At 71.9% G+C, this 115,343-nt stretch carries 93 protein-coding genes and 1 pseudogene (2 of these 94 cut by a window edge); 51 read left to right on the plus strand and 43 right to left on the minus strand.

Annotation, left to right across the window (positions count from 1 at the left end):
• The 8 genes from C3492_RS04865 to C3492_RS04900 all read left to right on the plus strand — a co-directional run.
• Positions 1-91, plus strand: partial view of a DUF308 domain-containing protein gene (locus C3492_RS04865; protein ID WP_103810479.1) — the 3' portion only. It extends 521 nt beyond the left edge of the window; the window shows 91 of its 612 coding nt (coding positions 522-612); its start codon lies beyond the left edge, outside the window; the stop codon is at positions 89-91.
• A gap of 112 nt (positions 92-203) precedes the next feature.
• Positions 204-611 (plus strand): SsgA family sporulation/cell division regulator, encoded by a 408-nt coding sequence (locus C3492_RS04870; RefSeq protein WP_103810480.1) that lies wholly within the window; start codon positions 204-206, stop codon positions 609-611.
• A gap of 237 nt (positions 612-848) precedes the next feature.
• On the plus strand, positions 849-1,421 hold the full coding sequence (locus C3492_RS04875) for a hypothetical protein (RefSeq protein WP_103810481.1): 573 nt from the start codon (positions 849-851) through the stop codon (positions 1,419-1,421).
• A 244-nt stretch (positions 1,422-1,665) separates the two neighbouring features.
• Positions 1,666-1,959 (plus strand): WhiB family transcriptional regulator, encoded by a 294-nt coding sequence (locus tag C3492_RS04880; RefSeq protein ID WP_103810482.1) that lies wholly within the window; start codon positions 1,666-1,668, stop codon positions 1,957-1,959.
• A 284-nt stretch (positions 1,960-2,243) separates the two neighbouring features.
• On the plus strand, positions 2,244-3,677 hold the full coding sequence (locus C3492_RS04885; RefSeq protein WP_103810483.1) for an FAD-binding oxidoreductase: 1,434 nt from the start codon (positions 2,244-2,246) through the stop codon (positions 3,675-3,677).
• An 88-nt stretch (positions 3,678-3,765) separates the two neighbouring features.
• Entirely contained in the window at positions 3,766-4,767 is a 1,002-nt protein-coding gene (gene ilvC, locus C3492_RS04890; RefSeq protein ID WP_103810484.1) for a ketol-acid reductoisomerase, read from the plus strand.
• Positions 4,760-5,245, plus strand: coding sequence for an MEKHLA domain-containing protein (locus tag C3492_RS04895; RefSeq protein ID WP_103810485.1), 486 nt, complete (start codon positions 4,760-4,762; stop codon positions 5,243-5,245). The genes ilvC and C3492_RS04895 overlap by 8 nt, the downstream gene beginning before the upstream one ends.
• A 34-nt stretch (positions 5,246-5,279) precedes the next feature.
• Complete coding sequence (locus tag C3492_RS04900) at positions 5,280-5,744, plus strand: thioesterase family protein (RefSeq protein WP_219822053.1); 465 nt, start codon at positions 5,280-5,282, stop codon at positions 5,742-5,744.
• A gap of 90 nt (positions 5,745-5,834) precedes the next feature.
• Here C3492_RS04900 and C3492_RS04905 read toward each other — a convergent pair whose 3' ends face one another.
• Positions 5,835-6,668, minus strand: coding sequence for a PrsW family intramembrane metalloprotease (locus tag C3492_RS04905; RefSeq protein WP_258055492.1), 834 nt, complete (start codon positions 6,666-6,668; stop codon positions 5,835-5,837).
• Between the two features lie 624 nt (positions 6,669-7,292).
• Positions 7,293-7,742 (minus strand): nitroreductase family deazaflavin-dependent oxidoreductase, encoded by a 450-nt coding sequence (locus C3492_RS04910; protein WP_374938327.1) that lies wholly within the window; start codon positions 7,740-7,742, stop codon positions 7,293-7,295.
• A 221-nt stretch (positions 7,743-7,963) separates the two neighbouring features.
• Here C3492_RS04910 and C3492_RS04915 point away from each other — a divergent pair, with 221 nt between their 5' ends.
• From C3492_RS04915 to C3492_RS04925, 3 genes are all read left to right on the plus strand, one after another.
• A complete protein-coding gene (locus tag C3492_RS04915) occupies positions 7,964-8,632 on the plus strand; it encodes a hemerythrin domain-containing protein (RefSeq protein ID WP_103810487.1) in 669 nt (222 codons plus the stop codon).
• 152 nt (positions 8,633-8,784) lie between these two features.
• On the plus strand, positions 8,785-9,474 hold the full coding sequence (locus C3492_RS04920; RefSeq protein WP_181140204.1) for a TetR/AcrR family transcriptional regulator: 690 nt from the start codon (positions 8,785-8,787) through the stop codon (positions 9,472-9,474).
• Positions 9,467-10,375: an SAM-dependent methyltransferase gene (locus tag C3492_RS04925; RefSeq protein ID WP_103810489.1), complete on the plus strand. Its 909-nt coding sequence runs from the start codon at positions 9,467-9,469 to the stop codon at positions 10,373-10,375. Before C3492_RS04920 ends, C3492_RS04925 begins: the two co-directional genes overlap by 8 nt.
• A gap of 63 nt (positions 10,376-10,438) precedes the next feature.
• Here the strand turns inward: C3492_RS04925 and C3492_RS04930 are convergent, their stop codons facing one another.
• Positions 10,439-11,608, minus strand: coding sequence for a TDT family transporter (locus C3492_RS04930; protein WP_103810490.1), 1,170 nt, complete (start codon positions 11,606-11,608; stop codon positions 10,439-10,441).
• Between the two features lie 182 nt (positions 11,609-11,790).
• On the opposite strand from C3492_RS04930, the gene C3492_RS04935 reads away from it, so the two are divergent.
• Both C3492_RS04935 and ftsH read left to right on the plus strand, forming a co-directional pair.
• Positions 11,791-12,231 carry an SPW repeat protein gene (locus C3492_RS04935; protein WP_103810491.1) on the plus strand — a complete coding sequence of 147 codons (441 nt, stop codon included), beginning with the start codon at positions 11,791-11,793 and terminating at the stop codon, positions 12,229-12,231.
• A gap of 53 nt (positions 12,232-12,284) precedes the next feature.
• Entirely contained in the window at positions 12,285-14,237 is a 1,953-nt protein-coding gene (gene ftsH, locus C3492_RS04940; protein WP_103810492.1) for an ATP-dependent zinc metalloprotease FtsH, read from the plus strand.
• A gap of 368 nt (positions 14,238-14,605) precedes the next feature.
• Here the strand turns inward: ftsH and C3492_RS04945 are convergent, their stop codons facing one another.
• Positions 14,606-15,358, minus strand: a complete 753-nt coding sequence (locus tag C3492_RS04945; protein ID WP_103810493.1) for a TetR/AcrR family transcriptional regulator — start codon at positions 15,356-15,358, stop codon at positions 14,606-14,608.
• 117 nt (positions 15,359-15,475) lie between these two features.
• On the opposite strand from C3492_RS04945, the gene C3492_RS04950 reads away from it, so the two are divergent.
• The 4 genes from C3492_RS04950 (at position 15,476) to C3492_RS04965 (ending at position 19,578) form a co-directional block, all read left to right on the plus strand.
• Positions 15,476-16,375: an SDR family NAD(P)-dependent oxidoreductase gene (locus C3492_RS04950; RefSeq protein ID WP_103810494.1), complete on the plus strand. Its 900-nt coding sequence runs from the start codon at positions 15,476-15,478 to the stop codon at positions 16,373-16,375.
• A 46-nt stretch (positions 16,376-16,421) separates the two neighbouring features.
• Complete coding sequence (locus C3492_RS04955; RefSeq protein WP_103810495.1) at positions 16,422-17,429, plus strand: aldo/keto reductase; 1,008 nt, start codon at positions 16,422-16,424, stop codon at positions 17,427-17,429.
• A gap of 184 nt (positions 17,430-17,613) precedes the next feature.
• Entirely contained in the window at positions 17,614-18,600 is a 987-nt protein-coding gene (locus C3492_RS04960; protein WP_103810496.1) for an RNA polymerase sigma factor, read from the plus strand.
• Between the two features lie 90 nt (positions 18,601-18,690).
• Positions 18,691-19,578: an alpha/beta fold hydrolase gene (locus C3492_RS04965; RefSeq protein WP_103810497.1), complete on the plus strand. Its 888-nt coding sequence runs from the start codon at positions 18,691-18,693 to the stop codon at positions 19,576-19,578.
• Here C3492_RS04965 and C3492_RS04970 read toward each other — a convergent pair.
• Positions 19,556-20,155 carry an acireductone dioxygenase gene (locus tag C3492_RS04970; RefSeq protein ID WP_103810498.1) on the minus strand — a complete coding sequence of 200 codons (600 nt, stop codon included), beginning with the start codon at positions 20,153-20,155 and terminating at the stop codon, positions 19,556-19,558. The two genes, C3492_RS04965 and C3492_RS04970, sit on opposite strands and share 23 nt — an antisense overlap.
• A 102-nt stretch (positions 20,156-20,257) precedes the next feature.
• Here C3492_RS04970 and C3492_RS04975 point away from each other — a divergent pair, with 102 nt between their 5' ends.
• Complete coding sequence (locus C3492_RS04975; protein WP_103810499.1) at positions 20,258-21,634, plus strand: dipeptidase; 1,377 nt, start codon at positions 20,258-20,260, stop codon at positions 21,632-21,634.
• Positions 21,635-21,911: 277 nt separating this feature from the next.
• On the opposite strand, the gene C3492_RS04980 is transcribed toward C3492_RS04975, so the two are convergent.
• Positions 21,912-22,565 (minus strand): DUF4232 domain-containing protein, encoded by a 654-nt coding sequence (locus C3492_RS04980; RefSeq protein ID WP_103810500.1) that lies wholly within the window; start codon positions 22,563-22,565, stop codon positions 21,912-21,914.
• A 315-nt stretch (positions 22,566-22,880) separates the two neighbouring features.
• Between C3492_RS04980 and C3492_RS04985 the strand changes: the two genes are divergently transcribed.
• From C3492_RS04985 to eccB, 5 genes and pseudogenes are all read left to right on the plus strand, one after another.
• Entirely contained in the window at positions 22,881-24,317 is a 1,437-nt protein-coding gene (locus C3492_RS04985) for an FAD-binding oxidoreductase (RefSeq protein WP_103810501.1), read from the plus strand.
• 408 nt (positions 24,318-24,725) lie between these two features.
• Complete coding sequence (locus C3492_RS04990) at positions 24,726-25,331, plus strand: LuxR C-terminal-related transcriptional regulator (protein WP_181140205.1); 606 nt, start codon at positions 24,726-24,728, stop codon at positions 25,329-25,331.
• Positions 25,332-25,785: 454 nt separating this feature from the next.
• Positions 25,786-27,825, plus strand: coding sequence for a type VII secretion protein EccCb (eccCb, locus tag C3492_RS04995; RefSeq protein WP_258055495.1), 2,040 nt, complete (start codon positions 25,786-25,788; stop codon positions 27,823-27,825).
• On the plus strand, positions 27,822-29,195 hold the full coding sequence (eccD, locus tag C3492_RS05000) for a type VII secretion integral membrane protein EccD (protein WP_103810503.1): 1,374 nt from the start codon (positions 27,822-27,824) through the stop codon (positions 29,193-29,195). Before eccCb ends, eccD begins: the two co-directional genes overlap by 4 nt.
• 121 nt (positions 29,196-29,316) lie before the next feature.
• Positions 29,317-30,522 (plus strand): annotated as a pseudogene (eccB, locus tag C3492_RS05005) (type VII secretion protein EccB); the annotation flags it as partial.
• A gap of 1,136 nt (positions 30,523-31,658) precedes the next feature.
• Here eccB and mqnP read toward each other — a convergent pair.
• The 5 genes from mqnP to C3492_RS05030 form a co-directional block, all read right to left on the minus strand.
• Complete coding sequence (gene mqnP, locus C3492_RS05010) at positions 31,659-32,564, minus strand: menaquinone biosynthesis prenyltransferase MqnP (RefSeq protein ID WP_103810505.1); 906 nt, start codon at positions 32,562-32,564, stop codon at positions 31,659-31,661.
• Positions 32,565-32,790: 226 nt separating this feature from the next.
• Positions 32,791-32,991 carry a cold-shock protein gene (locus C3492_RS05015; protein WP_103810506.1) on the minus strand — a complete coding sequence of 67 codons (201 nt, stop codon included), beginning with the start codon at positions 32,989-32,991 and terminating at the stop codon, positions 32,791-32,793.
• Positions 32,992-33,147: 156 nt separating this feature from the next.
• A complete protein-coding gene (locus tag C3492_RS05020; RefSeq protein ID WP_103810507.1) occupies positions 33,148-34,308 on the minus strand; it encodes an LCP family protein in 1,161 nt (386 codons plus the stop codon).
• 19 nt (positions 34,309-34,327) lie between these two features.
• Positions 34,328-34,624 (minus strand): helix-turn-helix domain-containing protein, encoded by a 297-nt coding sequence (locus tag C3492_RS05025; RefSeq protein WP_258055496.1) that lies wholly within the window; start codon positions 34,622-34,624, stop codon positions 34,328-34,330.
• Between the two features lie 175 nt (positions 34,625-34,799).
• Positions 34,800-35,150, minus strand: coding sequence for a hypothetical protein (locus C3492_RS05030; RefSeq protein ID WP_103810509.1), 351 nt, complete (start codon positions 35,148-35,150; stop codon positions 34,800-34,802).
• A 320-nt stretch (positions 35,151-35,470) separates the two neighbouring features.
• On the opposite strand from C3492_RS05030, the gene C3492_RS05035 reads away from it, so the two are divergent.
• Together C3492_RS05035 and C3492_RS05040 are read left to right on the plus strand one after the other, a co-directional pair.
• The gene (locus tag C3492_RS05035; RefSeq protein WP_103810510.1) at positions 35,471-35,701 is read left to right on the plus strand and encodes a hypothetical protein; all 231 of its coding nucleotides are present in this window, start codon (positions 35,471-35,473) and stop codon (positions 35,699-35,701) included.
• 290 nt (positions 35,702-35,991) lie between these two features.
• Positions 35,992-37,176: an NAD-dependent formate dehydrogenase gene (locus C3492_RS05040; RefSeq protein WP_103810511.1), complete on the plus strand. Its 1,185-nt coding sequence runs from the start codon at positions 35,992-35,994 to the stop codon at positions 37,174-37,176.
• A 116-nt stretch (positions 37,177-37,292) separates the two neighbouring features.
• Here C3492_RS05040 and C3492_RS05045 read toward each other — a convergent pair whose 3' ends face one another.
• The 5 genes from C3492_RS05045 to C3492_RS05065 are packed head-to-tail and all read right to left on the minus strand — an operon-like array spanning position 37,293 to position 44,768.
• Positions 37,293-40,313, minus strand: a complete 3,021-nt coding sequence (locus tag C3492_RS05045) for a glycoside hydrolase family 38 C-terminal domain-containing protein (RefSeq protein ID WP_103810512.1) — start codon at positions 40,311-40,313, stop codon at positions 37,293-37,295.
• The gene (locus C3492_RS05050) at positions 40,306-41,568 is read right to left on the minus strand and encodes a glycosyl hydrolase (protein WP_103810513.1); all 1,263 of its coding nucleotides are present in this window, start codon (positions 41,566-41,568) and stop codon (positions 40,306-40,308) included. The genes C3492_RS05045 and C3492_RS05050 overlap by 8 nt, the downstream gene beginning before the upstream one ends.
• 51 nt (positions 41,569-41,619) lie before the next feature.
• Positions 41,620-42,558 carry a carbohydrate ABC transporter permease gene (locus C3492_RS05055; protein ID WP_103810514.1) on the minus strand — a complete coding sequence of 313 codons (939 nt, stop codon included), beginning with the start codon at positions 42,556-42,558 and terminating at the stop codon, positions 41,620-41,622.
• Positions 42,555-43,466, minus strand: a complete 912-nt coding sequence (locus tag C3492_RS05060; protein WP_258055497.1) for a carbohydrate ABC transporter permease — start codon at positions 43,464-43,466, stop codon at positions 42,555-42,557. The genes C3492_RS05055 and C3492_RS05060 overlap by 4 nt, the downstream gene beginning before the upstream one ends.
• Before the next feature lie 6 nt (positions 43,467-43,472).
• A complete protein-coding gene (locus tag C3492_RS05065) occupies positions 43,473-44,768 on the minus strand; it encodes an ABC transporter substrate-binding protein (protein WP_103810722.1) in 1,296 nt (431 codons plus the stop codon).
• 258 nt (positions 44,769-45,026) lie between these two features.
• Between C3492_RS05065 and C3492_RS05070 the strand changes: the two genes are divergently transcribed.
• The 3 genes from C3492_RS05070 (at position 45,027) to C3492_RS05080 (ending at position 47,889) form a co-directional block, all read left to right on the plus strand.
• On the plus strand, positions 45,027-46,073 hold the full coding sequence (locus tag C3492_RS05070) for a LacI family DNA-binding transcriptional regulator (RefSeq protein ID WP_181140206.1): 1,047 nt from the start codon (positions 45,027-45,029) through the stop codon (positions 46,071-46,073).
• Positions 46,074-46,263: 190 nt separating this feature from the next.
• A complete protein-coding gene (locus C3492_RS05075) occupies positions 46,264-47,232 on the plus strand; it encodes an amidohydrolase family protein (protein WP_103810517.1) in 969 nt (322 codons plus the stop codon).
• 393 nt (positions 47,233-47,625) lie between these two features.
• The gene (locus tag C3492_RS05080) at positions 47,626-47,889 is read left to right on the plus strand and encodes a hypothetical protein (RefSeq protein WP_103810518.1); all 264 of its coding nucleotides are present in this window, start codon (positions 47,626-47,628) and stop codon (positions 47,887-47,889) included.
• Between the two features lie 59 nt (positions 47,890-47,948).
• On the opposite strand, the gene C3492_RS05085 is transcribed toward C3492_RS05080, so the two are convergent.
• Together C3492_RS05085 and C3492_RS05090 are read right to left on the minus strand one after the other, a co-directional pair.
• Positions 47,949-50,717: a LuxR family transcriptional regulator gene (locus C3492_RS05085; protein WP_103810519.1), complete on the minus strand. Its 2,769-nt coding sequence runs from the start codon at positions 50,715-50,717 to the stop codon at positions 47,949-47,951.
• A 160-nt stretch (positions 50,718-50,877) separates the two neighbouring features.
• The gene (locus C3492_RS05090; RefSeq protein WP_103810520.1) at positions 50,878-51,669 is read right to left on the minus strand and encodes an MIP/aquaporin family protein; all 792 of its coding nucleotides are present in this window, start codon (positions 51,667-51,669) and stop codon (positions 50,878-50,880) included.
• Between the two features lie 218 nt (positions 51,670-51,887).
• On the opposite strand from C3492_RS05090, the gene C3492_RS05095 reads away from it, so the two are divergent.
• On the plus strand, positions 51,888-52,952 hold the full coding sequence (locus C3492_RS05095) for an NAD(+)/NADH kinase (protein ID WP_103810521.1): 1,065 nt from the start codon (positions 51,888-51,890) through the stop codon (positions 52,950-52,952).
• 169 nt (positions 52,953-53,121) lie between these two features.
• On the opposite strand, the gene C3492_RS05100 is transcribed toward C3492_RS05095, so the two are convergent.
• The 7 genes from C3492_RS05100 to C3492_RS05130 all read right to left on the minus strand — a co-directional run bounded on the left by C3492_RS05100 (position 53,122) and on the right by C3492_RS05130 (position 58,673).
• Positions 53,122-53,451 carry a nuclear transport factor 2 family protein gene (locus C3492_RS05100; protein ID WP_103810522.1) on the minus strand — a complete coding sequence of 110 codons (330 nt, stop codon included), beginning with the start codon at positions 53,449-53,451 and terminating at the stop codon, positions 53,122-53,124.
• Positions 53,452-53,476: 25 nt separating this feature from the next.
• On the minus strand, positions 53,477-54,262 hold the full coding sequence (locus C3492_RS05105) for a GNAT family N-acetyltransferase (protein WP_103810523.1): 786 nt from the start codon (positions 54,260-54,262) through the stop codon (positions 53,477-53,479).
• A 57-nt stretch (positions 54,263-54,319) separates the two neighbouring features.
• Positions 54,320-55,093 (minus strand): GNAT family N-acetyltransferase, encoded by a 774-nt coding sequence (locus tag C3492_RS05110; protein ID WP_258055498.1) that lies wholly within the window; start codon positions 55,091-55,093, stop codon positions 54,320-54,322.
• A gap of 129 nt (positions 55,094-55,222) precedes the next feature.
• Positions 55,223-56,467 carry a ParB/RepB/Spo0J family partition protein gene (locus C3492_RS05115; RefSeq protein ID WP_103810525.1) on the minus strand — a complete coding sequence of 415 codons (1,245 nt, stop codon included), beginning with the start codon at positions 56,465-56,467 and terminating at the stop codon, positions 55,223-55,225.
• On the minus strand, positions 56,464-57,729 hold the full coding sequence (locus C3492_RS05120) for a ParA family protein (protein WP_103810526.1): 1,266 nt from the start codon (positions 57,727-57,729) through the stop codon (positions 56,464-56,466). The genes C3492_RS05115 and C3492_RS05120 overlap by 4 nt, the downstream gene beginning before the upstream one ends.
• A gap of 72 nt (positions 57,730-57,801) precedes the next feature.
• Complete coding sequence (locus C3492_RS05125; protein ID WP_103810527.1) at positions 57,802-58,140, minus strand: hypothetical protein; 339 nt, start codon at positions 58,138-58,140, stop codon at positions 57,802-57,804.
• Positions 58,137-58,673: a GNAT family N-acetyltransferase gene (locus C3492_RS05130; RefSeq protein WP_103810528.1), complete on the minus strand. Its 537-nt coding sequence runs from the start codon at positions 58,671-58,673 to the stop codon at positions 58,137-58,139. The genes C3492_RS05125 and C3492_RS05130 overlap by 4 nt, the downstream gene beginning before the upstream one ends.
• 180 nt (positions 58,674-58,853) lie before the next feature.
• Between C3492_RS05130 and C3492_RS05135 the strand changes: the two genes are divergently transcribed.
• Both C3492_RS05135 and C3492_RS05140 read left to right on the plus strand, forming a co-directional pair.
• Positions 58,854-59,537 (plus strand): SDR family oxidoreductase, encoded by a 684-nt coding sequence (locus tag C3492_RS05135; protein ID WP_103810529.1) that lies wholly within the window; start codon positions 58,854-58,856, stop codon positions 59,535-59,537.
• A 220-nt stretch (positions 59,538-59,757) separates the two neighbouring features.
• Positions 59,758-60,981: a glycoside hydrolase family 3 N-terminal domain-containing protein gene (locus C3492_RS05140; protein WP_103810530.1), complete on the plus strand. Its 1,224-nt coding sequence runs from the start codon at positions 59,758-59,760 to the stop codon at positions 60,979-60,981.
• A gap of 262 nt (positions 60,982-61,243) precedes the next feature.
• On the opposite strand, the gene C3492_RS44460 is transcribed toward C3492_RS05140, so the two are convergent.
• The 5 genes from C3492_RS44460 to C3492_RS05160 form a co-directional block, all read right to left on the minus strand.
• The gene (locus C3492_RS44460; RefSeq protein WP_181140207.1) at positions 61,244-61,411 is read right to left on the minus strand and encodes a hypothetical protein; all 168 of its coding nucleotides are present in this window, start codon (positions 61,409-61,411) and stop codon (positions 61,244-61,246) included.
• A gap of 801 nt (positions 61,412-62,212) precedes the next feature.
• Positions 62,213-62,527, minus strand: coding sequence for a hypothetical protein (locus tag C3492_RS05145; RefSeq protein ID WP_103810531.1), 315 nt, complete (start codon positions 62,525-62,527; stop codon positions 62,213-62,215).
• Positions 62,475-63,044, minus strand: coding sequence for a class I SAM-dependent methyltransferase (locus tag C3492_RS05150; protein WP_103810532.1), 570 nt, complete (start codon positions 63,042-63,044; stop codon positions 62,475-62,477). Before C3492_RS05150 ends, C3492_RS05145 begins: the two co-directional genes overlap by 53 nt.
• 99 nt (positions 63,045-63,143) lie before the next feature.
• Positions 63,144-63,521 carry a hypothetical protein gene (locus tag C3492_RS05155; protein WP_103810533.1) on the minus strand — a complete coding sequence of 126 codons (378 nt, stop codon included), beginning with the start codon at positions 63,519-63,521 and terminating at the stop codon, positions 63,144-63,146.
• Positions 63,522-63,729: 208 nt separating this feature from the next.
• Entirely contained in the window at positions 63,730-65,265 is a 1,536-nt protein-coding gene (locus tag C3492_RS05160; RefSeq protein ID WP_308461123.1) for a GMC family oxidoreductase N-terminal domain-containing protein, read from the minus strand.
• Positions 65,266-65,586: 321 nt separating this feature from the next.
• Between C3492_RS05160 and C3492_RS05165 the strand changes: the two genes are divergently transcribed.
• Positions 65,587-66,000, plus strand: coding sequence for an SsgA family sporulation/cell division regulator (locus tag C3492_RS05165; protein ID WP_258055500.1), 414 nt, complete (start codon positions 65,587-65,589; stop codon positions 65,998-66,000).
• A gap of 166 nt (positions 66,001-66,166) precedes the next feature.
• On the plus strand, positions 66,167-66,661 hold the full coding sequence (locus C3492_RS05170; RefSeq protein ID WP_103810534.1) for a hypothetical protein: 495 nt from the start codon (positions 66,167-66,169) through the stop codon (positions 66,659-66,661).
• 53 nt (positions 66,662-66,714) lie between these two features.
• Here the strand turns inward: C3492_RS05170 and C3492_RS05175 are convergent, their stop codons facing one another.
• The gene (locus C3492_RS05175; protein WP_107500662.1) at positions 66,715-67,158 is read right to left on the minus strand and encodes a cupin domain-containing protein; all 444 of its coding nucleotides are present in this window, start codon (positions 67,156-67,158) and stop codon (positions 66,715-66,717) included.
• A 170-nt stretch (positions 67,159-67,328) separates the two neighbouring features.
• On the opposite strand from C3492_RS05175, the gene mctP reads away from it, so the two are divergent.
• Positions 67,329-68,924, plus strand: a complete 1,596-nt coding sequence (mctP, locus tag C3492_RS05180; RefSeq protein ID WP_103810535.1) for a monocarboxylate uptake permease MctP — start codon at positions 67,329-67,331, stop codon at positions 68,922-68,924.
• Between the two features lie 22 nt (positions 68,925-68,946).
• Here mctP and C3492_RS05185 read toward each other — a convergent pair whose 3' ends face one another.
• Positions 68,947-71,706: a helix-turn-helix transcriptional regulator gene (locus C3492_RS05185; protein WP_103810536.1), complete on the minus strand. Its 2,760-nt coding sequence runs from the start codon at positions 71,704-71,706 to the stop codon at positions 68,947-68,949.
• Positions 71,707-71,938: 232 nt separating this feature from the next.
• On the opposite strand from C3492_RS05185, the gene C3492_RS05190 reads away from it, so the two are divergent.
• The 3 genes from C3492_RS05190 to C3492_RS05200 all read left to right on the plus strand — a co-directional run bounded on the left by C3492_RS05190 (position 71,939) and on the right by C3492_RS05200 (position 75,478).
• Positions 71,939-72,478 carry a YceI family protein gene (locus tag C3492_RS05190; protein WP_103810725.1) on the plus strand — a complete coding sequence of 180 codons (540 nt, stop codon included), beginning with the start codon at positions 71,939-71,941 and terminating at the stop codon, positions 72,476-72,478.
• 403 nt (positions 72,479-72,881) lie between these two features.
• A complete protein-coding gene (locus tag C3492_RS05195) occupies positions 72,882-74,582 on the plus strand; it encodes an amidohydrolase (protein WP_103810537.1) in 1,701 nt (566 codons plus the stop codon).
• A gap of 50 nt (positions 74,583-74,632) precedes the next feature.
• Positions 74,633-75,478 carry an LLM class flavin-dependent oxidoreductase gene (locus tag C3492_RS05200; RefSeq protein WP_103810538.1) on the plus strand — a complete coding sequence of 282 codons (846 nt, stop codon included), beginning with the start codon at positions 74,633-74,635 and terminating at the stop codon, positions 75,476-75,478.
• 397 nt (positions 75,479-75,875) lie between these two features.
• Here C3492_RS05200 and C3492_RS05205 read toward each other — a convergent pair whose 3' ends face one another.
• The 3 genes from C3492_RS05205 to C3492_RS05215 all read right to left on the minus strand — a co-directional run bounded on the left by C3492_RS05205 (position 75,876) and on the right by C3492_RS05215 (position 83,012).
• Positions 75,876-76,592 carry an SDR family oxidoreductase gene (locus tag C3492_RS05205; protein ID WP_181140208.1) on the minus strand — a complete coding sequence of 239 codons (717 nt, stop codon included), beginning with the start codon at positions 76,590-76,592 and terminating at the stop codon, positions 75,876-75,878.
• A 253-nt stretch (positions 76,593-76,845) separates the two neighbouring features.
• A complete protein-coding gene (locus tag C3492_RS05210) occupies positions 76,846-79,563 on the minus strand; it encodes an AAA family ATPase (protein WP_103810539.1) in 2,718 nt (905 codons plus the stop codon).
• A 701-nt stretch (positions 79,564-80,264) separates the two neighbouring features.
• Positions 80,265-83,012, minus strand: a complete 2,748-nt coding sequence (locus C3492_RS05215) for an AAA family ATPase (protein ID WP_308461124.1) — start codon at positions 83,010-83,012, stop codon at positions 80,265-80,267.
• An 827-nt stretch (positions 83,013-83,839) separates the two neighbouring features.
• Between C3492_RS05215 and C3492_RS05220 the strand changes: the two genes are divergently transcribed.
• On the plus strand, positions 83,840-84,517 hold the full coding sequence (locus C3492_RS05220) for an acyl carrier protein (RefSeq protein WP_181140209.1): 678 nt from the start codon (positions 83,840-83,842) through the stop codon (positions 84,515-84,517).
• A 31-nt stretch (positions 84,518-84,548) separates the two neighbouring features.
• Here the strand turns inward: C3492_RS05220 and C3492_RS05225 are convergent, their stop codons facing one another.
• The gene (locus C3492_RS05225) at positions 84,549-85,109 is read right to left on the minus strand and encodes a DUF6069 family protein (RefSeq protein ID WP_258055501.1); all 561 of its coding nucleotides are present in this window, start codon (positions 85,107-85,109) and stop codon (positions 84,549-84,551) included.
• 284 nt (positions 85,110-85,393) lie between these two features.
• Here C3492_RS05225 and C3492_RS05230 point away from each other — a divergent pair, with 284 nt between their 5' ends.
• From C3492_RS05230 to C3492_RS05240, 3 genes are all read left to right on the plus strand, one after another.
• On the plus strand, positions 85,394-89,188 hold the full coding sequence (locus tag C3492_RS05230; RefSeq protein ID WP_181140210.1) for a kelch repeat-containing protein: 3,795 nt from the start codon (positions 85,394-85,396) through the stop codon (positions 89,186-89,188).
• Positions 89,189-89,419: 231 nt separating this feature from the next.
• Complete coding sequence (locus tag C3492_RS05235) at positions 89,420-90,820, plus strand: CHASE3 domain-containing protein (protein WP_103810543.1); 1,401 nt, start codon at positions 89,420-89,422, stop codon at positions 90,818-90,820.
• A gap of 379 nt (positions 90,821-91,199) precedes the next feature.
• Positions 91,200-95,468 carry a carboxypeptidase regulatory-like domain-containing protein gene (locus C3492_RS05240; protein WP_103810544.1) on the plus strand — a complete coding sequence of 1,423 codons (4,269 nt, stop codon included), beginning with the start codon at positions 91,200-91,202 and terminating at the stop codon, positions 95,466-95,468.
• A 58-nt stretch (positions 95,469-95,526) separates the two neighbouring features.
• Here C3492_RS05240 and C3492_RS05245 read toward each other — a convergent pair whose 3' ends face one another.
• On the minus strand, positions 95,527-96,525 hold the full coding sequence (locus tag C3492_RS05245) for a helix-turn-helix domain-containing protein (RefSeq protein ID WP_146075647.1): 999 nt from the start codon (positions 96,523-96,525) through the stop codon (positions 95,527-95,529).
• Between the two features lie 177 nt (positions 96,526-96,702).
• Positions 96,703-97,140 carry an amidohydrolase family protein gene (locus tag C3492_RS46810; protein ID WP_107500665.1) on the minus strand — a complete coding sequence of 146 codons (438 nt, stop codon included), beginning with the start codon at positions 97,138-97,140 and terminating at the stop codon, positions 96,703-96,705.
• 3 nt (positions 97,141-97,143) lie between these two features.
• Between C3492_RS46810 and C3492_RS05255 the strand changes: the two genes are divergently transcribed.
• A complete protein-coding gene (locus C3492_RS05255; RefSeq protein ID WP_374938325.1) occupies positions 97,144-97,626 on the plus strand; it encodes a hypothetical protein in 483 nt (160 codons plus the stop codon).
• A 39-nt stretch (positions 97,627-97,665) separates the two neighbouring features.
• Here C3492_RS05255 and C3492_RS05260 read toward each other — a convergent pair whose 3' ends face one another.
• Complete coding sequence (locus C3492_RS05260) at positions 97,666-98,553, minus strand: GNAT family N-acetyltransferase (protein ID WP_103810546.1); 888 nt, start codon at positions 98,551-98,553, stop codon at positions 97,666-97,668.
• Positions 98,554-98,828: 275 nt separating this feature from the next.
• Here C3492_RS05260 and C3492_RS05265 point away from each other — a divergent pair, with 275 nt between their 5' ends.
• The 4 genes from C3492_RS05265 to C3492_RS05280 all read left to right on the plus strand — a co-directional run bounded on the left by C3492_RS05265 (position 98,829) and on the right by C3492_RS05280 (position 104,612).
• Positions 98,829-99,191 carry a DUF1304 domain-containing protein gene (locus tag C3492_RS05265; protein WP_103810728.1) on the plus strand — a complete coding sequence of 121 codons (363 nt, stop codon included), beginning with the start codon at positions 98,829-98,831 and terminating at the stop codon, positions 99,189-99,191.
• 158 nt (positions 99,192-99,349) lie between these two features.
• Positions 99,350-100,396 carry an ABC transporter ATP-binding protein gene (locus C3492_RS05270; RefSeq protein WP_258055503.1) on the plus strand — a complete coding sequence of 349 codons (1,047 nt, stop codon included), beginning with the start codon at positions 99,350-99,352 and terminating at the stop codon, positions 100,394-100,396.
• Positions 100,393-101,805 carry an ABC transporter permease gene (locus tag C3492_RS05275; protein WP_103810547.1) on the plus strand — a complete coding sequence of 471 codons (1,413 nt, stop codon included), beginning with the start codon at positions 100,393-100,395 and terminating at the stop codon, positions 101,803-101,805. The genes C3492_RS05270 and C3492_RS05275 overlap by 4 nt, the downstream gene beginning before the upstream one ends.
• A gap of 50 nt (positions 101,806-101,855) precedes the next feature.
• Entirely contained in the window at positions 101,856-104,612 is a 2,757-nt protein-coding gene (locus C3492_RS05280; protein WP_103810548.1) for an alkaline phosphatase family protein, read from the plus strand.
• 109 nt (positions 104,613-104,721) lie between these two features.
• Here C3492_RS05280 and C3492_RS05285 read toward each other — a convergent pair whose 3' ends face one another.
• Together C3492_RS05285 and C3492_RS05290 are read right to left on the minus strand one after the other, a co-directional pair.
• Positions 104,722-106,569: a Na+/H+ antiporter NhaA gene (locus tag C3492_RS05285; protein ID WP_103810549.1), complete on the minus strand. Its 1,848-nt coding sequence runs from the start codon at positions 106,567-106,569 to the stop codon at positions 104,722-104,724.
• Between the two features lie 127 nt (positions 106,570-106,696).
• Positions 106,697-107,524 carry an oxidoreductase gene (locus C3492_RS05290; RefSeq protein WP_103810550.1) on the minus strand — a complete coding sequence of 276 codons (828 nt, stop codon included), beginning with the start codon at positions 107,522-107,524 and terminating at the stop codon, positions 106,697-106,699.
• 129 nt (positions 107,525-107,653) lie between these two features.
• Here C3492_RS05290 and C3492_RS05295 point away from each other — a divergent pair, with 129 nt between their 5' ends.
• A complete protein-coding gene (locus tag C3492_RS05295) occupies positions 107,654-108,568 on the plus strand; it encodes a helix-turn-helix domain-containing protein (RefSeq protein ID WP_103810551.1) in 915 nt (304 codons plus the stop codon).
• Positions 108,569-108,629: 61 nt separating this feature from the next.
• Here the strand turns inward: C3492_RS05295 and C3492_RS05300 are convergent, their stop codons facing one another.
• Positions 108,630-109,607 carry an aldo/keto reductase gene (locus C3492_RS05300; protein ID WP_258055504.1) on the minus strand — a complete coding sequence of 326 codons (978 nt, stop codon included), beginning with the start codon at positions 109,605-109,607 and terminating at the stop codon, positions 108,630-108,632.
• A 332-nt stretch (positions 109,608-109,939) separates the two neighbouring features.
• Between C3492_RS05300 and C3492_RS05305 the strand changes: the two genes are divergently transcribed.
• From C3492_RS05305 to C3492_RS05320, 4 genes are all read left to right on the plus strand, one after another.
• Positions 109,940-111,154, plus strand: coding sequence for an MFS transporter (locus C3492_RS05305; RefSeq protein WP_219822055.1), 1,215 nt, complete (start codon positions 109,940-109,942; stop codon positions 111,152-111,154).
• Positions 111,155-111,168: 14 nt separating this feature from the next.
• A complete protein-coding gene (locus tag C3492_RS05310) occupies positions 111,169-112,146 on the plus strand; it encodes an aldo/keto reductase (RefSeq protein ID WP_103810553.1) in 978 nt (325 codons plus the stop codon).
• 86 nt (positions 112,147-112,232) lie between these two features.
• Positions 112,233-113,309, plus strand: coding sequence for an aldo/keto reductase (locus C3492_RS05315; protein ID WP_103810554.1), 1,077 nt, complete (start codon positions 112,233-112,235; stop codon positions 113,307-113,309).
• Positions 113,310-113,391: 82 nt separating this feature from the next.
• Positions 113,392-114,351: a hypothetical protein gene (locus C3492_RS05320; protein WP_103810555.1), complete on the plus strand. Its 960-nt coding sequence runs from the start codon at positions 113,392-113,394 to the stop codon at positions 114,349-114,351.
• A gap of 217 nt (positions 114,352-114,568) precedes the next feature.
• On the opposite strand, the gene C3492_RS05325 is transcribed toward C3492_RS05320, so the two are convergent.
• Positions 114,569-115,343, minus strand: partial view of a hypothetical protein gene (locus C3492_RS05325; protein WP_103810556.1) — the 3' portion only. The gene runs 233 nt beyond the window's last position; 775 of the gene's 1,008 nt are visible here — the last part of the coding sequence; its start codon lies off the right edge, out of view; it ends in the stop codon at positions 114,569-114,571.

A 115,343-nucleotide genomic window follows, 5' to 3' on the forward strand; every position in this document is an offset into this window, starting at 1 on the left:
CCTTGCCGGTTTTGCCCTGATTCTTACTGGCCTGGTGGAGGCCGTCGGCGCCTCCCGCCACCGCAGCAGGGTGCTTCGCCCGCTGCACTGAATTAAGCGGCCGCTGCAATGCACGCGTTTCGTGTCGGTAATTCGCTTCGTTGCACAAGATGACTTTCGGTGCGGCACAACGGGCGATCCGGTCGGTCTACAGGAGGTTTCAAATGACGAAGTGCCATCTCAGGATTCAGATCACTCACTGGATCGCCCGGCGCCTTCCCGTGCCGATTGCCTGTGAGTTCTCGTTCGACTCCGGTGACCCTCTCGCCGTCACCCTGATCTTCGACTCCGAGGGGGAGTATCCGGTGCGGTGGGTGTTCGCGCGGGACTTGCTGACAGAAGGTCTCACCGCGAGATCCGGTCACGGTGACGTGGAGTTGTGGCCGCTCCACTGCGAGGGGCGGCGTTCCCTGTGGATACAGGTCGGAAATGCTTCCACCGGCCGTACGGCGCTCTTCGAGATGCCGGCTCAGCCGGTCGCCCAGTGGCTCGCCGGTTGCTACGACCTGGTGCCGCGCGGCAGGGAGATGGCGGACGTGGACTGGGACCGGCTGACGCAGCTGATCCAGTGATGTCGTCCGGGATTCACCAATCGACAACCGATGTAAGTCATTACTGCGGGCGTGGGTGTCGGCAGTCAGTGAGTTGACTTCGGTGGTAACACAGTCCGGTGCGTGGCCGGTCAGCCTGGCCAATGGGACGAGGCGTAGTATCTGTGGGAGCGCCTGAGACACGCCCCCTCAGTAACCGCATGACACACATCGACATAGAGCCTACGTCCCAGAGCCGAACCAAGGAGGGTCTGCGGCATGCCTGAAGCCGAGCTGACCACCACTGAGCTGCTGACGCATTACAGTTCCCAGCTCACAAGAGACCTCGAAGAGAATGTGCAGGAGCAGGACCGGGTCCGAAGTGAGATCGAGACACTTCAGGCTCGTCTGCTGACGCTGCAGCGCGATCACACCGTGCTCGCGACCATGCAGCAGGCCCTGGAGAGCGGCATTCCCCTGCAGCAGGTCCGACTGTCATCACCCTCTCAGGGCTATGACCTGCCCAACGTCTCCTCGCAGGGTGCCACCAGGAGGAAGCAGCAGACACCGACGTTGGTGGCTCTGATCCGAAGGTACCTCGCCGAGCAGTCCGAGCCGTGTTCAGCGGCGGAGGTCGCGACCGCGCTGAGCGAGGCCCACCCGGACCGTGTGATCAAGACCACGGTGGTGCGTACCACGCTGGAGGGTCTCGTGGCCCGGAGCAGCGCGCAGCGGCTCAAGCAGGGGCACTCGGTGTTCTACATGAGTCTTGAGAAGGAGGCCGGGCAGGACTCGGCAGAAGGCGACACGGAGGGCGGCGTCCCCACCGGTCGTACCTCAGCCGACGGCTGAGACGCCCGCCCCGCAGGCCGTGGGGACCACGCCCCCTACCGACCCGGGTGAGCGTGGTCCCCGTTCCGCCGCCGATCGCGAGCAGTGGTTTTGTCATGCGCGCGACTTCCCCTGGCCCGCCTCCGCCCCGGTGTCAGTCATCTGACAGATGCTCCGGGGCCGCTGCTCAAAAGAGGATAAAGCCAGTTAAGCCCCGTGTACCGGCCGGGAGTTCGGGCCGTGCGGGGAAGGAAGGAGGAAGAAGATGCGAACCCGACTGCTGCCCTTGCTGAGTAATTGGGAATGGCAGGAACGAGCGGCCTGCCGTGGGATGAACAGCAGCGTCTTCTTCTCCCCCCCAGGGGAGAAGGGTCGCGACCGCCGACAGCGCGAGGAGCGGGCCCGCCGGATATGCAACCGGTGTGAGGTCATCGAGGCGTGCGCCGCCATGGCCCTCGACTACAAGGAGCGGTACGGCGTGTGGGGAGGCATTTCGGCCGGCGAACGCCAGGGCATCCTGGGCACGGGCGGTGAAGGTGTCGACAGCGGCACCAGCTGAACATGCCGGTCGTGTGAGGAAACAGTAAGCACTACCCGGACCTTCCTCGCAGGAAACCCACATCCCGTGCCCGAACGCCTGGGCGGGGCGGGTGAAGGTGTACCCACTGCGTACACCCACCCGGAATTGGTTTGAAGGCACAACGAGATCGCCTAGGGTCGTTCGCGGAAGCAAGTCCGTCGCGCCCCGGCTCTCTGCCCCCCGGGAGCGGCGAGGACGCCGTTGTCCCTGAAGGGCCGCGCGCCTTCGACTTCCGCCCCCCTCTGGCGACTCGTGGTGATTCAATGCTCAACAACGGATCGAACGTCGTGCACATCAGCAAGGAGCCGGCGTCGGTCACAGCCGGTCACGCCCCGCTGCTCCCGACGGTGGAAGGTCCCGTGCTGCTGCCCGACGACATCGGCTACGGGGAGGAATGCCGCACGTTCAACCTCGCCCGCACTCTGACTCCTGCCGTCGTCGTCGGTGCCGCCCGCACCGACGACGTGGCGGCGGCCGTACGTCACGCGGGTCGCCTGGGCATGCCGGTCGCGGTGCGCAACCAGGGCCACCAGGTGGTGCTGCCCACGGCCGAGGACGCCCTGCTGATCACCACCAACCGCCTCCAGGAGATATCCGTCGACCCCGCACGGCGCACCGTGAGGGTGGGTGCCGGGGTCACCTGGGCCCAGGTGCTCGCCGAGACCGGCAAGGCGGGACTCGCACCGGTCGTCGGTTCCGCACCGCACGTCGGCGTCGTCGGCTACACGCTGGGCGGCGGACTGAGCCCCCTTCTTGGCCGCAAACTGGGCTACGCGGCGGACCACGTGCGCTGGATGGAGGTGGTCACCGCCGACGGAGCCGTCCGTGAGGTCACCCCCGAACACGCACCGGACCTGTTCTGGGCACTGCTGGGCGGCAAGGGCAACTTCGGCATCGTCACCCGCATGGAGTTCGACGTCTTCGACGTGCCTCGCTTCTACGGCGGCGGCCTGTGGTTCCGCGGTGAGGAGATGCGCCCGGTGCTGGAGGCATGGCGGAGGCTGGTCCCGGAACTCGGCGAGGACACCACGACCTCCTTCTCCGTCCAGCGGCTGCCGGACGTCGCCGCGCTGCCGCACCCGTTGCGCGGTGCCTTCGTGCTGCACGTGCGGCTGGGGCACCTGGGCGACAGCGCGGCGGGCGCGCGGATCGCCGCGCCGTTGCGCGCCGCCGCCACACCGGTCTTCGACACGCTCGCCGAGCGTCCTTTCGGCGAGATAGGCGAGATACACATGGACCCCGTTCGCGCGATGTCTCTCGTGGAGACGGGCTTCGCGCTGCGGGAGTTCTCCGCCGCCACCCTGGACCGCCTCATGGATCTCACCGGGCCCGGCTCCGGCTGCCCGATGAAGAACGTGGAAGTACGCGCCCTGGGCGGCGCGTTGGACCGGGAGCCCGCCCGCCCCAACTCCGTGTCCTCCCGGGGTGTGCCCTACATGACGTTCGCGGTGGGCAGCGGCTCGCCCGTGCAACTGGGGGCCATGGCGGAGTTCACCCGTGCGTACGCCCGCGGCCTCGCCCCGTGGCGGGCTCCGCACCCCGTGCTCAACTTCCTGTCGCCGGACGAGGCCCTGACCGAGGCCGAGGTCCGCGAAGTCTACGGCGCCGAGCGCTATGCCCGGCTGGCCGCCCTCAAGCGTGTCTACGACCCGGCCAACATGTTCCGGTTCAACCACAACATCAGGCCGGCCGCGTAGCCGACCCCCGCCCCGGCCCGGTGCCGGGCGCGGCGTACCCCAGGTGAAACACATCGGCCTCCCAGTGCGGGGCCGTGGAAGGAATCCAGTGGCCGAGCTGTTCTACGACGCCGATGCCGATCTCTCCATCATCCAGGGCCGCAAGGTCGCGGTCATCGGCTACGGCAGCCAGGGCCACGCCCACGCCCTGTCGCTGCGTGACTCCGGTGTGGACGTGCGTGTCGGTCTGCACGAGGGCTCGAAGTCCAAGGCCAAGGCCGAGGAGGACGGCCTGCGCGTGGTGACCCCGGCCGAGGCCGCCGCCGAGGCCGACGTCATCATGATGCTCATCCCGGACCCGATCCAGGCCCAGGTCTACGAGGAGTCCATAGCGCCCCACCTCAGGGACGGCGACGCGCTGTTCTTCGCCCACGGCTTCAACATCCGCTTCGGCTTCGTCAAGCCTCCGGCGGGCGTGGACGTCTGCATGGTCGCCCCGAAGGGCCCGGGCCACCTGGTGCGCCGCCAGTACGAGGAGGGCCGCGGCGTGCCCTGTCTCGCGGCCGTCGAACAGGACGCCTCCGGCGGTGCCTTCGCGCTGGCCCTGTCGTACGCCAAGGGCATCGGCGGCACCCGTGCCGGCGTCATCGAGACCACCTTCACCGAGGAGACCGAGACCGACCTGTTCGGTGAGCAGGCGGTCCTGTGCGGTGGTCTCACGGCGCTGGTCAAGGCGGGCTTCGAGACGCTGACCGAGGCGGGTTACCAGCCGGAGATCGCCTACTTCGAGTGCCTGCACGAGCTGAAGCTGATCGTGGACCTCATGTACGAGGGCGGTCTGGAGAAGATGCGCTGGTCCATCTCGGAGACCGCCGAGTGGGGCGACTACGTCACCGGCCCGCGCATCATCACCGACGCCACCAAGGCCGAGATGAAGAAGGTCCTCGCCGAGATCCAGGACGGTTCCTTCGCCCGGAACTGGATGGACGAGTACCACGGCGGCCTGAAGAAGTACAACGAGTACAAGAAGCAGGACTCCGAACTGCTGCTGGAGACCACCGGCAAGCAGCTGCGCAAGCTGATGAGCTGGGTGCGGGACGGCGATGTCTGACCGGACCGCTGTCACGGCCCGCGGCGCGGACTTCACCGCCCTCCTTCTCGACAGCCATCTGCGGCTCGTGGGCGCGCCGTTGTGCCCACAGCAGTGGCGGAACGCGGCGGAGGCGGCCGACTGGCTGTACAACCAGGCGCCCTTCGGGCTGCTCGCGCACGACACCTCGGCGGACCCCCGCTTCGTCTACGCCAACCGCACCGCGCAGCGCTGCTTCGGCTACACCGAGGCGGAGTTCACCGGCCTGCCGTCCCGGCTGTCCGCGGCGCCCGACGCCCAGGAGGACCGCGACGCGTTCGTCGACGCGGTGAACCGGCGGGGCTTCGCGGACGGCTACCGGGGCCGCAGGGTCCGCAAGGACGGCAGCCTCTTCTGGATCGAGGACGTGTGCATGTGGGATCTGGTGGACGCGGACGGGCACAAGCACGGCCAGGCCGCGGTCTTCCGGTCCTGGTCCGACGTCCCCGGCGAGAGCTGACCGGTCCGAGGCCATGGACGCGACGGAGGACGAGATGACTGACGGGTCCGGCACCGGGATGCGCTCCGGAGGGGCCGCCCGCGACGTCGGTGAGGCCGGTGGGCACACCGAGGCCGTCGAGGTGTTCTTCGACGACCTGGACGCCTTCGGGATGCTCTACCACGGACGGTTCGCCGCCCTGCTGGAGCGGGCCATCACCCGGTACTTCGCCGGGCTGGGCATGTCGCTGGGCCACCCCGACCTGAATGTGGTGGTCCGGGAGCTCCTGGTGGTCTTCGAGCGGCCGGTCACCCGGATCGGACCGGTGGACGTGACGTTCCGGCTCGACCGTCTGGGCCGTACCAGCGCGGAGTTCGCCTTCCGGATCCACTCCGGGGGGCACTCGCACGCGCACGGGCGGCGGGTGATCGTCAAGATCGACCCGAGGACTGCGGCGCCTGATCCCTGGACGGACGAGACACGGGAGATCCTGGAACGCGAGTTGCTGCCCCCGCGCTGACCCGGATCCCGCCGACCCCGGCCCCGCCCGCACCTCCGGGCGGGGCCGGCCTGTGCCCGCCGGGGGCGCGGGCGCCTGCCGCACCCGGGGCTACGGCCGTGCGGGGACGCGGGCGTGTGCCGGTCGCGGGGCGGCCAGCCGGCGCGTCGCGTAGATGAGGAAGGACAGGCTGAGGGCCGCCAGTATCACGTACGCGGTGTCGCTGTTGAGGCTGTCCCACGCCGTGTGCAGACCCACCGCCACGGCGTACACCAGGACGAACATGGCGATCGCCGCCTTGCGGTTGCGCCGTGCCGCCGGCACCGACCACAGCGCGGCGGCGGTGAGCCCGGTCCACGCCATGTGGGCGGCGGGACTCAGCAGGCCCCGCAGCACCAGCAGGTCGTCCACGGCGTGCAGGTCGCCACCGGAGTTGATGAGTTCGACGAAGGCGTAGCCCATGGTCTCGAACACCGCGAATCCGGCGCCGGAGGCCACTCCGATGAGCAGTCCGTCACCGGGGTGCCGGTCGCGGATGACCAGCAGCAGGAGGAACGGGACGATGAGCTTCGCGGCCTCCTCGATCAGGCCCACGGCCAGCATCGGCAGGACGTCCATCAGCACCAGGGTCCGGTACTCCAGGAAACCGGCCGTGGTCACCCCGATCGCGCCGCCGGCCAGCGCGGTGGCCCCCACGACGCCGGTGCCGACCCCGAAGTCGAGGCGCCGGCCCGCCACGAAGGTGACGAAGGCAGCGGGGACCAGGGCCGCGCCGAAGAAGATCAGGGCGGGGACCAGGTTGGGGTTCTCGGTGGATACCAGTGCCGAGTGGATGAGCCAGAACAGCAGCAGGCCGACCACCAGGACGGCGAGCCAGCCCCAGCGACGGCCGAAACTGAGCAGCCGGCTCCGCTCGGTACGAGCCGGCTCTTGGACGAGGGACACGGACACGGATTCCTCCCGGACGCATGATGTTGCACCGAGAGTGCCCGAACATCCGGCACCAGGCATCGCACGTTCATGTCAAGAAGAGCAGGCCGGCCGAGTCGCGAGCGAGCGCATTTATTCGAAGTTCAGTCGCTTCAGTCGCTTTGGTCGCTGGCTGAAGCGCCCACTCGTCGGCGGACGCCTTCCGCCCTCTTCCCACGATGAGCCGTGCTCGGCTCGCATGGAAGGCAGAGAAGTGAATTCGGACGCGGCAGGCGACGCGCGGGAAACGGCGTACCGGGAATTCAGGCAGCATCATGACGGCTGCAACAACGCGGTGCGGGCAGGGCGGAACAGGCTGTGAGGAGCGCCTCGGTCAGACTAGCCCGCTTCGGACAGGCCCGCTTCGGACAGGCCGGTTGAGGAGACCGGCGGATGCGGTGAACGGAGAGCCGCACCGCTGTCCGCACCCGCCGGTCGGATTACCGCTTGAGCTTGCCGGCCTGTACATAGACGCCCCCTACGACAGTGCCTGACCCAAGTGGAACACCCCGAGAGTAGGCGCCGCCGATCAGATTGTGCAGAGACGCGATAAGTACACCCAGCTGCTTGCGCGGGGAACCGGGCACCGGTAGGCGTCCGTCAGACCACCGGCTCCAGCAGCAGCACCGGAATGATCCGGTCCGTCTTGGTCCGGTAGTCGTCGTAGGAGGGCCAGGCCTGGACAGCCCGGTCCCACCATTCCTGCCGCTCCGCGTCCGTCGTCCGCCGCGCCCGGTAGGGCCGGTGCTCCGTACCGTCCCAGACCTCCACCTCCGGGTGGGCCAAGAGGTTGTGGTACCACGCGGGGTTCGTGGGCGCGCCCCCCTTGGAGGCGACGGCCGCGTACCGTCCCTCGTGCTCCACGCGGATGACCGGCGTCTTGCGGTACCGGCCCGTCTTCGCCCCCCGGGTCGTCAGGATGACCATCTGGGCGCGTGTGCCGTCGTACTCCACGGCGATGCTCTCCGTGGTACCCGACTCGGTCGCCGCCTCTACCAGGCGCGCCTGGTCGTACACCCAGACCTCGTCCGGCATGACACTGAGGTCCATGTCAGCGGTGGGCTGGTTGGCGTCGCGCTCTGTCATAGGTTCAAGGCCTTTCGAAGTCACTGGCTCTCAGTGTGTCAATCTCTACCACCCTTTGACATCGAGTCGGTCATTCGAACTGACAAGCTCAACTAGACTCAGGTGGTGTCACCCCCCGTGCCGGCATGTGTTGATGCTCCGGCCCGACGCGTCAGCGTCATCCCTGACTCCGAGAAGGTAGTGCCATGCCCCATTCACCGACCGACCGTGCCGACGTCCGCGACATGCTGGTCGTGCACGAGGCCTTCCGGCGGAACTACTCACGTCTGCCCGAGCTGGTCAGGGCGGTCACCAGCGGCGACACCGAACGGGCCGCGGTCGTCGCCGATCACGCGCAGCTCATCGAGGAGTTCCTGCACCTGCACCACAAGGGCGAGGACGAGCTGCTGTGGCCCAAACTGCTGGAGCGCGCGGGTGACCGGCTCGGTGAGACGGTGAACCTGCTGGAGAGCCAGCACGAGGAGATCGCGGCACTGCTCACCGAGTCGTCCCAGAAGCTCGCCATCTGGCGCGGTCAGCCCACCAAGGAGCACGGCGAGCAGCTCGCGCGTTCCCTGGAGCGCCTGGGCACCCTGCTCACCGAGCACCTCGGCATCGAGGAGAAGGACGTCCTGCCGATCGTCCCGGAGTACGTGACGGCCAAGGAGTGGCACGAGCTGGGGGACCACGCGATCAACGCGCTTCCCAAGAACAAGCTGCCTGTCGTCTTCGGCATGCTCGCCTCGCTCGCCGACGACGAGGTGGTCAAGCTGATGCTGTCGACGGCGCCGCTCGTGCCCCGGCTGCTGATGCCCGTCCTCGGCCCCAAGGCCTACGCCCGGTACGCCCGCAAGGTCTTCGCGCCGGTCGCCTGAGCGGAGCGGGACCGGAGGTCCGGGGCGCCGCCCCGTGCTCTCCGGCCGCTCACCCGAGCCGCGTCGCGTCCGCCGTCCGGCGGCGGCGGCCGCGACGCGTTCCACGCCCCGCCGGGCGTGCCCGTGACCGGGACATCCCAGAGGAGAGCACCGTGACGGTGGACGCCCGCGGCCGAGCGGAACCCGACGAGGCCGCGCCGCGCCGCCCCCGCCGGCTGGACGCCGCGCGCAACTACGACGCACTCGTCGCCGCGGCCCGTGAGGAGTTCCAGGAGAACGGCACCGACGCTCCCCTGAAGGCCGTCGCCCGGCGCGCCGGCGTGGGCATCGCCACCCTCTACCGCAACTTCCCGACCCGCACCGCTCTGTTGGAGGCGGTCTACGCCGGCGACGTGGCCGACACGGTCGACGCGCTGTGCCGTACGGCGGGTACGGCACAGCCGGTGGGCACCGATGCCGAGCACGCATGGCGGACGGTGGCGGACTGGCTCGACCGGTTCACCCGGACCGTCGCCGAGGACGCCGCGCTGCGCGAGGTGTTCAGTCCCGAGGCGCTGTGTCTGTCGCCCTGCCGGGAGGCGTTGTCCGAGGCCGTCACCGAGCTGCTGGCGCACGCCGGGACGGCGCTGCCCGCACACCGCGGTGCGGAGGCCGAAACGTTCCTCCGCGCCGTGGTGTCCCTCGCGGTGTCACCGTTCCTGACCGGCGGGCAGCGTGAACACGCCCTGTCCCTCCTCCTGGACGGACTGCGCCGCCGCGGGGAGCCCGTCCGTGGCGCCGGACCGCCGCTGACGGAGGAACGGACGGAGGAACAGACGGAAGAACGGAGCGCACATGAATGACGGTGGACGTACCTCTCGCTTCGCCGCCGGCGTCGCACTGACGGCGCTGCTGGTGGCGGCGGCGCGAGCCATCGAGACACGGCACCCGGACGGGATCGTCGCCGATCCGTACGCGGAGGCCTTCGTCAAGGCAGCCGAGACACCGGTGCCGCTGCCCGTCTCCATCGAAGAGGTCGAGGGCGGTGACGCCGACCCGGTGTGGGGACGCGGCGGACAGTACTTCGCCCTGCGCACCCGCGTCTTCGACGACTTCCTGCTCGACGCCGCGCACCGGGACGGCATCCGGCAAGTGGTCCTGCTCGGCGCCGGACTGGACACCCGGGCGCTGCGTCTCGACTGGCCGGCCGGCAGCGTGGTGTACGAGGTCGACCGTTCCGGCCTGTTCGCCTTCAAGCAGGACGTCCTCGACGCCATCGGCGCCCGGCCGGCCGTGGAACACCACCGGGTGGTCGCCGACCTGGAGAGCGACTGGGCCCAGCCGCTGCGGGCCGCAGGGTTCGATCCGCTACGGCCCGCCGCGTGGGTCGTCGAAGGAGTCATTCCCTACCTGTCCGCTCCCGTGGAGCGGAGTCTGATCGCCACGGTGTCGGCCCTGTCGGCGCCGGGCAGCGCGATCGCCTACGAGATCCTGGAGGGCCAGGAGACCGAAGAGGTCCGGGACAGCTCCCTGTACGCGGATACGGAACAGAAGATGGGTGTTCACCTCAGCGGGCTCTTCAGCGAGGACGCCCGCCCCGACTCTGCGCGAGCCCTCTCCGAGGCCGGCTGGGAGGTGTCCGGGGAGTCCGTGTACCGGTTCACCGAACGGTACGGCCGTGGTCCTCAGCCCGGTGTCGACGACCCGATCTCGCACGCGCGCTGGGTGCGGGGACGCCGGGTGCACCGTCCGGACCGAGGCTGATCCCACACAGCCGTACGGCGGCCGGGCCCTTGTGGTCACACGCCCGGCCGCCGTACCTCCTTGTCATCGTCCAGGGGCGGGCGCGGGCGCCTGCGGCAGGAACAGGGTGCCGCGGAAGCTGCCGCGCAGGGTGCGGACGGCGACGACCGCCCACGCGGCCAGGAGCAGGACGTACAGGACTCCGGCCGCGACGTCGAAGGCGTCCGAGTCCAGCCGGGCCGCCAGTGCGCAGGTGCCGGTGACACAGGTGCCGACCGGGAAGGTGAAGCTCCACCAGGTCAGGGCGAAGGGCAGACGGTTCCGCGCGGTGCGTACGGTGAGCCGGGCGGCGAGCACCAGCCACATCATGGCGAAGCCCCAGGTGGGCAGGCCGTAGACGATCCCGAAGACGGCGGCACCGGTCGCGTACGGCCGCGGCAGGGCGAGGTGCGCCACCGCACCGAGCGCGTTCGCCGCTGTCACCGACTGGCCCAGCGGGCCGAGGACGATCCACAGCGTGGGCACCATCGCGGCCGGCCCGAGCTTGTGGCGCACCAGCCGGCCCCACAGCTGGGTGATGATGACGAGGCTCGTGAACAGGCTGATGCCGAACATGGCGTAGCAGGCCAGCAGCAGGGTCAGCCGTTCCTGGCCCGGCGCGAGGTGCGGGACCAGGGCCGCGCCGGTGGCGGCGGACACCATCGGCGGCACGACCGGCATCAGCCACCCCCCGAAGGCGGAGTCCTCCCCGACCTCGTGCTCGGTCATGGCCAGGTACGGGATCCACACGCAGGTGACCAGGCCGAGCAGGGTGCCGGCGGCCCACAGCACGGAGTCGACGCGTACGGCCGCCTGGACGCCGATCCAGTCCTTGCCCAGGGTGAGGGTGCCCGCGCCGACCGTCATCAGGGCCATCGCGGGAGCGCCCCAGAAGTGCCCCATGACCGGGTGGTGGGCGTGACCGCGGGCGATGTCCCGGTGCCGGGTCCAGTGCACGGCCCAGGCGCCGGTGAGCGCCACGAGTATCGCGGAGGCGAGGGCCCAGACGACGGTGGCGAACACCCGCAGGCCGTTCACGTGGAAAGGGAGGACGGCGGCGGCGTTGGCGACGATGCCGGTGCCCATCACCGAGGCGTACCAGTTGGGGCCCAGGTTGCGGAACACGTCGGCGGGGCGGTCCAGATCGCGCAGGAACCGGCGGGACACGCGGTGGTGGCGCGGCGCGTGGGCGAGCGGAGTGAGCGACGTAGTCATACAGGAAACATCCATGACAGCCAGTGCGGCCGGTAGGACGTTCTCCTGTATCAGGTCATAAGTCAGCCCTATGACTGGTTTCGTTCTTCCATGCGTCAGTTGCTTATCGCGCGAACGTGTGATGTCCGGTCGGCAGCCCCCGCGACAGCATGAGGTCTCGGACAGCAGTGAGGAGTCCTCGGATGTCTGGCTTTCCCCACCGCAGGGACGACATGGCGGGCCACCCGGACGCCTTCGAGATGCGCGAGCGCTACGCCCGCGTCCTCGGGGCGCACGACGTGGCCCTGGTGAACGGGCCGGTCTTCCTGGTCGGCCTGTTCTTCGCCGCATCCCCGTGGATCCTGCACTTCGCCACGGCGAACCGTGATCTCGCGGTGCACGACCTGATCGTGGGTGCCGCCATCTGCCTCCTGGCCCTCGGTTTCACCGTGGCACCGGAGCGGATGACCGGAATGAGCGGCGCCCTGGTCCTGATCGGCGCGTGGATGGGCGTGTCGCCGTGGGCGGTGGGCCGGCATCCGGGCCGCGCCGCGACCCTCGACGGGGTGATCCTCGGCGCGCTTGCCCTGGCGCTGGGACTGATGTCCATGGCCATGGTTCGCCGTGCCAACCGAATTCTGTGACGCGGCGATCCGCTCCGCGACCCACTTGCCGCTTCCCGAGGAGAAGAAGCCCGATGACCGATCCCGTTCCGCCGCGTCATGACCCCCGTCAGTCCTGGCGCACCGAGGGAATGCCGGGCGGATCGTCGCCGTCACCGAACGGGTGGCGCTCCCGGGGCGGTTGCCTGGTGCAGTTGGTGGTCCTGCTCGTCGTCTACACCGCGTTCGGCTTCCTTTACAACAACGTGCGCGGGGACGGCACGACATCGGTCGACTACACAGCCTTCACCGCGCAGTTGGACGCGGGCAACGTCAGGAGCGTCTACTCCCAGGGCTCCCAGATCCAGGGCACGCTGAAGAAGCCCGGCGAGGTGCCCGGGGGCGGCAAGGGCGACACGTACACGCACTTCAAGACGTACAAGCCCGCTTTCGCCGACGACGCGGAGCTGTGGGCCGAGATCACCCGGCAGAAGGTCGCGGTCACCGCGGAGCCGCTGGCGCAGGGGCCGGGCCTCGGGGAGACCCTGCTGGTCTCGCTGTTGCCGACGGTGCTGCTGATCGCCGTGTGGGTGTTCGTGGCCCGGCGGATGGGCGGTGGACTGGGCGGCGGACTCGGCGGGGCGGGCGGGGTGCTCGGCCGCAAGCCGCCGAAGCCGGTGGGCGCGGAACCGGGCGGCAAGCGCACCACCTTCGCGGACGTCGCCGGCATCGACGAAGTGGAAGGCGAACTGAACGACGTCGTCAGCTTCCTGAAGAACCCCGACGCCTACCGGCGGCTGGGCGCGAAGATGCCGCGCGGGGTGCTGCTGGCGGGCCCGCCCGGGACCGGCAAGACGCTGCTGGCCCGGGCGGTCGCGGGGGAGGCGGGCGTGCCGTTCTTCTCCGCCAGCGCCTCCGAGTTCATCGAGATGATCGTGGGTGTGGGGGCGTCCCGGGTGCGGGAGCTGTTCGCGGAGGCCCGCAAGGTCGCGCCGTCGATCGTCTTCATCGACGAGATCGACACCATCGGCCGGTCACGGAGCGGGTCGAGCGTCGGCGGGCACGACGAGCGGGAGCAGACGCTCAACCAGATCCTGACCGAGATGGACGGCTTCTCCGGCTCGGAGGGCGTCATCGTGATCGCGGCCACCAACCGGGTGGACGTCCTGGACGCAGCGCTGACCCGGCCGGGACGGTTCGACCGGGTGGTCCAGGTGTCGCCGCCCGACCGGGGCGGCCGGGAGGCCATCCTGCGCATCCACACCCGCGCGATCCCCCTCGCCGCCGACGTCGACCTGGCACAGGCGGCCCGTACGACCCCGGGCATGACGGGCGCGGAGCTGGCGAACCTCGCCAACGAGGCGGCGCTGCTCGCGGTGAAGTACGGCCAGGACCGGGTGACGCAGAAGAACCTCTCCGAGGCGCTGGAGAAGATCCAGCTCGGTGCCGAGCGCCCGCTGGTGATGCCGCCGGAGGAGCGGCGGCGTACGGCGTACCACGAGAGCGGGCACGCGCTGCTGGGCATGCTCCAGCCGGGCGCCGACCCGGTCCGCAAGATCACGATCGTGCCGCGCGGCCGGGCGCTCGGGGTGACCCTGTCGACGCCGGACGCGGACAAGTACGCGTACACCGAGGAGTACCTGCGCGGCCGGATCATCGGCGCGCTGGGCGGGATGGCGGCCGAGCAGGTGGTGTTCGGGGTCGTCACGACCGGTGCGGAGAACGACCTGGAGCAGGTCACCGGCATCGCGCGCGGGATGGTGTCGCGCTGGGGCATGAGCGAGAAGGTGGGCCGTCTCTCGGCCCTGCCGGGCGACGGCCAGCAGCCCTACGGCCTGTCGGCCGCCCCGCGGACCCTGGACGTGATCGACGCCGAGATGCGGCGGATCGTCGAGGAGTGCTACGAGGAGGCCTGCCGCACCCTGCGCGACCACCGCGACCGCCTGGACGCCCTGGCCGTGGCCCTGCTGGAACACGAGACCCTGGAGGAGCCGGACGCGTACCGCATCGCGGGCCTCCCGCCCAGGGATGCGGGAGGCGACCGATGAGCGCGGGGGCCGTCGCTGGACACAGGTCTCTCAGCGGGGGCTGGTGGGTGCCGGGCCTCACCGGGGAGCGGGCGTCACGCTCCACCGGGGGCCGGCGGGCGTCGGACGACCGCGTCGTTCCCCACCAGGCCGTCGGCGACCGGCGTGGGCGGTCGGTCGGCCGCCCACGCCGGGGGAGTGGCGCACGCCGGTGGCCACGACCGGCGGAGCGGTCGGGGCCGGCTCCGGAGGACGAGCCGTCGCCGCACGGCCGGCCCAGTGCCGGCTGCCGGGCGGCGGTGACCGGGGCCGGGCCGGGACCGGGAACGCGCGGCGAAGCGGGCCCGCGCCGGGGAGGGGCCTCGGCGCGGGCGGGGGGCGTCGGTGGGCTAGTCCGGGTTGGCCGGTGTGGTGGCGGAGGCGAGCCGGGTCAGCCACTCCGTGAGCAGCAGGTGCTCGCCCGGGGTGAAGGCGCGGTCCTCCTCGGCCTCGTCCAGCAGGACCTTGAGCGCCACCGCGTGCCGGGCACGGGCCGCGCGCGGTTCCTCCACGGGGGCCGCCTGCTCCGCGTCCGTGACCAGGGCCGCCAGTACGGCGTCCCGCGTGCTCTCCGACAGCCCCTCGTGCTCGGCGAGCCGCCCGGCCGCCGCGGCGCCGATCAGCGTGACCGTCACCCCGATGCCGGTGGCCTGGATCATCTCCGCCGCGGCCTCGACGCCCATGCGCAGCCGGCCGGTCTCGGCGACCCGGGTGACGAGCTGCAGAAGCATGCCGTAGGCCTCGTCCGTCGCCGCGGCGCCCTCGTCGGGGCGGGGGTCGGTGTAGAGGAGCCGGTACAGGGCCGGGTTGGCGAGCCCGAAGGCCACGTGCAGGTCCCACCCGCGCCGAAGCTGCTCCACCGGGTCACCGGAGGCGAGGTTGGCCTTCTTGTCGGCGAGGTAGGCGGCGAGACCTCGCCGCGCGACCTCGTCGAGCAGACCCTGCATGTCCCCGAACTGCCGGTAGATGGTCTGTGCCTGCACTCCTGCGGCCGCGCTGACGGAACGGGTGGAGACCGCCTCCCGTCCGCCCTCGGCCAGCAGGTCCGCCGCTGCCCGCAGGATGCGCTCGCGCGGCTGCGGGGTCGTGTCGATCGCTGTCATGCAATCAATGATAACGCTTGACTGTGATCGATGGTGTGTTATCGTCGATGTATCAAGTGAGTGAGCGGCGATCCGGCCGAGAAATCGGCACGTCAACGCCCTCGTCAAGGAGGAAGAATGTCCGCTGAGACCTCGCACACGGTTCTGGTCACCGGTGCCGCGACCGGAATGGGAGCCCTCTCGTCCGTCTCGCTCGCCCAGGCCGGCCACCGCGTCTTCGCGTCGATGCGCGACCCGCACGGCCGCAACGCCGAGAAGGCCCAGGCCCTCACGGACCAGGCCAAGGGCGCCCCCGGCGAGCTGTCGGTCGTCGAACTCGACGTGCTGTCGGAGGAGTCGGCCGCCGCGGCCGTCGAAGAGATCGTGCAGCAGGCCGGCGGCATCGACGTCGTCGTGCACAACGCGGCCCACCTGCTGGTCGGCGTGACGGAGGCGTTCAGCCCGGAGGAGGTGCTGCGCGCCTTCGACGTCAACGCCGTGGGCGCCCTGCGCGTCAACCGCGCCGTCCTGCCGGTGATGCGCCGCCAGGAGTCGGGCCTGCTGCTCTGGATCGGCTCCGGCACCACCCGCGCCATCCCGCCCTTCCTCGCGCCGTACACCGCCGCCAAGGCCGCCTTCGACGCCTTCGCCGAGTCGACCGCCTGGGAGGTCACCGCCTACGGCATCGAGACCACGATCCTCATGCCTGGCGTCTTCACCCACGGAACCGCCCACTTCGCCAACGCGGCCTTCCCCGCCGACACCGGCCGCACGGCCGCGTACGACAAGATCGCCCCGTTCCTCGCCTCGATGGGCGAGGACACCGAGCGGATGATGGTGAACGGCGTGAGCGCCGACCCGCAGATCGTCGCCGACGAGGTCGTCCGGGTCGTCGACCTGCCCGTCGGACAGCGCCCGCGCCGGACCGTCGCCGACGGCTCCGACTACGGCGCCGAGATCATCAACGGCGCCGCCGAGGAACTGCGGCTGCGCCTGGCCCGCCGGATGGGCGTCACCGGCCTGCTCGGCCGCCTGTGAACCCCGTGAGAACCCCCGCACCCCCCTTCGTACGAGGAGAAACACCATGTCCGTGAACCGTCGCAAGCTCGGCAACTCGGGTCCCGAGGTCTCCACCATCGGCCTGGGCGCCATGGGAATGTCGGACCTGTACGGTCCGGCCGACGACGCGGAGAGCATCGCCACGCTGCACGCGGCGATCGACGGCGGCATCAACCTGATCGACACCGGCGACTTCTACGGCTCCGGCGCCAACGAGATGCTCATCGCCCGCGCCCTGCGCGAGCGCCGCCGCGAGGACGTCGTGCTGAGTGTGAAGTTCGGCTCCCGCCGCACCCCCGACGGCGCCTTCCAGCCGGTGCCCTACGACGTCTCGCCGGAAGCCGTCAAGGACCGGCTGGCCTACTCCCTGCGCCGCCTGGAGACCGACTACATCGACATCTACCGCCCGGCCCGGCTCAACCCGAACATCCCGGTCGAGGAGACCGTCGGCGCGCTGGAGGAGATGCGTCAGGCCGGCTACATCCGGCACATCGGCCTGTCGGAACTGGGCGCCGACACGATCCGCCGCGCCGCCGCCGTCGCCCCCATCAGCGACCTCCAGATCGAGTACTCGCTGCTCTCCCGCGGCCCCGAGCAGTCGATCATCCCGACGCTGCGCGAACTGGGCATCGGCCTGACGGCGTACGGCGTCCTCTCGCGCGGTCTGCTCAGCGGCCACTGGTCGCCCTCACGCGAGCTGAGCGGCAACGACTTCCGCGCCCACTCGCCCCGCTTCCAGGGCGAGAACCTGGAGGCCAACCTGCGCCTGGTCGAGGCCCTCGGCCGGGTCGCGGAGCGCCTCGGCGCCACCACCAGCCAGGTGGCCATCGCCTGGGTCGCCGCCCAGGGCGAGGACATCGTCCCGCTCGTCGGAGCCCGCCGCCGGGAGCGGCTGGCGGAGTCCCTGGGCGCGGCGTCCGTGACGCTCGACGCGGAGACACTGAAGGAGATCGAGGAGGCCGTCCCGGCCGGCGCGGCAGCGGGCGAGCGGTACGCCGCGCCCCTGCTGGCCACGCTGGACAGCGAGCGCTGAACCCGAGCGCCCGGCGCGCCGCGACAGGCTGCACGCGAGCCACGGACCCGGCTGCCCACGGGTCCGTGGCTCGCGTGCGTTGTGCGGCGGGCCCGGGCGGGCGGGGACTGCGCACCCGAACACAGGACTGACACACACACGGCTAGGCTGACCCGCCCGTGTTCCGGCGTGCCAGGGAGCGTCCATGCGTGATCGAGAAGCGGCAGACCTGCGCGAGGACGCCGGCCTCGTCCGGCTGGCCCAGCGAGGGGACGCCACCGCCCTGGCCCTGCTCCTGGAGCGGCACGCGCCGGGGATGCGCGCGGTGGCCCTCGCCCTGCTCGGGCCGGGCCCCGACGCGGACGACATGACGCAGGAGGCCGCGCTGACCGCTCTCCGCCGGATCGGGGACGTCCGCGACCCCGAGGCCGTCGGGCCCTGGCTGCGCATGATCGTGCGCAATGCCTGCCGCTCGCTGCTGCGCGGCCAGGCGCGCACCGAGCCCGTCGGCGACCCGGCACCCCCCGCGACCGCCGACGCCGATCCCGAGCGGTGGCTGGAGCGCAGCGCGCTGCGCGACTGGGTGTGGGAGGCCGTCGACCAGCTCTCGCCGACGCTGCGCATGCCCCTGGTGCTCCGTCACTTCAGCCGGACAGTGACGTCGTACGAGGACATCGCCCGCGCCTGCGGGACACCGGTGGGCACGGTCCGCAGCCGGCTCAGCCAGGCACGGGCCCGGCTCGGCGACCTGCTCACGGACCTCACCGCCGCCGCGCACGGCGACGCCGCCGCCCGCACGGCCGCGAGCCGACTGGAGGCCCGGGACACCCTGGAGGCCGCCGAGCTGGGCCGGTTCGGCTCGTTCACGGCCCGGCGCTGGTCCCCGGACGTCGACCTGTATCTGGGCGGCCGACGCGTCGGCGACCGCGAGGCGCTGGTCCGGGGCATGGAGTGCGACCTGGCCGACGGCGTCCGCCAGCGCCCCTACCACATCGTCGCCGGGCGGTCGCTGGCCGTGTGGGAGATGGAGCTGATCAGCCCGCCGGACGACCCGGAGCACTGCCCGCCGGCCGTCGCCTGGCTGCTGACGCTGGACGAGGGCGGCCGGGTGCGCCGTGTCCGCCTGCACCACTCCAGGCCGCTGCGGCCGGACCAGGCGAGGCTGCCCGAGGCCGCCGACCTCCTCATGTGACGACGATCACTCCGTACGCGTCGAACTTCCGCCGCGCGACCGCGTCCTGTCGGCGTCGACCCTGACGACCGACCACGGAACGGAGTTCCCATGACCACCCAGCCGACCGCATCCCTGGCCCCGGGCGCGCACACCATCGAGGTGGACGGCACCGCCCAGGCGTACCACGTGCACGGCACCGGCCCGGTGTGCGTCGCGCACCCCGGAGGCCCCGGCATCCCCTGGGAGTACCTGCGCGTCCCGGCGGTCGAGCGGCACCTGACGATGGTGTACGTCGAGCCCGTCGGTACCGGGGCCTCCGGCAGGCTGCCCCGGCACCCCGACGGCTATGTCCGGGCCCGCTACAGCCGCTGCCTGGAGGCGCTGATCGACCACCTCGGCGTGGGCCCGGTGCACCTGCTGGGCCACTCGCACGGCGGCTTCGTCGTCCAGTACCACGCACTGCACCACCCCGGGCAGGTCGCCGGGGTGATCCTGTACGACAGCGCACCGGTGACCGGGCGGGAGCACGGCGCCGAGGCCATGCGCCAGGTGCGGGCGTTCGCGGCCCGGCACGCGGACCGGCCGGAACTGCCATCGGTGCTCGACGCCCTCCAGTCGGTGCCGGCGGCCCGTGACGACGCGGGCATCACGGCGGCGCTCCGCGGCCTCCTCCCCGCCTACTTCGCCGACTACTGGAACCGGGAGGCGGAGTTCGACGCCTTCCGGCGGAGCACCGGCGGGGTCTACATCTCCGGCCTGGACGACAACGGCGAGCCGGACGTCATCGACGACCGCGAGGCCCTGCCGCGGCTCAGCCTGCCCGCGCTGGTCCTGGTCGGCCGCTACGACGTCATCTGCTCCGTGCGCTGGGCGGAGGAACTGCACGAGCTGATCGCCGGGTCCGAACTGGTCGTCTTCGAACACAGCGGCCACTTCGCCCACCTGGAGGAACCCCGGCGCTTCACGGAGGCCGTCACACGGTTCGTGACCCGGTGACCGCGGTCCCGGCGGCGATGGTGTCGTGGTCCGGGAAGCGGGCGGCGATGGCGGAGCCGGTGAAGGTCCCGGTCCAGCCGTCCTCCCGGTGGAAGAAGCGGATCGCGGTGAACGCCGGCCGCGTGCCCATGTCGAACCAGTGCGTGGTGCCGCGCGGTACGCCCAGCAGGTCGCCCCGCTCGCAGAGGACCGCGTGCACCTCGCTGCCGATGTGCAGGTAGAAGACGCCGGAGCCGGAGACGAAGAAGCGGATCTCGTCATCGTCGTGCGTGTGCTCGTGGAGGAACTTCGCGCGGGCGGCCTCGGCCTTCGCCGGGTATCCGGGGTCGTCGCCCGGGTGCAGGCCGAGGACGTCGACGGTGGTGAAGCCCTCCTCGGCGGTCAGCCGGTCGATCTCCGGGCCGTACCCGGCGAACACCGCCTCGCCGTCCGCGTCGGCGGGGACGTCCGCGCGGACCGGCCACCGCTCGAAGCGCACGCCGAGCGCGTCGAGGGCCGCGGCGATCCGGGCGGGATCGGACGTACGACGGAGAAGCCGCTCGGGACCGGTGTCCGGCCAGGTCATCAACAAAGTCATGGTGCAAAGCTAACTTGCTTGATGTCTGCCCTGCACACTCATGACATGAGTGACTGACGTAATGTCTCAGCAGTTGTCAGTCATCGGCCCGAGAGGAGCCCCGTGGACGAGGACCTGATCGCCGGGACGATCGCCGCGATGATCCCGGCGGCACGGAGGGAACTCACCGAGTTGGTGGCCTTCCGCTCCGTGGCCGACCTGGACGTCAGTCCGCGCGTCGAGTCGGAGAAGGCCGCGAAGTGGATCGCCGACGCCCTGCGCGCCGAGGAGTTCGAGGACGTCGCCGTCCTCGACATGCCGGACGGCTGGCAGTCCGTGTACGGCTTCCTGCCCGGCCCGCCGGACGCGCCGACCGTCCTGCTCTACGCGCACTTCGACGTCCAGCCCGCGCTGGACGAGAGCGTCTGGACCAGTCCGCCCTTCACCCTGACCGAGCGGGACGGCCGCTGGTACGGGCGGGGCACCGCCGACTGCAAGGGCGCCGTGCTCATGCACCTGCTCGCGCTGCGCGCGCTCAAGGCGCACGGCGGGGTGCCGGCGAACGTGAAGGTGATCGTGGAGGGCTCCGAGGAGCAGGGCACGGGCGGCCTCGAACGGTACGCCCGCGCCCACCCCGGCCTGCTGGCGGCGGACGCCGTTCTGATCGCGGACGCGGGAAACTTCCGGCGCGGGGTGCCGACCGTGACGGCGGCCCTGCGCGGTATCACCATGCTGCGCGTCCAGGTCGACACGCTGCGCGCGAACCTGCACTCCGGGCAGTTCGGCGGCCCGGTGCCCGACGCCCTGACGGCACTGCTGAAGATCCTCGCCTCCCTGACCGACGAGGACGGCACGGCCCGGGTGGACGGGCTGCCGGCGGACGGCCACTGGCCGGGGCTGGACTACCCCGAGGCGGACTTCCGCGCGGACGCGGGCCTCATCGACGGGGTGCACCTGACGGGCACGGGCACCGTCGGCGACCGGCTCTGGGCCCGGCCGTCCGTCGGCGTGATGGGTGTCGACTGCCCGGCCGTCGAGGGAGCCACCCCGACGATCCACGCGACGGCACGGGCCGCGCTCAGCCTGCGCATCCCGCCCGGCCAGGACGCGCGGACGGCGACCGCGCTGCTGGTGGCACACATCGAGAAGCACACCCCCTGGGGCGCCCGCGTCTCCATCGAGCCGCTGGGGCAGGGGGAGCCGTTCCAGGCAGACGTCTCGGGACCGGCGTACACGGCCATGGCCCAGGCCCTGAGCACGGCGTACCCGGGGCAGACCATGCGGCTCGGCGGCTTCGGCGGCGGCATCCCGCTGTGCGGCGCGCTGGCCGAGCTGTATCCAAGGGCCGAGATCCTGCTGCTCGGCCTCAGCGAGCCGGAGGCCGGCATCCACGCCGCCGACGAGAGCGTCAGCGTCGACGAGCTGCGCCGACTGGCCGTGGCCGAGGCCCATTTCCTGCGGGGTTACGCGGCGAACGGCGGTCGCTCCGGGCAGGGATGAGGGCCGCTCGGGCAGGCGTGTTCGGCGTGGCACCGGGCGGTGTTCGCCGTGCCGTCGGACGGGGTTGGCCGTAGCGCCGGGGTGAGTGCCGTGCCGGTGCTCCCCGAGCGGCGGCCGCCTCCGGCGGTCAGGGCCGGCGCGGGCGGCAGGGGGCGTGTACCGGTCCGCGCCGGTCGCACGCCGGGCAGTGCCGTGCGGGGCCGTGCCGCATCGGTCCGCCCGGCCGGCACGGCCGCAGCCCTCCGTGGGGCCCGGCACCGCGCGGAAGCCGGTCCCTTCAAGCCCCGGTGCCGGGGGCGAGGACGGTGAGGGACGCCCGGGAGGCGGTGCCGGACACCGGTACCGCGCCGCCGGTCCACGCGACGCGCAGGGAGTCCCGCTCGTCGGGCGGAGTGACAAGGAGCCAGGCGGGCTTCGCCGACTCGGCTCCGCTCACCCCTGGGTTGGTGAAGGAAAGCCCCGACCACGCGCTCCGTCCCGGAGCGAGGGTGACCGGCGTCGCCCGGCCCGGCGTACGGGCCGGATCAGGTCCCAGCTGCCGGCCTGTGGTGTCGGTGAACGCCGCTCCCGGATACCCGGCCACGGTGCAGGAGCGGCTGGAGGTGTTCGTCAGCACGACGGGGAAGTTCTCTTGACCTGCTCCCGGATCGTTCCCGCCGAGCGAGGCGCGCAGCTCGGAGGTGTGGCACCGGCCGCCTGCCACTCCGCCGACGCCCGCCGCGGACGACTCCACCCCGCCGGAGGCGGACGGTTCACCCGCTGCGGGTGTCCGAGCCGGAGGTGTGGAGGCGGCCGTCGCCGTCTCCGTGCCCGGCGCGGGGGACGCCGACGGGCCGTTGCCGCCGTTGCCGCAGGCTGTCAGCAGTGCCGCCAGGGCCGCGGCACCTGCCAGCAGAGCTGTGGAGGGAAGTTGGCGAGGTTTACCCGTCATGAGTACTCCTTCATAGACACGCCACATTAGTCCAGTGCGGCAACAAGACTTACATACAGAGTGCTTCGATGCGTGTTAACTCACTCGATGCAAACAGTTGTCACTTCTTTGCCAGTACTTGACGTGCACTCAGGTATCAATGAGTGAATGCATGTCTTGCGGTCACTCATGAGGTAATCGCAAGGGTCTAAGGTTCAAGAGGGCGGTGTGGTTCCTCCCCGGACATATCACGCCGCCCCACGCTCACCCATGCGCCGTCGTACGCGCGATTCCGGGCCGACGGGTGAGCCCGCCCTCACGATCGAGATGGATACGATGTCCCAGAATGCTGCCGCCGCGACGGCTGGTCCCGTCAGTCCCGACGACGTGGCGGGTCTCCGCGCGGCCGTCACCGGCCCCGTGCTGGAGCCGGCGGACGCCGCCTACGCGGCCGAGTGCGCCACCTACAACCTCGCACAGCCCACGACGCCCGCCGTCGTCGTCGGGGCCACCAGCGCGGAGGACGTGGCCCACGCCGTCACCTTCGCCACCCAGCACGGCCTCGCGGTCGCCGTCAAGAACGCCGGCCACCAGGTGGTGCCGACGGTCGGGCAGAACTCCCTGCTGATCACCACCACGCGCATGACCGGCGTCGAGGTGGACGAGTCCGCCCGCACCCTGCGCGTCGGCGCGGGCGTCCGCTGGCACGAGGCACTCAACGCCGCCGCGAAGGCCGGCCTCGCCCCGCTGGCCGGCTCCTCCCCGGGTGTCGGCGTGGTCGGCTACACCCTCGGCGGCGGCCTCAGCCCGCTGCTGGGCCGGGCCCACGGCTACGCGGCCGACCACGTGCGGTGGATCGAGGTCGTCACCGCCGACGGCGTCATCCGCACCGCCACCCCGGACGACGAACCGGAGCTGTTCTGGGCCCTGCTGGGCGGCAAGGGCAACTTCGGCGTCGTCACCCGCATCGAGTTCACCGCCGTCGAGCTGACCGTCTTCTACGGCGGCGGACTCTGGTTCCCCGGCGAGGACATGGCCGAGGTGCTGGAGGTCTGGCGGACCTGGGCGCCGACCCTGCCCGAGACGGCGAGCACCTCCTTCGCGGTCCAGCGGCTGCCCCAGGACGACGCGCTGCCCGGGCCGTTGCGCGGCGCCTTCGTCCTGCACGTGCGCTTCTCCCACCTCGGCGACGCGGCCGAGGCCGAGGAGCTCCTCGCCCCGCTGCGGGCCGCCGGCACCCCCGTCCTCGACTCGATCGCCCCGCGCCCGGTCCCGGACATCGGCGCCATCCACGTCGACCCGGTCGACCCGCTGCCGTACGTCGAGACCGGCTTCGGCCTGCGCGAGTTCTCCACCGAGACACTGGCGGCGCTGGTGGAGGCGGTCGGTCCCGGCTCCGACTGCCCGCTGGTGACCGTGGAGGTGCGCGCCCTCGGCGGCGCCCTCGACCGGGAACCCGAGGCACCCAACGCCGTGCCCTCGCGCGGCCTGCCGTACATCAGCTTCGCCTTCGGCGTCGCCGCGCCCCCCGACCTGCCCCTCATGGACGAGCACCTGGCGAAGTACGCGGCGGCCCTGTCCCCGTGGGCGGATCCCCGCAACGTGGTGAACTTCGTCTCCCGGGACGAGGCCGTGTCCGAGGCGGAAGTCAGGCGGCTGTACGGCGCCGAGCGTTATCACCGGCTCGCGGCGGCCAAGCGGCGCTGGGACCCGGACAACGTCTTCCGCCGCAACCACAACATCCGGCCCGCCTCGGCGCCCACCGGAGACTGAGCGCCGCGGCCGACGGCCCCGGGGCCCGAAGGACCGGCCCGGCCACCTCCCGCAGCACGTCCCTTCCGCCGCCGTGCCCCCGTGCACGCGGCGGCAAGGCCGTGCGGGCGTGTGACCGGAGCGGTCCCGGGCCCCAGCAGAAGGAAGGACCCCATGTCTGGACCCCACGCGCGTGAGGTCGAAGCCACCCACGGCCTCGGTGCGCACAGCCGGACGCACCGGGCGGCCCGCAGAGCCGGAAGCCCGTACGCGGCGGACGAAACGGAGAGCGCGCGCCCGCCCCACCCCCACACCGGGGGGAACGGCGCGGCAAGTGATCGTTTCTTAGGACCGGACGGCCGACACGGGCAGGCCGAGGCGGAATCCGCCGCGGGAGGCGGGCACGGGCGGACCGCGACGGGACGGCCGGTGGTCGGCGTACTGCCGACGGGCGACCCCATCTCGGAACTCGCCCTGGAGAACTTCGTCAGGCAGTGCCCGCACCTGGTGTGGACCGCGGACACGAACGCGGCGGACGTCGTCGTGGCGGCTCTGCACAGCCCGGACACCCCGGCGGTGACCCGGCTGCGCAAGCAGGTGGGGGAGCGGGTGCCACTGGTGCTCGTGGTCGGCGGGGAATGGCGCGCCGGCCTGCACCAGGCCGTCGTCTCGGGAGTGCGGGCCGTCCTCCCGCGCTGCGGCTTCACCTGGGAGGCGTTCACCCAGACCGTGCGGCAGGTGCGCGCGGGCCACGCCGACCTGCCGCCGGCCCTCCAGGGACGGCTGATGGACCAGATGCAGTACACCCACCGGGAGGTGCTCGTACCCCGTGGCCTCACCCCGGGCGGACTCACCGAGCGCGAGGCGCAAGTGCTGCGACTCATCGCCGACGGCCATGAGCTCCAGGACATCGGCAACCAGCTCGGCTACTCGGAGCGCACCATCAAGAACGTGCTCTACGGCGTCATCAAACGGCACCGGCTGCGCAACCGTTCCCACGCCGTCTCCTTCGCCATCCGCTCCGGCCTCATCTGACGCACCGTACGAGGCACGGGAGACCGGTCCGCGCACGCGCGCCGCCGACCCCGCCCGCGAAAGGAACCCAGGTCTTGAGCACCACCGTAGCCAAGCGGGCCCCGCGCGAGGAGGGCCCCTCCATGCCCGAGGGCCAGGTGGAACTCGCCGAGCCACCGGTGCTCGGCGAACCCGCGATGACGGACATGTCCTCCGCCCTCATGTACCTCCCGATGGGGTTGGGCAGCGGCGCGATGATGCTGGTGTTCACCCAGGGCAGACCCGGACCGACGACCTACCTCATGTCCGGCATGATGGGCGCTTCGGTCGCCGGCATGGCCCTGACCCAGCTGGGCCGCTCCGGCAGCGAACGGCGCCGCAAGATGCGCGCCGAGCGCCGCGACTACCTGCGCTACCTGGCGCAGAAACGGCAGCAGGGCCGGGAGGCCGCGGAACAGCAGCGCAAGGCCCTGCTGTGGAACGATCCCGACCGGCCACGCTGCCCGTGCTCGCCGAGGGAAGCCGGCTGTGGGAACGCCGGCCCACCCACGACGACTTCGCGCGGATCCGCATCGGCGCCGGCTCGCGCCGCGCGGCGCTGGAGTTCCTGCCGCCGCAGACCCGGCCGGTGGAGGACCTGGAACCGCTCACGGCGATGTCGCTGCGCCGCTTCACCCGGGCCCACCAGCGGGTGCCGCACCTGCCGGTGCCCATGGCACTGCGCCGGTTCACCAGCGTCGAGTTCGCCGGTTCCGGCGCCGACGTGCTGGCGCTGATGCGGGCCATGGTCGGTCAGCTCGCCGTACTGCACGCGCCGAACGATCTGCGGATCGCCCTGCTGGGCCGTGGCGTGGCGGCCACGGAATGGGAGTGGCTCAAATGGCTGCCCCACAACCAGCACCCCGAGGAGACCGACGCGGCCGGCCCGGTGCGCCTGGCCGCCGACGATCACGAACGCGAACTGCTCACCACCGACCTGTCGGGCGCCAACGGGCACATCGGTGTCGTCGGCGCCCCGCAGACGGGCAAGTCGACGCTGCTGCGCACCCTGATGATGTCGCTCGCCCTCACCCACATCCCGCAGGACGTGCAGTTCTACTGCCTCGACTTCGGCGGTGGCCTGGCCTCGATCGGCGGCCTGCCGCACGTCGGTTCCGTCGCCGGCCGACTCGACCGGGACCGTGTACTGCGCACCGTCGCCGAGATGACCCAGTTGCTGGAACGGCGTGAACGCACCTTCGCCGAACGCGGCCTCGAAACGATGGTCGCGTACCGGGCGCTGCGCGCCGAGGGCGCCGTCGACGACCCGTACGGCGACGTCTTCGTGGTGGTCGACGGCTGGGCAACGCTGCGTTCCGAGTACGAGGACGCGGAAACCGTCCTGATGGACCTGGCCGCCCGCGGCCTCGCCTTCGGGCTCCATCTCGTCGGTTCCGCCGTCCGCCGGTCCGAGTTCCGGCCACGGCTGCGCGACCTGATGGGGACCGAGCTGGAGCTGCGGCTCGGCGACGCGGTGGATTCGGAAGTGGGCTCGCGGATCGCCGCCACCGTCCCCGACCAGCCCGGTCGCGGCCTGGTGGCGTCCGGCCACCACTTCCTGTCCGTGCTGGCCCGCATCGACGGTTCCGCCGGGACCGAGGACCTGACCACGGCGATCCGGCCGGCCGCTGCCGAGATCAACACCTTCTGGATTGGACGCCCGGCCCCCGAGGTCCGGCTACTGCCCGCCCGGCTGCCGGCCGGCCAACTGCCGCCGCCGGCCGACACCGAGGAACTGCGGTTGTGCCTGGGTCTGGACGAACAGCGTCTCGCACCCACCTGGCACGACTTCGGTACGACACCCCACCTGATGGTGTTCGGCGACGGCGAGGCCGGGAAGACCAACGCCCCGCGCCTGGCCATCCGTGCCGTCCTCGCCCGCTACACCGCCGACGAGGCGCGCATCCTGGCCGCCGACCCGGGACGCGGCCTGCTCCGGGACATCCCCGAGCCCTACCGGGTCGGCTACGCGGTCGACGGACCCGCCCTCACGGAACTGATGAAGTCGGCCGCGGTGTCACTCGGCAAGCGCGTTCCCGGCCCGGAGATCACCCCCGAGCAGCTACCCCGGCGCGACTGGTGGCACGGGCCCCGCCTGTTCGTCGTGATCGACGACTACGACCTGCTCTCCAGCGGCCCAGGGATGAATTCGCCCGCCTCACCTCTGGTGGACCTGCTGGCCCAGGGCCAGCACATCGGCCTGCACCTGATCGTCGCACGCAGTCCCTCCGGCGCCGCCCGCGCCGTGATGGACCCCCTGCTGCGACGGGTGTGGGAACTGGGCAACCCGGCCCTGCTCCTGTCCTACCAGGTTCATCGGCGAGGCCCGAACGCGCCTGCTGCCACCCGGCCGCGCCCAGCTGGTCACCCGGCGCTCGATCGGTCTGGTGCACCTGGGACTGGTGACCTCCGCGTGACCGCCACCCGCCCGAACCACTTTCCCGCCACCCCTTCCCGCAGCGGAGTAACCCCATGACCACCCCACCCCCGCTGACCCCGGCCGTCCCCGACCTGTGTCGTCTCACGATCGAGGGCCTCGCGGGGCGGGCCGACCTCGCCGTACCCGTCACCATGCCACTGGCCGCACTGCTGCCGGTGCTGTTGCGGCAGGCCGGGAAACCGTCCGATGACGGAGCCTCCTGGATACTCCAGCGGTTCGGCGAGGAACCACTGGACCTCGACGGCACCCCGCAGACCCTCGGCCTGCGGCACGGCGACGTGCTGTACCTGCGCCCCGCGGCGGAAGCCGTGCCGCCGCTGGTCTTCGACGACGTCGCGGACGGTGTCGCGCACGTCGTCGAAGGACGGCCCGGCCGCTGGTCGCCCGGCGCGACCCGGTGGCTGGCCCTCGTCACGGCCTGCCTCGCCGTCGCCGCCGCCGCGATCGCCGTCCTGCTCGCCGCCCCGGGCGGCACCACGGCCGCCGGCGCGGGTATGGCCGCCCTCGTTCTGGGTACCGCCGCCGCCGTCGTCGCGCGGCGCGGCCGGGCGGACCGGGCCGTCGTCGCCGTCGCCGGCTGCGGAGCGCTGGTCCTCGGCCTGCTCGCCGGCGTCGTCTCCACCCCGGCTCCGGACACCACGGGACTGCTGCTCGCCGCCGCCTGGCTCCTCGTCCTGTCCGGCGGACTCCTCGCGTGGCGCACCCTGCCGCCGCTGGTACCGGCCACGGTCCTCGCCCTCGCGGTCAGCACGGCCGTCATCTGCGCGGTCCGTGCCACGGGCTGCTCGGCCGCGAAGGCCACCACCCTGGTGGCGGGCGCCCTGTTCGTCCTCGGCCACCTCGGTCCGCGTGTCGCGTTGCGCACCGCCCGCCTGCGCGTGCCTCATCTGCCGTACGACGCGGAGCAGTTGCAGCAGGGCATCGAGCCGGAAGCGGAGGAGGACGTCCAGCGGCGGACCGTCGTGGCGGTCCTGCTGCTGGACGTACTGGCCCTCACCACCGCCGTGATCTGCACCGCCGCCTGGGGGCTGCTGTCCCTGGAGGAGGGCTGGATCGACTGGACGCTACCGCTGGTCTTCGGAGCCTCGTTGCTGCTGCGCGCCCGCGCGCTGACCGGTGTGGTCCAGCGGACCGCGACCACCCTGGGCGGCGCCACGGCCCCCCTTACGGTCGCACTCGCCCTGGGAGCACGCCACGGGACCGGGGCGTGGGCTGCGGTACTGGTGACGCTGCTCGTCGCCGCGGTACTGCTGCTGTGGACGGCGCAACGGCTGCCCGGCGGCAGGCTCCTGCCCGTGTGGGGACACGTCGGCGACATCGCCGAGTGGGTCTGCGCCATCGCGCTGCTGCCCCTGCTGCTGCAACTGGTGCACACGTACGGTCAGTTCCGTTACCTGGCCGGCTGAGGGAGCGGCGTGCAGACACGGGACCACCTCCAGGCCTACCAGTTCGCGATGGGCCGGCTGGCCGCGGCGCTGGTGACGGGACAGCCCGGCAACGGCGGCAGCCCCTACCGGCGCGGCTCGGTCGACCTTCTTCGGCGCCGTCCTCGTCCTGCTGCTCTGCGCGGGCTTCGCGGTGTGGGGCCTGATCGACCTGGTCGAGAAGGACACCTGGCGCCAGCGCGGATCGATCATCGTCGAGAAGGAGACGGGCACGCGCTACCTGCTGCTCGACGGCACCCTGCGGCCGGTGCGCAACTACGCTTCCGCTTTGCTGCTGACCGGGCTCTCGGGCACCGTCCGCACGGCGTCCCGGGACGCCCTGGAGGACGTACCGCACGGTTCACCCATCGGTATCGACAAGGCCCCGGACTCGCTGCCCGCCCCCGGCAACGTGGCCTTTGGCGGCTGGACCCGCTGCCTGCGCCCCGATCTTCCGGCCGGTGAGGTCCTCGACCTGACGCCGGCCGGGACGACACCGGTGTCCGCCGGCACCGCCGTCGTCGTCGCCGACCGCGCGGGCCACCGGTTCGTGCTGTGGCGCGGCGTCAAGTACCCCGTGCCGACGGCCAGCACCCTCATCGCGCTCGGTCTGGACGGCGGACGGCTCGTGACCGCCCCCGACGACTGGCTGGCCGAGGTGCCCTCCGGTGTGACGCTGCGGGCCCCGGCCGTCCCGCACGAGGGCGACCCGGTCGGCCGCATCGGCGGCGTCGCCGTGCGGGTGGGCCAGGTCCTGCGCACCTCCGGCCAGGGACCCGCCTACGTCATGCTCAAGGACGGCATCACGCGGGTGACGGCCACCGAGGCCGCCCTTCTCGTCGCGCGGCCCGGAGCGCCGGCACCGGCGACCTTCGACGCCGCCTCCCTCGCCGCCGCGCCCGTCGCCCGGCACCGGCCGGCCGCGACCCTCCCCGACCTGCGCGGAGCCCCGTTGCCCGGCGCGGACGGCGCGCTGCTGTGCCTTCGCCAGACCACGGCCGCAGTCCACACCACCAACAGCCTGGTACGGGAGCGGGGCGGTGTGCTCACCACCGAGCGCCCCGCGCTGGTTGCTCCCGCCCATGGTGTCCTCGTCGTCGACCAGGACGACCTGCGCGCACGCGTCACCTCCCCGCGCACCTACCTCATCGACGACCAGGGCACTCTCTTCCCGCTCTCCGGCCGGGCGGCCCAGGACCTGCGGCTCAGCGGCCCCACCACCGCGATGCCCGAGCGGGTGCTGAAGCTGCTGCCGGACGGCCCCCTGTTGTCCCCGGACGCCGCCACGGCCACCGTGAAGGAGAAGTGAGCGTGCGACTCGACGGCACGCTGGCCGCACGGCTGCGCAGCGGTCTGCGGCTGCGCCAGAGCGGCCACACCCTGCTGGTGCACCGCAAGGGCGCCGGACCCGGCCGCCGTCGCCCTGGCCGAGGGCATCGCGGCGGACACCCACCACCGCGTCGTCGTCGCCGACCTGCCCGCCGACGCACCGCTCACGGACTGGCAGGCGGCCGGCCGACTGCTCGCCGGCCGGACCGACGGCATCCGCCTGGTCTTCGCGCACGCGGCGTCGTACGACACCCGGCGCATCGGCCAGGCCGTCGCCGAGACCACGGGGGCGGCGGTACTGGCCGCGGACGGAACTCCCCGGATGCTCGCCGGGGGTGGCCTGTTCGTACCCCGGGACCAGGGCGCGGGCCGGCTGCGCTTCCAGCCGGGACGGCTGCCCGCGCCGGACTCCCGACGGGAGTTCGCCGCGACGGACGAGCCGTGGAGCCCCGAACCGGGGACCGTCGTGGAACCCGTCGCCGGCGGGATCTGGCTGCGCAGCACCGCGGACGAACGGGGACTCGGCGCCCGGCACTGGCTGGTCGACCGCATCCCCGCCGGACCTGACACGCTGACGGTCGTCCTGGGCAGTCCCGGCACGGCCCCGGTCAGCCTCGCGGCCGCCGTGCGGCTGTGGCACAGCGTGCTTCCCTCCGCCCGTGCCTGGCTGAGGTTCCTCCCGCTCGGGCCCGTCACCCTGCCCGGGAACGTGACTCCTGCGGCCAGGGCCTCGCCGACGCCGTCGGCGAACGGGTCGTCTTCTACGCGGGCGTGCCCACCCTGCCGCCGCACGGCGGCGACGGCGTGCGCGTCGAGGTCCCCAACCACGACGGCACCGCCGCGTGGCAGCCCTTCGTCACCGAGGCCCTGTACGTGCCGGGCACCGGTGGCACCCCTTCGCCGCTACCTGCTTCCGGAGATCCCCTTCGGACACGAGCTGTACCTGAATCCCGCGGGCGCCGTGGCGTACGTCGCCGATCCACATGGCGCTGCTCGGCGGAAGCGGGGGCGGGGCGGAGGACGGGGAAGGGGCGGAGGACGGGGAAGGGGCGGAGGACTGGAAGTGATCCTCCCGTCCTCCGCCCCTTCCTCCGCCCCGTCTTCGGGTGTCTTCCCTCAGCGCAGGGACAGCCCCCGCACCAGCAGATCCAGCAGCGCGCACACGAACAGCGCGATCCCGATGAAGCCGTTGACCTGGAAGAAGGCGCGGTTCAGGCGGGAGAGGTCGTGCGGGCGGACGATGGAGTGCTCGTAGACGAACGCGCCGGCGACGATCAGCAGGCCCAGCCAGAAGAAGGCGCCGGCGTGGGTTGACAGGGCGAACCAGACGAACAGGGCCGTGGTGATCGTGTGGCACACCCGCGCGCCCCAGATAGCGGCCGGGATGCCGAAGCGGGCCGGGACCGACTTCACGCCGATGCGCCGGTCGGTGTCGACGTCCTGGCAGGCGTAGATGAGGTCGAAACCGCCGATCCAGACGCCGACGGCGAGGCCGAGTATCACGGCCTTCCAGGACCAGGAGCCGCTGACCGCGAGCCAGGCTCCGACCGGGCCCATGGACTGGGCCAGGCCCAGGAACGCCTGTGGGAAGTCGGTGAACCGCTTGGCGTACGGATACACCACCATCGGGACGACGGCGACGGGCGCGAGTGCCAGGCACAGGGGATTGAGCAGGGCCGCCGCGCCGAGGAAGACGACGACGGCGACCAGCGCGCCCGTCCACGCGTGGCGCACCGACATCGCGCCGGTGACCAGCTCGCGGTGGGCCGTGCGCGGGTTCCGGGCGTCGATCTCACGGTCGATGATCCGGTTCGCGGCCATGGCGAAGGTGCGCAACCCCACCATGCAGACGGTGACCAGCAGCAGCTTCACCCAGTCGACGGCGCCGTCTCGCTCGTACATCGCCGTCAGGGTGGCGATGTAGGCGAAGGGCAGCGCGAACACCGAGTGTTCGATCATCACCAGCCGTAGGAAGGCTTTGGTGTGCCCCGGCTGGGGAACCGCCGCGGATACTGAACTCACAGGACGACTCCTTGCACGAGCGCGCCGTTTGCGCGCATTCGGAAGTGTGAAGATCGTACCTGTCGAGGCGAGGCCGGAGGTGACTGTCACGTGTGACTCATGTGTCGTTCGTACATGGGTCGGTACTGACTCGGCGGTCCGTACCGACCCGGCGCGCCGTTCCGCGCCCCAGCTGCGGGGGCGCGGAACCACACGTCATGGGCACCGGTTGGCCGGTGCGTACGGATCAGGGCCGGATGATGTTCTCCGCCTGCGGGCCCTTCTGGCCCTGGGTGACGTCGAACGTGACCCGCTCGCCCTCGACGAGCTCACGGAAGCCCGTGCCGGAGATCGCCGAGTAATGGGCGAAGACGTCCGGTCCGCCGTCCTGTTCGATGAATCCGTAGCCCTTCTCCGCGTTGAACCACTTCACCGTGCCGCTGGCCATGCTGTGTTCCTTCGGTTGTGCTGGGTCAAGTCCCAGGTGAACTGAGATGAGGGCCAACAGCGAAGACGCGGTGCGGCCCTTGGAACCACCCTGCCGTGTGCCGAAATTTCCGGCAACCGATAGGCCGGGGTGTCGCCCGGGTGTGCGGCCGGTGGCTCAGGACCGTCCGAACGACAGGTGCGCGCACGGGGTCGCGTCGGCGGGACGGGCCGTGGCGCGCACCGAGGGGGGCAGGACGGGGGCGGCGGACGGAGCCGGAGAGGCACCGGAGGGCTGCGCCGCCGTGCGGTCGGCCCGCAGCGCGGCCCACAGCCGGTCCGCGTCCGGCTGGACGAGCGCCACGCGTTCACCGGCGTACCGCCAGGGGACCGTGACGAACCGGGTGTCGTGCGGGTGGATTCCGCTCAGGGAGCGGGCGAACGCCAGCAGCTTCCGGGCACTGCCCAGACCGGGATCCACGATCGCGGACCGGGCCACCGTCCGCGCCAGCGGCAGAAGGCGGGCGGGGCTGAGGCCGCGGGCGCGGATCTTGCGCACGAGGGCGGCGACGAACGCCTGTTGGCGCTGGACGCGTCCGATGTCGGAGCCGTCGCCGAGGCCGTGCCGCAGCCGTACGTAGTCCAGTGCCTTGCGGCCGGAGACGGTCTGCTCGCCCTTGTGGAACACCAGGGCGCCGCGCGTGGACCGGTTCGGGTCGAGGTCCCGCTGGTAGACGTCGGCCGGGGAGCAGACGCGTACGCCGCCGACCGCGTCGGTGAGGGCGGCGAAACCCCTGAAGTCGATGACGACCGTGTGGTCGACCCGCAGACCGGTCAGTGCCTCCACCGTGTTCTGGGTGCAGGCCGGGTTGCCGGTGGGTGACCCTCCCACGGAGAAGGCGGAGTTGAGCATCGCGCCGGTGCGGGCCCGGCTCCAGACGCCGTCGGGAAGCCGGCACGGGGGAATGGTGACCAGCGTGTCGCGGGGCAGGGACACGGCCAGGGCGTGCCGCTGGTCGGCGTAGACGTGCAGCAGGATCGTGGTGTCCGCGCGGCCCGTGTCGGCGCCGTTCCCGCCGCCGAGGGCGTTGTTGCCCCGGTTGCGGGCGTCCGACCCGATGAGCAGGACGTTCTGTCCGGTCAGGTGTCCGGCTGCGGGCCGGTGCGGTGAGAGCCCGTCGGCGTCGAACATCTGTATGGAGCGATCGATCCGTAGCTGGACGGCGTGCAGGGCGAGTGCCGCCACTGCGGCGAGGATCAGCAAGGTGGTGCCGCGGGCGCGGATCGGGCGAGGGCGTCGCCGGTCCGCGCGGAGCTCGGTGTGCTGGGAGGAAGGCATGGGGAGCGGCCGGCCGAGATCACTCCTCGAAGGCAGCCCAGGCTCGCTCGAACTCGTCCGCCTGCGTCTCCAGCAGCGCGACGAGTTCGACGGCCCGTTTCGCCACCGCGGTCCCGAGCGGGGACAGACTGTAGGTGACCTTGGGCGGGATCGTTGCCTCGACGTACCGGTTGACGAGGCCGTCCCTGCGCAGTGTGAACAGGGTCTGGGACAGCATCTTCTCGCTGATGCCCTCGATACGGCGTCGCAGAACGTTGAAGCGGCACTCACGCTCGTACAGGGCCGACAGGACGAGGATGCCCCACCTGCCTGTCACGTCCAGTAGCACTTGGCGGGGAAGGCAGTCCTTTGCGAACACACTGATGGTGGGCTCACGTTTTGTAGTCGTCATAATCAGACACTATCCGGCCGGGACGTAGTCAGAAACTCACTCTACCTCTGCAACATGTGACTGTGAGCCCTTGAGTGCCACCGGCCCGGCCGGAGCGCCGTCAGCCCGCGAAGCGGAAGCTCTTCCCCACGAACCCGCCGAAGCTGTGCAGGTCACCCGCGGGCAGGGTGAGGGTGGAACCGGTGCATCCGGCGCCGTCGTAGACGAGTACGGTCCGGTAGCTGTAGTTGAGGTCGGCCTGCACCGAGAACGGCAGGGTGACGCACGAGGTGCCGATCTGGGACGGCGAGTACTCCAGGGTGGGCCCGGTGAATCCGCCCTGCCAGAAGGTGACGTAGCCGGGCGTGCCGGGATCCGCGGCGAAGGCGGGGGAGCCGGACAGTCCCACCGCCGCTGCGACGGCGCCTGCGGCCACGGCGACGGAAGCCAGGTTTCTCTTCAGGCTGTGCACAACAACCTCCGGTCATGAAGTCTCGTAGTGCGCCAAGGCTCACTCAACTCGGCGTACTCATGTGTCAGTTGCAATATAGGATGTGATACAGCCAAGTGTTATCCCGGCGCGTTATGTTGGCCGAGCAGAGGCGGTCTCCGGCTGGATGGCGCCGTTGCCGCGAGGCAAGCGGCGCACGTGCGGGTTCCGTTCCAGGTCGTTGCAGAGGTTGCTCATGGTTGCCGGTCGTGTGGTGCGGTTCGACAGTGTGCGGGGCCCCTGCCCGACCGGCGGGCAGATCTCCCGGGCCCGTGGAGCGCTGCTGGAACTCGGTCAGGGCCATGGCCGGACCGAGCACTGACCCCGCTGCCGCCGCCTTCTCCGACCCTCCTCCGAACGCCTTCGCTCCCGTGCCGGGCTGCCGGCTGTGCGCCGCGCTGGAGGCGGTGGCGGTGGCCGGGTGGCGCGGCGAGGACGGCCTCACCCCCCGCGACTGGCTGTCGGTGACGGCCTCCGGCATGCTGCACCGCATGGCGGACCACCGTCTCCAGCCCCTGCCACCGCACCGTTGAGCCCACCGGTGCGCTCGCGCTCGCGTGGCCGACGGGCGTACGCGCACCCGGAATCGACGGGTGAACCCGTACCCGGGAGTGGGGTGCGCCGCATGCTGCGCGGCACCGGGCCGTGGGGCTCGCTCCATGGCCGGGGACGGGTGCCCGGAGCGAGAGTGGGGGAGTCCGGGCCGCCCCCCGCGGCGAGCGTTCAAGGGGGCCGGCGCCGAGCCCGGCCGGACCTCGCCCGCGTCTGATCTCCGGCCGACGCCCTGAGCAGTCGATCGCTCGCGTACGAGGAGTGACGGGAAATGAAGGTGCTGTGCGTCCTCTATCCGGATCCGCTGACCGGGTACCCACCCGAGTACGTCCGCGACGCGCTTCCCCGGCTCACCGCCTATCCGGACGGCATGAGCCTGCCGACCCCGTCCGCCGTCGACTTCACCCCTGGTGAACTCCTCGGCTGCGTCTCCGGAGGACTGGGCCTGCGCTCCTACCTGGAGGAGCAGGGCCACGAGTTCGTCGTCACCAGCGACAAGGACGGGGAGGACTCCGTCTTCGAGCGAGAACTGCCCGACGCGGACGTCGTCATCTCCCAGCCGTTCTGGCCGGCCTACCTGTCCGCCGAGCGCATCGCCAAGGCGAAGAAGCTCAAGCTCGCCCTCACCGCGGGCATCGGCTCCGACCACGTCGACCTGGAGGCCGCCATCCGGCGCGGCATCACCGTCGCCGAGGAGACCTACAGCAACAGCATCAGCGTGGCCGAGCACGCCGTGATGCAACTGCTCTGCCTCGTGCGGAACTTCGTCTCCTCCCACGAGTGGGTCCGCAACGGAGGCTGGAACATCGCCGACGCCGTGTCACGGGCCTACGACATCGAGGGCATGGACGTCGGCGTCATCGCGGCCGGCCGCATCGGCCGCGCGGTGCTCAAGAGGCTCAAGCCGTTCGACGTCAACCTGCACTACATGAACCGGCACAGGCTCCCGGAAGCGGTCGAACAGGAGCTGGGGCTCACCTACCACCCGGACGTGCGGTCGCTGGTGCGCAGCGTCGACGCGGTGTCCGTACACGCGCCGCTCCAGCCCGAGACCTACCACCTCTTCGACGACGAACTGCTCGGGACCATGCGCCGCGGCTCCTACGTCGTCAACACCGCGCGGGCGGAGATCATGGTGCGCGACGCGGTCGTGCGCGCGCTGAAGTCGGGCCGGCTGGCCGGGTACGCGGGCGACGTCTGGTATCCGCAGCCCCCGGCACCCAGCCACCCCTGGCGGACCATGCCGCACAACGCGATGACCCCGCACGTCTCGGGCTCCACCCTCTCGGCCCAGGCACGTTACGCCGCCGGCACCCGCGAGATCCTGGAGGACTTCTTCGCCGGCCGCCCGATCCGCGACGAGTACCTCATCGTGGACGGCGGCAAGCTGGCAGGCACCGGTGCGCACGCCTACACCACGTCGGGCGCTGCGAGCCCGGGCAGCACCGGCGCCTGACCACCCCTGACCACGCGTGACGCCAGGGGGCCCTTCCCCCGAGGTCTCCCGGCGTCACCCTCCCCAGGGGGCGCGGGCCCGGCACCGGGCCCGCGCCCTCTTCATGGTTCCCGTGGTCACGCCCTCCGCAGCCGCAGCGTCACCAGCTCGAACGGGCGCAGGCGCACGGTGATCCGTTCGCCGTCGCGTTCCGGGGCGGCCGCGTCCGCGAGAGGCCGCTCCAGCAGGTCGGTGACGGTGAGGCCGGCCACCTCGAAGCCGGCCGTCAGGGTCGCCCGGACCCGGCTGCCGTGGGCTTCGTGGAAGCGGACGACGACGTCACCGCTGCCGTCGTCGGCGAGCTTCACCGCCGTGACGACGACGGCGTCGTTGTCGACGGTGACCAGCGGGGCGACCTCACCGGCACCGGTGAGACGGCGCTCGGGGAGGTTGATCCGCCAGCCCTCGCGGACGGCGTCTCCGATGGAGGCGCCGGGGACGAGGGCGTGCCGGAAGCGGTGGACGCCCTGGTCGGTCTCGGGGTCCGGGAAGCGCGGGGCGCGCAGCAGGGACACCCGCACGGTGGTCGTCGTACCGCCGTCGCCGTCGGTGCGGACGGTACGGGTGACGTCGTGGCCGTAGGTGGAGTCGTTGACGACCGCGACGCCCCAGCCGGGCTCCTCCAGGTGCAGGAAGCGGTGGTTGCAGGCCTCGAACTTGGCCGCTTCCCAGGAGGTGTTGGTGTGGGTGGGCCGGTAGGCGTGCCCGTACTGGGTCTCGGAGGCGTAGCGCTCGGCGTGCAGGTCGAGCGGGAAGGCGAGCTTGAGGAACTTCTCCGTCTCGTGCCAGTCGACCTCGGTGTCCACCACCAGGCGCTGCTCGCCCGCCGGCAGGGTCAGGACCTGGGTGACCCGGGAGTCGCCGAAGGCGCGCACGACCTGGACGGAGGTGCCGTCCGCCCCGGCGGCGACCGACTCGGCCTGGGTGAGGTCGGTGACGGTGTTGCGGTAGAACTCGTCCACGTCCCAGGCGTCCCACATGTTGGGGAAGTCCGGGTGGAGCTGGAGGAGGTTCGCCGCGTGGCCCGGGGCGATGGTCTCGCGGTCGGCGGCCAGGTCGTAGGCGGAGACGACCAGTCCCCGGGCGTCGATCTCGATGCGCAGCAGGCCGTTGTCCAGCACGAACCCGCCGTCCTCGCGAGAGGCGAGCCGCGTGTGACCGGTGACGGCCGGTACGGCGGCGCCACCCGCGATCACGCCCGCCCGCTCGTGCGGCGCGGAGTTGAAGACCAGCTCGGTGCCGCCCTCACCGGCCAGCGCCCGCTGCGCGCCCTCGATGATCGCGTTCAGCTCTCCGGCCAGACGCTCGTACGTGGCCCGTGCCTCGCGGTGGACCCAGGCGATGGACGAGCCGGGCAGGATGTCGTGGAACTGGTGCAGCAGCACCGTCTTCCAGATCCGGTCCAGCTCCTCGTACGGATACGGGAACCCGGTCCGGACGGCGGCGGTGGCGGCCCACAGCTCCGCCTCCCGCAGCAGGTGTTCGCTGCGCCGGTTGCCCTGCTTGGTCTTGGCCTGGCTGGTCAGGGTCGCCCGGTGCAGTTCCAGGTACAGCTCACCCACCCACACCGGCGGCTCGGGGTACTCGGCCTCGGCCTTCTCGAAGAACGTCCGCGGTGTCTCCCACACCACCTGCGCGGAGCCTTCCAGGTCCCGCAGCCGGGCGGCCTTGGCGACCATCTCCCGGGTCGTGCCGCCGCCGCCGTCGCCCCAGCCGGTCGGCGCCAGGGAGTGCCGGGCCCGGCCCTTGTCCTTGAAGTTCTTCGCCGCGTGGGCGATCTCGCTGCCCTTCATCGAGCAGTTGTAGGTGTCGACGGGCGGGAAGTGCGTGAAGATCCGTGTGCCGTCGATGCCCTCCCACTGGAAGGTGTGGTGGGGGAACTTGTTCGTCTGCGACCAGGAGATCTTCTGCGTCAGCAGCCACTTCGACCCGGCAGCCTTGATGATCTGCGGCAACCCGGCCGCGAACCCGAAGGTGTCCGGCAGCCACGCCTCCTCGTTCTCCACCCCGAACTCGTCGAGGAAGAACCGCTTGCCGTGCACGAACTGCCGCGCCATCGCCTCCGAGCCGGGCATGTTGGTGTCCGACTCCACCCACATGCCGCCGGCGGGCACGAACCGCCCGTCGGCGACGGCCTTCTTCACCCGCGCCCACACCTCGGGCCGGTGATCACGCACCCACGCCCACTGCTGCGCCTGCGACATCGCGAAGACGAACTCCGGCTCGTCCTCCAGCAACGCCGTCATGTTCGACGTCGTCCGCGCCACCTTGCGCACCGTCTCCCGCAGCGGCCACAGCCAGGCGGAGTCGATGTGCGCGTGGCCGACGGCGCTGATCCGGTGCGCGGACGGGACGGCGGGGGCGGACAGGACCCCGGTCAGCTGTTCGCGGGCGCGGCCGGCGGTGCCGTTCACGTCCTGGAGGTCGACGGAGTCCAGCGCCCGGTCCACGGCGCGCAGGATGTCGTAGCGGCGGGCGGAGTCCACCGGCAGCTCCGCCATCAGCTCACCCAGGACCTCCAGGTCCATCACGAGCTGCCACACCGTCTCGTCGAACACGGCGAGGTCCATGCGGGTGAGCGTGTACTGCGGCTCGCTCCCGGCGGTCTCCTTGTCCCCGAGCTGCGTGGGCAGGAAGGGGTGGTAGTCCAGGATCACCGGGTTGGAGGCGGCCTCGATGTGCAGGCGGACCTCCTCACCGCCCGCCACCGGCGCCCCGATCCGGACCCACTGGTTGCGCGGGTTCAGACCCTTCACCGGGGAACCGTCGGGCCGGTAGACCAGGCCCTCGCACTGGAAGCCGGGCATGTTCTCGTCGAAGCCCAGGTCGAGGATCGCCTCGACCGTCTTGCCGGCCCACGCCTCGGGCACGGTCCCGGTCACCCGGAACCAGCTCGTCCCCCAGGGGGCGCCCCACCGGGACCCCACCGTGATCGGCTCGGGCTCGGCCGCCAGGCCCTCCTCGACGGGCACCGGTTCACCCGGCGCGTTCCACACCGCAACCTCCAGCGGTACCGACTCCGGGTACACGGCGGGGCGGATCCGTTCGTCCAGGACACGCTTGAGGCGGGCTTCGATCAGCGTGCGGTCGTCATGCATGCGGAGTGCTCCATCGGTGCTGCGGGGTGAGAACCTGCTCGGCCGTGACGGTTTCGGTGATACCACGGGCCAGCAGGTGTTCCTGGTCGTCCGCGCGGACGTCGAGGACCGTGGTGGGCCGGGCGCCGTCGGCGGTGAGCCGGAAGAAGGCGTCGTACACCGAGCCGCCCGGCGCCAGCACGGTGCGCTGTTCCGGGTCGGCCGGTACGACGAGGGCGGTGGTGCGGGGTGCCGGGGCGGGGTGGGTCCGGCGGGCGGCGTCGGCCAGCACCCGTGCGATGTCCTTCGGCCGACGGTCGTTGGTCAGCAGGCCGAGGGAGTACTCCAGTTCCGGGAAGTCGGCGAGACCGCGCGAGACGTCGTGGGAGCACCACCAGGTGACGCCCCACAGGCCGGGGCAGTCCAGGACGTTCGCGACGGTCGCCTCGGTGAAGGCGGCGGCGTGCTCCGCGGGGACCAGCGGGGCGGGGGCGCCGACCTCCTGGAGCCACACCGGGCGGTGCGGGTCGTCGGCCCAGGCCTTGGAGAGCTCCACCAGGTAGGCGGCGTGGTGCTCGCTGGGCACGGAGGCACGGCCGTGGCGCTGCGCGGTGCCGTTGAACACCCAGGAGTGCACGGCGGTGACGCCGCCGTACCGGGCGGCCTGGGCCGGGGTGAACGGCATGTCGTGCTGGTACCAGGTGGCGTCGTACTCGGCGTGCAGGTGCAGCCGGCCGGGGGCGCCCTCCTCGCAGGCGGCCAGCATGCGCTCCAGCCAGGTGTCGATCTGCTCGGGGGTGGCCCGGTCCGGATCGGGATGGGGGTCGGCGCTGAACTGGTTGACCTCGTTGCCGACGGTCATGCCGATGAAGTTGGGCCGGTCGGCGAGGGCGGCGGCGAGGGTGCGCAGGTAGGTGGCCTGACCGTCGATGACGTCGGGGTCGGTGAAGAGGTTGCGCCGGTGCCAGGTGCGCGTCCAGGCGGGCAGGAAGTCGAAGCTGGACAGGTGGCCCTGCAGGCCGTCCACGTTCACGTCCAGGCCGCGTTCGGCGGCGGCGTCGGCGAGGGCCACGAGCTGTTCCACCGCGCGCGGCCGGACGAGAGCCCGGTTCGGCTGGAAGTAGGGCCACAGCGGGAAGACCCGGACATGGTCCAGGCCGAGCGCGGCGATCGAGTCCAGGTCGGCGCGTACGGAGTCGAGGTCGAAGTCGAGCCAGTGGTGGAACCACCCTTCGCTGGGGGTGTAGTTGACGCCGAAGCGCACGGCAGGAGGCATGGATGTCCTTGCGGGGGGTTTCGGTACGGCGGTCGGCCCTCGGTACGGCGGTCAGCCCTTGACGGCGCCCTCGCCGACCCCGCGGAAGAAGTACCGCTGGAGGCAGGCGAAGAGGACGATGAGCGGGGCCACGGCGATGATCGTGCCGGCGGCGACCAGCCGCTGGTCGTTGGCGAAGGTGCCGTGCAGATAGTTCAGGCCGACGGTGAGGGTGAACTTGGACGGGTCGCCGAGCACGATCAGCGGCCACAGGAAGTCGTCCCAGGCGCCCATGAAGGCGAAGATCGCGACGACGGCGAGGGTGCCCTTGACCGACGGCAGCGCGATCCGCAGGAACCGCTGCCAGACGTTGGCGCCGTCGACGAAGGCCGCCTCCTCGATCTCGTACGGCAGGTTGAGGAAGGCGTTGCGCATCAGCAGCACGTTCATCGCGCCGACGCAGCCGGGCAGCACCACGCCGATGAGGGTGTTGTTCAGGTCCAGCGACCGCATGGTCGTGAACTGGGCGATGATGATGCTCTCGGCGGGCACCAGCAGCGCCAGGATGAAGACCAGGGTCAGCGCCCCGCGGCCCCGGTAGCGCAGCCGGGCCAGGGCGTAGCCGGCGAGGGCGGAGCCGACGCAGTTGGTGACCACGCTGGCGACGGCGACCTTGAGGGAGTTCAGGGCGTAGTCCCAGACGGGGATGACGCCGGCGACCCGGCTGTAGTTGTGCAGCGTGGGGTGCTCGGGCAGGAACGACGGCGGGGAGCTGTAGATGTCCTCCGTCGGGCCCTTCAGCGAGGTCGAGAGCTGCCACAGGAACGGGCCGATCGTCAGGGCCAGCACGGCGAGCAGCAGCAGGTAGCGCAGGACGAGTTCCCAGGGCCTGACCCGCTGGCCGGTCTCGTCGGTGAAACGGGGGCGGCGGCCGGTCCGCCGGGCGGTGCCGGTCGTCGGGTGGCCCGGGCGGGCGGTGTGCTCGCCCGGTGTGCGCAGGGTGTCGGTCATGCCTGGGCCTCGTCCTTCCGGTCCGCGCGCAGCACCAGCAGCATCAGCACCACGGTGATCACGAAGACCACCACGGAGATCGCGGAGGCGTAGCCGACCCGGCCGCTGAGGCCGGTGCCGGTGCGCTGTACGAGCATCACGAGGGTGGTGTCCTCGCCGGCCGGGCCGCCGGTCGGGCCGGCCATCAGGTACACCTCGGAGAACACCTTGAAGGCGGACACCGAGGAGAGCGCGGCCACCAGGACCATCGTGGACCGCACGGCGGGGACGGTGACGCTGAGGAAGCGGCGGACCGCGCCGGCGCCGTCCACGGCGGCGGCCTCGTGCAGTTCGCGCGGTACGTTCGCGAGCGCGGCCAGGTAAATGATCATGTAGTAGCCGAGGCCCTTCCACACCGTGACCGCCATGGCGCTGACCAGGATCAGCCACTGGTCGCTGAGGAACCCGACCGGGCTCGCGCCCAGGCTCTCCAGCAGCGAGTTGACCAGTCCGCGTTCGTCCAGCAGCCACACCCAGATCAGGCCGACGACCACGATCGAGGCCACGACCGGGGTGTAGAAGGCGGACCGGAAGAAGGCGATGCCGGGGATGTGCTTCTGCACCAGCAGGGCGAGCAGCAGCGGCAGGATCACGAGCGCGGGGACGACCCCGAGGATGTACAGCGTGCTGTTGCGCAGGGCGATCCAGAACATGTCGTCGTGGAGCATCTCGCGGTAGTTGGCGAGACCGACGAACTGGCCGGGGATCAGCGTGCGACGGTCGGTGAAGGAGTTCACCACGGTCGACACGAACGGGTACAGCACGAACGCGGCGGTGACCAGCAACCCGGGTGCGGCGAACAGCCACGGACTGGTGGGCAGCTGACGCCGCACCCGGGAGCCCCGGCGAGCAGGGGAGGAGAGGGCCACGGCGGATCAGCCCTGCTTGAGCAGCTGGTCGCAGGCCTTGACAGCGTTGTCGAGCGCCTGCTTGGGGCTCTCCTTGCCCTGGAGCGCCTTGGCGACCTCCTGCTGGAGCGCGGTCTTCATCTGGTCGCTGAACTGCACCGGCGTGTAGTTCACGGCCGTCTTCAGGGACTTGGCGGCGGCCACCCGGACCCGGGTCTCGTCGGTGCCGTCCTCCTTGGTGAAGTACGGGTCGTTCAGGGAGCCGGCGGTGCTCGGGAAGATGGCGACCTGCTTGGCGAAGGCCATCTGGTTCTTCGCGTCGGTGACGAAGTGCGCGAAGGCCACGGCCGCGGGCTTCTGCTTGGACTGGGCGTTCACCATCACGTTCTGCACGTACATGTTGACGTGGCCGGTGCTGGTGATCTGGTCGGTGATGCCGATGTTCTTGTACAGGGTCGGCGCCTGCGTCTTGAAGTTCTTCAGGTCCAGTGCGCTGCCGGGGTTCATGGCGACGGCCCCGGTGAGGAACTTCCGGCCGGACGACTCGGGCGTGGCGGTCAGGGCCTGCGGGTCGAGGGCCTTGGCGTCGAACAACTCCTTGTACTTGGTGAGGAGTTCGACACCCTTGGCATCGTTGAAGGCGAAACCGGTGCCTTCCTTGTTCATCAGCTGGACGCCGTAGCGGCCGAAGTCCTCGATGGCCGGCACGTTGGCGAGGGTGGCGACCTTGCCGTCGGTCTTCTTGGAGATCTGCAGGCCGACCTTGAACAGTTCGGCGTACGTCTTCGGCGGCTGGTCGGGGTTGAGGCCGGCCTCCTTGAACAGGGCCTTGTTGTAGAACAGCGGGCCGGTGTTCAGGTACCAGGGGAACGCCCAGGTGCCCGGCAGGCCCGGGATGTCGGTGCTGCTCCACGCACCCGGCAGGTACTCGCTCTTGTACTTCGCCGCCGCCTTGTCCTTGTCCAGGTTCAGGGCGAGCCCGGCCTTGGCGAGCGGGGCGGCCAGGTCGGGGGAGACGTTGACGACGTCGGGCAGCGTGCCGCCGGCCGCCTCCGCGCTGAGCTTGTCCGCGTAGCCCTCGGCGGGCTGGTCGACCCACTTCACGTGGGTGCCCGGGTACTTGTGCTCGAAGTCGGCGATGACGCCCTCGAAGTAGGGCTTGAAGTTGGCGCGCAGGTTCCAGGTCTGGAAGGTGATGTTCCCCTGGATCTTGCCCGAGGCGTCGCCGGAAGAGCTGTCGTCGTTCCCGGAGCCGCAGGCACTCAGCGGCAGCAGGGCCGCGACGGCGACAGCGGTGGCGAGGGTTCTGTGGGATATGCGCACGGCTGGGGGCTCCTTCGGACAGCGGGCCACGGCGACGATGCCGGCCACGGGTTCAGGGGCAGACATTGCATCCTGTGGCGGAAAAATGTCAATGGATTCGACTGAGAACTTCCTGACGTCGATAGAAGTCGCAGGTCAGGCCGTCTTGACGCGAGCCGGACAACGGTGACGCGAGACTCTTGCCCCTGATCGCTAATGCGCTTTAGGCTGGTAACGCTCAAGCGCTTTAGTGCTCGACGCCAGGGAATGGGAGCGGAAGTGACGGACAAGCGTGCACCGGCGCGCCGGCCAACGATGAAGGACATCGCGCGGCGGGCCGGGGTCTCCGAGAGCGCCGTCTCCTTCGCCCTCAACAACCGGCCCGGCGTCTCGGAGGTGACCCGCGCCCGGGTGCGCCGGGTGGCCGAACAGCTCGGCTGGCGGCCGAGCACCGCCGCACGCCAGCTGTCCGGTGAGGGGACGGCCACGGTCGGGTTCGTGCTGGCCCGGCCCGCGCACACCCTTGGCGTGGACTCGTTCTTCCTCCAGTTGGTCTCGGGCATCCAGGAAGTGCTGGCCGAGCGACACCTCGGCCTGCTCTTCCAAGTTGTAGAGGACATTGCCGACGAATGCGCGGTATACCGGACCTGGTGGGCCGAGCACCGGGTCGACGGCGTCCTCATGGTCGACCCCCGCACCGACGACCCCCGCCCCGGTCTCCTCGACGAACTCGGCCTGCCCGCCGTGGTGATCGGGGGCGCGCCGGCCGGACTCGACCCCCGGCTGTCGGCGGTGTGGGCCGACGACGCCGGCGCGATGGCCGCCATCGTCGGGGAACTGCACGCGCTCGGGCACCGGCGGATCGTGCACATCGCCGGTCTCCCCGGTCTCGCGCACACCCAGCGGCGGGTGCGCAGCCTGCGCGCCGAGGCCGAGCGTCGCGGGCTGACCGAGGTCCGCTCGGTCACCACCGACTACTCCGACGCGCAGGGAGCCGCCGTCACCCGCCGGGTGCTGGGGGCCGCCACCCCGCCCACGGCACTGATCTACGACAACGACGTGATGGCGGTCGCGGGTGTCGGCGCCGCGGCCGAACTGGGCTTCACCGTGCCGGACGACGTCTCGGTGGTCTCCTGGGAGGACTCCGCGCTGTGCCGGATGGTCAAGCCCTGGCTGTCCGCGCTGTCCCGGGACACCGTGGCCTTCGGCCGTACGGCCGCCCGGGAACTGGTGTCCTTGCTGGACGGAGCCGCCCCGGGCACGGTCCAGGTGCCGCTGCCCGAACTCATAGCCCGCGAGAGCACGGGGCCGGCGCCCAGCCGGTGAGGGGCCGCCGACCGCAGCCGTGGGGTGCTCCCCAGGCCCGCCGTGTCCGGTCGTGGGGATCACCCCATGGCCCTCCGCGGGCCCCCTGACGAGAATCGGGGAACCGGCCGAGGCGTCGCCGCGGGGACCGTACGTCCCCGCCCAGGGCACGCGCCCCGCTCATGCCGCCGGCCAGAAACGGAGGACTCCCGTGACCGCGACAGCGGAGCAACTCGTCGACGTCCACGCCCACTTCGTGACCCCCGACTACGTCGAGGCCGCCAAGGCGGCGGGGCACCTGCTCCCCGACGGCATGCGGGGCTACCCCACCTGGTCGGCGGCCGGGCACCTGGACCTCATGGACGCCCACGGCATCCGCACCAGCGTGCTGTCCGTCTCGTCGCCCGGCACGCACTTCGGCGACGACCGCGCCGCGCGCCTGCTGAGCCGGCGGGTCAACGAGTTCGCGGCGGACGTGCTGCGCGCACACCCCGGCCGCTTCGGGCACTTCGCCTCCCTCCCGCTGCCCGACGTGGACGGGGCGCGGGCCGAGGCCGCCCACGCACTCGACGTCCTCGGCAGCCACGGCGTCGCCGTCGAGACCAACCACGCGGGCGCCTACCTCGGCAACGCCCGCTTCGAACCCCTCTGGCGGGACCTGGACGAGCGCGGTGCCGTCGTCTTCGTCCACCCCACCTCACCGCCCTGTCACGAAGCCGTCGCCCTGGACCGGCCCCGGCCCATGCTGGAGTTCCTGTTCGACTCCACCCGTGCCGTCTCCGACCTGGTGTTCAGCGGAGTGCTGCGCCGCTACCCGCGCATCCAGTGGGTCTTCACCCACGGCGGTGGCGCGCTCCCGCTGCTCGCCGACCGCATGGAGCTGTTCCGGACGGTGTTCGGCTTCGGCGACCAGGACGGCCCCACCGTGCAGGAGCAGCTGCGCGGACTCTGGTTCGACATGGCCGGCAGCCCCTTCCCGCACCAGATCCCGGTCCTCACGACGACCTTCGGCCATGACCGCCTTCTCTACGGCAGCGACTACTGCTGGACCCCGGCCGCCGGCGCCGTCGCGCAGATCGCCTCCGTCGATGCCGCTGAACAGCCGGCCGGCGGCACCTGGCGCGCGCTGACCACCCGCAACGCGGCCCGGCTGCTGCCGGACCTGCTCACTGGGCACTGAGCGGACCCACGGGGCCGAGCGGGGCGCCGATCATGCGCCGACCCCGTCGAATGACTGATGCCCATCCGTGTGCCGTCGGGAAGCCTGGTGGGGGGAAGGAACCGCCAGGAGCCGCACGGAGGAAGACATCGTGTTCGATGCGCCCGGACCGGATCAGCCGGACGGCCACCGACTTCTGCACTGGCCGATCGGCTACTCCCCGGACTTCTCGGACCTGTGGGCTGTCGGCGAGGCCGACATCGACGCGCGGCCGGAAACCGTCTTCGCACACCTGGCCGACCTGTGCACCTGGGCACGGGATGCCACGCCGGTCGACGACGGGTCCATGGCGGACCCCGAGCCGCCGGGGCTGCGGAGCGGCAGCGAGTTCACCTACCGGGTGGGGGCCTGCGGATGCGCGCACGGGTCGGCGAGTGCAGCCCCGGCAGCCGCCTGGCCTGGTTCGCACTGGGCAGCGATCTCGGCCTGTACCAGGAGTGGCTGCTCCTGGACCTGGGCGGTCGCACCCTGGTCCGCACGGGGATCGCGGCGCGCGGCCCCGCCGCCATCGCACGCCGGGAAGCGGACCCGGCGTCCGTCCGGCGCATGGTGGAGGGGTGGCTCAGGGCGCTGGAGGCACAGGCGTCCGGAGGCGACGGGGTGGTCCGCAAGGGGTGACTGCCCGGAGTTCCACGTCGGCGGCGGGTCCGACAACAGGGTCACTCACGGCACAGCCGTCACGCGTCGTCGCTGCCGATCGCGTCCCGCAGGGCCGCCCGCTTGGTGATGCCCAGCTTCGGGAAGATCTGGTACAGGTGACTGCTCACCGTCCGCGGTGAGATGAACAGCCGTTCGCCGATCTCCTTGTTCGTCATGCCGGACGCCGCCAGCCGGGCGATCTCCCGTTCCTGTGGCGTCAGGGCGGTCGCACCCTGGGTGCCGGCGGGGGTGCGCGCGGCCTGCCCCGCCGCCCTCAGCTCCCGTTCGGCGCGGGCCGCCCAGGGAGTGGCACCGAGCTTCTCGAAGGTGTCGGACGCCTCCTTGAGCTGGGCCTTCGCCTCGCTCATCGCCCGTGAGCGGCGCAGCCGTTCGCCGTGCAGGAGGCGAACGCGCGCGGTGTCGAACGGCCACTCGACGGTCCGCGGTGTCCGCAAAGCGCGTTCGAAGAGCTCCGGGGCCTCGTCATCGGCGACGAGTGCCGCCGCGGCCGTCTCCCGCATCGCGAGCCGGGGCGAGAGGGCCGCGGTGCCCGACTCGCGCAGTGCGCGCACGTGCCGCTCGGCCTCGTCCCTGCGGTCGGTGCGGACGGCGGCCTCGACCAGTTCCAGGGCAACCCAGAGACTGTGCGGTACGTGCGAGGCGAGGGTTCCGGCGGGGCTGATCTCCGTCGCCCGCTGGTAGGCCGACTCGTAGTCGCCCTCCCCGAGGTGGGCCAGGACCAGGGCGTGGCGGGCGTACGTCTGCGCCATGCCCACGCCGCGCGGACCAGCCCAGCCGATCATCTGGTCGGTGAGGGCGCGGCTGGTCTCGAACCTGCCCTGGACGGCGGCCAGGAGAGCCTGGTGATAGCGGAAGTAGAAGCTGAAGAACCTGCCCCCGAACTCCTCGCAGACCGCGAGACCCTCGGCCGCGAGTTCGCCGGCCTCGGCCCACTCACCGCGGACGAAGTCGTCGATGCACACGTCCATGAGAGCGACGATCCTCCGTCTGCCGGGCCCATCGGCCCGGCCCTGCCGGATGGCCCGCCACAGTGCCTCCCGTGCCTCGGCCAGCCGGTCCGCATAGATGGCACTGGCCGCCACGTCCTGCACCACGCCGGGATCCAGCTCCTGGTGGATCGTCGCGAGCCGGGCGTCCAGCACCGGCAGCAGGGCCACCCCGGTGCGGACCGGATCGGCGGCGTACAGGCCGGTGGCCAGGACCAGCACCTCCGGGGGCGCCGGCCGGAGGCGGGCCGCCGCCCGGTGGAAGTCGGCCCACGGTTCGGCCCGTCCGCCGACGAGGCAGACCAGGGCGAGCGTGGACAGTGCGACGACCAGTTCCTCGTCGTCGGCGTCCGTACGGTTCGGCCACGACTCGATCGCCTCCGCCAGCAGACGGTGGGCGGTGTCCACGTGCCCGTCCGCTTCGAGGAGCTGGAGCGCCGCGGCCGCCGCGTAGTGCAGGGAAGCGGACGGCTGGTCGTCGGACTGGCGCACATCCCGCAGCAGTTCCGGCGTGCTGCCCGCCGCCAGGCCTTCCGCTCCGATGTAGGCGGCCTCGGCCAGGCGGCTGCCGCGCGCCTCCGCAGTCGGGCTCAGATCGGCGGCCCGGCACAGCAGAGAGATGACGGCCTGGTAGTCCCCGCGCCCCCGGACACGGCGGGCCGCCGCCTGTAACAGCGCCGCCACTTCCTCGTCGGGTGCGACGGTGGCCTCGCCGAGGTGCCAGGCCCGGAGCTCCAAGTCGTCGTGGAAGACCTCCGCCAGGGCCTGGTGCACCTGCCGGCGCTCGGCGGAGGTCGACTCCGCCACGACGGCGGACCGGATCAGCGGGTGCCGGAACGCCACCGTGTGCGAGGCGGTCGTGACCCTGACGAGCTGGTCCCGCTCGGCGGGCGCCAGATCGTCCAGCCGGTAACCGGCGCCGGCCGCGGCCTGCAGCACTCCGAGGTCACCGGTGCTCTCCAGCGCGGCGGTGAGCAGCAGGGTCCGGGTCGCGGCGGGCAGGGCCGCCACCCGGGCCGCGAACAGTCCCTGCAGGCGCTGGTTCAGGGGGAGCACCCGGGGCACGGGCTCGGCGGGGCCGCGCCGGGTCTCCCGCACGGCGTGCGGGAGTTCGAGCAGGGCCAGGGGATTGCCCTGCGCGGTACTCAGTACCCGCGCCCGGACCTGGGGATCGAGGCCGGGGAAGCGCTCCGCCAGCAACTGGGCGGCGGCTTCGTCGTCCAGCGCCCGCAACGGCAGCTCGGGCAGGCCGCTGGTGTCGAAGTAGCCGGCCGATCCGGTTCTGTAGGACGCCAGCAGGCCGGCCCTGCTGCCGATCAGCCGGCGTGCCGCGAAGCTCAGCACCACCGCACTGGCCCGGTCGAGCCAGGGGAGGTCGTCGATGACCAGCAGCAGCGGCGCCCGCACGGCCACCCGTCGGAGCAGCAGGGTCACGGCGTTGGACAGCAGGAGCCGGTCCGGAGCGGAGCCGATCTCGAAGCCCAGGGCGACCCGCAGCGCCCCGGCGTGTTCCTCCCCGAGCGCGGAGAATTCGTCGACCAGGGGAAACAGGGCCTGGTTGAGCCCGGCGAAGCTCACCTCGGCCTCGAACTCGGCCCCGGTCACGCGCAGGATCGTCGCCCCCGACGCGCGGGCGGCGTCGGCGGTCGCCTCCAACAGGGCCGTCTTGCCCACACCCGCTTCTCCGGACAGCAGCAACGTGCCGCCGTTCACTCCGGTCTGCCGGAGAAAACGTTGCAGAAAGTCGATTTCTCGCAGTCGTCCCACGAGATTCTCGGGCCGGTCGCCGGGCTGGATCACCCGTGAAGTCTCCCTCGGGGGCCGCCGGCGTATCAAGGCGGGGCTGACGCAGGCACGTCCCACCCACCCCGCCACCGGCTTCCTCGGAGGGAAATCAGCCTTCCTCGGGAAATCACCTGTGGCCGGGGAAGCGGGCGCCGAAGCCGGGCCGACGGCCCTGTCACACCTGCGACGCCTCGGCGCGCCCGGTGGCGTCACCGGTGCCGGCGAGCTTGTACGTGATCGGCTCGCGCAACTGGAACCGCCGGTAGAGCAGGTGGTGCACCGACGCCCCGAGGACGGCGCCGACGATCGGCGCCACCATGTAGGTCACCAGGTCGGTGAACTGACCGGCGAGCAGGGCGGGTCCGAACTGCCGCGCGGGATTGGCGGAACCGCCGCTCAGCGGGCCGAAGACCACGATGATGAGCGCGATGCACACTCCCACCGTCGCCGGCAGCCACCGGCCGAACGCAGGATAGGCCAGCAGGAAGCCGACGGCGAGGGCCAGGACGAGGATGCACCCGGTCTCCGCGAGGAACACGGCCGACGCCGGCCAGGTGGGGGCGGGCCGCAGGGACCCGAAGCCGACCGTGGACACCACCGGTCCCCACACCAGCCGTCCGAGGGACGTCCCGAGCACGGAGCCCGCCAGCTGGGCGGCGATGTAGGGCAGGACGCTCACCCCGGGGAACACGTCCATCAGCCATACGGCGACGGTCACCGCCGGATTCATGTGTCCGCCGCTGCGGCGTCCCCACGGCGACAGGATCAGCCCGGTGATCAGCAGTCCGGCGACCGGCCCGACCACCGCGAGAGCAAGGCGCAGATCACCGACGTACAGCGGCGACGCGGGCACGCGGACCCAGCGCACGATGGTCACCACCAGGAAGAGCAGCACGGTCGTGAGAGCGAACTCGCACCACACCTGTCCGGTGGGCACGGCGGCGGGACGGCGGACGGACGCGGTCATACGGGTCACCTCGGCACGGCGATGGAAGCGGGGACGCTCACTGCGCAGCTTTCCAGCCACCACGACCTGGTGAAATCGAGCCTGCACCAGCCGGTGCATGGGGCAATCCCCACAACGCGCCGGTGACGTCACCTCGCACGCCGGGGCTGCGTCAACACATGGGCCAGTCAGCCACCCTCTGCTGTGCCACCTGCTGTTATGTGTTGCATGATGTCAGCATGCCCATACAACGCATAGGTCTCGTCGTTCATCAGGGACGGGCCGCCGCCCGGGAAGCGGCGCTGACCGTGCACCGGTGGAGCGACGCCCGAGGTATCGCGTGCACCGACATCGACGTGTGGGCCGAGGACCACGGCCGGCGCGGCGGACGCGAGGAGGCCGAGGCGGCAGGGAACCCCGACCTCGTCGTCACCCTCGGCGGCGACGGGACCTTTCTGCGGGGCGCCCGGATCGCGGTCAAGAGCGGGGCGAGCGTCCTCGGCGTCGACCTGGGCAAGGTCGGCTTCCTCACCGAGGTGCCGGCGGGTGACGTCACCGCCGCCCTGGACACCGTCCACGAGGGCCACGCCGTCGTCGAGGAACGCATGACCCTCACCATGCGCGCGTCGCGCCCGCTGGAGATACCGCCGGGAATGGAGGCCCTGCTGCTGTACGGGCGCGGCCCCGCGCTGCCCGCCCCGCACGTCCGGCCGGAGACCACCGAGGGCGAGGGCTGGGGCGTCGCCCTGGACGTCAACGCCCTCAACGACGTGGTTCTGGAGAAGCTCGCCCGCGACCGCCAGGTGAGCGTCGGCGTCTACCTGGCGGGCCGGCTGCTGGCGTCGTACTCGGCCGACGCGCTGGCCGTCGCCACGCCCACCGGGTCCACCGCCTACAGCTTCGCCGCCGGCGGCCCGGTGCTCTCCCCGCACATGGACGCGGTGGTCTTCACCCCCATCGCCCCGCACATGACCTTCAACCGCAGCATCGTCGCCGCGCCCGACGAACCGGTCGCCCTGCGCGTCCTGCCCCACTCCGGGCAGGCCGCGGTGAGCATCGACGGCCAACTGCGCGGGGTGCTCGACCCCGGTGACTGGATCGGCGTCTTCCGCGCCCCGGACCGGGTGCGGTTGATCCGCCTGCACCCGACTGACTTCTACGGCCGCCTCCGGGGCCGCTTCCATCTCACCGACGCCCCCGCCACGGCCAAGGACGGACCCTCGGCGCCGTTCTTCCGGCCCGACACGCCCATCCCGCCCGACCTCGCCGGCATGCGACTGCCGCCACCGGCCGCCGCTCGGTGAGCGGGCCGCCGGCCGGGGTGGTCGTACGCCGGGGTGGTGCATGCCGTCCGACGAGCGGAACCGCCGCCGGGTCCTCCGCAGTCCGTCGGCCGGGCTGCGGGCGGCTGCCGGACCGGCTGCGGGCCGGGCCGGTCACCGGGCTGACCGGCGACCCCGCCGCCGACAGGACCTAGCTGATGCGCAGGCTCGCGATCAGCCCGTCGCGCAGTTCGAAGGCCATGGGCCCGGTGCCGTTGTAGCCGTTGCCGGACACCTTCAGCGTCAGCAGGTAGCGGCCGTCCGCCGGGCCCTGCTGTGCCGAGACCAGGTCGAAGTGCGCCTGCACACCGATGTTGTCGGTGCGGTTCCAGTCGCTCACCCCACCGCGCCCGTGGAACTCGCGCCCCCAGTCGTTCAGGTACGCGTCCGGTGTGAAGGCGGCCACGAAGGCCTCGGAGTCACCGGCGTTGGTCGCTTCGATGAACACCCGGATGGCGTCGGGAAGTTCGATGTCGGTCATGGCAGCCGCTCCTCACGCGAAAGGGTCACTGGGCCGGTTCCGGAGCCGGCACCTCGAAGAGTTCATACTCGCCGACGACGGTGAATCCGAGCCGTCGGTAGACCGGCGTGCCGTCGCCGGTGGCCTGGAGCGTGGCGACGCGCAGACCGTTCTCCCGGGCGGCCTGCACCGCGGCCTGGGTGAGGACGGCGCCGATCCCCTGCCGCCGTCGCGAGAAGTCGGTGGTGACGACGTAGATCCCGGCGACGCCGTGTGCCACGTACAGCAGCGCGGTGCCCACGGTCTGCCCGTCGAGCCGGCCCGCGAACCGCGTGATCCGCCCGGCGTCCGTCCGCCCCCGTTCGATGCGGACGAGGTCGTCGTGCAGCTCCGGTGCGAGACCGAAGGAGGGGCTGTAGGTCCTGACCCAGTCGGACAGTTCCTCCAGGGAGTCACCGATGGGCCGTACCCGGAGAGCGTCGGGACCCGCCGCGTGCAGCACCTGGTCCGTCCGCACCGCCATGATCGGCATGACTCCCTCTTCCCGGGCCCCGCCGTCGACCAGACGCCGGCGTACGTCCGGCGCGCTGTCGGGACCGACCCACCAGGTGAACGGAAGGCTGTCGAACCGCTTGACCGCCTCGGCCACGGCCTCCTCGGCGCGGTCCGCGTCCCGCAGCCGCATCACACCGTTGACCTGGCTGTCGGCGAGACCGCTGCGGAACAGGGACAGACAGCCGTCCTGCCGCTCCTGTGCCCCCCAGCCGAGCCAGTAGTCACGGCAGTTGGCGAGCTGGGGTTCGAGGTCTGCAATGTCAGTGAGTTCAGTCACGAACCGAATATAACTCAACAGATGTTAATAACTGATATGAGGCGACACTCGTGCCTATCAAGACGTGGGTCCGGAGAACAGGTGGTACTGGGAGACGGTCTGGAAGCCGAAGCGCCGGTACAAGGGCTCACCCATCGGGCTGGCCCCCAGCGCGGCCAGGCGCATCCCGCGCTCCCGCCCGGCCCGCAGCGCCGCCGTCGTCAGGGCGCCGCCGATGCCCCGCCGGCGATACGCCTCCGCGACATGGACCAGGAAGATGCCGGCCACCTCGTGCGCCATCATGACCACCGTCGTGCCGACCACGCGGCCGTCGAGCACCGCGGCGAGACGGACGATGTCCGCGTTGTCGGACCGCCCGGCCTCGACGCGGACCACGCCGTCCTCCAGGCTCGGTGAGACCCCCATCGAGGCGCTGTAGGTGCGGACCAGTTCCCGCAGCCGGTCCCCGTCCCCGACCTCCTCGACCCGCGGGCCGGGCGGCGGCTCCTCGGTCTGCTCGGCCTGGTCGAGGGGGCGCGCCATCAGGGGCACGGCACCGAGGGACACCGCACCCAGACCGGTGAGCGCCTCGACGGTCCCCGCCGGGCTGTCCGGGCCGACCCACCACCACCAGGGCACGCCCGCGAGCCGGGCCCGCGCGGTGGCCATCGACTCCTCGACGACGTCCAGCGACCTCAGCCGCACGACGCCGTTGAACTGCGGCTGGGCCAGCCCGCTGCGATAGTGGTCCGGATCTCCCCACTCGCTCAGCTCTGCGCCCCAGCCCATCAGGTACTGGCGGAAGTTGGCGGTGACCCGCTCCAGGTGTTCGATGTCAAGTGTGGCTACCATGGGTGCCAGCCTATCTGCCAATGACATCAGGGGTTCAGAACACATGACACGCTTGAGTCTGCGCGCCCCCACTGCTCGGCCCGCGCCCCGCGGCCGGGACGGACGCGGGGCGTGCGGCGGGGGCTCGGGTCAGTCGGCCCTGACCGTGGACTGGTCGCCCAGGGACCGGCCCAGTTCGCCCAGGCGGACGGGGTCGCGCTGGAGCGCGCGCAGCCCGAGGAACCGGATCAGGTCGAAGAACACGTCGTCGTCCTCGATCTTCTGGTCCAGCAGCATGGCGAGCGAGCCGGGCTCGTCGTACGGCAGCCTGCGCACGGGCTGCTCCGCGCCGGCCGGCCGTACGGCGGGAGCGGCGGCACCCGGGGTCGTACGGGGCTCGGGAACCGCCGTCTCCGGCACGGTCGCGGGCGGCGCCGCGTCCATGACGGGGGCCGGGGCCGGGGCCGGGGCGCTCGGCGCGGCCGGCGGGGCCGGACGGGCCGTCGGAGGAGTCGGGGGCGTCGCCGGGACAACGGGCTCGGGCTGCGCGGCGTCCGACGGCACGGCCGGCTCTTCGGCAGCGGCCGGTGTCGCGACCACCGGCTGAGGCTCCGGTTCCGGCTCGGGCTCCGGCGGCCGGGGAGCCTCGCGCGCGAGCCTCTCCGCCTCCCTGCGGGCCACCCGCTCCGCATCGGCGCGCGCCCGTTCCGCCTTGAGCGCCTCCAGGGCCGCCTCCTGCTCCTCGGCCGGCTTCTTGCCGACGGCCCGGAGCAGATCGATCGGCTCCTGGCCGATGCGCGCCTGGAGTTCGGGGGTGAGCGTCAGCAGGGCGAGCCGCTGGGACACCCAGCCCTGGGACCGGTGCAGCCGCTTGGCCAGCGCGGTCTGGCTGCCGTGGATGGCGAGCAGCCGCTGCAGGGCGCGGGCCTCGTCGAGTTCGCCCAGGTCCTGGCGGTGGATGTTGGCCACGAGGGCCGATTCCAGGAGCTCCTCGGACGTGTTGCCCTGGTCGTCGCTGACCATGACCTTGACCGTGGTCAGCCCGGCCTCCCGGGCGGCGGCGAGCCGGCTGCTGCCGTCGATGACGACGTACGTGGTGTCCGGTTCGAGGTCGCCCTCGCGGTCTGGGTTGGCCTTGAGGTAGGCGTCCCGGTTCATGACCGTGATGGCCTGCTTCTGGCCGTGCGTCTTCAGGCTCCCCGCGAGGTCGGTCAGATCACCGAGCCGGGAACGGGGGTTGTCGGGGTTGGGGCTGACCCGGTGGATGGGCAGCTCGGTGGGGGGCGCGACGCCCTCGGTCGGCACACCGGTCGCGGCGGCCACCGCCTGCCGGCGCGCGCTGACGGTGCGGGCACCGCCGAAGCGGCCCGCCCCCAACTGGTCGGCCTTGCTCATGAGATCTCCCGGGCCAGCGCGCGCATGCCGACGGCCTGCTGGGACTTGGGTGCGTAGGACAGCAGGGGCTGCTTCATCCGCACGGCCTCCTTCTGCTCCTTGAGGTCTCCGATGAGGCCCACGACCCGCGGATCCTTTATGTCGACCCATCCCTGGAGGGAGGAGGTGGCGATGTAACCGCGGCGCGAGTCGTAGAGGTTGACGACGATGCCGAGGTAGTCGATGTCGACCTGGAGGTCCGCGCGCAGGTCCTCGATCTGCGTGGTCAGCAGCTCGTAGGCGTCGGCGGAGCTGTCCTCGGCCTGGACGACGATGAGCGCGCCGGACTGGCCGGGCTTCTCGCCGTCGCGGCGCCGGCCGTAGTACGCCGCCGCGTCCATGCTGAGGCCGAGGCTCGGCGGGCAGTCGATGAGGATGACGTCGTAGTCCGACTCCAGGGGGGCGAGGGCCCGTTCGAGGGCGGCCTCCCGGGCCCGTACGGCGGACAGCCGGACGTCGAGGAGGAAGGCGTCGTTGCACGCGGGCAGCAGGTGCAGCCGGCCGCCGAACTTCTCCTCGTCGATGGAGACGACGAGGTCGCGCAGGTCGCCCTTGGGGTCCCCCGCCATGTGGTTGGTGAGGCTGTCGCCGTTCATCGGCAGGGGAGTGGCGCCGAGCTGGTTGGTGAGGTGGCACTGCGGGTCGAAGTCGACCAGCAGGACCCGCATCCCGAGCCCGGGCAGGTTCTCGACGCCCAGCGGGTCGTCCTCCGGCTCCGCGGCGTCGGCGGCCGTCTCGCTGTCGCGCAGGGCCTTGGCGAGCGCCTTCGCCACGCGCACGGGGTGCAGGGCGTCCGGGGACTCGGCCAGCGCCTCGCCGAGCCCGGCGGTGATGGCGGTCTTGCCCACGCCGCCCTTCTGGTTGCAGATGACGATACGGCGGGTCACCGCGGGCCGTTCGACGTCGGGCGCCGGGTTGGTGTCCAGCCACAGCCGGACGGACTGTGCCAGACCCTGGATGAGGGAGACCCGGCGGTCCTCGGCGGTCCGCCGGAACTCCTCCCACTGGCCGGGCGGCAGGAAGGTGGAGAAGGAGTCGGCGCCCGCGGTGTCGACGGGGGCGGTGGCGGAAGCCAGCGCGCACCAGTCCCGGACGCCCTGTTCGACGGCGGTCTGGATCTCGATGCCGAGCTGGGCCGCTCTGACCTTGAGGTTCTGCCGGAGCCAGCCCGGCAGCTTGGAGACGACCTTCTCGCGGTCGCTGGAGGTGGCTGGAGAACTCATGGAGGACACCTTACTAACGCGAATGATCAGTTGAAGCATCGACGCGTTAGTTTTTAATGTCGTGTCGGTCCGTCAGCCCCTTTTGGGGGTACGGCGGTCCCGGCCGAGCAGCCGCTGCCGTGCGCGTTCGCCGTACCCGGCCAGGGCGAAGACGCAGTACACGAGCACGCAGTTGGCCAGGACGAAGGCGACGTCCGCGGCGGTACGGACGCGGGGCCAGGCGGCGAGGACGACGACGAGCCCGATCGGCGTGCCGGCGCACACCGCCAGCAGGACCGGGCGGCGGGCGGCGAACCGCTGGACCGGGGTGGGGGGCCGGCCGGCTCCGGCCGCCGCACCGAGGACGGTGCGGGCGAGGACGGTGACGATGCCGAGCACCCGGGCGGCCGGTCGGGGCGAGCGCCTGGTCATGACGCGTCCTCGGGTACCGGGAGCGCGAGATCGACGGTGGGGCCCTGAGCGTCCCGGACGCGGGCGCCGAGCGAGCGGCAGATGGACAGCATGTGGTGGTTGTCCCGGTCGGTCAGCACATGGACCGATGCCATGCCGAGGCGGTGGGCCTCCCGGAGGGCGTGCCGCACCAGGCTCGTGCCCAGTCCGACGTTCTGCCAGACGTCCTCCACCAGGATCGCGAGTTCACCGGTCCGGGCCGCCGGGGTTCGAAGCAGGTGGGTGGCGGCGATGACCCGGTACGGGTCCTCGACGGGCCGCGTCACCCACGCCAGGCCCCGGTCCGGTCCGGTCAGCGAGTGCCATTCGGAGGGGGTCAGCCTCTGCCGCGCCGTCTGGTAGCGCCGGTGGCGCGACTCCGCGCTGCAGCGCGCGTGCATCGCGTTGACGGCGGTGCGGTCGGCCGTCACGGCGGGACGGGTCAGCGTGGGCCGACCGTCGAGGGTGAGGATGGGATGGTCGCCGGGCCGGAGCGCGGCGGGGGCATACGACACGGACGTACCCGTTCTTCATGGAGTGCAGGTCGGCTTCGGCACTCAGGACATACGTGACTGTGAGCGTCCCGCATGTACTCATATGTTCGCGCTAGTGTGCGATGGTGCTGACAGTATGGTCAATTCGGCTTATGCAGTGGGTCGTTCGATGTCATCACCAGTCAAACACAGGAGGATTCAGTGAGTAACATCGTCGTCATCGGCGGGACGTCCGGTCTCGGCAAGGAGGTGGCACGGTTCTACGCCGAGCGAGGAGACGAGGTCATTCTGACCGGGCGCGACGCCGACCGGGCCGCAGCGGTCGCGAAGGAGGTCGGCGCGGCCCGGGGACTGGGGCTGGACCTCTCCCAGCCGGCCGGGATCAAGGAGGCGCTGGCCGGGGTGGGCCGGGTCGACGGACTGGTCCTGACCGCCGTCGCGCGCGACAACAACAGCATCCACACCTACGACATGGAAGCCGCCCTGCACCTGCTCACGCTGAAGTTCGTGGGCTACTCGCAGACGGTGCACGCCCTGCGCGACCGGCTGCACGAGGACAGCGCCCTGGTGGTGTTCGGCGGGCAGGCCAAGGAACGGCCCTACCCCGGCGCGCTCACCGTCGCGACCATGAACGCCGGCGTCACCGGACTGGTGCGGGCCCTGGCCACCGAACTCGCGCCGATCCGCGTCAACGGACTGCACCCCGGAATCGTCGGGGACAGCCCCTACTGGGAGGACAAGCCCCTCGACGCGGTCGTGGAGAGGACGCCGACCGGCCGGACGGCCACCATGGCCGACGTGGTCGACGCCGTCGACTTCCTCCTGCGGAACCGTTCCGTCAACGGAATCGACCTCGCCGTCGACGCGGGGTGGCTGCTGCGCTGATCCGGGGCGCGGCCGCCGCGGCGGAGACGGGTGCGGACTCCGGGCCGCCGGGGGAGCACCCCGCGCCGGTACCGGCGGGCCGGGGCAGTGTGACCGTAGGCGCGCACTCCTGGCCGGTGCGGCGTAGCGTGTGGGAGGCGGCGCACCGGCTCGCCCCCGTGTGCTGACCACGACCGGCCGTTGACGCCGCTGCCCATCCCCCGAGAACCAGGAGCACCCCATGACAGCCCGTCCTCGCCGACCCGGAGCAGGTCGTCCCGCGGCACTGCGCAGTGGCGTCCCGCTCGTCACCATGATGCTGGCGGCCGTCGCCTGCGGGACACCGGCCGCCCAGGCCCGCCCCACGGAACCTGCCGGGGCCCCGGCGCCCTCCGCCCTGGTCACCTCCCCCACCACCTGCGTCGACCGCGTCTACAACGGCATGACCCAGGCGCAGCGCATAGGGCAGCTCTTCATGGGAGGGGTGTCCGCCTCCCGCCCCAGTGCCACCGATCTGCGCACGCTCCGTGACCACCACGTGGGCTCGGTCATGCTGACCGGGCGCAGCAGTGCCGGCACCAAGGCGACGCGCAAGGTGGTGGACGGCTTCCGAGGCCAGGCGGACACGGTCTCCGGCCGACGGGTGGGCCTGCTGGTCGCGACGGACCAGGAGGGCGGCCAGGTGCAGGTGCTGAGCGGTCCCGGGTTCTCCACCATCCCGAACGCGCTGACCCAGGGCGGCTGGTCGACGTCGACGCTGAAGAGCCGGGCCGCCGGTTGGGCGGGCCAGCTGAAGTCCGCCGGGCTGGACCTGAACCTGGCCCCCGTGGCGGACGTGGTCCCGGCCAGCCTCGGCACGCGCAACGGGCCCATCGGGCGCTATTACCGTGAGTACGGCCACACCCCCGAAACCGTGACCTCGCACACCGGTGCGTTCGCCGCCGGGTTCAAGCAGGCCCATGTGATGACGACGTTCAAGCACTTCCCCGGTCTCGGCCGGGTGATCGGGAACACCGACACCACCGCGAACGTCGTCGACTCGGTGACGACCACCACCAGTTCCTACCTCACGCCGTTCAAGGCCGGGATCAAGGCCGGTGCGCCGTTCGTGATGACCTCCTCGGCCACCTACACGAAGATCGACGCCCACCACATCGCGGCCTTCTCGCCCACGGTCATCCGCAAGCTGCTGCGCACCCAGCTCGGCTTCAAGGGCGTCGTCATCTCCGACGACCTCGGGCAGGCCGTCGCCGTACGGTCCTTCACCCCGGGCCAGCGAGCCGTCAACTTCCTCTCGGCGGGCGGCAACCTGATCCTCACCGTGAAGCCGTCCACCGTACCCGCGATGACGCAGGCGATCAGCGACCGGATGCGGACCAGCGCCGCGTTCCGTGCCGACGTCGCCGACAGCGTGCACCGCGTTCTCCTGGCGAAGGTGAGCGCCGGACAGCTCAGCTGCGGCTGAGGGCGGCCGGGGCGGCGCCCATGATTCCGGCCGGCCGGGCGGTGGCCCGGTGACCCCGCCGCGCCATCGGCCGGTCGGACGGGCCGGCGGCGCCCCTTCCCGTCCGTGCGGCGACGCCCCGCCCCGTCCCGTCCGGGCCGGACGGGACGGCGGGGGTGACGGCGCCCGCGGTCGTGCCCTTGGTGGCCCGGTTCCCGCGTCGTGCCGGACCGGGAGCCCACGCCGGGGCAGGGCACGGTGCCCGGCCGCCCGGCGGCGGTCGCTACGGCTCGCCCGCGCCGCCGGCGTCCACACCCCGTACCACGACGGGCACGCCGTGCTCGGCCGAGACCCGGTGCGCGAGGTCCTCGGTGATCCGCCGGAACTCCCCGAGCAGGCGGGCTTCCCCGCTGTCGTACAGCACCATCTCGTGCCGTACGACCACCGGCACGGGCGGCGGGCCCCGGCCCGCTCGCGCCGACCGCGTATCCAGAGGCCGCCCGGCGTCACCTCCACCACCGCGTCCGGGCCGTAGCGGTAGACGCCGGGGCGCACCAACGGCCGTTGAGGCGGCGGCCAGTGATGGTCCGTCACCAGCGGATCCCGGTGCTCTCCGGCCCGCAGCGGCGGAAACTGGACGGACTCCCGGGCCATCACCATGCGGCCGGGGGAGCCGTCGGGACCGACCGTCACCACCGTCCCCGCGGTGTCCGGGCGGGAACCGGCGCCTACGGGCAGCCCGTTGTACACGCGCACCGCCGCCCGCGCCGTCTCGGCCAGCGACGCGCCGAGGGACACGCCCCCCGGCAGCGCGACGGGCCGAAGCGGGCGAACCCCGGACCGCTCGGTGGGCCCTCCGGTGGCGAAGCGGTGACACCCGCGGCGCCGGACACGTCGTCCACCCAGGGCAGTTCCTCGTTCCACAGGGCTGTCTCGGCGCCGGGGCCGGCCGGGGCCCGGCTTCCGTCCCGGTGTCGCGCCCCGGCGTGGGCTCCCCGCTCGGCTGCGGCACCTGACTGGCATTCATGTTTCCCACTTCACATCAGCATGCGCTCGGCGCGGCTTGCGAGCGCAGGCGCAGGCTGACGCGGCCGTGCGCGCGGGCGGCCGGTGCGGGGAGGAGGCGGATGCGAACGGGAAACCAGCACGGTCTTTCCGGGCACACCCGGCGGGCGGAACCAGCAGCCCGCCCCGTGGCCGACGGCCGTCGAGTCCGAGGGGGACCGCCTCACTGGGACGCGTCCCGCAAGGCCTACGCGACGACGGGGCGGCTCGGCGCCCGTCCCCAGGCCGCGACGGTGCCCAGACACAGGTCGATGAGCTCCCCGCTGCCGACCTGGGTCAGGAACTGCTCCAGCTCGGCAGCGCTGACGCCGAAGGAGCCCAGGAGATCGGACCTCAGCTGTTCCGCGCTGAGTTGCCAGAAGCGGCCCATGGGACCGGGGCCCACCGAGGACGCGGAGGCCTCCACCCCGACGGCCGTCAGGCCGACTGCCGCGAGAACTCCGGGGAGGTTACGGGCCCACGTGCAGTCGGTGCCGATCCGCGCCCGCACGGCGTCGCACATGGCGAGGCCGACCTTGCGGTAGAGCGGGTCGGGTGAGGACTCCAGCGGGAACTGGGCCAGGTCCTCGACGACGAGCCAGCCCCCCCGGCTTGAGCCAGCGGACCACCCTCACGAGGTCGGCGTCCCGGCTGCGCAGGTGGGAGAAGACCCAGCGGGCGTGTACGAGGTCGAAGGAGCCTGCCGGGAACTCGTCCCGTGTGACGTCGTGCTCCCGCACCTCCCAGCCGTTCCTGCTGCCGGTGTCGGGGAAGAGCCGGGTGTCGATGTCGGTGGCGACGACCCGCCCGCGCGAGCAACGGGCCGCCAGCCAGCGGGCAGTGGTCCCGAGCCCGGCTCCTATCTCCAGGCAGTGCCAGTCCTCCCGCAGGGGCAGCCGCTCGAGGCGTCGGAACGTGTTCTCGTCCAGCGCCCCGGCGAGCGCTTCGAGGCGCTCGGCCTCGTCCGGGCGCAGATGCGAGAAGACATGCTCGCCGTACACCTCCCCGGAGGGGGCTGGCGCGCCTGCTGTGTCGGTCACTGCATGCTCACCATTTCTTCATCGGACTGCCGACGGCGGAAAAGCAAAGGGCGACGGGATGTCGGCGGCCGGCTCAGGGCGCGACGGAACCGGACGGGATCAGGCCGTACCTGGCCCGATGAGATGCACGCGTTCCATCGTGTCCCGCACCCGGGTCAGAGCGCTGTCACGGTGCGGCTCCGACGACTCGGCCACGCTGAACGACAGGCCGAGAAGTGAACCGAACCGTCCGCCGTTCTCGTGGGCCAGCGCGACACTTCCCTCCCACAGGGCGGACCGCAGTAGGCCCGCGGTCAGTTGCAGATCACCCGCCGAGCCGATGACGAGGCGTCGCGCGAGGCTCCGCTCCAACGCGGTCGGCGTCCATTCGCCCGTGATCGCGTCCTGCTCCAGAGCCGCGGCCAGCTCGGTCAGCAGGCCGGAAGGCGAGACCGACGCCGAGACGACCGGGTCGTCCAGGACGAGTCGCTTGTGCATGTGTCGGTTCCTTTGAGTGACGGCCGATGTGTCGGCGACGAAGAAACACCTGATTCAAAGCGGTGACGGTTCAGCCGTCCTGACCGACACTACGTGTTCATACTATGTCAGGTAGTAGATGCCACGTAGGAGCAGAAGCATGGGCATGTCGCGCCGACCGTGGGCCCGGTCCACTCGGAGCGGGACCCCGGCCGGGGCGACCCATCGGTCAGCGGGTGCGCAGCAGCTCCGCCGCCCGCTCCGCTATCGCGTACACCGTGGCGTTGGTGTTCGCGGACACGATGGTCGGCATGACGGAGGCGTCGGCCACCCGCAGCCCCTCGACGCCTCGCACGCGAAGCTGCGGATCGACCACGGCTGTGTCGTCGGTGCCCATGCGGCAGGTGCCGCTGTAATGGGCATAGGTACGGATGTTCCGGCGGACGTAGGCGCGCAGGGCCTCGTCGTCCTGGGCGTCCGCACCCGGCAGGGCCTCCTCGCCGCGCCACTCGGCCAGTGCCTGCGTGCGACCGATCTCCCTCACGGTGCGCAGACCGTGCACCAGGGCGTCGACGTCCCGCGGGTCCGTGTAGTAGCGCGGGTCCACGACGAGCGCGCTGCCGGGGGTCGCGTCGGCCAGCCGGACCGTGCCGCGGCTGAACGGCCGCATGAGCGCCACCATGAGCATGTACCCCTGGTCCATCGCGGGGCCGGGCAGCGTGTCCTCGCGCAACGGCACGTCCACCATCTGCAACTGGACGTCGGGACCGTCGAGGGACGGGTCGGTGCGGATCAGCCCCGCCACCTCACCGTGGTTGCCCATCGAGGGGGGCACCGGGCGGGAGGCCTGGTAGACGACGCCCGTGAAGGCGTGGTCCTGGAGGTTCGCCCCCACTCCGGCCAGGTTCACCCGCGGCTCGACGCCCACCTCGCGCAGGTGGCCCTCCGGGCCGATGCCGGAGAGCATCAGCAACTGAACGGAGCCCAGCGCGCCCGCGGTGAGCACCGTCTCCCGGGCGGCCCGCGCGCTGTGGTGCTGCTCGCCGACCCCGTACTCGACGCCCGTGCACCGCTTGCCGTCGAAGGTCAGCCGGTGGGCGAGGGCGTCCGTCACCACGGTCAGGTTGGGGCGGTCGAGGACGGGCCGGAGATACGCGGTGGCCGCGTCCAGCCGGAGACCGTCGACGATGCTCAGGTCCTCCCAGCCGAAGCCCTCATCCAGACCGCTGGTGAAGTCCTCGGTGATCGGGTGACCCGCCTGCCGCACCGCTTCGAGGAAGGCCTCGGACAGCGGGTGGGGACGGGCGGCGGGAGCGACCCGCAGCGGTCCCTCCATGCCGCGGTAGCGGGGATCACGGCCGGGTACGCCCGTGAGGTTCTCGCTGCGCTTGAAGTACGGAAGGAGTTCGTCGTACGTCCAGCCGGTCGCGCCGGCCTTCTCCCAGGCGTCGTAGCTGGAGCGATGTCCGCGCAGGAACGTCATGGCGTTGATGGACGAACTGCCGCCGAGGGCACGGCCGCGCGGCAGGGGGATGACCATCCCGCCGGCGCCCTCCTGCGGGACGCTGTGGTCGGCCCAGTCGGCGTCGGAACCCATCAGGGCGGGCCAGGCGGGGGGAACGGCCATCAGGTCGAGTGGTTCGGCGCTGCCCGCCTCGATCAGCAGCACGCGGGTCCCCGGGTCCTCCGAGAGCCGGGCGGCCAGTACGCATCCGGCTGTGCCGGCGCCCACCACGACGTAATCGTACGTTTCCGTTTGCATCATCCAGCCTTCTCCCGGGAAGCCACATGGCTCTTCAGTGACTTACGTATACAGGCATGTTACGTCATGTGTTTTCACGGCACTGTCCAGCTCAAGACAAGAGGTTACAGTCAGGTGCCCAGAGCCGGCCTGCATGCGTCGCCTCCCCCGCTTCCCGGGACCATCACCGTCAGATGACGTATGGGAAAGAGGTCGGGGGGCCCGCATCATGAAGAAGCGGTACGGGGTGGTGCGGGGCGACCCTGTCCCAGAAGCGGGAAGCGAGCAGATGACACAGCCGGGAACAATGAAATACCACCCCTCCTACTCACGGCCGGAGCGGGGATGGACGGAATGAGAAAAGCGCATCTCACCTCCACCGCGACGTATTGGGTCGCCAAGCAGTTTCCGGTGATCATCTCCTGTGAGTTCTCCTACGACGTGCGCGATCCCTATGCCGTCACACTGATCCTCAACTCGGAGGGTGAGCATCCGGTGCGGTGGGTCTTCTCACGGGAGTTGCTCGCCGACGGGCTGACGGGCAGCGCCGGCGAGGGAAATGTCACCGTGTGGCCGGAGAACGACGGTGCCGACGGGTGGTTCCTGTGGCTGGAAGTGGGGCGCGACCCCCACACCGCTCTCTTCGAGATGCCGGCCGAGGCCGTCACCGAATGGCTGCTCGCGACCTACCGTCTGGTACCCGAGGGACAGGAAGCGGCATGGGTGACGTGGGACGAGCTGACTCACCTGATCGAATGAGACTGTCGGATTCTTGTGTCCGTACCGCTGCGGATCCCACCAAGGAATGTCACACTGAGTTCGTGCACTGACGCCCGGCGACGCGTGTGCGACGCGCCGCGGCGGCAGTCCGAGAAGGACCTTCGGAGCGTGATCTGCACTCGGAGCCGAACCAAGGAGGTGCCGCATGCCCGGAACCGAGGCGACGACCACCACGGACTTGGTGACGCACTACAGTGCCCAGTTGGCCAGTGACCTTGAGCGCAACGCCGAGGAGCAGGACGGGATCCGCGCCGAGCTGGAGCAACTCGAAGCACGCCTCAGCGCCCTGCAGCACAATCATGCCGTCCTCATGACAATGCGGCAGGCTCTGGAGAACGGCATTCCCCTTCAGCATCCGTCCGCGGCCCCCGGGGGGAACATGACCGGTGGCGCCCCGGGCAGGCGGGGTGCCGGCGGGCCGAAGCAGCGCGTGCCGACCCTGGTCAGCCTGATCCGCGCCCACCTAGGCGAGCGGTCCGGACCGTGTTCGGCCGGCGAGGTCGCGGCGACACTGAGCGAGGCGCATCCTGACCGGGCCATCAAGACCACTGTGGTGCGCACGACCCTGGAAGGGCTTGTCGCGAGGGGTGAGGCCCGGCGCATCAAGAAGGGGCATTCGGTGCACTACGTCGTGGCCTGAGACACACCGGTTCCCGCCCTCCCCCGGGTGACGGGCGGGAACCGGTGGCGCGGTCACTGGAAGTCGCAGCCCGGGTTGGGGGCGTCCTCGGACAGTGGTGCGCCGTGCGGCAGGACGTAAAGGACGTCGAGAACGACCGGGACGGTGCCGAGGTTGCGGCCGATGTGCACGTGGTCGTCGCCCGCGGGCTCCTTGATGAAGCTGCCCTTCTTGTAGACGCCGTCCGAGGCGCACGAGGCGTCGAAGTGGCTCAGTGTGCCCTGCTCCACGTAACCGACCAACGTGCCGTCGTGGTAGTGCCAGCCCGTGCTCTGCCCCGGCGGCAGGGTGATGCGCCGCAGGATGTAGTCCTTCGAGCCGACCGTGGTCTTCGAGATGATGGTTCCGGTCACGCCCGGGCCGGCCGGCGTTGCGGAAGCCGGCACCGCCGCGGCGCCCAGCGAGAGTCCCGCGACCGCCGCCGCAGCGAGGCCGGCGCGGACCAAGTTCCTGGTCATGAGTAACCTTTCGACAATAAGTCGTTGGAAGCAGCACTGATGTTAGTACCTCCATGGCACACCAACTGACATCACCTGTCTCTGTAGATGACATCATGCCCGTGTGTGATCGGTTGATCGCCGCGGCGATATAGTGGACAGGGCACGTCTGGGCGGTATACAGCCGTGCCATGAACCCGGTGTCGCTCGGCGTCTTCTTGTGCTTTTTCCTGCTGGTCACGGTCATGGGATTCCTGGCCGCACGGTGGCGCCGGACAGCCGATGAGCGGAGCCTGGACGAATGGGGACTCGCCGGACGATCCTTCGGTACCTGGGTGACCTGGTTCCTGCTGGGCGGCGACCTCTACACCGCGTACATTTTCGTGGCCGTGCCGGGAGCGGTTTACGCGGCGGGCTGGCCGGGTTTCTTCGCCATCGCCTATTCCAATCTCGTCTACCCGCTCGTCTTCACGTTCCTGCCGCGCCTGTGGTCGGTGTCCCAACGGCACGGATACGTGACCACGGCGGACTTCGTGCGGGGCCGGTTCGGCTCCAGGGCCCTGTCGCTGGCCGTGGCGGTCACCGGCATCCTGGCGACCATGCCGTTCGTGGCACTCCAACTGGTCGGCCTGCGGGCTCTACTGGACGTGATGGGCATCGGGGGCGGGAGCGACACCGGCGCGGTCGTCGAGGATCTGCCGCTCCTGCTCGCCTTCGGCGTGCTCGCGGCCTACACGCTCACCTCGGGGCTGCGCGCACCGGCCCTGATCGCCTTCGTGAAGGACCTGCTGATCTATGTCGTGGTCGTCGTGGCGATCGTCTACATCCCGCTCAGACTCGGCGGGTTCCACCATGTGTTCGCCGAGGTCCGTCACACGTTCGCCGGAACGGATCCGCGGACGGGGCAGCCGCGTGGCGCCCTGGTCCCGGCTGAGCGGGGACAGTGGACGTACGCGACGCTGGTCCTCGGATCCGCGCTGGCGCTGTTCGCCTACCCGCACGCCGTCACGGCGACGCTCTCCTCCCGAAGCCGTGAGGTGATCCGCCGCAACGCGACCATCCTGCCGTTGTACTCGCTGCTGATGGGTCTGCTCGCACTGCTCGGATTCATGGCGGTGGCGGCGGAAGTGAAGGTGACCGACGCCCAGTTGGTCGTACCGCAGTTGTTCGAGGACCTGTTCCCCGCATGGTTCGCGGGCGTTGCCTTCGCGGCGATCGGTGTCGCCGCGCTGGTACCGGCCGCCGTCATGTCGATCGCTTCGGCCAATCTGTTCACCCGTAACATCTACAAGGAGTTCATCAAGCCGGACGCGACAGCCGAGCAGGAGACCCGCGTCTCCCAGATCGCCTCCCTGCTGGTGAAGGCCGGCGCACTGGTCTTCGTCCTGACCATGGACAACACCGTGGCCATCAACTACCAACTCCTGGCCGGCATCTGGATCCTCCAGACCTTCCCCGCGCTGGTCGGCGGTCTGTTCACCCGCTGGTTCCACCGCTGGGCTCTGCTGGCCGGCTGGGCCGCGGGCATGGTGTACGGCACGGTCACCGCGTACGGGGTCGCGTCACCGGCGCAGCGGCACTTCGCCGGCAACGCCGCCGCGATCCCCGGCATCGGCGAGAGCGGCTACATCGGTCTCACCGCCTTCGTGCTGAACGCCTTGGTCACCGTGGCGCTCACTCCAGTACTCAGGGCCGTGCGGGCACCGGAGGGCGGCGACGAGACCAGGGCCTCGGACTACACGGCGGACCCGCACGGCGAAGCGGACGGGGCGACGCGCCGCCGCTGAACCGGCCGTACCGAGTCCTCCCCTACTGCGACAACGCGTCCCTGAGCGCGGCGCGGGAAGTGATGCCGAGCTTCGGGAAGATACGGTAGAGGTGCGTCCCCACCGTCCGGTGCGAGAGGTAGAGCCGCTCGCCGATCTGCTTGTTGGTCAGCCCCTCGGCGGCGAGCATGGCGATCTCCACCTCCTGGGCCGTGAGACTTCCGGTCCCCGTTCCACCGACGACCGGCAGGGGATGGTTGCGACCGGCGGCCCTCAGCTCGGCGCCCGCCCGGTTCGCCCAGGGGGTGGCCTGGAGGCGCTGGAAGACGGCGAGGGCGGTGCTGAGGTGGGAGCGGGCCTCGGCCACCTCGCCGATGCGACGCCGACGCTCACCATAGAGGAACTGGACGCGCGCGTAGTCGAACGGCCAGTGGTGGGCGCCTGACGCCGACACCGCGCGCTCGAACAGGTCCAGCGCCTCCTCGTCGGGGGCCACGAGTGCTTCGGCGGCCAGGGTGAGCAGGGCGAGCCGGGGCGAGAGATCCGGCAGCCCGGCCTCCCGCATGGCCCGGGCGTGCGCCTTCGCCTCCGCCGTGCGGCCGGTACGCAGTGCCGCTTCCACGAGGTCGAGGGTCACCCACAGGGCGTGGGAGGTGTACGGGGCCAGCCGGCCCGCCGGGCTGAGCCGGGACGAGTGCTGGTAGGCGGCCTCCCAGTCCCCGCGTCCGGCGGCGGCGAGCGCTCTGGGGTGGTGTGCGGTGCGGGCCGCGCCATGAGCCTTGCGGGCGGTGGTGACACGGGTGAGTTCATCGGCCCACCGGTCCGCCTCCGCGTCGCCGCGGACCGCGGCCAGCAGGGCCTTGTGGAGGTGGAAGAACCAGGTCACGAAGGTGTACCCGTGGGCCTCGGCGAGTGCCAGGCCCTCGTCGGCCAGCCGTTCGGCCTCCTCCCAGCGTCCGGCCGCGAAGTCGTCGAGGCCCAGGTGCAGCAACGCGCTCAGAGCGCTGCGCACGGCCCCGCCCGCCCGGCCGTTCTCGACGAGGCCCCATGACTGCGCGCGACAGCCGCCGAGCAGGTCCAGGTAGATCGCCGAGGCGTGGACGCGGACCAGCCGATGGGGCTCCCGCCACTCGTGCTGGCGGTCGATGAGTTCGGTCAGGCGCCGGCGCTCCCCGGGTGACGTGCGGGCGGCGTCGGGCAGGGTCCTGCTCATGAGCAGCAGCAGTTCCGGGGGCTGCGGCCGGAGTCGGTCGATCGCGGCGTACAACGGCGGCCAGAAGTCCTCCCGGCCGGCGAACCAGCACATCATCAGCAACGTGTGAAGTGCCTCGACGAGGTCGGTGCGGGAGGCGTCGTAGCCGTGATCGCCGTTCTCGATGGCGTCGACGAGCAGTGTGTGAGCCGTCTCGACGTCGCCCTCTCCGTTGATGAGCACGTAGGCGGCGGCCGCCACCGAGTGCAGCGAGCCGCCCCGCGGCGGGCCGGCGGCGCGGATCTCGGCCAGCAGGCGGGTGGCGGTGTCGAGCTCACCGGTGAGGTGGGCGGCCAGGTAGGAAGCCTGGGCCAGCCGTCGGCAGCGGTCGTCGGCGGCGGTGCTGAACTGCGCGGCTCGGACCAGAGCGGCCAGCGCACCGGCCGCGTCACCGCGACGGAGCTTGCGATGGGCGGCCTCCTCCAGCGGGTTCGCGACCGACTCGTCAGCCTCGCTCGCCGCCTCGGCGAGGTGCCGGGCACGGCGCTCCGGATCGTCGGTGAACAGACCGGCCAGCAGCCGGTGGATCCGGCGCAAGTCGGCTTCCCCGGCGGACTCGACCACCGCCGAGCGCACGAGGGGGTGACGGAACTCCACCTGGCGCGAGGCGAGGTCGACCTTGATCAGTTTCGCGCTCTCCGCCGGCGCGAGATGTTCGAGAGCGGGTTCGGCTCCGGCGGCTCGCTGTAGTACCCGCAGGTCACCGGTTCCCTCCTGGGCCAGGACGAGAAGGGCTTCCTGCGTCTGGGGAGGCAGCAGGGCGACGCGGGCCGCGAACACCGACTCGACATGGCGGGTGAGCGGGAGCACGTCCGGCAGCACCGCGACACCGGACAACTGGGCCGGAGTCAGGGCTTCGGGCAGCTCCAGCAGGGCCAGCGGGTTGCCGCGGGCCTCGGTGACGAGACGGTGCCGGACACTCGGTGCCAGGCCGGGGAACGCCGCGTCCAGCAGTTCCCCCGAGGAGACCTCGTCGATCGGCTTGACCTGGAGGGCCGGCAGCCCGCTGCGCTGGAAGTGATCGCGTTCGTCGGTGCGCGCGGCGGTGATCAGACCGACCGGGCTGCCGGTCAGCCGACGGGCCACGAAACCGAGCGCGACCGCACTGGGGCTGTCTGCCCAGGGCAGGTCGTCCACGACGAGGAGGAGCGGGCCGTCCTCCGCCTGACGGCGCAGCAGGGTGAGGAAGGCGTTGAGGATGACCAGCCGCGGTGGCACCGGGCCGGTCCGCCTGCCGAGGGCCGCCAGCAGAGCATCGCGGAACACGTCGTCCAGCTCGGTGACCCCCGAGGCCAACGGCAGGAGCAGCTCGGCGAGCACCCCGTAACTGACGTCCGCCATGTACTGCACGCCGGTGGCCCGGATGACGCGTGCACCCTGGGCGGAGGCGCGCTCAGCGGCGGCGTCCAGCAGGCGCGTCTTGCCCGCGCCCGGCTCCCCGTACAGGAAGAGGGAGTCGCCCCGGTGCCGGGCGCGCTCCACGAAGGTCTCGATCCTGCGCAGCTCTTCGGCGCGGCCGAAGAGTGCCGACGCAGGGGGCACATCGTCCATGGGTACACCTCTGGCGAGTCCCGCTGTCACCTTGGACAGCCTGGAGGAACTATAGGTGAATCATGGCGACTGACTGACTCTTTCATACATGTCCAACATACATGAATTAGTCTGCAAGGAGGGTCATAGGTATCTGTTGAACCTTCAAAAATCATGTCATTATGCTTCTGATCTCTACACGCGATCCCGAGTCCCGTAGGAGCACCTGGTGAGTACCCTCGACAGCACGGACATGTCAGCCCTGACCGGCGACTACACGATCGACCCGTCCCACAGCACGATCGGCTTCGTGGTGCGGCACGCCATGGTCACCAACGTCAAGGGCGGCTTCCAGGACTTCACCGGCACGCTCCACCTCGACGGCGCCGACCCCACGAAGTCCACGGCCACGCTCGACGTCCAGATGGCGAGCGTCGAGACGGGGAGCGCCGACCGCGACGGCCACCTGAAGTCGTCCGACTTCTTCAAGATCGACGAGTTCCCGGTCATGACGTTCCGCTCCACCAAGGCCGAGTCCCTGGGTGGCGACGGCTACCGCATCACCGGCGACCTCTCCCTGCTCGGCGTCACCAAGCCGCTCACCATCGACCTGGAGTTCAACGGCGCCGCGAAGGACCCGTTCGGCAACGAGCGCGTCGGCTTCGAGGGCAAGGCCGAGATCCTGCGCTCGGAGTGGGGCCTGACCTGGAACGCGGCGCTGGAGACGGGCGGCGTCCTGGTCTCCGACAAGGTCAGGCTGCGGTTCGACATCTCGGCGATCAAGCAGGCGTGACGGCTGGTACGGGCAGGGCGCCGGTGCCGCGCCGGCCGCTGGACGTACCCGGCGGCCGGTGCCGCACTCGACTCCCCGACGGCGGTGACCGCGGACAGGGCACAGCCCCGGCGGACCCTGCGGGCACCCCGTGCGGGCAACGGTCCCGGCCCGCGTGGAGACGGCCGAGCTGCGTGAGCGAGGGCGATCGGCGGCCTGCCCGGCGCCTCGGGCCGGCGTCCGGCTCGCGCCGACGGACACCGGGCCGCCGACACAGTCACCAGTTGACTCATGCTCACGGTAGTGACCCAGCAACTGGCTGATAATGACTTCAGGTAGTCCTGACGCATCCTGGTATCGATCAGCGCGCCACAGAATCATGACTCGCGCAACTGTCACTATCGCGCTGTCAAGAAAGGCTGCGATGAACGACGTGCCCTATGTGGGTCGCAGGCGTCTGCTGAAGATGTTCGGACTCGGTGCCACCGCCACGACCGCCACGGTCCTGCAAGCGGATCCCGTGCTCGCCGCGACGCTGGGCCACGACGAACGCACCGGAGTCTCCCCGACCGGCTACAGGGCCCCCACCGGCCTCGCCGGCGACACCCCCGCCAAGGCCACCGCCGATTCCTGGATCAAGGCCAACCGCCGCACGATCACGGATCTGAGCGACGATGTCTGGCAGCACGCCGAGCTGTCCCTGCGCGAGTGGAAGTCCTCCCAGGCGGTCGCCGCGCTGCTGGAGCGCAACGGGTTCCGCGTCACCTGGGGCTCCGCCGGCTTCCCGACCGCGTTCGTGGCCACCTACGGCTCCGGCGGGCCGGTGCTCGGCTTCAGTGCCGAGTACGACGCTCTGCCGGGCCTCTCCCAGAAGAAGGGCGCGTCGACCCACGACCCGCTCGTCTACAACTACGACGCCTACGGCCCGACGTACGGCGGCGGCCACGGCGACGCGCACAACCTGCTCGGCGGCGCCGCCACCGCCGCGGCGATCGCCGTCAGCAAGGCCATCGACGCACACGGCCTCAAGGCCATGGTGAAACTCTTCGGCAGTGCGGGCGAGGAGCAACTGGTCGGCAAGGCGTACGCCGTCAAGGCCGGGGTGTACGACGGCCTGGACGCCGTCCTCGACTGGCATCCGTTCAACGTCACGATGCCGTTCTGGAACACCACCAGCGCCCTGTTGTCCGCCACGTTCACCTTCCTCGGCGCCTCCGGCCACGGCGGGACCCCGCTGGGCAACAAGAGCGGCCTCGACGGCGCGCTGCTGATGGCAACGATGTCGGAGTACCTGCGGGAGAAGAACGTCGCGCCCTCGGGCCGCTTCCATTACGCCGTCATCAACGGCGGCGGCGCCCCCAACGTGACTCCCGACATGTGCTCCATCTGGTACTACGTCCGCGAGGGCAGCCCGGCCCGTGCCCAGGTGCTCTACGACAAGATCGTGGACTGCGCCAAGGCGGCCGCGCAGGCGAGCCAGACCCGGCTCGTGCACAAGTTCCACTCCGCGACCTGGAACCTGCTCGCCAACAAGGCGGGCGCCGAGCTGGTGTACGACAACATGCGGCGGATCGGCGCACCGCAGTTCACCGAGGAAGACCACGCCCTCGCCAGGGCGATCCAGAAGTCGCTGGGCAAGCCCGAGACCGGCATGCCCACCACCATCACGCCGCTCGCGCCGCCCGCCGCCAACTACACCGGCGGACTGGCCACCGACGCCGCCGACGTGAGCTGGCAGGCGCCGACGGCCACGCTGCTCGCGGCGGCCTACCCGCCCGGACTGCCCAACCACAACTGGGGTGTCACCGCCACCGCCGCGACCCACATAGGCCACCAGGCCATGCTCTCCGCCGCCCGCTACATGGCCGCCTCCGCCGTCGACCTCATCGAACAGCCCGACCTGCTCCAGGGCATGAAGGACGAGTTCGAGGAGCGCACGAGCGGGGTGACCTGGAAGAGCATGATCCCTGACGGCACCCAGCCACCGCTGTACGAACCGCCCGCCGAGTTCCTCAGGGCGACCGGGCAGTCCTGGCCGCCCCCCGGCGTCACCTGGCCGATCCCGCAGATCGTCGCCCAGGAACAGCTCGGCACCACCGGACCCGCGCTACCGCCGGTCACCTGACCCCGGCCGCGCCACACTCCGATCCTGTCTCCAGAAGAGGAGCCCCGTCCATGAACATCGGCATCGGCCTGCCCATCGGCGATCCCGGCCTGCTGACCACCTGGGCCCGGCGGGCCGATGCCGGTCCGTTCAGCTCACTGGGCCTGCTCGACCGGGTGGTCTACGACAACCCCGAACCCCTGGCCGCCCTCGCGGTCCTCGCGGGGGCCACCTCGCGCATCCGCGTACAGACCGAGGTCCTCCTCGCCCCCACCCGCGACACCGTCCTGCTGGCCAAGCAGGCGGCCACCATCGACCGGATGACCGGGGGCCGGTTCGTGCTGGGCCTCGGCGTCGGCACCCGCGCCGACGACTACGCGGCCGTCGGCGCCGACATGCGGAGCCGGGGGCGCCGCCTGGACGAACAACTGGCCGTCATGCGCCGGCTGTGGTCCGGCGCGGACCACGGCGACGGCATCGGGCCGGTCGGGCCGCGCCCCGCTCGCCAGGGTGGCCCCGAGGTCCTGCTGGGCGGATTCCAGCCGGCCGCGCTCGAACGCGTCGCACGGTGGGCCGACGGCTACCTCGCTGCCGCGCCCGTGCCGATGGTCGCGGACCTGTTCGACACCGTGCGGAAGGCCTGGCGGCAGCAGGGCCGGGACGGCGCGCCCCGGCTCGTCGCTCAGGTCAGCGTCGCGCTCGGACCCGAGCGGGTGATCGACGAGGCGCGCGCCGCCCTGCTCGACTACTACGCCTTCACGGGCATGGCCGACCGGATGGCCGCAGGCCTGCTCACCACGCCGACGGCCATCCGCGCCGCGATCACCGCCCTCGCCGACCTGGGCGCCGACGAGGTGGTGCTCTACTGCTACGGCGTCGACCCCGACCAGGTGGACCGGCTCGCCGACGTGGTGTGAGAAACCAGCAGCCGGGCGGCCCGGGGAGCGCTGACGCCGCCCGGGCCGCCTCGTACGAGGTGTGGCACCGACGGGGCGTGCCTTCCGCCGCCGTCAGGCGCGGGGCGCCGTCCCTTCCGCGTCCTTGTCCCCGCCGCCCGGTTCGCCCCGGTCGAGGGCACCAGCGCGCCCGTCCGGGTCGTCAGCGACCGGGGTGCCGCCCCGCTCGGCCCGCCAACAGCCGCGGATGCTGTCACGCCCGGCTCTTCAAGGGCTGGGGGTGCCCGGCGCCCGTTGCCGAGGGGCCGGGTGCCTGGCGTCCGTTGCCGAGGGGCTGGGTGCCTGGCGTCCGTTGCCGAGGGGCTGGGTGCCTGGCGTCCGTTGCCGAGGGGCTGGGAGTGGTGTTGCCTCCGGCTTCTCAGCGGCCGGAGAGGCTGCCGCCGCCGTCCACGCCGAGCACCTGGCCGGTGATGAAGCCGGCGTCCTCGCTCAGCAGGAAGGCGATGGCCGCGGCGACCTCCTCCGGGCGGCCGAAGCGGCCCATGGGCACGGAGCGCAGCACCCTGGCCTCGTCCGCGCCGCCCACCGGGTGCTTCTCGCGGAAGAGCTCGGTCTCCACCGGGCCCGGGGCGACCGCGTTGACCGTCACCCCGTGCTCCGCCAGCTCCAGCGCCCACGTGCCGGTCAGCCCCACCAGGGCGCTCTTGGCCGCCGCGTAGCTGCTGCGGGTGCGCGAGCCGTGCTGCGCACGGCTCGTCACATTGACGATCCGGCCCCAGCCGCGCTCCCGCATCCCGTCGACGCACGCCTGTGTGACCTGCACTGCGGCGCGCACGTTCAGGTCGTACACCTCGTGCAGCGCGTCGAGTGTGATCTCGCCGAGCGGTTGCGGCAGGACGATGCCGACGTTGTTGACGACCGCGTCCACGCGCTCCTCGCGGGTGATGGTCTCCAACAGCTCGCGCGTCGCCCCGGCGTCGGCGAGGTCGCACGCGTGCAGCACCCCCGGGAAGTCACCGTCCGGGACACCGCGGGCGATCCCCAGTACCCGGTGTCCCTGGCCGGCGAGCCGGTGGGCGGCGGCGAGGCCGATCCCCTTCGACGCTCCTGTGATCAGCACGGTACGTCCGGACAACAGCGGTCTCCTTGTCCTTGAGCATCCCTGACTGGATGGACCCTGTCGCCGATCCTTCCACCCGCCGCGTCCGGCACCACGCCGCCGTGCGCCTCCGCGGAGGCGCACGGTACGCAAGTGCCGGAGCCCGGGTAAGGAAAGGCATCCGCAGCGGGGGGGATTACGTCGTAATAGACGAGGGTGCTCCGCGGCCTCGGCGGCGTCGGAGTACAGGACCAGCGCCAGTCACCGGCGCCGGTTCCGTGGGCGGTCTTCAGGGCGAGGAGCGCAGGAGGCGGCCCAGGGCCGTGCGGGAGGTGACGCCCAGTTTGGGGAAGATACGGTGCAGGTGGCTGCTGACCGTCCGGTGGGAGAGGTAGAGCCGCTCGCCGATCTCCCGGTTGGTGAGTCCCTCGGCCACCATCAGGGCGATCTGGAGTTCCTGCGGGCTGAGCAGCTCCCGCACGTCGGGCACCGCCTCCGCGCTCGCCTCGCCCGAAGCGCGCAGCTCGCGGCGGGCCCGCTCGGCGAACGTGACCGCGCCCAGGGCGTCGAAGGCGTCCCGGGCGGCCCGCAGCGGGGTGCGGGCGAGGGTGTCGCGGCGTCCGCGGCGCAGCCACTCGCCGTAGGCCAGTTGCGTGCGGGCACGGGCGAAGGGCCAGCGCGTCAGGTCGGCGGCCAGCGCCTCGGCGAAGAGGCGTTCGGCGTCGGTGTCGTCGGCGAGGACCGCGCGGGCGAACCGCAGCCCGATGTGCAGCGCCGGCGACGGGTGCACGGCCGCGACCTGCTCCGCACGGGCGACGACCTCGCGGACCTCCTCCGCACGGTGCGCGCGCAGCGCCACGTCCACCAGGTCCATCAGGCCGTAGTGCAGCGCGGACGGGTGGAACGCGGGCGACGCCGGATCGTGCGGCTGCCGCAGCCGGTCCAGGGCACCGTCCAGGCAGTCCTGCGCGGCGGCGACCTGGGCGAGCGCCAGGTGGGCGGTCGTCAGGACCGGGCGGGCGCGGTGGGCGCCGCCGAGCCCGATCGCCTCCGTGGCCAGCTCCTCGGCCTCCGCGAACCGACCGCCCAGCGCGGCTATGAGCGCCTGGGCGGCGCGGGTCGTCGCCCGGAGCACCGGCTGAGAGGTCTCCTCGGCCAGCCGGAGGGCCGCGTCGGCCGACGGGACGGCCACCGTCGGATCGCACAGCAGCGCGGCGCTCCACGCCCGCACCGTCAGCGCCTTGGCCAGCAGACCGAGCCGGCCCTGGGCACGCAGTCCGTTCAGGGCGGCGGCGGAGAAGCTCGCGGCCAGCTCGAAGGCACCGGCCAGGACCGCGGCCGTACCCAGTGTCTGGTCGGTCACCGCGTCCCCGCTCGGATGCGCGGCCCAGTGGCGGAGCCGGGCGAGGACGTGCGCACCGTGCTCCACCGGCGCGGCGCAGGCCAGTACGGCCAGTGCCAGTGGCTCACCGGCCGGTTCCAGGCGTGCGGCGAGCGCGGCCACGCGTCCGGCGGCCGTGTGGTCGCCGTCCACCCACACGCAGTGCAGCGCCGCCGTCCACAGGATGCGCAGGGCGAGTGCGCCGTCCCCGTCGGCGGCCACGCCCTCGGCCAGTGCGATCAGCGTGACGACGTCGGTGCCCTCGGGCACGTCGTCGTGGAAACGGGCCGCCGTCCACGCCGCCCGGGCCCGCTGCCGCGCGGACAGCGGGCCGGCGCCCGCCCGGTCCAGCAGCCGGGCCACCTCGTCGCGACGCCCCGACTCGACCGCGAGATCGGCCGCGCGCAGCAGCAACTCGGCACGGCGCTCCGGGCAGTCGCCGAACTGCGCGGCGTCCTCCAGCGCGGCGACCGCGGCCAGGACACCGCCGCGTTCCGTGTGCCCGGCCGCCGCCTTCAGTACGGCGTCCACGTCGTCGTCTGGGGCCGGTTCCGGCGCGGGGATCCGGGGACCCTCGGACAGGAGGCGGGCCACCGTGGCGCGCACCGACCGGTGTTCGTCCGCGCCCGCGCCGGACAGCACGGCCGCGCGGATGACGGAGTGCCGGAACCGCACCTCGCCCCCGTGCACCGTGATCAGCCGGCCGCGGACGGCCGGTGCGAGATCGTCGGGGTGGACGGTGTCACCGGCGATCAGTTGCGCGGCCTCCACCAGCTCCGGGACGGTGCCTCCCCGGTGGACCGCGGCGATCAGCAGGAGCAGCCGGGTGTGCGGCGGCAGACCGGTCAGCCGGGCCCGGAAGGCGCTCTCCACCCGTGTCACGGGCGGAAGCGCCGCGGCCGACGCCGCCGCCTCGCCGTACGCGTCGCGGGCGACCCGGGTCAGTTTGGTCAGGACGAGCGGATGCCCGGCGCCCTCCGCGAGGATCCGCTCGCGCAGCGCGGGGGAGAGACCGGGCGCCTGGGCGTCGACCAGGGCGGCCGCGTCGGGCGCGGCCAGCGGTTCCAGCGGCAGGGTGGGCAGGCCGGCGTCGTCCGCCGGGCCCCGGAAGCCCTCGCGCACCGTGGCCAGCAGCACGATGGGTTCGGATGCGAGCCGACGGGCCACGAAGGGCACGACGGCGGCGCTGGCCGGGTCCAGCCAGTGCAGGTTCTCGACCACCAGCAGCACGGGGAGGCTCGCCGCTGCCTCGGCCAGCAGGTTCAGCGTGGCGAGCGCCACCGGGAAGGTGTCCGGCAACGGATCGGCGTCCTCGGCCTCGTGCGGGGCGACGCACCGCCGCAGCACCTCCCGCTGGCCGGGAGGCAGCCGGTCCTCGAAGGCGTGTACCGGCCGCAGCAGTTCGGCGAGCGCGGCGAACGGCTGACGGGCGCTCCGCTCCGTGGCGACGGCGGTGAGGACCCGCAGCTGCCCGCCGTCCAGGGAGCCGAGGACATGCTCCAGCAGGGCGCTCTTCCCGATCCCCGGTTCCCCGGTCACCAGCAGGGCACCGCCCGAGCCGGCCCGCCCGCGGTCGATGGCGTCCCGCAGGATGGCGACATGGCCGTCGCGCCCGATGAATGGCACCGCACTCGCTCCCGTACCCGTGACCTGCCCGGCCGAGTTTAGTCCGGTTCGTCACGTGGGCCTGGGCTGTGGACCCCCCGGGGGCTCACCGGGGCCGGGGGAAACTTCCCGGGGCCCGGACGGGAGGTTCCGGTGGCCGGACGTCCCCGGACCTGGGTCGTCGGCCTGCCGCTCTCCGGACGTGAGGCGCGGGCTTCCGGCGGCTGGGTGTCCCGTGCCGGCCCCGGCCGTCGGCTCCCACGCCCGGACGCTCACGGCCCGGGGCCGGCGCCCGTCGGTGCCCGGCCACTTCCCGTACCCGGGCCTTCGCCGTCCTGTGCCCGGCCGTCCCACCTCCAGGGCCCGACCGTCCCCGCCCCCGCACCCACGCCGGTCCACCAGCCCACCCGCTCCGCAGCCCTGGACCCGGACCAGTCCGTAAGTGCGGCCGCTGCGCGGCCGCGGACTCGCGCCAGTCCCCATCCCGCCCGCTGAGCCCCGGTTTCGAACCGCGCCGGCCTCAAGTCCGCCCGCTCCCCAGCCGTGGAGCCCCAGCCCCGAGCCCGGCCGCTGCCCGGCCGCGGACTTGCGCCAGTCCCCATCCCGCCCGCTGAGCCCCGGTCTCGAACCGCGCCGGCCTCAAGCCCGCCCGCTCCCCAGCCGCGGACCCGTGCAAGTCCGCACCCCCACCCCCAGCCCCGCCTCGGCCACCCCCCGGGTGCTCACCCTGTCGGTGGGAACACCGATGTCAGTTCCGCGCGGGAGGTGATGCCCAGCTTGGGGAACACCCGGTGCAAGTGGGTGCTCACCGTGCGGTGGGAGAGGTACAGGCGTTGGCCGATCTCCCGGTTCGTCAGGCCCTCGGCGGCCATCCGGGCGATCTGCAGCTCCTGCGGGGTCAGCCGGTCGCGGGCGTCGGGCTCGCGGCGGCGGCTGGTCTCGCCGGAGGCGAGCAGTTCCCGGCGCGCCCGCTCGCTCCACGGAACCGTGCCCAGCGCGTCGAACGCGTCGCGGGCGGCCCGCAGGTGCGTCCGCGCGTCCGTCACCCGCCGCTGGCGGCGCAGCCACTGCCCGTAGGCGAGCTGGACGCGGGCCCGGTCGAAGGGCCGACCGCATCCGTCCAGCGCCCCCGCGAACAGCTCCTCCGCCTCGGTGTCGTCGGCGAGGACCGCGCGGGCGTAGCGCAGGCCGCTGTGCAGCGCGGGGGAGGGGGTGCGCCGGGCGGCGGCCTCCATCTCCTCGATCACCGACCGGGCCCGCCGGGTGTCCCCGCTGTGTACGGCGGCGTCCACCAGCTCGATGAGGGCGTAGCAGCGCAGCGCCGGCTGGTGGGCGGGGTCCGCCGGGTCGTGCATGCGCAGCAGGTGCGCGTGGGCCTCGTCGTACCGGCCCGCCCCCATGGCGGCGACGCCCCTCGCGATCTGGGCGGTCGCGAGCACCGGGCGGGCGGCGACGGGCAGCCCGATCCGCTCGGCCCGCGCCGCCAGCTCCATGGCGCTGTCGTACCGGCCCTGGAGCGCGGCGGTACGGGCCTCGGTGGCGACGTTGATGCCGTGCAGAAACGTTTGTCCGGTTTCCCGGGCCAGCCGGCTGGCCTCTTCGGCGACGGGGATGGTGGAGTCCAGCCGGGCGAGCTGGGCGCCGCTCCAGGCCTGGGCGCCCAGCGCGCGGGCGAGCAGGCCCAGCCGGCCGTGCGCACGCAGTCCGGGCACGGAGACCTCGGACAGTTCCGCCGCCAGCTCGAAGTCGCCGACCAGGACGGCCGCGCTGCCGACCAGCCGGTCCGCCTGGGCGTCGCCCGCCGTCCGCCCGGCCGCCCGGCGTAGCTGGGTGAGGACCCGGCGACCGCTGGTCACCGGCTGGGCGTAGGCCAGGATCGCCAGGATGCGGGGGTCGTCGTCGGGGAAGGGCAGGGCGTCGGCGAGGGCGACGATGTCTCGGCGGGCCGCGTCGCCGGGTTCGGACCAAAAGCAGCGCAGCGCGGCGCTCCACAGGATGCGAACGGCGAGGTCGTGGTCGCCCTCGGCCATGACGGTCCGCACCAGCCGGGTCAGCAGGGCCGTGCCCTCGGAGGCGTCGCGCATGCCGTCCTCCAGGCCGCCCTTGATCCACTGGATGCGGGCCCGCTGCTGCGGGGTGGTGGCCCACGGGGTCGCCGCGTCCAGCAGCCGGGTCAGCAGGTGCTGCTGGCCGGTGTCCACGGCCTGGTCGGCGGCCTTGAGCAGCCGTTCGACCCGCCGTCCGGGCTCGCTGCTGAGACGGGCGGCCTGTTCCAGGGCGAACACGGAGTCGGCGGCGCCGCCACGGCGGTGGGCGCGGTCCGCGGCGGCCTCCAGCCGGTCGGCGAGCCGAGCGTCGGCCTGGACGGTGGCCGCCGCCTCGTGCCAGGTCCGGCGGTCTGAACCGGCGGGCAGGCAGCGGGCGAGGGCCGCGTGAACCTGGCGCCGCCGGGCCGCCGGGGCGGCCTGCCGGATCGCCGAGCGCATCAGGGGGTGCCGGAAGCGCACGGCGTCGTCGGACACCTCGGTCAGCCGGGCGGAGACCGCCGGGGCGAGGTCCGCGGCGGTCGCCGGTGCCGCTAGGTCCAGGGAGGCGACGCGCAGGATCTCGGTGAGGGACGGGCTGTCGTCGCAGGCGGCCGTCAGCAGGATGTGCCGGGTGGCGTCCGGCAGGGTGCGCAGCCGCGCGGTGAACGCGTCCTGGAGGCGCCGGGACATGGGGGTCCACGGAGCGTCGGGGGAGATGGTCTCCCGGCCGGAGGTGTCCGTCGCCAGCTCGGTCAGCGCGAGCGGATTGCCGGCCGCCTCCTTCAGCAGCTGCTGCCGGGCCACGCGGGCGAGGCCCGGCGCCCGCCGGTCCAGCAGCAGCGCGGACGCCTCGGCCGAGAGCGGCCCCACCGCGAGGTCCGCCACGTCGGTGCGGGTCAGCCGCGTGGGGTAGCCGTCCCGCAGGGCGGCCAGCAGCAGGATCGGCTCCGACTCCAGGCGCCGGGAGAGGAAGGAGATGACCTCCGCGCTGGCGCCGTCGAGCCAGTGCACGTCGTCCACGACGAGCAGCAGCGGGGCGCCGGCAGCGGCTCGGGCCAGCAGGTTCAGCGAGGCGAGCGCCACCAGGTAGAGGTCGGGGACCGGTGCGTCGGTGATGCCGAGCGCCGCCCGCAGGGCGTCGCGCTCAGTGTCCGGCAGGTCGTCGATCAGGGCCCGGAACGGGAAGACGAGCTGATGCAGTCCCGAGAAGGGCAGGAGCGTCTCCGACTCCACGCCGACCGTGGTGAGGACGCGGCTTCTCCTGAGCGCTGTGTGCCGTGCCGCCTCCTCCAGCAGCGCGGTCTTGCCGATCCCGGGTTCCCCGTGCACGAGAACGGCGCCGCCCTGACGGGACAGGACGTCGATCCGGTCGTGCAGAAAAGCCATTTCGTTCTCACGACCGAACAGTGCGTCGGCGGTGGGCCGCATCGCCGGCACCTCCATGGGAAACGTGCCAGAAACAGAAAAATACCGGTGGACGAGTGGGCGGATGGTTCTGAGCAGGTCCCCCTGGGGTGCACGGCGCGGCCGGTAACTTTTCCACAGCAGTGTACTACGGCAGGGTTTGCGGCATGCGGTGCTGCCTGCCGTGAACGGGGCCGACTCGTGAATTTCCCGTCGACGGTCCGCAGCGTGAACCCGGCCCGTTTCCCTGTCAGTTCCCTGAGTGGTAGCTGTTGGGGACGTGCCCGGGAATTGTCGGGATGACTCAGGCTTTAATTGTCACGCTCTGTCCGGATGGTGAGACCGTGGAATTCCCGGCAGGAGGGCGTATTCCTGTTCAGGTTCTTTCCTCAGTCGCGCCAGAGCTCACCGAGTCGGAACACCGTGGACGCGGCAGCGCCCGGGAACGTGCCGCCGGCCGACGGCGTGGCGGTGGGACGTGTGGCGGAAACGGTGACGGCCCCGGGGGCGGTGACTGACGGCATGGTAGGGGCCGACGGTGAGGAGACCTGGAACGGGGCGGCGCCTGACGGGGCCGCGGACAGTCAGGTGGCCACGGAGGGTGCTGTGGCCGCTGAGGGCGGGGCGGGCGCCCGGTGCTCGGCCACAGTGCGGGGTGCGAGGGCTGATGTCGGGGTGACGGCGCAGGGTGTGTCGGTGCCGGGGTCCGGCAGCGCGGTGGGGGCCGAGAGGCCGGTGGCGGTCGAGGGCGTGGGGGCTGCGGTGACGGCGCGGGGACCGGGAACGGGGAAGCGGTCGCAGGCGCGGGGATGCACGGCGGGGGAGTGGCCGCGGGGGCGGTTCGGTACGGGGGAGTGGTCCAGGACGTGGGAACGGCCACCACCGGCCGTGCTGCGGCGGGTGTCCCGGAGGGGGAGGCACCGGTGCGGCTGGACGTTCTGGTGAGAAGCTCGGTGGCGGCCGTGGCGGGCCACGAGGACTGGCGGCTCGTCGACACCGACACCGCGTTCCGCGACCTCGGACTGACCTCGTTGAGGCTGACGGAACTGCATGAACGGCTGCGCGAGGCCACTGGCCTGCCCCTGCCCACCGGGCTGGTCCGCTCGCTCACCCTGGTCGAGAGCGCCGCGAGTTCCGCGGCCCGCGGCAGCGAGGCCGTGGACGCCTACGAGCGCGCCGCCCGACGGCTGGTGGCCCGCCCGCCCGCCGACCCCGACGCCTTCTTCCGAAGGCTGTTCGCCCTGATCGACCCCACCACCCGTTATCCGGTGCCGCTCCCCGCGGAACTGTCCCGTTCCGCCCGCCGCCTCTCGCCGGACACCCGTTGGCCGTGGGAGGCGGTGGTTCCGGTACGGGAACTGCGCGCGGCGCCGTTCCCGGTTCTGATCGTCAGCGGGGGCGCGCGCCCGGTCTTCGAGCGGATCAGCGACGCCCTGGCCGAGCGACTGGATGCCCGTCGCCTGGTCGTCCCCGGTGGTCACGCCGTGCAGAACACCGGTGCCCCCTTCAACACCGCGCTGGAGGGGTTCTGGTCCACCGTCTGATCACAAGGCGGCGGGCACGGGCGCCCGCACGTCACCAGGACTCGCGGCTCCGGTCAGGCGCGACGCTGTACGCCGTGCCGGTGAGCAGGCCGGTGACCGTGCCGCCGATGGCCAGGAACACGGCGGCGGTCGCCAGTTTCGCGGCGAGGGCGAGGTCCGTGGTGAACGGCAGCAGGGCCAGCGCCACGGTCACCAGCCCGGCGATCCAGGAGAAGAAGGCGCGCGGCCGGGCGACGGTCAGCAACAGCAGGTGCAGCAGGCCGGTGGCCACGACGGCGCCCGCCGCCGCCCACGCGGCGAGGTACCCCGTCGTGGCGTCCCCCCACGCGCCCGCCGCCTCCGGTGCGAACACGGCGATGCCGAGGACACCGCGCACGAACATGGTCGCCACCACCGCGACCAGGGCGGCGACCACCGCCGTCGCGGCCCCGGTCGCCCACAGGCGGCCGGCCGCGACGGACCGCGGCCCGGTCGGCGTCCGGTACCCGGGCCCGCCGCGCGGGGTGTCGTAGGGGGGAACGTCGCCGTACGAAGCTGGGCCGGCCATGGGGAACCTCTCGGACGTGTCGTCACCGAGTTGACTTGTTGTCATGTCGACTGACTGTCACTCGACTTGCTGTCAGGTCGACTGGCGGTCGTGTCGCGCGGCTACCAGCATGCTCGGCTTCCGCCGTCGTCGCGACCGATGCGATCCTTCTCCCCTGCCGGCCAAGGGAATTGCCCGTACGGGCGCACCTGACGGGGCGAACGGGAAGACGCACGGCCGCGACGGTGCTTCACTCCTCTTCAGTGATCTTCCCGTGCCGAAGACAAGCGAAGCTGAAGCCTCCGTGGTCCGCACGGGACCACCGAACCGCACACTCGAGAGAGAACACCTTGCTCATACGTCGAAGCGCCGGGCCACGCCGGCGCAGACGCCAGGCCGTCGGCGCCGCCGCGCTGACCACCGCCGTCCTGGCCCTCCTCGGGGCCGTGACCCCGGCCCAGGCGGGAACCGGGGCGGTGCCCGTGAAACAGTCGGCGGCGCCCGCCTCACACGGCCGTACCGAACCGCTCTGCGGCCCGCCCAAGCCGCACGAGTTCACCTGCTTCGGGCTCCGCCGCACTGATCTGACGGCCCGTAAGGGTGTGCTCGGGGCGGCGGACGACCCCCAGGGCTACGGGCCGGCCGACCTGCGCGGCGCCTACGGCCTGCCCGCCGACGGCGGCGCCGGGGCCACCATCGCCGTCGTCGACGCCTTCGACAACCCGAACGCCGAGGCCGACCTCGCCGTCTACCGCGCCCAGTACGGGCTGCCGCCCTGCACCACCGCCAACGGCTGCTTCACCAAGACCGACCAGCGCGGCGGGAGCGACTACCCGGAGCCCGACTCCGGCTGGGCCTCCGAGATCTCCCTCGACCTGGACATGATCTCCGCCGTGGCGCCCAGGGCCCGCATCCTGCTGGTCGAGGCGGACACCGCCACGATCGACGACCTGGGCGCGGCCGTGGACCAGGCGGTCGCGCTCGGCGCGAGGTACGTCTCCAACTCCTACGGCTCCAACTACACGTTCTTCCCGGAGGACCCGGCGGAGTCGGCGGCCGACGTCCACTACGACCACCCGGGCGTCGCCGTCGTCGCCTCCTCCGGCGACTTCCGCTACGGCGTCTCGTACCCGGCCGCCTCCCCGAACGTCACCGCGGTCGGCGGCACCACGCTCACCAAGGACCCGGACGCCGCGCGCGGCTGGTCGGAGTCGGTGTGGGACCACGACGGCAACGGCACGGGCTCCGGCTGCTCCCGGTACGAGCCCAAGCCGGCGTTCCAGCAGGACACCGGCTGCCCGGGGCGCACCGTCGCCGACGTCTCCGCCGTGGCCGACCCGGACACGGGCGTCGCCGTGTACGACAGCTTCGGCGAGACCGGCGGCTGGGGCGTGGCCGGCGGCACCAGCGCCTCGGCGCCGATCATCGCCGGCGTGTACGCGAACGCGGGCACCCCGGCCGCGGGCTCCCGGCCCGCCGTCTACCCGTACGCCGGGGGAGGCCGGGGACTGCACGACGTGACCACGGGCGCCAACGGCGCCTGCGCACCCGCCTACTTCTGCACCGCGGGCCCGGGCTACGACGGCCCCACCGGCCTCGGCACCCCCGACGGCCTGACGGCCTTCACCATGGGCCCGCACGGCACGCTGACCGGCACGGTCACGGACGTGGGCTCCGGCGCGGGCGTCGCCGCGGCCGAGGTGACGGCCGGCCCGTACAGCACGGCCACCGACGCCCACGGCCACTACACCCTGCCGCTGCCCGCCGGTGACCACGACGTCCGGGTGACGGCCTACGGATACGCCACCGGCACCCTGACGGACGTCCACCTCACCGACGGCGGCACCGCGAACGGCGATCTGGGCCTGCGCAAACTGGCCACCCACCGGGTCTCCGGCACCGTCACCGACGGTTCGGGGCACGGCTGGCCACTGCACGCCAAGATCACCGTCGACGGGGTGCCGGGCGCCCCGGTGTGGTCCGACCCGGTCACCGGCGCCTACCGCCTCGACCTCCCCGAGGACCACGCGTACACCCTGCGTGTGGTCGGCGACGACAGCGACTACCAGTCCCTCGTGCGCCGGGTGACCGTGGGCGGCGCGGACCAGACCGTGGGTCTGGCCCTGCCCGTGGACACGTGGGCCGAGGACGACCCGGCGTACACCGTGAAGGCGGACACCGTCGGCAGCGAGACGTTCGACGGCGGTTCCGGGCCGCCCGCCGGCTGGAGCGTGACCGGCACTCCGGGCTGGACGTTCGACGATCCCGGCGGCCGGGGGAACACCACCGGCGGCTCGGGGGGCTTCGCCGTCGCCGACGCCGACCACGCCGGGAGTGCCCTGGACACCTCCCTGATCAGTCCCGCGTACGACTTCGGCCGCACCGGAGACCCGGCGCTCAGCTTCGACACCGACTACGAGGGATCGGCGGAGCAGAAGGGCGAGGTGCAGGTCAGCGCCGATGACGGCCGCACGTGGACCACGGTGTGGCACCAGGACCAGCTGTGGACGAGCGGCCGGGTGGAGATCCCGCTGACCGACTACGCCGGCGAGGACGCGGTACGGGTGCGGTTCCACTTCACCGGTCCCGGCCTGTTCTGGGCCGTGGACGACGTCACCGTCACCGAGCGGGTGGCCACACCCGTGGCCGGGGGTGTGCTCACCGGCACGGTCACCGACGCCAACACCGGCAAGGGGCTGATCGGCGCCGTGGTCCGCACCGGCGGCGCGAGCGCGCCGACCGCGGCGGCCTCCGGCGACCCGCGCGCGGGCGACGGCTACTACCGGCTGTTCGTCCCCGGCGGTGGCCGGACCACCGCGACGGCGGCCAAGCCGTCCTACACCGGGGCCACGCGGACCGTCACCGTGCCCGCGGACCGGGTCACCGAGGCCCCGTTCGTCCTCAGGGCGGGCCGGCTCGCGGTCGGCACGACCCGGATCGACGCGACCACCGCGCGAGGCGGCCGTGTCGTGCGGAAGGTGACGGTGCGCAACACCGGCACCGCGCCGCTGACCGTCCACGTCGGCGAGCGCACCGGCACCGCGCCGGGTTCTGAGGCCCCGGGCACCGCCTGGCGGGCCCTGCCCGACCTGCCCGCCGCCGTGATGGACAACGCCGTCGGCACCTACCAGGGCAGGCTCTACTCCGCCCTCGGCTCCGACGGCCAGGAGCCCACCGCCGACCTGTACGTCTACGATCCCGCGACCCGCGCCTGGCAGCGCGGCCCGTCCGCGCCCGAGCCGCGGCAGGCCACCGCGCACGGCTTCATCGGCAGCCGTCTGTACACGGTGGGCGGCTGGGGTCCCCAGGAGACCGTGAGCCGCACGACCCAGGTGTTCGACGCGGCCACCGGCCGCTGGTCGAAGGGCCCGGACATCCCGGAGGGGCACTACGGCGCGGCGAGCGCTGTGCTGGACGGGCGGCTCTACGTGGTCGGCGGCTGCACGAACACGGACTGCTCGGACTCGGTGTACGTCTACGACCCGGGCGCGCGCTCCTGGTCCCGGGCCGCCGCCTACCCGCAGACCATCAGCTGGGCCAACTGCGGCGCCGTCGACGGACGGCTGTACTGCGCGGGCGGCATCCACGACTACGTCGAGACCGGCGACGGCTACGTCTACGACCCCGCCTCCGACAGCTGGCAGCCCATCGCCGCCATGCCGGTCGGCCTGGCGACCGGCACCTACGCCGCCGCCAACGGACAGTTGCTCGTCTCCGGCGGCTTCAAGCGCGTCGGCGTCAACCGCGTCCTCACCGCGGAGGGCTACGCGTACGACCCCGGCAGCGACACCTGGACGGCGCTCCCGGACGCCCCGAGCGCCGTGTACCGCGGCGGCGGCGCACCGGGCCTGTACCGGGTCGGCGGAAGCCGCGAGGTCCGCTTCCCCATCCCCGTGTCCACGGCGATCCTCCTGCCCGGTTACGACCGCACCGAGACCGACGTGCCCTGGCTGGCGGAGACCCCGCACCGCCTGACGCTCCGTCCGGGCGGCAGGGCGACCCTCACCGTGACGCTCGACGCGCGCCGGCTGGAGGGTACGGGCGACTGGACGGCGTCCGTCGCCCTGGCCACCGACGGGCCGTACTGGGTGCCGGACGTCCCGGTCCGCCTGCGGGTCGTGCCGCGGAGTGCTTCCCGGGGCTGACGCAGGAACACGGCCGCACCGCCGGACACGTCCGTGTGTCCGGCGGTGCGGCCGGGCGCACAACCAGGTCGCGCACAACTCAGGCGGGCCGGTGTGGTCATGGCTCACTCCGTGACGGCACCTGTCCAGAGCGTATTCAGTTATGTATCTTGATGCGCTGTCCATCAAAGATAGATACGTTACTTACTGAAAGCGCGCGGCGTTCCCAACCTCTTCATCACTGGGCGGAGCATGAGGGTGCGACGGTGGTACTCGGGCCGGCGACTGGGGCTGACCAGCCTCACGATCGCGGCGAGTGGTTTGCTCGCCCTGCTCATCGGTGTCGCCTTCGCCGTCCTGCTCTGGGCGATCGACGACGCCAACGACTCGACCTCGGCGCGGCGGGCCTCCCGGACTGCCCTGGTCGAGGCGGGAACCATGGAGCAGCTCGTGCTGGACCTGGAGACGGGCCAGCGAGGCTTCGTGATCACCAAACAGGAGCAGTTCCTCCAGCCGTGGAACGAGGCGCGCAAGAGTCTCCCGGCCGAGACGCGGCGGTTCACCGAAAGCACCACCTCGGCCGGTCAGCGACGCACCGCCGCGCAGATCGCGCGCGGCGTCCGGTCCTATCTGGACGACTATTCGGTCCCCCTGGTCGAGGCGGTCCGCCGGGGTGACCCCGCCGCCTCCGGACCGGCGGAGACGGACGAGGGCAAGCGGCGGGTCGACGCGCTGCGCGCCCAGTTCGACCGGTACACGGCCGACGAGCGCACGCAGCTCGCGGCGCGCGAGGACGCCGCGGGGGCCAACGGGCACCGGGCCGTGGTCGCCGCGGGCCTGGGCCTCGCGGCGTCGACCGCGCTGGTGGCGGCCTTCACGGTGCTCCAGCACCGTGCCGTCGTCCGGCCGGTGCGCGCCGCCGCCGCCGCGGCGCAGCGGCTCGCGGACGGCGACCTCGCCACCCGGATCACGCCCAGCAAGGTGGCGGAGATCGGCGCGCTCGGCACCTCGTTCAATTCCATGGCGGCCTCGTTGCAGGACAGCCGCAGGCGCGTCATGCAGAGCGTCGAGGAGGTGCACCGCCGCACGGCGCGTGATCTGCACGACGGGGCGCAGCAGCGACTCGTGAGCCTGATGATCGGTCTGCGGCTGGCGCGCGAGATGCTTCCCGACGAGCAGACCACCGCGACCGAGCTGCTGGAGGACTCGATCACCAACGCCCAGACCGCGATCGACGAACTGAGGGAACTCGCCCGGGGCATCTATCCGCTGACCCTCACGGTCAAGGGGCTGGCGGGAGCGGTGGCGGACCTGGCGTCCCGGTGCCCGGTCCCCGTAGTCGTCGACAACGCGTGCGACGGGCGGTTCGCCTCCGCCGTGGAGTCCAACGCCTACTTCATCGTGGCCGAGGCCGTGACGAACGCGGTCAAACACGCTCAGGCGTCCCAGATCGACATCTCCCTGGAGCTGACCGGCGACATCCTGCGGATACGGGTCGCCGACGACGGTGTCGGCGGCGTGGCGGGGGCCGCGGCCGGCAGCGGCCTGACCGGACTGGCGGACCGTGTGGCCGCGTTCGACGGCACGCTGTCCATCGAGTCGCCCCCCGGCGAGGGCACGTCGATCCTGGTGCGGATCCCCGTCACGGCCTGAGGACCTGGGGCACCCCGGCCGTCGTTCCGTCCCGGCGCGGCCCCGAGCCATGACGGCGGCACCCGCGCCAGGGCGTCGTTCCCGTCGGCACCGCCGCCGAGGCGGTGCGGTGCGCCGCTGTACGTCGGCCGGGAGCGGGCACAGCGTCGCCGTTGTCCGTTCCCGTCCCGCCCCTCCCGCTCCGGACGGCACGCGGCCCCCCGGTGAGCCCCCGGTCACAGAGGCGTGAATACGACACGGCGTCAAGACGCCAGCCCGGTGGCATTGACCGGTCCGCCCGGCCGGGCGATCTTCTGTCCATCGCGGGACACGACTCGCCGACAACGATGTCAGGCCAGGCGCCCGCTGCCTGCTGCCCTTTCCATTCCGGAGTTGCCCTGTGCGGACACCCCCTGCGGCCCGGCCATTCCCCGGCCGCGCCAGACCCGGTTCTGCCGTCTCCCCCCCGCCGGTCCGGCCATGGCGCCGGGCCGTCGGCACCGCCGCGGCGGCGCTGCTGACCGCCCTCGCCGTCCAGCTCCCGTCGCCGGCCGAGGCCGTCGCCGCCACGTCCGGCACGGCCAGGCCCGCGACCGAAGCCCTGTGCGGCACCCCGAAGCCGGGCCAGTTCGGCTGCTTCGGCGTCCGCCGCACCGACGTCCCCACCGCGCGGGTCCAGGCCGGCGGTCAGGCGACACCCGACGGATACGGCCCCGCCGACCTGCGTTCCGCCTACGACCTGCCAGCGGACGGCGGCGCCGGCGCGACCATCGCGATCGTGGACGCGTACGACAACCCCCAGGCCGAACAGGACCTCGCCACCTACCGGGCGCAGTACGGCCTCCCGGCCTGCACCACCGACAACGGCTGCTTCCGCAAGACGGACCAGCGCGGCGGCACCGAGTACCCCGCGCCCGACGACGGCTGGGCCGGCGAGATATCCCTCGACCTCGACATGGTGTCCGCGATAGCCCCGAAGGCGCACATCCTCCTCGTCGAGGCCGACAGCGCCTACACCGACGACCTGGGCGGCGCCGTCAACACAGCGGTCGCGCTGGGCGCCCGCTACGTCTCCAACTCCTACGGCTCCTACTCCGAGGACGAGAGCGTCCAGGCCCTCGACAAGGCCTACTTCGACCACCCGGGCACAGCCGTGCTGTTCAGCTCCGGCGACAACGGCTACGGGGTGAGCTACCCGGCCTCCTCGCCGTACGTGACATCGGTCGGGGGCACCTCGCTCACCCGGAGCCCGGGCAGTGCCCGCGGCTGGTCCGAGAAGGTCTGGAACACCGTCACCACCTCCGCCTCGGGCGAACAGCACTGGGGCGCCACCGGCTCGGGCTGCTCCCAGGCCGAGCCCAGGCCCGCCTTCCAGCCGGAGACGGGCTGCACGGGCCGGTCGGTGGCCGACGTCAGCGCGGTCGCCGATCCCGCGACCGGGGTCGCGGTCTACAACAGCTTCTCCGACGCCGGGTGGAACGTCTACGGCGGCACCAGCGCGTCCGCGCCGATCATCGCCGGCGTCTACGCCCTGGCCGGCACCCCCGTCGAGGGAACCTACCCCGCCTCCTACCCGTACCAGACGCCGGGCGCGCTCCACGACGTCACCGACGGCGACAACGCCAGCTGCCCCGACGCGGGGCTGTGCGGATTCGGTACCACGCCCCGGTGCGATCCCGCGCCCAGCTGTACCGCCGGTCCCGGCTACGACGGCCCCACCGGACTGGGCACACCCAACGGCCTCGCCGCGTTCCAGCCCGGCCCGCACGGCACCGTCTCGGGCAAGGTCACCGACCGGGCCACCGGGAAACCGGTGCCCGGAGCCGCCGTACGACTGGGTGACTACCACGCCTCGGCCGGCGACGACGGCACCTGGTCGCTCGTCGCCCCGGCGGGCACCTACCGGCTGACCGTGAGCGCCTTCGGCTACGCCGACAAGGACTTCGGCCAGGTCGAGGTCGCCGACGGCGCGCGGGTGAGCGCCGACGCCGCCCTGGCCGCCGTGCCCACCCAGACCGTCTCCGGCACGGTCCGCGACGGCGGCGGGCACGGCTGGGGCGTGTACGCCCGGCTGACCGTCGACGGCGTGCCCGGCACCGCCTTCACCGACCCGGCCACCGGTCACTACTCGATCCGGCTGCCGCGTGACGCGACGTACACCCTGAAGGCCACCGCCCTGTACCCCGGCTACCGGCCCGCCACCGCCACGGTCGCCCTCGGTGCCACCGCGCGGACCGCCGACCTCTCCCTGCCGCTGACCGGCACCGGCACCCTGCCGCCAGGCTACGCCGTCACCTACCACGGCGGCGGCCTCCAGTCCTTCGCCGAGGCGGCGACGCCCGAGGGCTGGAGCGTCGTCAATCACACCGACGCGGGCGGCTGGGAGTTCGGCGACCCCCTCAACCGAGGCAACCAGACCGGCGGTGACGGCCGCTTCGCGGAGGTCGACGACTACGCCCTCGGCTGGGCTCCGGTCGACAGCGAACTGGTCAGTCCCGCCTACGACTTCTCCGCGCTCACGCAGCCACGGCTGGAGTTCGACACCGCGCTGCCGGGCACCTACCGCTTCAGCGACCCCACCGCCGACGTCGACGTGAGCACCGACGGCGGCCACACCTGGGACACCGTCTGGCACACGACCGACGTCGTCAACGGCCCCGCGCACGAGACCGTGGCGCTCACCGCCTACGCGGGCAAGCCGTCCGTGCGCGTCCGCTTCCACTACAGCGGTTCGCTGACCGGCTTCTGGCAGCTGGACAACGTGGCCCTCGGTACCCGTTCGCTGGACACTGTGCCGGGCGGCCTGCTCACCGGACGGGTGACGGACGCCAACACCGGGACCGGCGTCCTCGGCGCCACCGTCGCCGCCCGCGCCGTACCCGCCGACAGTGGCCGCAGCGTCGCCTCGCCCGGCGACGCCACCGTGGGCGACGGACTGTACTGGGCCTTCTCCTCCCGCACCGGGAGACAGGAGTTCACCGCGGACCTCGCCGGATTCGGCTACCCGGCGGTCACCTCGACGGTACGGGTCAAGGCCGATGCCGTGACCACGGCCGACTTCCGTCTGCACCCCTCCCTGCTGGAGGCGAAGCCGTCCGCCGTCGCAGTCACCGTGCCCTGGGGCGGCCGGAAGACCGTCACCGTGAAGCTGCGGAACACCGGAGGCGCGCCCGCCACCCTCTCCGTCGGGGAACAGAACGTCGCAGGGAGCGCGCCCGCCTCGCCGGCCGGGGCGCCCCGCAAGCGCTCCGCCACCGGGGTCGGCCCGCTGGACATCCCGCGGGCCGCCAGGGGAACGGCCGCCGGCCTTCCCACCGACCAGGCGTGGAAACCGGTCACGGACCTTCCCCAGGCCACGAGCGGAGGCGTCGCGGCCACCCACGACGGCATCCTGTACGCGGGCCTCGGCCAGACCCCCGACGGCTGGCTGACCAACTCCCTGCGCTCCTACGACCCGGACACGGCCACTTGGAAGGACCTGGCTCCCGCGGTGACCAAGCGCTTCGGAGCGGCGGCCGGGTTCATCCGGGGCAAGCTGTACGTGACGGGCGGCAAGGACTCCGCGGGGCAGCCCATCGCGGGCGGTGAGGTCTACGACCCGGCGACCGACACCTGGTCGACGATCGCCGACGCGCCCGTCGCCTACGGCAGCCCCGGCGCGGCGGTCGTCGGAGACAAGCTGTACGTGATCGGAGGCTGCGCGCAGTTCTCCTGCGGCAGTGGTGACGTCCAGGTCTACGACCCGGCGACCGACTCGTGGTCACGCGGCCCCGCCTACCCGACACCGACGTCCTGGACGACGTGCGGCACCGCCGACGGGACCCTGTACTGCGCGGGCGGCGTCTATCAGGCCGACGGCGGTTTCCCGAGGGCGACCGCGGTCGGCTACGCCCTCGACCCCGCCAAGGGCCGCTGGACGCCGATCGCCGACCCGCCTGCCGACGTCTGGGGCGCCGCGGGCGCCGCGGCGGGAGGCCGGCTGCTCATGGGCGGCGGCGTGCTGGTCTCGGCGGGCGCCATGACCAACGAGGCCTACGCCTACGACCCGTCCACCGACGCCTGGACCGCGCTGCCGAACCTCCCGCAGCCGCTGTACGCGGCGGCCTCCGCACCGGGCTGGTACGTCCTGGGCGGGCAGTCCTCGGACCGCGTGACCCAGACCGCCGCCCAGGTGCTGCCCGGCTGGGACGCACCGCACGGCGACGTCCCGTGGCTGAGCGAGAAGGCCGCCGCCCGGACCGTCGCACCGGGGCGGACGGTACGTCTGACCGTCACCGCCGACGCCACGGCGATGGGACCCGCCGACGCGGGCGTCCACCAGGCGCGCCTGGTCGTCGACTCCGACGGCCCGTACGGGTCCGTGGCCGTCCCGGTCACCCTGACCGTGGTGCCGCCGCACGGCGCGCTCCGGCTCACCGGCACCGTGACCGCCGCCCGGCCGGGCGGCACGACGGGACCGCTGGCCGGAGCCACGGTCCGCGTCACGGCCGGCGGCGGCGCGCACACCCTGCGCACCGCGCTCGACGGCCGCTACGAGGTGTGGCTGCCGGACGCGGACCGCGCGGTCGGCCTCACCGTGAGCGCGGAGGGCCATCGGACGGTGCGGCGCACCGTCCGGGCGCACGGCGCCGCCGAGTTCACGGCCGACATCACGCTCGCCCGGCGGTAACCGTTCCCGGCCGTGGGGCCGTCCGCACACCGGCGGCCCCACGGAGCACCGGCGCGGCTCAGGCACCGAGGGGGTCGTCCGGCGTCCACCAGCCGCGCCGCGCCGCGAGCACGCCCGCCTGGAACCTGCTGGCCGCACCCAGTCGCACCAGCAGGGCCTGGACTCGCCGCTGCACCGTGCGATGCCCGATGCCTAGGTGACGGGCGATGGCCTCGTCCGGCAACCCGAGGCCCAGCAGCGACACGATGCGCCGTTCCTCCTCGCTGAGGAAGGCGTCCGGACCGTCCCGTTCCGTGGGGCCTGGCACGAAGGGCTGCGCCTGCTGCCACAGGGTTTCGAAGAGCACGCTCAGCGCGTCGAGCAGGGAAGAGGGGTGCACCAGGACGCAGGTGTCCAGCACCTCGGGGGTCGACACGAGCGGGATCAGCCCCGCCTGGTCGTCGGCCAGCAGCAGCTTCATCGGCGCCCGTGGTACGACGCGGACCTCCTCGCCGCCGGCGACGTCCCGCTCGATGCGGCCCACCACTCCGGGCAGGAACAGCGAGTCCCGGCCGTGGATGAACCGGCTGCGGACCTGCCTGCCGGTGATGTTGACGACCGAGTTGACCCGGCTGCCGTCCCCGGCTGCCGCGTAGGGCGGCGCGTCGATGCCCCGGATCTCCCGCTCGGCTCGCCGGAACAACTGCTCCCCGCAGCGCGCCACGCCCTCCGCGCCGGAGATCACCTCGATGAGCGAGGCCGACCCGCGGCCGCCCCTGGCCCGTTGGTGCCGCTCGCCGAGCCGCTGGGCGAGGGCCCGTACCCGTCGGATGTCCCGTTCGCGGGCCAGCAGCAGCACCTCCACCGCGTGCTCCGGCGGGAGCGCGGTGTACCGGGCGGGGCGCCCCGGCACCCGCGCGACGAGACCGCCGTCCTCCAGCCGGACCAGGGCGCTCTCCAGGTCGAAGCGTTCCGTGCGGGTCCGCTCCGCCAGTTCGGCCACGGTGAGCGACCGGCTGTCGACCAGCGCCAGGTAGGCGGCCTCGGCGCGCTCGTCCAGACCGAGGACCTCCAGCACCGCACACCCCCAACTCCCCGGGGAGAAGTCCCCTTTCCGGTCATCGCGGCCGGGACGTCCTCCAGGAGCAGAAGCGTAACGGGTCGGGCGCGTACGCACCGGACCGGCTCCTGTGCGCTCGACCGCCCCCGCCGGGACGCGGGTCAGCCGATGTGGAGCACCGATCCGACGCACCAGTCACCCCGGCGGTGAACACGTTCGGGTAGGTACGGGAGCAGGGTGCAACCGATCAGCCCGCTGTCCGCGTGGGCCGTCCAGGTCCCCGCGGCGGCGCACCACGCCGTCCCGCATGACCCAGGAGGTACGGACGAGGCCGTCGACGTCGTGGAACGGGTCGCCGTCGATCACCGTGAGCTCGGCGAGCCTCCCGCGCTCCAGGCTGCCCAGGTCGTCCGCGACCCCGGAGAGCCGGGCCGGGGCGGCCGTCGCCGTACGCAGCGCCTGCGCGGCGGACAGACCGCCGAAGCGGTGCAGGGCCCGCAGGGCGAGGTGGAGGTGGAGGCCGAGCGGGGTCAGGGGCGCATCCACCGCGCGTTCGACCGGCCGCCCTACGTGAACCGGCCCGGCAGCGACCTGGAGCACCAGCGTGGCCGGCAGCGCACCGGCGTCACCCACCGCGTGGTCTACGACCGGGCCGCGGTGGACTGGCCGGGCCGCCTGCGCGACGACATCCTGCCCAGCATCCGGTTCGGCGAACAGGCGCGGGTGCTCGCGCGGTTGCCGATGAAGCTGGTGATCGCCGACGACACCTCGGCGGTCATTCCCTTCAGCCTAGCGCCGGGCGGGCACCAGACCGCCTACCTGATCCACCGCTCCCCGATGCTCACCGCGCTGGAAGCGCTCTTCGAAGCGGAGTGGCAGCGTGCGGCACCGCTCCAGGACACCGGGCCGCGAAGCAGCCGGCCCGACGGACCCGATCCGGACACCCTCGCGCTCGTCAGACTGCTGGCGTCCGGATGCTCGGACACGGTGATCGCCCGCACCCAGGGCTGGAGCGCGCGCACCACCCAGCGCCGCATCCACCGGCTGATGACCGAACTCGGCGCGGCCACCCGCTTCCAGGCCGCGGCACAGGCCGCACGTCGCGGATGGCTGTGCTGACCTTCAAGGAGGGCGCGCCTCACCTGCCGGGGCCGGCCCTCACCCGGCTTGTGGCGCGCCGTAGGAGAACTCGTACCCGGCGAAGTCGGCGACACGGACGTACCCGATGCGCTGGTAGAGGGCGTTGCTCGTGGGGTTGTCCGGGTCCGTGAACAGGACGACGTCCGTCGCGCCCGCGGCCAGCGCGGCCCTGCTCACCTCGGCCGTCACGGCCGCCGCGTAGCCGCGGCCACGGAGGTGGGCCGGGGTGTAGACGGGGTCGACCCGGACCATGCCGCCGACCACCGACGTCGCGGCCGCCATCGAGACGGGGGTGCCCCGTGGGGTCTCCCAGAACGTGAAGTGCCGGTCGCCGAAACGCGAGTCGTCCCAGGAGCCGGCGTCGATCAGGTCGATGGAACGCTGTTCCCCGACGTCGACACAGAACTCACGGCACCAGCGCACGACGTGCTCTCGGTCCTTGACGCCCGTGACGCGGCCCCCGCCCTCCGGGTGCGGCCGCGGTGGGGTGAGCGTGCCGAGGCGGTAGAGATGCGTACGCCAGAATTGTGCCGGCGCCGCGCCCGTGTGCCGCTGCCACGCCTCGGCGAACGCACCGGCGGTGTCGTGGTCCGCGATGACGTTGGCGGGGGTGTGGCCGAGACCGGCCAGCCGAGCGGCGAGGGCGTCGGCCTGCTCGGCGGAGAGGGGGGTGAGGCCCAAGCGGCCGCGCGGAGTGTGATAGAAGACCGCACGTACTTCGCCCCCTGACTCCAGCCGGCCGAAAACGGCGGTCTCGGCATCACGATCGGCTGCCCTCCGTGTCCGCAGCTTCTCGATGTCCGTCAGCGGCGTGTTGTGCAGGGCGGGGCGCGAGCACAGGAAGTCCCCGGCTCGGGCGAGGAAGTCGTCGACGTCTTGGGTGAGGTGCCAGTCATCCGGGAGCATGCTTCATGGTCCCGGATGCGGGCGGCAGGACATAGAGAGGTGCGGGCCGGCGTGGTGTCGCTGTCGGGGCCGGACCCGTGACCGCCCGCCGTCCACGCCGCCCAACTACCGCGTTCCCGCGGCCACTCAGCGCCGGACCCTGGCCACCCGCTGTCCACGCCGCCCAACAGCCGCATCCCGGCGGCCACTCGGCCGGGGAACGTCTGCTTCCTCCGCGACGCACGCACGGATGGCCACTGACCACGGCCGCGCGGCGATGACCGATCATGGTCGGCATGTCACTCATAGCATCCGTTGTGGTGTGGGCCATCGCCTGCCTGCACGCCTACATCCTCGTGCTGGAGATGTTCCTGTGGACCGGTCCGAGAGCCCGGGCCGCCTTCGGGACCAGTGCCGAGTTCGCCTCCCGGACGAAGGCACTCGCGGCCAACCAGGGCCTGTACAACGGATTTCTCGCCGCCGGTCTGGCGTGGGGCGCGGTGGCCTCCGACCCGGTGGGTTTCCAGGTGAAGGTGTTCTTCCTGGTGTGTGTCGCGGTGGCCGGCCTGTACGGAGCCGCCACCTCCAGCCGGCGGATCCTGTACGTCCAGACGTTGCCGGCGGCCGTGGGGCTCGCGTTGGTGTTCCTGGCGCACTGACCGGAGGCCCAACGCGTCCGCGCATGCTTGCCACCGGCGTGGCGGAGGCCAATTGACTTCCGTTTGGGTTTCCGTTCCCTGAGCGTTCAACCGGTGCTTGCTGTCGGTGTCGTGTGAGCTTCCTAGGGTCCTTGAGGCTTTTCCGAAAGAAGGGGCTCATGGACTCACAGCTCGCGGTACGGGCGCGCGGCATCACCAAGTGCTTCGGTGATGTCGTCGCGCTCGACGGCGTGGATCTGGACGTGGCGCGGGGACAGATCCACGGGCTGGTCGGACCCAACGGTGCCGGCAAGACGACGCTGCTCGGCCTCCTTCTCGGCCTCGCCGTGGCCGACAGCGGCAGCCTGGAGATCCTGGGCACGCCGGTGGGCCGCGCGTTCGAGGCCCCCGGCGGTGTCTCCGGGTTCGTGGACGGGCCGGGGCTGTACCCCTCGCTCACCGCCCGGCAGAACCTCGCCGCGCTCGCCGCTCTGCGCGGTGACGACACGCGGTCGGCGGGGATCGACGACGCCCTCGACCAGGTCGGGCTCACGGATGTCGCCGACGAACGCACCCGCGGCTTCTCCCTGGGCATGCGTCAACGTCTCGGCCTCGCCGCGGCCCTGCTCACCAGGCCGCGGCTGCTCATCCTGGACGAGCCCTCCAACGGCCTGGACCCGGCCGGGAAGAGGCACGTCCACGGTGTCCTCACGCGGCTCGCCCGGGAGGGCACGAGCGTGGTGCTCTCCAGCCACCGGATGGACGACCTGGAGGCCCTGTGCTCCGAGGTCACCATCCTCGCCACCGGACGGATCGTCTTCTCCGGGCCGCTGGGCAAACTCGCCGCCGAGAACCGCGAACTGGACTACCGGCTGGTCACGTCCGACCCGGAACGCGCACGCCGGCTGGCCGCCGACGCGCCGGGCATCCGCCTGGCCGACGACAGCGCGGGGCGCCAGGGCGGAGAGGCGCTGGTGCTGCGCGCGCTGGTGCCCGCCCTCGACGACCTGGTGGTGAGCCTCGTCCACGAGGGCATCGCCCTGCGGGAACTCGCCCCGGTGGTCTCCCCGTTGGAGGCGGCGTTCCTGGCCCTGACCGAGCAGCGGAAGCCGGACGGCCATCAGCAGGACGGCGCCGGTGTCCCGCGGCAGTCCGACGCCCGGCAGCAGAAGGACGCCGACGCCCCGCAGCACCCCGACGCCCAGCAGCAGGAGGCCGGTCGATGACCGCAACGCCGACCCCCACCGCAAGCACGCCCCCGACCTCCGCCCCCACCGCCGTATCCCCTGCGCACACCACCGCGTCAGGCCGTGTCACAGTTGCCCGGAGCTACCGCTTCGAGGTCGTCAAGCTCCTCTCCCAGTGGCGGATCCGCCTGCTGCTCCTCGCCTGCTGGATCGCGCCCGCGCTCTTCGTGGCCGGGGTGAGCGCGCAGAGCACGCTGCCCACGGACACCCTCTTCGGCCGCTGGATGCACGCCACCGGCTGGGCCGGCCCGCTGGTGACGCTCGGTTTCGCCGGCACCTGGGCGCTCCCGCTGCTCACCTCCGTCGTCGCCGGCGACGTGTTCGCCTCCGAGGACCGGCTCGGCACCTGGCGCCACCTCCTGGTCGCCGTCCGCTCGCCCCGGCGGATCTTCGCGGCGAAGGCACTGGCCGGCCTCACCGTCATCCTGCTGCTCGTGGCCGGGCTGGCCGTCTCCAGCACGGTCGGCGGGCTGGTGGCCGTCGGCGACCAGCCGCTGGTCGGCCTAGACGGCCACCTGCTCACGCCGGGGGACGCCGCCGGCACGGTCCTGTGCGCCTGGGCCGGGGTGCTCGCCCCGACCCTGGCCCTCGCCGGGATCGGGCTGCTCGGGTCGGTCGTACTGGGGCGCTCCCCGATGGGTCTGCTGCTGCCCGCGCTGGTCGCGCTGGCGATGCAGCTCGTCCAGATGCTGCCGCTCCCCGTCGCCGTACGCCTCGCCCTGCCCGGCGATGCCTTCCTCACCTGGAACGGCCTGTTCACCAGCCCGGCGCAGCTCACCCCGCTCCTCATAGGCATCGTTGTCAGTCTGCTGTGGGCCGTGACGGCGACGGTGCTGGCCTATGTCCTCTTCCTGCGGCGCGACTTCACCAACCCCACCGACGACGGCTCGGCGCGCCGCGCGGTCACCCTGGCCGTCCTGCCGCTCGCCGGGCTGCTCGGCGTGACGGTCGCGGTCGTGGCGGCGACGACCACGGCCACCGGCTCCGGGATCGAGCAGGCGAAGGTGCAGCGCGCGCTCGCCACGGAGTTCGCCCACCTGTACCGCCTGCAGACCGAGCAGCTCCACCGGCCCGCCGTCACCGAGGCGCAGCTCAAGACCTCGGCGGCGTGCACCAAGGCCGGTGTCCAGGACGGCGCTCAGGGCCCGGGCAACGACTGGCGGTGCGTCGTCTCCTGGCACCTGCCGGGCGTCGCGGCCACCGGGTCGGCCGTCTACCAGCTCGACATCACGGCGGACGGGCGGTTCGTCGCCGACGGTGACGGACCGAAGGAAGTGAACGGCTACTTCCTGGTGCGGACTTCCACCGGAGACGCACCGAACCCGCTGTGGCAGTTCGACGGCAACGTCGACCTGCTCGCCGCCTCCCCGGACTCCCGGACCCACTGACTTCCTCTCCGGCCACCCCCCAACTCCTCCTCACCCCCAGGGAATCACGCATGCAGATAACACGCCGCCGTCGGCAGGCCGAGAAGAAGTACTACGACCTGCTGGGCAGACGTGTCAGCCGCCGGGCCACGCTGGTCACGGCATGCATCACCACGGCCGCCCTGGCCACCGGCACCGCCGTCGCGGAAACCCGCCAGTTCGGCACCGAGCAGGTCGGTCAGGTCACCGACAAGGGACAGGTCGTCTCCGCCGACCAGTACATCGCCCCGTACGGTGACCGCCTCGTCATCAACGACGGCAAGATCATGTCGTCGACTGTCAGCCCGGACGGCAGCCACCTTGCCGCCTCGGTCACCGACGGCGACGCCTCGCTGGTCGTCGTGGACCTCGCGACCGGGCAGATCAAGCAGCGCGTCGGCACCAACGCCGCCGACGACCTGCGCATCAGCAGCAACGCCGTCGGCCAGGAAGGCCCGGTGTACTCGCCCGACGGCAAGCAGCTGTGGCTGGGCCAGCTCGACGGCTACACCAAGTTCACCGTGAACGAGGACGGCACCCTCGCCAACCCGGTGACCGTCAAGATCCCGGCCGACGGCAGCAAGCAGGCCCTGGCCGCCGCGGCCGTCTTCTCGGCCGACGGCTCCACCGTGTACGCCGCGGTCAACGGCCAGAACCGGGTGGTCGCGATCGACGCGGCGACCGGAACCGTCAAGCGGAGCTGGACGGTGGGCAACGCCCCGCGCGGCATGGCCCGCGTCGGCGACAAGCTCTACGTCAGCAACGAGGGCGGCCGGCCCGCGAAGGCCGGCGAGTCCACGCTCAACTCCTACGGCACCCAGGTGCCGGCCGACCCGAAGACCGGCGCCACCACCACCGGCACGGTCAGCGTCATCGACCTGGCCGACCCGTCCGCCGCCGTCGGCACCATCGACGTCGGCCTGCACCCGACCGCGGTGTACGCCCAGCGCGGCGCGGTGTTCGTCACCAACACCGCCGACAACAACGTGTCGGTCATCGACACCGCCAAGGACAAGGTCGTCCAGACCATCGCCACCCAGCCGTGGCCGGAGGCCTCGGTCGGCTACGAGCCCGACGCGGTGACCCTCACCGACGACGGCCGGCTGCTGGTGACGCTCGGCCGTGCCAACGCCGTCGCCGTCTACCGCTACACCTCCCCGCAGGAGCCGGTCAGCTACGTCGGCCTCCTCCCGACGGACTACTTCCCCGCCGAGATCACCACCGTGGGCAAGAAGGTCGTCGTCTCCAACACCCGAGGCATCGACGCGCGCCGCCCCGCCGCGGCCGGCCACGGCACTCACGACACGACCTCCAGCCTGACGCAGTTCACCCTGCCCAGCGACCGTGTCATCCGCTCCCAGACCGCCAAGGTCTTCCAGCAGAACGGCTGGACCGCCGACTCCGTGCGGCTGGCCAAGGGCCACGGCAACGGCAACCGCAAGGCGCAGCCGGTCCCGACGCGGATCGGCGACCCTTCGACGATCAAGCACGTCTTCCTGATCGTCAAGGAGAACCGCACCTACGACCAGGTCCTCGGTGACGTCCCCGAGGGCAACGGCGACCCGTCGCTGACGCAGTTCGGCGAGAACGTGACGCCGAACCAGCACGCGCTGGCCGAGCAGTTCGGGCTGTACGACAACACCTACGACATCGGCACCAACTCGGCCGAGGGCCACAACTGGCTCATGCAGGCCGACAACCCCGAGTACACCGAGTCCTCGGCCGGCGAGTACAAGCGCAGCTACGACACCGAGGACGACGCCCTCGGCCACCAGAAGACCGGCTTCCTGTGGTCGGGCGCGCAGGCGGCCGGCAAGTCGGTGCGCAACTTCGGCGAGTTCCAGCAGTTCCTGACGAAGCCGTCGGGCGCCAGCTGGCAGAACCTGTACTGCGACGCCAAGAACATGGACGCCACCGGTCAGGCCACCGCCTACCCGCTGAACTCCTCCTCGCCGATCCCGTCGCTCAACGACGTCTCGGTGCCCGGCTTCCCGAAGTTCGACACCAGCGTCCCGGACCTGTACCGGTACGAGATCTGGAAGCAGGACTTCGAGAAGAACGGCCCGGCGAACCTCAACATGTTCTGGCTCTCCAGCGACCACACCGGTGGTCCGGCGAGCCCGGCCGCCCAGGTCGCCGACAACGACCTCGCCACCGGCAAGATCATCGACAAGATCTCGCACAGCAAGTACTGGAAGGACTCGGCGATCTTCGTCGTCGAGGACGACTCCCAGGCCGGCCTGGACCATGTCGACGGCCACCGCGCCCCGGTCCAGATCATCAGCCCCTGGGCCCAGCACGGCACGGTCGACAGCCACTACTACTCGCAGATCACGATGATCCGCACCATCGAGCAGATCCTCGGGATCCACCCGATGAACCAGAAGGACAGCGCGGCCACCCCGATGCGGGGCGCGTTCACCAAGCGCCCTGACTACACGCCGTTCACCGCCCTGCCCAACCGCACCTCACTGACGGACGGCGTGAAGACGCCGCCGTCCTGCGGCGTGGACACCCCCGCCGCACAGGACCCCAAGGCCGCGGCCGTGCCGTCGGCGAAGGTGCCGGCGGACAAGAAGTCCCTCGCCGCCGCCTGGGACGCCTGGAAGTCCAAGCAGCACCTGACCGGCCCCCACGCCATCCCCGACTACGCCAACCCGGCCCAGATGAACCACCTCACCTGGTACCAGACCCACAACTGGACGCGCCCGTACCCCGGCGAGAAGAAGATCTACGCCCCGAATGACGTGCCCGGCGCCTACATCCCGTCGGCGGAGAACGACGGCTGACGGCCGGCACGCGCTGATGTGAACCAGCGGGTCCCCTGGCAGAACGACCGTCTGCCGGGGGCCCTTTGCGTACCAGAGGTCACTGACCGCACGACGCGGCTCGCTCGACTCACACTGTGCTTGATGCTCTGCCGGCAAGAACTCGTTGCCGGGCCAGTTGGACGGCGGCGCTGAGAGCCTCGGAGTCGAAGGACCCGTCGTGGCGTCTCCCGTTGACGAAGAACGTGGGCGTTCCCACAGCGCCGCTGAGATCCGCCGAGCTCACGTCCTCTTCTATCCGCCTCAGTCCCCGCCGGGCCTTCATGTGAGCGCGGAACGCGTCGACGTCCAGCCCCAGCTGCGTCGCGTACCGGACCAGGTCCGCGGCAGTGAGCTGATCCTGGTGCGCCAGGAGCAGGTCGTGCATCTCCCAGAACCTGCCCTGGTCCGCCGCGGCCTCGGCGGCTTCTGCCGCCAACTGCGCGTGCGGGTGCACGTCGGGGAGCGGCAGGTGGCGCCAGACGTACCTCACGTCGTCGAGATCCGTCAGCATCTCGCGCAGAGCCGCTTCGGCCCGACCGCAGTGGGGACACTCGAAGTCCCCGTACTCGACGACGGTGATCTCGGCGTCGACCGGACCGCGTATGCGGTCGCGTATGGCGTCCACCGGGGTAACCAGATCGGTGAGCGGGCGGGCCCGTCCCAGCAGCGCACGGGCACGGCGTCGCGGGGACATGAGCTTCAGGACCCCGGTGGTGATCCACCCGGACACCATGGCTCCGGCAAGGGTCGACAGAATGGCTGTCCGCGCGTACGCGAGGTCGTCCCCGGTGAATGCCTTGGAGGCGATGAGCAGCGACACGGTGAACGCCGCCCCCGACACGGCGCCCCCCACCGTCGCGGCGCCCCAGCCGACGTTGGGTCGCAGCCGGCCGCCGGACAGGGCCGTCACCAGGGACAGTGAACCGACCACCCCGACGATCTTGCCCACGAGATATCCGCAGACGATGCCCCAGGTGATGGGCGAAGCGAAAGCCGCGGAGACCGTCCTGACGCTGAGCGGCACCCCGGTGTTGGCGACCGCGAAGAGAGGGAGAACCGCACAGTTCACCCAGGGGGTGAACTTGCGTTGGAGATGGTCGTTCTGCGATATGGCGGCCACGAGACCGCGTACCGCCGTCTGCTGCATCTCCGCGGTCGGCTGCTCCCGGAAGTCCCGCACCAGGCCGGTGGCGCGTTCCAGATCGTCGCGTCCGGCCGGCGCGGTGATCACCAGCAGGCCCACCGTCAGACCGGTCACGACGGGATCGACTCCTGCCTTGAGGAGCGCGCACCACATCACCAAGGAGACCGTGCAGCACACGACGCCGCTACGGAAGTTCGCCAGACGCATGCAGATGATGACCCCGGCGGCCGAAGACGCGATCAGGAAGGGGACGACCCGGAAACCCCCGCCGTAGAACACGGCGATGACCACGAGTGCCACGACGTCGTCCATCACCGATATGGACAGCATGAAAGCGCGCAGCGAGGACGGCAGTCGAGCTCCGACCAGCGAGAGGATCGCCAGGGCGAAGGCGGTGTCGGTGGACATGGCGACACCCCAGCCGTGCACACTCGTCAGGCTGGCGTTGAAGGCGACGAAGACGAGCGCGGGCACCGCCATGCTGCCCACACCACCGATCGCGCAGAGGACCACCCATTTACGGTCCCGCAGTTCGCCCTTGTCGAGCTCACGGCGCGCGTCCAGCCCGACGAGGAAGAAGAACAGCGCCATGAAGCCGCTGTTGATCCACTCGCGCAGTGTCAACCCGAGCGAAAAGGGCCCGACGGTGACGGACAGCCGAGCGGACCAAGTGGCATCGTACGTGCCCAGGCTCGTGTTCGCCCAGACCAGCGCCGCCAGCACCGCCACGATGAGGAACGCCGTGCCGCCGTTTTCCGACCTGGTGAACGCGCGCCAGCGCTGCAGAGCCATATCCGATCCAATCGAGCAGTTGTTCACGCGCCGGGCAGAGCGCCACGCACACGGCCTTCCGCGTGACTGCCGCACGTGCCCGGCGTGTGGGACGCGGGACAGGACGTCATCGCCCGCCCGGGCCGGCTCAGTCGTCGTACGCGGTGGACAGGCTCAGCTCGCGCCAGGCGTCGAGCTCTCGCCTGACGAGTTCCAGCTTGGCCTGGACACGGTCGACGCTGTCCGCGCCGAGTTGCAGGCGCAGCGGCGGCTCCTCCGTCACAGCCAGCGTCAGGACGGCTTGCGCCGCCTTGGCGGGGTCGCCGGGCTGTGAACCGCTGGCCGCCAGGAACGCGGGCCGGCCCGAGTGCACCGTCGCCTCGTAGGCGCCGAGCGGCTCGGCGGCCGTGACGCGGATGCTCGACTCGTCCAGGAAATCGGTGCGGAACGCGCCCGGCTCCACGACGTGGACGGTCACGCCGCTGCCCGCGAGTTCGGCGGCGAGGGACTCCGTGACGGCCTCCACCGCGAACTTCGTGGCGGCGTAGATGCCTGAACCGGGCAGTGCGGTGAAGCCGCCCACCGAACTGATGTTGATGACACGGCCGGACCGCTGGTGGCGCATCACCGGGAGAACCTGCCGCGTGACGTTGAGGAGACCGAAGAAGTTCACGTCGAAGAGGTCGCGGGCCTCCTTGTCGCTGGTCTCCTCGACAGGGCCGAGCAGGCCGTAGCCCGCGTTGTTCACGAGCACGTCGATACGTCCGAAGCGCGCGACAGCCGCCTCCACCGCGGCGGCGGCCCTGCCCTCGTCCCGCACGTCGAGCGGGACCACGAGGACCTGGTCAGAGGGCAGGTCGGCCACGGCGTCCGGGGTGCGGACAGCGGCCACGACCTGGTCGCCGGCGGCGGCAGCGGCCTCGACGATGGCGCGGCCCAGTCCACGGGAGGCGCCGGTGACAAACCAGACTGACATCACTTGTCTCCTACACTCGCTTGCTCACGGAGCACGGTTGTGCAGTTCGAGGATGGTGACTGACTCGAGAGGCTTCCAGGGTGTGCCACGGCCTCCCTGACCGGGAATGCGACGTCTAGCCTGGACGGTATGAAGGAGCGCAACGAGCTGGGGCAGTACCTCAAGGCCAGGCGCGCCCGGATCACCCCGGCGCAGGCGGGACTCATGGAGGGCACCGGTTACCGGCGGGTTCCGGGACTGCGCCGTGAGGAGGTCGCCGCACTCGCCGGCCTCAGCGCCGACTACTACGCACGGCTGGAGCAGGGCCGGGAGCGACACCCCTCGCCCAGCGTGCTGAAGGCGCTGGCCAGAGTGCTGCAACTGAATCCCGACGCCCAGCGTTACCTCTTCGCGCTGGCCTCTCCAGATGCGGTCGGTGAGCCCGCCGGGCCGGCCGACCGGGAGCCCGGACCGAATCTGCTGGCCCTGCTGGACGACTGGAGCGCCCATCCGGCGATCGTCACGGACCGCTGCATGAACGTGGTCGCGGCGAACGCGCTCGGTGCCGCCCTCTACGACAGTCACCCGAACCGGGACAACCTGGCCCGCCTGCTGTTCATCGATGATGCCTCTCACACCTTCTTCCGTGACTGGGAGACGGTCGCAGCCTCCACCGTCGCCTCGCTGCGCGCCGCCGCCAGTCATCGCATCGGCGACCCCGAACTGAGGTCCCTCGTCGGCGAGCTCACGCTGCACAGCGCGGACTTCACCCGGCACTGGCGGCGGGCGGAGGTGCGCGAGAAGACATCGGGCACGCTGCTGCTGCGGCACCCGCAGGTCGGCGACCTCGACCTCGCCTACGAGACGCTGCGGCCCAGTGCGTCCCCGGACCTGCTGGTCAAGGTCTACCGGGCGCGGCCGGAGACGAGCACCCGCGACCGGCTCGCCATCCTCGGCAGCCTCAGTGCCGCCCCCCGGCCCGCAGAGCGGTCCTCCGGTTCCGGCCGGTCCCGGTCCGGCGACGAGGAAAGGATCGCCGAACCGCCCTCCGGTCCGTTCGCCTGACCTGCGGCGGTTTCGTCCGCGGGCCGCTCTCCGCCGCTCGGCATGTCGGTCATGGCACGGCTCAGCTCGTTGAGGTGCCGTGCGACAGGAGCCTGCTGCCGTGCACGAGCTGGTCGAGTGGTTGCAGACGGTCGAGGGCGTCGTCGTCCAGGACCACGTCGACGGCGGCGGCGTTCTGCTCCAGCCAGCGCACCCGCTTGGTGCCGGGGATCGGCACGATCGGCACGCCCAGCCGCTCGGACTGGGCGGAGACCCAGGCCAGGGCGACCTGCGCGGGCGCCAGGCCGCGCTCCGCGGCGATCTCGCGCACGGTGTCGGCGATGCGGAGGTTGGCCTGGTAGTCGCTGCCTCCGAACCGCGCGTTGCGCGCGCGGACGTCGTCCGCGCTGATGGCCTGGGGGTCGAACGTGCCGGTCAGGAATCCCCGGCCGAGGGGCGAGTACGGCACCAGACCGACGCCCAGTTCGGCCATGACCGGGGTCACCGCTTCGACGTCACGCGTCCACAGTGAGTACTCGCTCTGCACGGCGGTGATGGGGTGCACGGCGTGTGCCCGGCGCAACAGGTCCGCGTCCACCTCGGACAGACCGAGGTGGCGCACCTTGCCGGCCTTCACGAGGTCGGCCATGGCGCCCACCGTCTCCTCGATCTCGGCGTTCTGCGGTGGCCGGTGCAGGTAGTACAGGTCGATGACGTCGATGCCCAGCCGGGTCAGGGAGGCCTCGGCGGAGCGTTTGACGTACGCCGCGTCTCCACGGAACGTCCGTGCGTCGTCTCCGGAGCTGCGGTCGATGCCGAACTTCGTCGCAATCCGGACGTCGTCGCGACGCCCGGCGACACCGCGGCCGAGGAGAACCTCGTTGTGACCGCTGCCGTACTGGTCGGCGGTGTCGAAGAGGGTGATGCCCAGGTCGATCGCACGATGGATCGTGGAGATCGACTCGTCCCAGTCGGTCGGCCCGTAGTACTCGCTCATGCCCATGCAGCCGAGCCCCTGCGCCGACACCGTCATCGCACCGAGTGCCACTGATTTCATCATCGAGTTCTCTCCTCACCAGTGAGCGCCCCCCTGTGGGAACGGCTCCGCTCAAAAAAGGCCGGCCCGTGGCCTTCCCGCAGTGCCAGGTCTCCAGCTTCGCGGACCACGAGCCGGGACGCTGTCAGGCGTTCCGTACAGTGCGCGGTCGGGATGTCCCCACGCCCACGCCGGGGACGCCCGAGGCGGGCGGCGGATCGGCGGTGTTGATCCACGGTGTGCCGCACCCAGGGAAACCTGCGTCCTGGTTGACGGGTCTCGACCGCAGCAGACTCCTCAGTGTCGGCAATGAGACGAGCGTCCGTTCTCACACATGACATCAAGGAGTCATCAGCGTGACACTCAACAAGGAACTCAGCACTACAGCTGGGACCCGGATGAATCGTGTCCTGACTCTGTTGTTCGCCGTGGCGGGTGGTGCCGCGGTCGGTAACCTCTACTACGCGCAGCCCCTTCTGGGGGACATCGCGGAGTCGCTGCACGTGAGTGAGGGCTCCACCGGGCTGCTGGTCACCGCGGTCCAGGTCGGGTACGCGCTCGGGATCGTGCTCCTGGTGCCCCTCGGTGATCGCCGGGACCGGCGCCGGCTCGTACCGTCCCTCATGGTCGCGTGCGCGGTCGCGCTCGCGGTCTGCGCGGTCGCGCCCGGACTCCCCGTGCTGACCGCGGCGTTCGTCGCCATGGGCCTGACGACCGTGTCCGGGCAGGTGCTGGTCGCGTTCGCGGGCGACCTGGCGGCCGATGCCGACAGGGGGCGCGTGGTGGGCGTCGTGGTCAGCGGTCTCGTGACCGGCATCCTGGTGGCCCGCGTCGTCAGCGGGCTGATCGCGGAAGTGGCCGGATGGCGTGCCGTGTACGTCGTCGCCGCGTGTGTCATGGTGGTGCTGGCGGTGGTCCTGTACCGGATGACCCCCTCGCTGCCGGCCAGGACGACGATGCCGTACCGGCGGTTGCTGCGCTCCACGGCGTCCCTGCTCAAGGAGCCCGTGCTGCGTGTGGCGGTCGCTTTCGGATCGATCGGGTTCGCCACCTTCACCATGTTCTGGACCGCCCTCACCTTCCTGCTCAGCGGTCCTCCCCACGACTGGTCCACGGCCCGGATCGGCCTGCTCGGGGTCGTCGGGCTGGTGGGATCACTGGCGGCCCAGGGGTCCGGGCGCCTTCATGACCGGGGCTGGTCCGTGCCCGTGACCGGCTGGTCCTGGGTGCTGGCGATCGTGGCCTGGCTGTGCGGGATGCTCGGCGCGCACGGCTTCGCCTGGCTGATCGTCTCGATCCTGGCCCTGGACGTGGCCACCCAGTCGCGCAACATCCTGAACCAGGCACGCGTCCTGGCGCTGTCGCCGGAAGCGCGCAGCCGCGTCAACACCGTGTACGTCTGCGGCAACTTCTGCGGTGGCGCGCTTGGTTCGACCGTCGCGACCGCGCTGTGGGCGGTCGGCGGCTGGAGCGCGATCTGCTGGGCGGGAGTCGGTCTGTCCACACTCGGCGCGCTCGTCTGGGCACGGACGCGCGCACTCATGGCAGCGGAAACAGCACAAGCAAACTGAAGTCGGGAGAAGACATGAGGCACACCAAGCTCGCGGGACTGGACGTCGCCCGTATCGGTCTGGGTTGCATGGGCATGTCCGCCTATTACACGGGTGCGGGAACCGACGACCGGGAATCCGTGCGCGCCATCCACCGCGCGTTGGACCTCGGCGTCACCCTGCTCGACACGGCGGACGTCTACGGCCCGCACACCAATGAGGAACTGGTGGGACGGGCGCTCGCCGGCCGCCGGGACGACGTCGTTCTCGCCACCAAGTTCGGTCTGGTCTCCTATCGTGCCGGCAGCACGCGGCAACGGGACAGCACACCGGCCAACATCCGGCTGGCGGTGGAGGGATCGCTGCGTCGCCTGGCCACGGACCGGATCGATCTGTACTACCAGCACCGCGTCGACCCGGACGTGCCGATCGAGGAGACCGTGGGCACGCTGAAGGAACTGGTCGACGAGGGCAAGATCCGCCACATCGGCCTGTCGGAGGCCTCCGCGCAGACCATCCGACGCGCTCACGCCGTCCACCCGATCACCGCCGTACAGACGGAGTACTCGCTGTGGACGCGGGACGTCGAGACGGAGGTCCTGCCCCTGCTGCGCGAGCTGGGCATCGGGCTCGTCCCCTACTCGCCGCTGGGACGCGGATTCCTCGCGGGCGCCGTCCGCCGTGCGGACCAGCTCGACAAGGACGACTTCCGGCGGACCATTCCCCGGTTCGCCGACGCCAACCTCGCCACGAACCTGCGGATCGCCGACGAAGTCGCCGCCGTGGCCGAGGAGATCGGCGCCACCTCCGCCCAGGTCGCCCTGGCCTGGCTGCTCGCGCAGGGCGACGACGTGGTCCCGATTCCCGGCACCAAGCGGGTGGACCGTGCCGAGGAGAACGCCGGCGCGGACGATCTCCGCCTCAGCAGCGCCCAGTTGTCCCGGCTCGGCGCCCTCGGCGGCGCCGCGGGTGAGCGCTACGGCGAGGCGAGCATGACCGCCATCGACCGGTGAACCAGCGATCACAGCATCCACCGGGCACCAGCGATCACCAATCACTGGGCATCACTGAACATCGAACACCACTGAGAGAGCATTCCATGAGCACTGATTCCCTGTCCGACTACCGTCTCCTGGGGCGTTCGGGTCTTCGTGTCTCCCCCCTGTCCCTGGGCACCATGACCTTCGGTGACGACTGGGGCTGGGGCGCGGGGGCCGACGAGGCCCGCCGCATCTTCGACCTGTACGTCGACCGGGGCGGCAACTTCGTCGACACGTCCGTCAACTACACCGACGGCTCCGCGGAGCGCCTCCTCGGGCAATTCGTCAAGGACAAGCGGGACAAGGTCGTCATCGCTACGAAGTACACCATGGCCCGTGACCGGGGGAACCCGAACTCGGGCGGCAACCACCGCCTGAACATGGTGCGGTCGCTGGAGACCAGCCTGCGCAACCTCGGCACCGACCACATCGATCTGTTCTACCTGCACGGCTGGGACCACACGACCCCGCACGAGGAGGTGATGCGGGGCCTGGACGACCTGGTACGCAGCGGCAAGGTCAGCTACATCGGCATCTCCAACACCCCGGCCTGGCGGATCTCCGCCATGCAGACGCTCGCCGACCTGCGCGGCTGGACACCCCTGATCGCGCTGCAGATCGAGTACAGCCTCATCCAGCGGACCGTGGAGCACGAGCTGATCCCGATGGCACGCGAGCTGGGACTGGGCGTACTGCCCTGGTCCGCGCTCGGCGGCGGCCTGCTGACCGGCAAGTACAGCCGCGCCGACCTGGCCGGACAGGAAGAGCAGAACTCCGCGTCCGGCTCCCGCAAGGGAGTGATTGCCGCCTCCGGCAACCTCACCGAGCGCGGCGTGACCATCGCCGAGGCGGTCAAGGAGGTCGCCGCCCAGGTGGGCGCCAGCCCGGCCCAGGTCGCACTGGCCTGGACCCTGCTCAACCCGGCCGTCGTCTCCCCGGTCCTCGGCGCGCGCACCGAGGACCAACTGCGGGACAACCTCGGCGCCCTCGACGTCGTCCTCGACGAGGAACACATCGCACGCCTGGACGCCGTCAGCCGCCCCGACCCCGTCTTCCCGTACGGCTTCGTCTCCACCCCCATGGTCCAGGACCTCATCTTCGGCGGCGCCCGCGTCACCACCCGCCACCAGCCGTGAACCGGACACCCGCCCGCCGACGCCGCCGCCACGGCACCCGGGTCCTTCCACACGACCACCCCGATTCCGACGAAAGGCAATCGTGAAACGCAGTTCCACCACCTCGCTGCTCACGGTCACCGCGCTGGCCGTCTCGCTGGCGGCTCTGGGCGGCCAGGCGCTGGCCGCGGACCCGGCGCTGACCGACGTCCACACGATCAGGCATCTGGACCTGGCGGCCGGTGAGCAGCCCGAGAACCTGGCCGTCGAACGCGACGGTTCCCTCGACCTGACGATGTCCTTCGCCCGCAGCATCGAGCGGCTGACGCCCGACGGACACCTGACCACGCTGGCCACCCTGCCCGCCCCGCCCGGGGGAACCGACGTTCCGCTCATCGGCCGGGCCTTCGTGGGCGGCGTCGTCATGGCGCCGGACGGCACGCGGTACGTCACCTACGCCGCCGGCACCGACGCCCTGACGGGCGTGTGGCAGCTGCCCCGGCACGGCGCCCCGCGCCGGGTGGCCGCCCTGCCGGCCGCCGCGGTGCCCAACGGCCTCGCCCTGTACCGCGGCCGGCTGTACGTCAGCGACTCCGCCCTCGGCGCGGTGTGGCGCGTCCCCCTGGGCGGCGGCACCGCCACCGTCTGGTCACAGGATCCCGAACTGGCCGGCAGGCCGGGCAAGTTCGGTGCCAACGGGCTGAAGGTGCACCACGGCGCCGTATGGGTCGGCAACTTCGACCGGGGCACGCTGCTGCGCATACCGGTCCGCCACGACGGCACGGCCGGCCGGGTCCACCTCGTGGCGGACGGGCTGGGTCCGGTCGACGACTTCGACTTCACCGGACACGGCGACGACGCCCTCGTCTCCACCAACCCCGGCAACGAGGTCGAGCTGGTCCGCGGGGACGGCTCCCACCGCACCGTCCTCACCGCCGCCGACGGGCTGCAGAACCCCACGGCCGTCGCCGTGCGCGGCGACCGGGTGTACGTCACGGACGCCGCCTACTTCACCGCCGTCGACCCGAACATCGTCGGCGCGCGGCTGCACGGTCGTCACTGACGGCGGGTGAAGCGGCCGGCGGGCGGGACGTCCCTGACCGTCGAGTCCGGTCGCGGACGGCGGCAAACACGGTCGCAGTGCGCGGACTGAGACCGTGCTTGCCGTGTCCGTCGGCACGGCGGTCACTCGAGCCGACCGAGGCCGGCATCACCACGCCGGTGAAGCCGGCCCCGCACTACACCACCGGACCACTACGGCCCGGCCACCGAGCGGGACCTCAGAACTCGTCCTCCGGGAAGTCCTGGTCGAGACCGCTCATGTCGATGTCGGGGTCGCCCATCGGCGGCCCGCCGAGGAAGCCGTTCATGAGGTCGCCCAGGTCGAGCTTCGTGGCACCGGCCGGAGCGGTGGGCCTGGTGCCCTCGCTCATCCGCAGCCTCAGGCCCAGCTTCTTGACCTTGGCGGTCTCGGCCAGCTTGGCGAGGTCCACGTCCACCTGGGACAGCTCGCCGTTCTTGAGGGTGAAGTCAGCCGTCACCTTGGCGTTGGGCGCGTCCTTCAGGTCCTTGTCCGTCGGCAGCTCCATGCCCGGCGGCAGGTCCTTCGCCAGCGGCCGCAGCTCGCCGAACAGCTCGGTGACCAGCTTGCGGAAGGGCGCCGTCGCGGTGACGTGCTCGGTTCCGTCGCCGCCGCCGGCCGTCTTGAAGCGCACCTCGCGGGCGACGACCTCGCGGAGCGACTGCACCAGCTTCTTCTGCGTCTTGGCGTCGAGGGACGGCGCGGGTGCGGGACCGCCCCCGCCCTTCTCGCCCTCGGCGGCGGCCTTGTCCATCTCCTTGGTGCTGAACTTGACCCACTTGCCCTCAAGAACGGCCTTGAACGCCCCGGCCTCCGGCGGCAGGTCGTCGGCGGACGGTACGGGGCTGCCCGACATCTTGCCCATGGCGTCCATGTCGACACGCACGTAGACGTAGTCGCCGATCATCCGGTACTCGGCGAGGTCGCCGTCCGGGGTGCTGACCTTCATGGCCGTACCCACGAGGTCCTTCTCG

Source organism: Streptomyces sp. Ru62, assembly GCF_002920615.1.
Classification (GTDB): domain Bacteria; phylum Actinomycetota; class Actinomycetes; order Streptomycetales; family Streptomycetaceae; genus Streptomyces.

Coding starts and splice junctions, on each gene's coding strand:
- C3492_RS05185 (WP_103810536.1), bottom strand. CDS start 71,706: ATGGACGATGTGCCCCCTGCGTCGGCACTCTTCGGCCGCGCCGAAGAG.
- C3492_RS05145 (WP_103810531.1), bottom strand. CDS start 62,527: ATGTGCGACGCCGTGCGGGCGCGGATCGGCACCGACTGCACGTGGGCC.
- C3492_RS05120 (WP_103810526.1), bottom strand. CDS start 57,729: ATGAGTTCTCCAGCCACCTCCAGCGACCGCGAGAAGGTCGTCTCCAAG.
- C3492_RS05095 (WP_103810521.1), top strand. CDS start 51,888: ATGCCCATACAACGCATAGGTCTCGTCGTTCATCAGGGACGGGCCGCC.
- C3492_RS05100 (WP_103810522.1), bottom strand. CDS start 53,451: ATGACCGACATCGAACTTCCCGACGCCATCCGGGTGTTCATCGAAGCG.
- C3492_RS05275 (WP_103810547.1), top strand. CDS start 100,393: ATGACCGCAACGCCGACCCCCACCGCAAGCACGCCCCCGACCTCCGCC.
- C3492_RS04885 (WP_103810483.1), top strand. CDS start 2,244: ATGCTCAACAACGGATCGAACGTCGTGCACATCAGCAAGGAGCCGGCG.
- C3492_RS04950 (WP_103810494.1), top strand. CDS start 15,476: ATGTCCGCTGAGACCTCGCACACGGTTCTGGTCACCGGTGCCGCGACC.
- C3492_RS05270 (WP_258055503.1), top strand. CDS start 99,350: ATGGACTCACAGCTCGCGGTACGGGCGCGCGGCATCACCAAGTGCTTC.
- C3492_RS05125 (WP_103810527.1), bottom strand. CDS start 58,140: ATGACCAGGCGCTCGCCCCGACCGGCCGCCCGGGTGCTCGGCATCGTC.
- C3492_RS05265 (WP_103810728.1), top strand. CDS start 98,829: ATGTCACTCATAGCATCCGTTGTGGTGTGGGCCATCGCCTGCCTGCAC.
- ftsH (WP_103810492.1), top strand. CDS start 12,285: ATGACCGATCCCGTTCCGCCGCGTCATGACCCCCGTCAGTCCTGGCGC.
- C3492_RS04910 (WP_374938327.1), bottom strand. CDS start 7,742: ATGGACCTCAGTGTCATGCCGGACGAGGTCTGGGTGTACGACCAGGCG.
- C3492_RS04980 (WP_103810500.1), bottom strand. CDS start 22,565: ATGACGGGTAAACCTCGCCAACTTCCCTCCACAGCTCTGCTGGCAGGT.
- C3492_RS04870 (WP_103810480.1), top strand. CDS start 204: ATGACGAAGTGCCATCTCAGGATTCAGATCACTCACTGGATCGCCCGG.
- C3492_RS05090 (WP_103810520.1), bottom strand. CDS start 51,669: ATGACCGCGTCCGTCCGCCGTCCCGCCGCCGTGCCCACCGGACAGGTG.
- C3492_RS05160 (WP_308461123.1), bottom strand. CDS start 65,265: ATGATGCAAACGGAAACGTACGATTACGTCGTGGTGGGCGCCGGCACA.
- C3492_RS05260 (WP_103810546.1), bottom strand. CDS start 98,553: ATGCTCCCGGATGACTGGCACCTCACCCAAGACGTCGACGACTTCCTC.
- C3492_RS04935 (WP_103810491.1), top strand. CDS start 11,791: ATGTCTGGCTTTCCCCACCGCAGGGACGACATGGCGGGCCACCCGGAC.
- C3492_RS05020 (WP_103810507.1), bottom strand. CDS start 34,308: ATGCCTTCCTCCCAGCACACCGAGCTCCGCGCGGACCGGCGACGCCCT.
- C3492_RS05310 (WP_103810553.1), top strand. CDS start 111,169: ATGAGGCACACCAAGCTCGCGGGACTGGACGTCGCCCGTATCGGTCTG.
- C3492_RS05280 (WP_103810548.1), top strand. CDS start 101,856: ATGCAGATAACACGCCGCCGTCGGCAGGCCGAGAAGAAGTACTACGAC.
- C3492_RS04945 (WP_103810493.1), bottom strand. CDS start 15,358: ATGACAGCGATCGACACGACCCCGCAGCCGCGCGAGCGCATCCTGCGG.
- C3492_RS05315 (WP_103810554.1), top strand. CDS start 112,233: ATGAGCACTGATTCCCTGTCCGACTACCGTCTCCTGGGGCGTTCGGGT.
- C3492_RS04900 (WP_219822053.1), top strand. CDS start 5,280: ATGACTGACGGGTCCGGCACCGGGATGCGCTCCGGAGGGGCCGCCCGC.
- C3492_RS05035 (WP_103810510.1), top strand. CDS start 35,471: ATGGCCGGACCGAGCACTGACCCCGCTGCCGCCGCCTTCTCCGACCCT.
- eccD (WP_103810503.1), top strand. CDS start 27,822: ATGACCACCCCACCCCCGCTGACCCCGGCCGTCCCCGACCTGTGTCGT.
- C3492_RS04985 (WP_103810501.1), top strand. CDS start 22,881: ATGTCCCAGAATGCTGCCGCCGCGACGGCTGGTCCCGTCAGTCCCGAC.
- C3492_RS05155 (WP_103810533.1), bottom strand. CDS start 63,521: ATGCACAAGCGACTCGTCCTGGACGACCCGGTCGTCTCGGCGTCGGTC.
- C3492_RS05175 (WP_107500662.1), bottom strand. CDS start 67,158: ATGACCAGGAACTTGGTCCGCGCCGGCCTCGCTGCGGCGGCGGTCGCG.
- C3492_RS05080 (WP_103810518.1), top strand. CDS start 47,626: ATGCGCGCACGGGTCGGCGAGTGCAGCCCCGGCAGCCGCCTGGCCTGG.
- C3492_RS05045 (WP_103810512.1), bottom strand. CDS start 40,313: ATGCATGACGACCGCACGCTGATCGAAGCCCGCCTCAAGCGTGTCCTG.
- C3492_RS05040 (WP_103810511.1), top strand. CDS start 35,992: ATGAAGGTGCTGTGCGTCCTCTATCCGGATCCGCTGACCGGGTACCCA.
- C3492_RS04965 (WP_103810497.1), top strand. CDS start 18,691: ATGACCACCCAGCCGACCGCATCCCTGGCCCCGGGCGCGCACACCATC.
- C3492_RS05140 (WP_103810530.1), top strand. CDS start 59,758: ATGACAGCCCGTCCTCGCCGACCCGGAGCAGGTCGTCCCGCGGCACTG.
- C3492_RS04955 (WP_103810495.1), top strand. CDS start 16,422: ATGTCCGTGAACCGTCGCAAGCTCGGCAACTCGGGTCCCGAGGTCTCC.
- C3492_RS05290 (WP_103810550.1), bottom strand. CDS start 107,524: ATGTCAGTCTGGTTTGTCACCGGCGCCTCCCGTGGACTGGGCCGCGCC.
- C3492_RS05110 (WP_258055498.1), bottom strand. CDS start 55,093: ATGGTAGCCACACTTGACATCGAACACCTGGAGCGGGTCACCGCCAAC.
- C3492_RS05235 (WP_103810543.1), top strand. CDS start 89,420: ATGAGGGTGCGACGGTGGTACTCGGGCCGGCGACTGGGGCTGACCAGC.
- C3492_RS04895 (WP_103810485.1), top strand. CDS start 4,760: ATGTCTGACCGGACCGCTGTCACGGCCCGCGGCGCGGACTTCACCGCC.
- C3492_RS04930 (WP_103810490.1), bottom strand. CDS start 11,608: ATGACTACGTCGCTCACTCCGCTCGCCCACGCGCCGCGCCACCACCGC.
- C3492_RS04960 (WP_103810496.1), top strand. CDS start 17,614: ATGCGTGATCGAGAAGCGGCAGACCTGCGCGAGGACGCCGGCCTCGTC.
- C3492_RS04925 (WP_103810489.1), top strand. CDS start 9,467: ATGAATGACGGTGGACGTACCTCTCGCTTCGCCGCCGGCGTCGCACTG.
- C3492_RS05295 (WP_103810551.1), top strand. CDS start 107,654: ATGAAGGAGCGCAACGAGCTGGGGCAGTACCTCAAGGCCAGGCGCGCC.
- C3492_RS05165 (WP_258055500.1), top strand. CDS start 65,587: ATGGACGGAATGAGAAAAGCGCATCTCACCTCCACCGCGACGTATTGG.
- C3492_RS05050 (WP_103810513.1), bottom strand. CDS start 41,568: ATGCCTCCTGCCGTGCGCTTCGGCGTCAACTACACCCCCAGCGAAGGG.
- C3492_RS05200 (WP_103810538.1), top strand. CDS start 74,633: ATGAACATCGGCATCGGCCTGCCCATCGGCGATCCCGGCCTGCTGACC.
- C3492_RS05170 (WP_103810534.1), top strand. CDS start 66,167: ATGCCCGGAACCGAGGCGACGACCACCACGGACTTGGTGACGCACTAC.
- C3492_RS05215 (WP_308461124.1), bottom strand. CDS start 83,012: ATGGAGGTGCCGGCGATGCGGCCCACCGCCGACGCACTGTTCGGTCGT.
- mctP (WP_103810535.1), top strand. CDS start 67,329: ATGAACCCGGTGTCGCTCGGCGTCTTCTTGTGCTTTTTCCTGCTGGTC.
- C3492_RS05115 (WP_103810525.1), bottom strand. CDS start 56,467: ATGAGCAAGGCCGACCAGTTGGGGGCGGGCCGCTTCGGCGGTGCCCGC.
- C3492_RS05055 (WP_103810514.1), bottom strand. CDS start 42,558: ATGACCGACACCCTGCGCACACCGGGCGAGCACACCGCCCGCCCGGGC.
- C3492_RS05300 (WP_258055504.1), bottom strand. CDS start 109,607: ATGATGAAATCAGTGGCACTCGGTGCGATGACGGTGTCGGCGCAGGGG.
- C3492_RS04915 (WP_103810487.1), top strand. CDS start 7,964: ATGCCCCATTCACCGACCGACCGTGCCGACGTCCGCGACATGCTGGTC.
- C3492_RS04880 (WP_103810482.1), top strand. CDS start 1,666: ATGCGAACCCGACTGCTGCCCTTGCTGAGTAATTGGGAATGGCAGGAA.
- C3492_RS05285 (WP_103810549.1), bottom strand. CDS start 106,569: ATGGCTCTGCAGCGCTGGCGCGCGTTCACCAGGTCGGAAAACGGCGGC.
- C3492_RS05015 (WP_103810506.1), bottom strand. CDS start 32,991: ATGGCCAGCGGCACGGTGAAGTGGTTCAACGCGGAGAAGGGCTACGGA.
- C3492_RS04970 (WP_103810498.1), bottom strand. CDS start 20,155: ATGACTTTGTTGATGACCTGGCCGGACACCGGTCCCGAGCGGCTTCTC.
- C3492_RS05195 (WP_103810537.1), top strand. CDS start 72,882: ATGAACGACGTGCCCTATGTGGGTCGCAGGCGTCTGCTGAAGATGTTC.
- C3492_RS05190 (WP_103810725.1), top strand. CDS start 71,939: ATGTCAGCCCTGACCGGCGACTACACGATCGACCCGTCCCACAGCACG.
- C3492_RS05225 (WP_258055501.1), bottom strand. CDS start 85,109: ATGACAACAAGTCAACTCGGTGACGACACGTCCGAGAGGTTCCCCATG.
- C3492_RS04875 (WP_103810481.1), top strand. CDS start 849: ATGCCTGAAGCCGAGCTGACCACCACTGAGCTGCTGACGCATTACAGT.